This window comes from Pseudobacteriovorax antillogorgiicola (genome assembly GCF_900177345.1).
GTDB classification, from domain to species: Bacteria; Bdellovibrionota_B; Oligoflexia; order Oligoflexales; family Oligoflexaceae; genus Pseudobacteriovorax; species Pseudobacteriovorax antillogorgiicola.
Window position 1 is genome coordinate 173,015 of the sequence record NZ_FWZT01000008.1, and the last position, 106,753, is coordinate 279,767.

General features: G+C 46.0%; 96 protein-coding genes and 2 pseudogenes (1 of these 98 only partly in view). 55 read left to right on the top strand and 43 right to left on the bottom strand.

What is annotated here, in order from left to right; all coding sequences use genetic code 11:
- Both B9N89_RS12555 and B9N89_RS12560 read left to right on the top strand, forming a co-directional pair.
- On the top strand, positions 1 to 254 hold the end of the coding sequence (locus B9N89_RS12555; RefSeq protein WP_132318854.1) for a hypothetical protein. It extends 301 nt beyond the left edge of the window; 254 of the gene's 555 nt are visible here — the last part of the coding sequence; its start codon lies off the left edge, out of view; the stop codon is at positions 252 to 254.
- Positions 255 to 471: 217 nt separating this feature from the next.
- Positions 472 to 2,340: a GTP-binding protein gene (locus B9N89_RS12560; protein WP_132318852.1), complete on the top strand. Its 1,869-nt coding sequence runs from the start codon at positions 472 to 474 to the stop codon at positions 2,338 to 2,340.
- A gap of 52 nt (positions 2,341 to 2,392) precedes the next feature.
- On the opposite strand, the gene B9N89_RS12565 is transcribed toward B9N89_RS12560, so the two are convergent.
- Both B9N89_RS12565 and B9N89_RS12570 read right to left on the bottom strand, forming a co-directional pair.
- A complete protein-coding gene (locus tag B9N89_RS12565) occupies positions 2,393 to 3,670 on the bottom strand; it encodes a hypothetical protein (RefSeq protein WP_132318850.1) in 1,278 nt (425 codons plus the stop codon).
- 186 nt (positions 3,671 to 3,856) lie between these two features.
- On the bottom strand, positions 3,857 to 5,317 hold the full coding sequence (locus B9N89_RS12570; RefSeq protein WP_159455337.1) for a metallophosphoesterase: 1,461 nt from the start codon (positions 5,315 to 5,317) through the stop codon (positions 3,857 to 3,859).
- A gap of 309 nt (positions 5,318 to 5,626) precedes the next feature.
- On the opposite strand from B9N89_RS12570, the gene B9N89_RS12575 reads away from it, so the two are divergent.
- Entirely contained in the window at positions 5,627 to 7,519 is a 1,893-nt protein-coding gene (locus B9N89_RS12575) for a c-type cytochrome domain-containing protein (protein WP_132318846.1), read from the top strand.
- A 27-nt stretch (positions 7,520 to 7,546) separates the two neighbouring features.
- On the opposite strand, the gene B9N89_RS12580 is transcribed toward B9N89_RS12575, so the two are convergent.
- Positions 7,547 to 9,718, bottom strand: coding sequence for a hypothetical protein (locus tag B9N89_RS12580; RefSeq protein WP_132318844.1), 2,172 nt, complete (start codon positions 9,716 to 9,718; stop codon positions 7,547 to 7,549).
- Between the two features lie 477 nt (positions 9,719 to 10,195).
- On the opposite strand from B9N89_RS12580, the gene B9N89_RS12585 reads away from it, so the two are divergent.
- From B9N89_RS12585 to B9N89_RS12595, 3 genes are all read left to right on the top strand, one after another.
- Positions 10,196 to 11,377, top strand: coding sequence for a response regulator (locus tag B9N89_RS12585; RefSeq protein ID WP_132318842.1), 1,182 nt, complete (start codon positions 10,196 to 10,198; stop codon positions 11,375 to 11,377).
- A gap of 109 nt (positions 11,378 to 11,486) precedes the next feature.
- Positions 11,487 to 12,257, top strand: a complete 771-nt coding sequence (locus B9N89_RS12590; RefSeq protein WP_159455338.1) for a substrate-binding domain-containing protein — start codon at positions 11,487 to 11,489, stop codon at positions 12,255 to 12,257.
- Between the two features lie 221 nt (positions 12,258 to 12,478).
- Complete coding sequence (locus tag B9N89_RS12595; RefSeq protein WP_132318838.1) at positions 12,479 to 13,579, top strand: hypothetical protein; 1,101 nt, start codon at positions 12,479 to 12,481, stop codon at positions 13,577 to 13,579.
- A 62-nt stretch (positions 13,580 to 13,641) separates the two neighbouring features.
- Here B9N89_RS12595 and B9N89_RS12600 read toward each other — a convergent pair whose 3' ends face one another.
- Positions 13,642 to 15,375, bottom strand: a complete 1,734-nt coding sequence (locus tag B9N89_RS12600; protein WP_159455339.1) for a phospholipase D-like domain-containing protein — start codon at positions 15,373 to 15,375, stop codon at positions 13,642 to 13,644.
- 462 nt (positions 15,376 to 15,837) lie between these two features.
- Between B9N89_RS12600 and B9N89_RS12605 the strand changes: the two genes are divergently transcribed.
- Positions 15,838 to 17,196: a sensor histidine kinase gene (locus B9N89_RS12605; RefSeq protein ID WP_159455340.1), complete on the top strand. Its 1,359-nt coding sequence runs from the start codon at positions 15,838 to 15,840 to the stop codon at positions 17,194 to 17,196.
- A gap of 26 nt (positions 17,197 to 17,222) precedes the next feature.
- Here B9N89_RS12605 and B9N89_RS12610 read toward each other — a convergent pair whose 3' ends face one another.
- A complete protein-coding gene (locus B9N89_RS12610; protein WP_132318832.1) occupies positions 17,223 to 18,182 on the bottom strand; it encodes a hypothetical protein in 960 nt (319 codons plus the stop codon).
- Between the two features lie 256 nt (positions 18,183 to 18,438).
- Between B9N89_RS12610 and B9N89_RS31705 the strand changes: the two genes are divergently transcribed.
- Positions 18,439 to 19,557, top strand: a complete 1,119-nt coding sequence (locus B9N89_RS31705; RefSeq protein WP_200820709.1) for a uracil-DNA glycosylase family protein — start codon at positions 18,439 to 18,441, stop codon at positions 19,555 to 19,557.
- 449 nt (positions 19,558 to 20,006) lie between these two features.
- Here B9N89_RS31705 and B9N89_RS12620 read toward each other — a convergent pair whose 3' ends face one another.
- On the bottom strand, positions 20,007 to 20,981 hold the full coding sequence (locus tag B9N89_RS12620; protein WP_132318830.1) for a hypothetical protein: 975 nt from the start codon (positions 20,979 to 20,981) through the stop codon (positions 20,007 to 20,009).
- A 112-nt stretch (positions 20,982 to 21,093) separates the two neighbouring features.
- Here B9N89_RS12620 and B9N89_RS12625 point away from each other — a divergent pair, with 112 nt between their 5' ends.
- Positions 21,094 to 22,575 carry a hypothetical protein gene (locus B9N89_RS12625; RefSeq protein WP_132318828.1) on the top strand — a complete coding sequence of 494 codons (1,482 nt, stop codon included), beginning with the start codon at positions 21,094 to 21,096 and terminating at the stop codon, positions 22,573 to 22,575.
- Between the two features lie 64 nt (positions 22,576 to 22,639).
- Entirely contained in the window at positions 22,640 to 22,957 is a 318-nt protein-coding gene (locus tag B9N89_RS12630; protein WP_132318826.1) for a PhoD-like phosphatase N-terminal domain-containing protein, read from the top strand.
- 170 nt (positions 22,958 to 23,127) lie between these two features.
- Here B9N89_RS12630 and B9N89_RS12635 read toward each other — a convergent pair whose 3' ends face one another.
- Both B9N89_RS12635 and B9N89_RS32420 read right to left on the bottom strand, forming a co-directional pair.
- Positions 23,128 to 23,373, bottom strand: coding sequence for a transposase (locus B9N89_RS12635; protein WP_132318824.1), 246 nt, complete (start codon positions 23,371 to 23,373; stop codon positions 23,128 to 23,130).
- 37 nt (positions 23,374 to 23,410) lie between these two features.
- On the bottom strand, positions 23,411 to 23,695 hold the full coding sequence (locus B9N89_RS32420; RefSeq protein ID WP_132318822.1) for a transposase: 285 nt from the start codon (positions 23,693 to 23,695) through the stop codon (positions 23,411 to 23,413).
- 159 nt (positions 23,696 to 23,854) lie between these two features.
- Here B9N89_RS32420 and B9N89_RS12645 point away from each other — a divergent pair, with 159 nt between their 5' ends.
- The 5 genes from B9N89_RS12645 to B9N89_RS12665 all read left to right on the top strand — a co-directional run bounded on the left by B9N89_RS12645 (position 23,855) and on the right by B9N89_RS12665 (position 29,103).
- On the top strand, positions 23,855 to 24,745 hold the full coding sequence (locus tag B9N89_RS12645) for an RHS repeat-associated core domain-containing protein (protein WP_132318820.1): 891 nt from the start codon (positions 23,855 to 23,857) through the stop codon (positions 24,743 to 24,745).
- A gap of 485 nt (positions 24,746 to 25,230) precedes the next feature.
- Positions 25,231 to 26,049 (top strand): PRC-barrel domain-containing protein, encoded by an 819-nt coding sequence (locus tag B9N89_RS12650; RefSeq protein WP_132318818.1) that lies wholly within the window; start codon positions 25,231 to 25,233, stop codon positions 26,047 to 26,049.
- A 97-nt stretch (positions 26,050 to 26,146) separates the two neighbouring features.
- Positions 26,147 to 27,379 carry a bifunctional alpha/beta hydrolase/OsmC family protein gene (locus B9N89_RS12655; protein WP_132318816.1) on the top strand — a complete coding sequence of 411 codons (1,233 nt, stop codon included), beginning with the start codon at positions 26,147 to 26,149 and terminating at the stop codon, positions 27,377 to 27,379.
- A gap of 140 nt (positions 27,380 to 27,519) precedes the next feature.
- Positions 27,520 to 28,116 carry a hypothetical protein gene (locus B9N89_RS12660; protein ID WP_132318814.1) on the top strand — a complete coding sequence of 199 codons (597 nt, stop codon included), beginning with the start codon at positions 27,520 to 27,522 and terminating at the stop codon, positions 28,114 to 28,116.
- A 129-nt stretch (positions 28,117 to 28,245) separates the two neighbouring features.
- Positions 28,246 to 29,103, top strand: coding sequence for a hypothetical protein (locus B9N89_RS12665; protein ID WP_132318812.1), 858 nt, complete (start codon positions 28,246 to 28,248; stop codon positions 29,101 to 29,103).
- A gap of 32 nt (positions 29,104 to 29,135) precedes the next feature.
- On the opposite strand, the gene B9N89_RS12670 is transcribed toward B9N89_RS12665, so the two are convergent.
- Complete coding sequence (locus B9N89_RS12670; protein ID WP_132318810.1) at positions 29,136 to 29,822, bottom strand: RICIN domain-containing protein; 687 nt, start codon at positions 29,820 to 29,822, stop codon at positions 29,136 to 29,138.
- A gap of 250 nt (positions 29,823 to 30,072) precedes the next feature.
- Positions 30,073 to 32,547: a gluzincin family metallopeptidase gene (locus B9N89_RS12675; RefSeq protein WP_132318808.1), complete on the bottom strand. Its 2,475-nt coding sequence runs from the start codon at positions 32,545 to 32,547 to the stop codon at positions 30,073 to 30,075.
- 245 nt (positions 32,548 to 32,792) lie between these two features.
- Here B9N89_RS12675 and B9N89_RS12680 point away from each other — a divergent pair, with 245 nt between their 5' ends.
- The 4 genes from B9N89_RS12680 (at position 32,793) to B9N89_RS12695 (ending at position 37,609) form a co-directional block, all read left to right on the top strand.
- Positions 32,793 to 34,832, top strand: coding sequence for an ATP-binding protein (locus B9N89_RS12680; protein WP_132318806.1), 2,040 nt, complete (start codon positions 32,793 to 32,795; stop codon positions 34,830 to 34,832).
- A 284-nt stretch (positions 34,833 to 35,116) separates the two neighbouring features.
- A complete protein-coding gene (locus B9N89_RS12685; protein ID WP_132318804.1) occupies positions 35,117 to 35,689 on the top strand; it encodes a GNAT family N-acetyltransferase in 573 nt (190 codons plus the stop codon).
- A 232-nt stretch (positions 35,690 to 35,921) separates the two neighbouring features.
- A complete protein-coding gene (locus B9N89_RS12690; RefSeq protein ID WP_132318802.1) occupies positions 35,922 to 37,049 on the top strand; it encodes a hypothetical protein in 1,128 nt (375 codons plus the stop codon).
- A gap of 167 nt (positions 37,050 to 37,216) precedes the next feature.
- The gene (locus tag B9N89_RS12695) at positions 37,217 to 37,609 is read left to right on the top strand and encodes a VOC family protein (protein WP_132318800.1); all 393 of its coding nucleotides are present in this window, start codon (positions 37,217 to 37,219) and stop codon (positions 37,607 to 37,609) included.
- 95 nt (positions 37,610 to 37,704) lie between these two features.
- Here B9N89_RS12695 and B9N89_RS12700 read toward each other — a convergent pair whose 3' ends face one another.
- The 4 genes from B9N89_RS12700 to B9N89_RS12715 form a co-directional block, all read right to left on the bottom strand.
- On the bottom strand, positions 37,705 to 38,880 hold the full coding sequence (locus tag B9N89_RS12700) for a hypothetical protein (RefSeq protein ID WP_132318798.1): 1,176 nt from the start codon (positions 38,878 to 38,880) through the stop codon (positions 37,705 to 37,707).
- 9 nt (positions 38,881 to 38,889) lie between these two features.
- Positions 38,890 to 40,056: a methanobactin export MATE transporter MbnM gene (locus tag B9N89_RS12705; RefSeq protein ID WP_132318796.1), complete on the bottom strand. Its 1,167-nt coding sequence runs from the start codon at positions 40,054 to 40,056 to the stop codon at positions 38,890 to 38,892.
- A 37-nt stretch (positions 40,057 to 40,093) separates the two neighbouring features.
- Positions 40,094 to 40,981, bottom strand: a complete 888-nt coding sequence (locus B9N89_RS12710) for an MbnP family copper-binding protein (protein ID WP_132318794.1) — start codon at positions 40,979 to 40,981, stop codon at positions 40,094 to 40,096.
- A 138-nt stretch (positions 40,982 to 41,119) separates the two neighbouring features.
- Positions 41,120 to 41,482 carry a hypothetical protein gene (locus tag B9N89_RS12715; protein WP_132318792.1) on the bottom strand — a complete coding sequence of 121 codons (363 nt, stop codon included), beginning with the start codon at positions 41,480 to 41,482 and terminating at the stop codon, positions 41,120 to 41,122.
- Positions 41,483 to 41,934: 452 nt separating this feature from the next.
- On the opposite strand from B9N89_RS12715, the gene B9N89_RS12720 reads away from it, so the two are divergent.
- Positions 41,935 to 42,237, top strand: coding sequence for a PA2779 family protein (locus B9N89_RS12720; RefSeq protein ID WP_132318790.1), 303 nt, complete (start codon positions 41,935 to 41,937; stop codon positions 42,235 to 42,237).
- 118 nt (positions 42,238 to 42,355) lie between these two features.
- Entirely contained in the window at positions 42,356 to 42,919 is a 564-nt protein-coding gene (locus B9N89_RS12725; protein WP_132318788.1) for a C39 family peptidase, read from the top strand.
- 11 nt (positions 42,920 to 42,930) lie between these two features.
- Here the strand turns inward: B9N89_RS12725 and B9N89_RS12730 are convergent, their stop codons facing one another.
- From B9N89_RS12730 to B9N89_RS12760, 7 genes are all read right to left on the bottom strand, one after another.
- Positions 42,931 to 43,470 carry a hypothetical protein gene (locus tag B9N89_RS12730; protein WP_132318786.1) on the bottom strand — a complete coding sequence of 180 codons (540 nt, stop codon included), beginning with the start codon at positions 43,468 to 43,470 and terminating at the stop codon, positions 42,931 to 42,933.
- Positions 43,471 to 43,530: 60 nt separating this feature from the next.
- A complete protein-coding gene (locus tag B9N89_RS12735) occupies positions 43,531 to 44,145 on the bottom strand; it encodes a DUF4337 family protein (RefSeq protein ID WP_132318784.1) in 615 nt (204 codons plus the stop codon).
- Between the two features lie 14 nt (positions 44,146 to 44,159).
- A complete protein-coding gene (locus tag B9N89_RS12740; RefSeq protein ID WP_132318782.1) occupies positions 44,160 to 45,032 on the bottom strand; it encodes a CorA family divalent cation transporter in 873 nt (290 codons plus the stop codon).
- A gap of 22 nt (positions 45,033 to 45,054) precedes the next feature.
- Positions 45,055 to 45,672 (bottom strand): MarC family protein, encoded by a 618-nt coding sequence (locus tag B9N89_RS12745; protein ID WP_132318780.1) that lies wholly within the window; start codon positions 45,670 to 45,672, stop codon positions 45,055 to 45,057.
- Positions 45,673 to 45,799: 127 nt separating this feature from the next.
- Positions 45,800 to 47,521 (bottom strand): mechanosensitive ion channel family protein, encoded by a 1,722-nt coding sequence (locus B9N89_RS12750; protein WP_132318778.1) that lies wholly within the window; start codon positions 47,519 to 47,521, stop codon positions 45,800 to 45,802.
- Between the two features lie 150 nt (positions 47,522 to 47,671).
- Positions 47,672 to 47,908 (bottom strand): tyrosine/phenylalanine carboxypeptidase domain-containing protein, encoded by a 237-nt coding sequence (locus B9N89_RS12755; protein WP_132318776.1) that lies wholly within the window; start codon positions 47,906 to 47,908, stop codon positions 47,672 to 47,674.
- 238 nt (positions 47,909 to 48,146) lie between these two features.
- Positions 48,147 to 51,302 carry a WD40 repeat domain-containing protein gene (locus B9N89_RS12760; RefSeq protein WP_132318774.1) on the bottom strand — a complete coding sequence of 1,052 codons (3,156 nt, stop codon included), beginning with the start codon at positions 51,300 to 51,302 and terminating at the stop codon, positions 48,147 to 48,149.
- A gap of 666 nt (positions 51,303 to 51,968) precedes the next feature.
- Here B9N89_RS12760 and B9N89_RS12765 point away from each other — a divergent pair.
- From B9N89_RS12765 to B9N89_RS12780, 4 genes are all read left to right on the top strand, one after another.
- A complete protein-coding gene (locus tag B9N89_RS12765; protein WP_159455343.1) occupies positions 51,969 to 53,867 on the top strand; it encodes a phospholipase D-like domain-containing protein in 1,899 nt (632 codons plus the stop codon).
- Between the two features lie 353 nt (positions 53,868 to 54,220).
- Entirely contained in the window at positions 54,221 to 54,532 is a 312-nt protein-coding gene (locus B9N89_RS12770; protein ID WP_165931705.1) for a hypothetical protein, read from the top strand.
- Positions 54,526 to 55,269 carry an Hpt domain-containing response regulator gene (locus B9N89_RS12775; RefSeq protein ID WP_159455344.1) on the top strand — a complete coding sequence of 248 codons (744 nt, stop codon included), beginning with the start codon at positions 54,526 to 54,528 and terminating at the stop codon, positions 55,267 to 55,269. Before B9N89_RS12770 ends, B9N89_RS12775 begins: the two co-directional genes overlap by 7 nt.
- 2 nt (positions 55,270 to 55,271) lie before the next feature.
- Positions 55,272 to 56,633: a sigma-54-dependent transcriptional regulator gene (locus tag B9N89_RS12780; RefSeq protein WP_132318766.1), complete on the top strand. Its 1,362-nt coding sequence runs from the start codon at positions 55,272 to 55,274 to the stop codon at positions 56,631 to 56,633.
- Positions 56,634 to 56,655: 22 nt separating this feature from the next.
- On the opposite strand, the gene B9N89_RS12785 is transcribed toward B9N89_RS12780, so the two are convergent.
- Entirely contained in the window at positions 56,656 to 57,054 is a 399-nt protein-coding gene (locus tag B9N89_RS12785) for a hypothetical protein (protein WP_132318764.1), read from the bottom strand.
- Positions 57,055 to 57,268: 214 nt separating this feature from the next.
- Between B9N89_RS12785 and B9N89_RS12790 the strand changes: the two genes are divergently transcribed.
- From B9N89_RS12790 to B9N89_RS12800, 3 genes and pseudogenes are all read left to right on the top strand, one after another.
- Entirely contained in the window at positions 57,269 to 57,550 is a 282-nt protein-coding gene (locus B9N89_RS12790) for a hypothetical protein (RefSeq protein ID WP_132318762.1), read from the top strand.
- 165 nt (positions 57,551 to 57,715) lie between these two features.
- A complete protein-coding gene (locus tag B9N89_RS12795) occupies positions 57,716 to 57,979 on the top strand; it encodes a hypothetical protein (RefSeq protein ID WP_132318760.1) in 264 nt (87 codons plus the stop codon).
- Positions 57,980 to 58,316: 337 nt separating this feature from the next.
- Positions 58,317 to 58,770 (top strand): annotated as a pseudogene (locus B9N89_RS12800) (AAC(3)-I family aminoglycoside N-acetyltransferase).
- Positions 58,771 to 58,820: 50 nt separating this feature from the next.
- Here B9N89_RS12800 and B9N89_RS12805 read toward each other — a convergent pair.
- The 5 genes and pseudogenes from B9N89_RS12805 to B9N89_RS12820 form a co-directional block, all read right to left on the bottom strand.
- Positions 58,821 to 59,111, bottom strand: a complete 291-nt coding sequence (locus tag B9N89_RS12805) for a TfoX/Sxy family protein (RefSeq protein ID WP_268808744.1) — start codon at positions 59,109 to 59,111, stop codon at positions 58,821 to 58,823.
- 66 nt (positions 59,112 to 59,177) lie between these two features.
- Positions 59,178 to 59,699 (bottom strand): SRPBCC domain-containing protein, encoded by a 522-nt coding sequence (locus B9N89_RS12810; RefSeq protein WP_132318756.1) that lies wholly within the window; start codon positions 59,697 to 59,699, stop codon positions 59,178 to 59,180.
- 223 nt (positions 59,700 to 59,922) lie between these two features.
- On the bottom strand, positions 59,923 to 60,330 hold the full coding sequence (locus tag B9N89_RS12815) for a cupin domain-containing protein (RefSeq protein ID WP_132318754.1): 408 nt from the start codon (positions 60,328 to 60,330) through the stop codon (positions 59,923 to 59,925).
- Positions 60,331 to 60,559: 229 nt separating this feature from the next.
- Positions 60,560 to 60,725, bottom strand: a pseudogene (locus B9N89_RS32425) (RNA-guided endonuclease InsQ/TnpB family protein); the annotation flags it as partial.
- 39 nt (positions 60,726 to 60,764) lie between these two features.
- A complete protein-coding gene (locus B9N89_RS12820; RefSeq protein ID WP_132318752.1) occupies positions 60,765 to 61,013 on the bottom strand; it encodes a hypothetical protein in 249 nt (82 codons plus the stop codon).
- A 151-nt stretch (positions 61,014 to 61,164) separates the two neighbouring features.
- Here B9N89_RS12820 and B9N89_RS12825 point away from each other — a divergent pair, with 151 nt between their 5' ends.
- On the top strand, positions 61,165 to 61,413 hold the full coding sequence (locus tag B9N89_RS12825) for a hypothetical protein (protein ID WP_132318750.1): 249 nt from the start codon (positions 61,165 to 61,167) through the stop codon (positions 61,411 to 61,413).
- 455 nt (positions 61,414 to 61,868) lie between these two features.
- On the opposite strand, the gene B9N89_RS12830 is transcribed toward B9N89_RS12825, so the two are convergent.
- The gene (locus tag B9N89_RS12830; RefSeq protein ID WP_132318748.1) at positions 61,869 to 62,186 is read right to left on the bottom strand and encodes a helix-turn-helix transcriptional regulator; all 318 of its coding nucleotides are present in this window, start codon (positions 62,184 to 62,186) and stop codon (positions 61,869 to 61,871) included.
- A gap of 89 nt (positions 62,187 to 62,275) precedes the next feature.
- Positions 62,276 to 62,476 carry a type II toxin-antitoxin system RelE family toxin gene (locus tag B9N89_RS12835; RefSeq protein WP_200820710.1) on the bottom strand — a complete coding sequence of 67 codons (201 nt, stop codon included), beginning with the start codon at positions 62,474 to 62,476 and terminating at the stop codon, positions 62,276 to 62,278.
- A gap of 561 nt (positions 62,477 to 63,037) precedes the next feature.
- Here B9N89_RS12835 and B9N89_RS12840 point away from each other — a divergent pair.
- Positions 63,038 to 63,595, top strand: coding sequence for a hypothetical protein (locus B9N89_RS12840; protein WP_132318746.1), 558 nt, complete (start codon positions 63,038 to 63,040; stop codon positions 63,593 to 63,595).
- Between the two features lie 228 nt (positions 63,596 to 63,823).
- Complete coding sequence (locus B9N89_RS12845) at positions 63,824 to 64,105, top strand: helix-turn-helix domain-containing protein (protein WP_268808745.1); 282 nt, start codon at positions 63,824 to 63,826, stop codon at positions 64,103 to 64,105.
- A 186-nt stretch (positions 64,106 to 64,291) separates the two neighbouring features.
- On the opposite strand, the gene B9N89_RS31710 is transcribed toward B9N89_RS12845, so the two are convergent.
- From B9N89_RS31710 to uraH, 4 genes are all read right to left on the bottom strand, one after another.
- On the bottom strand, positions 64,292 to 66,397 hold the full coding sequence (locus tag B9N89_RS31710) for a hypothetical protein (RefSeq protein ID WP_200820711.1): 2,106 nt from the start codon (positions 66,395 to 66,397) through the stop codon (positions 64,292 to 64,294).
- Between the two features lie 313 nt (positions 66,398 to 66,710).
- Positions 66,711 to 68,111 (bottom strand): nucleobase:cation symporter-2 family protein, encoded by a 1,401-nt coding sequence (locus B9N89_RS12855; RefSeq protein ID WP_200820712.1) that lies wholly within the window; start codon positions 68,109 to 68,111, stop codon positions 66,711 to 66,713.
- A 116-nt stretch (positions 68,112 to 68,227) separates the two neighbouring features.
- Positions 68,228 to 69,430: a urate hydroxylase PuuD gene (locus B9N89_RS12860; protein WP_132318742.1), complete on the bottom strand. Its 1,203-nt coding sequence runs from the start codon at positions 69,428 to 69,430 to the stop codon at positions 68,228 to 68,230.
- Entirely contained in the window at positions 69,431 to 69,784 is a 354-nt protein-coding gene (uraH, locus tag B9N89_RS12865; protein WP_132318740.1) for a hydroxyisourate hydrolase, read from the bottom strand.
- A gap of 764 nt (positions 69,785 to 70,548) precedes the next feature.
- Between uraH and B9N89_RS12870 the strand changes: the two genes are divergently transcribed.
- On the top strand, positions 70,549 to 71,277 hold the full coding sequence (locus B9N89_RS12870) for a hypothetical protein (protein WP_132318738.1): 729 nt from the start codon (positions 70,549 to 70,551) through the stop codon (positions 71,275 to 71,277).
- Positions 71,278 to 71,731: 454 nt separating this feature from the next.
- On the opposite strand, the gene B9N89_RS12875 is transcribed toward B9N89_RS12870, so the two are convergent.
- Entirely contained in the window at positions 71,732 to 73,126 is a 1,395-nt protein-coding gene (locus tag B9N89_RS12875) for a BamA/TamA family outer membrane protein (RefSeq protein WP_132318736.1), read from the bottom strand.
- A 14-nt stretch (positions 73,127 to 73,140) separates the two neighbouring features.
- On the opposite strand from B9N89_RS12875, the gene B9N89_RS12880 reads away from it, so the two are divergent.
- Complete coding sequence (locus tag B9N89_RS12880; protein WP_132318734.1) at positions 73,141 to 74,178, top strand: NAD(P)-dependent alcohol dehydrogenase; 1,038 nt, start codon at positions 73,141 to 73,143, stop codon at positions 74,176 to 74,178.
- Between the two features lie 16 nt (positions 74,179 to 74,194).
- Here the strand turns inward: B9N89_RS12880 and B9N89_RS31355 are convergent, their stop codons facing one another.
- Entirely contained in the window at positions 74,195 to 74,371 is a 177-nt protein-coding gene (locus tag B9N89_RS31355) for a hypothetical protein (RefSeq protein WP_159455346.1), read from the bottom strand.
- 228 nt (positions 74,372 to 74,599) lie between these two features.
- Here B9N89_RS31355 and B9N89_RS12885 point away from each other — a divergent pair, with 228 nt between their 5' ends.
- Positions 74,600 to 75,415 carry a cobalamin B12-binding domain-containing protein gene (locus tag B9N89_RS12885; RefSeq protein WP_132318732.1) on the top strand — a complete coding sequence of 272 codons (816 nt, stop codon included), beginning with the start codon at positions 74,600 to 74,602 and terminating at the stop codon, positions 75,413 to 75,415.
- 8 nt (positions 75,416 to 75,423) lie between these two features.
- On the opposite strand, the gene B9N89_RS12890 is transcribed toward B9N89_RS12885, so the two are convergent.
- Positions 75,424 to 77,085, bottom strand: coding sequence for an AMP-binding protein (locus B9N89_RS12890; protein ID WP_132318730.1), 1,662 nt, complete (start codon positions 77,083 to 77,085; stop codon positions 75,424 to 75,426).
- 237 nt (positions 77,086 to 77,322) lie between these two features.
- Here B9N89_RS12890 and B9N89_RS12895 point away from each other — a divergent pair, with 237 nt between their 5' ends.
- Complete coding sequence (locus tag B9N89_RS12895; RefSeq protein ID WP_132318728.1) at positions 77,323 to 78,498, top strand: hypothetical protein; 1,176 nt, start codon at positions 77,323 to 77,325, stop codon at positions 78,496 to 78,498.
- A 2-nt stretch (positions 78,499 to 78,500) separates the two neighbouring features.
- Here B9N89_RS12895 and B9N89_RS12900 read toward each other — a convergent pair whose 3' ends face one another.
- Entirely contained in the window at positions 78,501 to 79,490 is a 990-nt protein-coding gene (locus tag B9N89_RS12900) for an alpha/beta fold hydrolase (RefSeq protein ID WP_132318726.1), read from the bottom strand.
- A gap of 166 nt (positions 79,491 to 79,656) precedes the next feature.
- On the opposite strand from B9N89_RS12900, the gene B9N89_RS12905 reads away from it, so the two are divergent.
- Positions 79,657 to 81,345 carry a sensor histidine kinase gene (locus B9N89_RS12905; RefSeq protein ID WP_234996100.1) on the top strand — a complete coding sequence of 563 codons (1,689 nt, stop codon included), beginning with the start codon at positions 79,657 to 79,659 and terminating at the stop codon, positions 81,343 to 81,345.
- 5 nt (positions 81,346 to 81,350) lie between these two features.
- Here B9N89_RS12905 and B9N89_RS12910 read toward each other — a convergent pair whose 3' ends face one another.
- Positions 81,351 to 81,812: a hypothetical protein gene (locus B9N89_RS12910; protein ID WP_132318722.1), complete on the bottom strand. Its 462-nt coding sequence runs from the start codon at positions 81,810 to 81,812 to the stop codon at positions 81,351 to 81,353.
- A 168-nt stretch (positions 81,813 to 81,980) separates the two neighbouring features.
- Here B9N89_RS12910 and B9N89_RS12915 point away from each other — a divergent pair, with 168 nt between their 5' ends.
- Positions 81,981 to 82,706 carry a sulfite exporter TauE/SafE family protein gene (locus tag B9N89_RS12915; protein WP_132318720.1) on the top strand — a complete coding sequence of 242 codons (726 nt, stop codon included), beginning with the start codon at positions 81,981 to 81,983 and terminating at the stop codon, positions 82,704 to 82,706.
- A 19-nt stretch (positions 82,707 to 82,725) separates the two neighbouring features.
- The gene (locus B9N89_RS12920) at positions 82,726 to 83,703 is read left to right on the top strand and encodes a YheT family hydrolase (protein ID WP_132318718.1); all 978 of its coding nucleotides are present in this window, start codon (positions 82,726 to 82,728) and stop codon (positions 83,701 to 83,703) included.
- A 57-nt stretch (positions 83,704 to 83,760) separates the two neighbouring features.
- On the opposite strand, the gene B9N89_RS12925 is transcribed toward B9N89_RS12920, so the two are convergent.
- Together B9N89_RS12925 and B9N89_RS12930 are read right to left on the bottom strand one after the other, a co-directional pair.
- A complete protein-coding gene (locus B9N89_RS12925; RefSeq protein WP_132318716.1) occupies positions 83,761 to 84,333 on the bottom strand; it encodes a DUF3015 family protein in 573 nt (190 codons plus the stop codon).
- Between the two features lie 11 nt (positions 84,334 to 84,344).
- The gene (locus B9N89_RS12930; RefSeq protein ID WP_132318714.1) at positions 84,345 to 84,839 is read right to left on the bottom strand and encodes a DUF3015 family protein; all 495 of its coding nucleotides are present in this window, start codon (positions 84,837 to 84,839) and stop codon (positions 84,345 to 84,347) included.
- A gap of 138 nt (positions 84,840 to 84,977) precedes the next feature.
- Between B9N89_RS12930 and B9N89_RS12935 the strand changes: the two genes are divergently transcribed.
- From B9N89_RS12935 to B9N89_RS12945, 3 genes are all read left to right on the top strand, one after another.
- The gene (locus tag B9N89_RS12935; protein ID WP_132318712.1) at positions 84,978 to 86,732 is read left to right on the top strand and encodes an Lnb N-terminal periplasmic domain-containing protein; all 1,755 of its coding nucleotides are present in this window, start codon (positions 84,978 to 84,980) and stop codon (positions 86,730 to 86,732) included.
- Between the two features lie 150 nt (positions 86,733 to 86,882).
- Positions 86,883 to 88,232, top strand: a complete 1,350-nt coding sequence (locus B9N89_RS12940) for a sensor histidine kinase (protein ID WP_159455347.1) — start codon at positions 86,883 to 86,885, stop codon at positions 88,230 to 88,232.
- Between the two features lie 318 nt (positions 88,233 to 88,550).
- Positions 88,551 to 89,033 carry a hypothetical protein gene (locus B9N89_RS12945; protein ID WP_132318708.1) on the top strand — a complete coding sequence of 161 codons (483 nt, stop codon included), beginning with the start codon at positions 88,551 to 88,553 and terminating at the stop codon, positions 89,031 to 89,033.
- A gap of 85 nt (positions 89,034 to 89,118) precedes the next feature.
- On the opposite strand, the gene B9N89_RS12950 is transcribed toward B9N89_RS12945, so the two are convergent.
- Together B9N89_RS12950 and B9N89_RS12955 are read right to left on the bottom strand one after the other, a co-directional pair.
- Positions 89,119 to 89,580 (bottom strand): DUF6174 domain-containing protein, encoded by a 462-nt coding sequence (locus B9N89_RS12950; protein ID WP_132318706.1) that lies wholly within the window; start codon positions 89,578 to 89,580, stop codon positions 89,119 to 89,121.
- Positions 89,581 to 89,790: 210 nt separating this feature from the next.
- Complete coding sequence (locus B9N89_RS12955) at positions 89,791 to 90,345, bottom strand: hypothetical protein (protein WP_132318704.1); 555 nt, start codon at positions 90,343 to 90,345, stop codon at positions 89,791 to 89,793.
- 244 nt (positions 90,346 to 90,589) lie between these two features.
- Between B9N89_RS12955 and B9N89_RS32430 the strand changes: the two genes are divergently transcribed.
- The 3 genes from B9N89_RS32430 (at position 90,590) to B9N89_RS12970 (ending at position 91,881) form a co-directional block, all read left to right on the top strand.
- A complete protein-coding gene (locus B9N89_RS32430) occupies positions 90,590 to 90,784 on the top strand; it encodes a DUF3626 domain-containing protein (protein WP_132318702.1) in 195 nt (64 codons plus the stop codon).
- A gap of 76 nt (positions 90,785 to 90,860) precedes the next feature.
- Positions 90,861 to 91,424 carry a PaaI family thioesterase gene (locus B9N89_RS12965; RefSeq protein ID WP_132318700.1) on the top strand — a complete coding sequence of 188 codons (564 nt, stop codon included), beginning with the start codon at positions 90,861 to 90,863 and terminating at the stop codon, positions 91,422 to 91,424.
- A 10-nt stretch (positions 91,425 to 91,434) separates the two neighbouring features.
- Positions 91,435 to 91,881, top strand: a complete 447-nt coding sequence (locus tag B9N89_RS12970; RefSeq protein ID WP_159455348.1) for a DUF4174 domain-containing protein — start codon at positions 91,435 to 91,437, stop codon at positions 91,879 to 91,881.
- Between the two features lie 119 nt (positions 91,882 to 92,000).
- On the opposite strand, the gene B9N89_RS12975 is transcribed toward B9N89_RS12970, so the two are convergent.
- Entirely contained in the window at positions 92,001 to 92,861 is an 861-nt protein-coding gene (locus B9N89_RS12975) for a TIGR02147 family protein (RefSeq protein ID WP_132318696.1), read from the bottom strand.
- A gap of 204 nt (positions 92,862 to 93,065) precedes the next feature.
- Here B9N89_RS12975 and B9N89_RS12980 point away from each other — a divergent pair, with 204 nt between their 5' ends.
- From B9N89_RS12980 to B9N89_RS13030, 11 genes are all read left to right on the top strand, one after another.
- A complete protein-coding gene (locus tag B9N89_RS12980) occupies positions 93,066 to 94,853 on the top strand; it encodes a hypothetical protein (protein WP_132318694.1) in 1,788 nt (595 codons plus the stop codon).
- A 56-nt stretch (positions 94,854 to 94,909) separates the two neighbouring features.
- A complete protein-coding gene (locus tag B9N89_RS12985; RefSeq protein WP_132318692.1) occupies positions 94,910 to 95,389 on the top strand; it encodes a hypothetical protein in 480 nt (159 codons plus the stop codon).
- Positions 95,386 to 96,843, top strand: coding sequence for a hypothetical protein (locus tag B9N89_RS12990; protein WP_132318690.1), 1,458 nt, complete (start codon positions 95,386 to 95,388; stop codon positions 96,841 to 96,843). Before B9N89_RS12985 ends, B9N89_RS12990 begins: the two co-directional genes overlap by 4 nt.
- Positions 96,843 to 97,328 (top strand): hypothetical protein, encoded by a 486-nt coding sequence (locus B9N89_RS12995; protein ID WP_132318688.1) that lies wholly within the window; start codon positions 96,843 to 96,845, stop codon positions 97,326 to 97,328. The genes B9N89_RS12990 and B9N89_RS12995 overlap by 1 nt, the downstream gene beginning before the upstream one ends.
- A 4-nt stretch (positions 97,329 to 97,332) precedes the next feature.
- Positions 97,333 to 98,076, top strand: a complete 744-nt coding sequence (locus B9N89_RS13000) for a hypothetical protein (RefSeq protein ID WP_132318686.1) — start codon at positions 97,333 to 97,335, stop codon at positions 98,074 to 98,076.
- 179 nt (positions 98,077 to 98,255) lie between these two features.
- Complete coding sequence (locus tag B9N89_RS13005; RefSeq protein ID WP_132318684.1) at positions 98,256 to 98,939, top strand: hypothetical protein; 684 nt, start codon at positions 98,256 to 98,258, stop codon at positions 98,937 to 98,939.
- Positions 98,936 to 101,728 (top strand): C25 family cysteine peptidase, encoded by a 2,793-nt coding sequence (locus B9N89_RS13010; RefSeq protein WP_132318682.1) that lies wholly within the window; start codon positions 98,936 to 98,938, stop codon positions 101,726 to 101,728. Before B9N89_RS13005 ends, B9N89_RS13010 begins: the two co-directional genes overlap by 4 nt.
- Before the next feature lie 132 nt (positions 101,729 to 101,860).
- Complete coding sequence (rlmD, locus tag B9N89_RS13015; protein ID WP_132318680.1) at positions 101,861 to 103,186, top strand: 23S rRNA (uracil(1939)-C(5))-methyltransferase RlmD; 1,326 nt, start codon at positions 101,861 to 101,863, stop codon at positions 103,184 to 103,186.
- Between the two features lie 485 nt (positions 103,187 to 103,671).
- Positions 103,672 to 104,358: an IS91 family transposase gene (locus tag B9N89_RS32160; RefSeq protein ID WP_159455349.1), complete on the top strand. Its 687-nt coding sequence runs from the start codon at positions 103,672 to 103,674 to the stop codon at positions 104,356 to 104,358.
- Positions 104,355 to 104,894: a transposase gene (locus B9N89_RS32165; RefSeq protein ID WP_159455350.1), complete on the top strand. Its 540-nt coding sequence runs from the start codon at positions 104,355 to 104,357 to the stop codon at positions 104,892 to 104,894. The genes B9N89_RS32160 and B9N89_RS32165 overlap by 4 nt, the downstream gene beginning before the upstream one ends.
- 127 nt (positions 104,895 to 105,021) lie before the next feature.
- Positions 105,022 to 106,458 (top strand): transposase, encoded by a 1,437-nt coding sequence (locus B9N89_RS13030; RefSeq protein ID WP_132318674.1) that lies wholly within the window; start codon positions 105,022 to 105,024, stop codon positions 106,456 to 106,458.
- Positions 106,459 to 106,753: the final 295 nt, after the last annotated feature.

A 106,753-nucleotide genomic window follows, 5' to 3' on the forward strand; every position in this document is an offset into this window, starting at 1 on the left:
GGGCAGATGTAGAGCCCATATTTAAGAAGTTTCTGAGGAAATACACCCCTCGTATGCCCTGCTTTGCTGGACCGAGCCGCTGTATTTCTATGGAGCATCACCAAGCCGACGATTTCGTTGTGTTTGTTCAGAGCTACGGACAGGGTTCTTCAGGCACTGTCGGTGACCTCGATTGGGTCCACGTAACCCGCAAAGATCAAAGGTTTCACATCTATGGCTTTCGCAGAACCATGATGAATCTTGTAAATAGTTGATCAGCTTATCTTAATTGTTTCTTTACGATCGTCTAGTGGCTCGATCTTTGCCGTTGACTTCAAGCAATATCACTATCTAAACTGGCATAGTTGGGCCTCGCTTTTTTGTGAAAAAAACCTAGGAATCTTAAGAGAAAAACTGTAAAAAAATGGCCTTGTCGGCCAATTAGGTCATTTTAAGTAGGTGTAATGCCGCCGTCTGATTACCGGAGTATTCATGTCACAGTCCATACGAAACATTTGTACCATCGCTCACGTCGATCATGGGAAAACAACTTTGGTTGATTTCTTATTGAAACAGTCTGGTACATTCCAAGCCCACGAAACCGTCGAAGATCGGGTCATGGATAGCGATTCCCTAGAGCGTGAGCGAGGCATTACAATTTCTGCAAAAAATGCCTCGTTCAAATTAGGTACTACCAAAGTAAATATTGTCGACACTCCGGGTCACGCCGACTTTGGTGGAGAAGTTGAGCGGATCATGGACATGGTCGACGGTGCGATCCTATTGGTTGACGCTGCTGAAGGTCCTCTGCCGCAGACTCGATTCGTACTTGGCAAGGCCATTGAGAAAGGGTTGCGGATTATCCTTTGCGTGAACAAGGTGGATCGCCCCGAATGTCGCGAATCTGATTTGGTCGAAAACACTGTGAATAAGGTTTTTGATCTATTCGTTGAGCTAGGTGCTAGCGACGATCAGTGTGAGTTCCCCATTGTTTACGCTTGTGCCCGTGATGGTTGGTGTACCACTGAGCAAGATAAGATCGAAGAGTATATTGAAGGTCAACACCCGAAGAAGCTGGATCCTCTATTTGAAGAGATTTTAAAGTTTCCAGAAGCCAAGCCTGAAGACTACGGCGATTTCCGTATGCTTCTCTCGAATGTGGCCTACGATAACTTCGTCGGTTCATTAGCTCTCGGTAAGGTGAGAAGTGGCGACGTTAAGAAAAACGACACCCTCTTTCGAATAGGCGTCGACGCTCAAGGTAATCCCGTGACTGAGCGATTCATGGCGACGCGAATCTTCGTATTTGATGGCATGAAGCAAAAAGAGGTGGAAAGCCTGAGCGAAGGTGATATCGGCTTGGTTGCGGGCTGCGATAAATTTGAGATTGGCGACACCATCGTTGGCAAAGAAGGCAGTGAGGCTCTGGAGCGAATTGAGGTTGAAGAGCCAACAATGAGAATGCTCTTCTCTATCAACACCGGTCCAAACTCTGGCAAGGAAGGTAAGGCGATTCAATCTCGTGAATTGCGTGAACGCTTGCTTAACGAATGCCGTGCTAACCCAGCGTTGAAGATGGAAGATACCGATGTTGCTGACCAATATTATTTGCTAGGCCGTGGCGAACTTCAGTTTGGTATCATTATCGAAAGAATGCGGCGTGAGGGGCTAGAGTTTATGGTCGGTCGCCCCAATGTCTTGATGAAGCAGGCTGATGATGGTTCGACACTCGAACCGTATGAGAGTCTCGTTCTAGACTTGCCAGAAGCATACTCTGGTGATGTGACGAAGATCTACCAGCAACGTAAAGGTGTTTTAGCATCCTACGAAAGTTTGCCAGGTGATTCCGAGAACCCAAGGGTTCGTCTGACTTTCGAGATTCCCACTCGTGGTATTCTGGGAACAAACTCGCAGTTTCTTACCGCAACCCGTGGTACAGGAATCATGTCTTCCGAAACCATCGATCACCGACCACACACAGGAGTCTTGGCTCACCGTACAACAGGTTCAATTATCTCTGACCGAAAGGGTGAGACCACAGACTATGCACTGAACACCATTCAGCAACGTGGTGTGCTGTTCATTGGTACAGGTGTTGAGGTTTATGAAGGTATGATCATCGGCGAGTGTGCGAAGGATAACGATCTGAATGTCAACGCCTGCCGACCAAAGAAACTGACCAACGTGCGCTCGTCTGGCTCTGATGGCATCATTCAGCTCAATGGTACAAAGGACATGAGCCTTGAGGCTTGTATCGAGTGGATCGATGACGATGAGTGGATTGAAATCACCCCTGAAGCCATCCGCTTGCGCAAGAAAGTTCTTGCTGCCAACCAAAGACCAGTTAAGAAAAATAAATAATCATAATCGATAGACAGGGAACTCTGAAGGGTTCCCGGCTGCGGTTTATCGGCTAAGGGGCAACGCTCAAACTTTCGAATCCGAAAGCCAATGAGTCTGTTGCCATGTCCCCAATCCAAGTCGTGCCCAATGACCCGCCAGTGGTAATCAGTTGCGCTGCCGGATCTGGCCCACCAAAAGTTCCCGAAACCTGGCTATATGTGGCGTGAGACTGATCGTAGTAGTCCCCGATCAACGGGAATATCTTCTGTACCAAAATTGGTTGCTGGGATATCATGCGAAGCTCTTTAACTCCAATAGCTTTTGCCTGATCCTCGCCCTGGGCTTTTTTCCAGACACGGGCAATGATGGTAGCCTCGGTATTCACGATATTTGATATATCGACAGCCACATCATAGAATTGGGTGTTGAATTGCTCTAGGTTCGGATCGATTCTTGGAGTCAGCAAACCATAGCTAAATCTCGCTCCCCCTTCGCGCTCCTGAACTACTACTGTTACCGGGCCCGCTGGTAGAGTTAAAACCTGAGGAAGCGGCTCATCATCTTGGGTCAGGAGCTGGCGCCAGGCCCATTGATCAACACTAGGGTCAGAGATCATTTGCAGAGTTTGGTTATTGATGGTTACAAAAAATTCATTGCTGTCATCATCTGGCAGCATGACCCTCGACCAAAAGAAGTAGTCACCGGCAACGGGAATATCAACTGTGAATGTAATCGTTCCGGCTGTAGGATCACCTTGATCTTTAGGTGCACCTCCCGCAGGGCTTGTAACGTAGCTTGCAATGGCTCCATCTGGGCTGTCGGTTAGCATATTAGCAAAGTTTACCGCTCCGGTGCCTGAACTAGCGGGCATAGTGATATAGTCGTTGGGATCAGCCTCGATACTTACTGGGCTGGTCTCAGAAAATGTTGTGGTTTTGGATTTAATGTCGAACGTAGTACCGATGGGCTCTTCAAGCACAGCAACCAGAGCGTTCACCCCGGCTAGCAGCTCTTCGGCATCTTGCAAGCAGTCGGCTGACCAGCAGTTATGTCCATGATCACGAATTTTTGAAACAATTGTCGATCGCTCCGGTTGGAAGGAATCGATGCGGCCTTCCTTGATATACTCATACGATAAGTCCAGGGACTCATGACTTTCTGTATGGTGGCACTTGTTGCAATAGGGCTTGAGGATGGGTTCATATAGTTCTGCAGAGAAAACGGCTTTCGGATCGCCTGGCTTCAGCTCTGGGATCACTGGGTCAACTGGAGGTGGTATAGAAATCGTTGGTGCCTTCGAACAGTTTGCTAGCCCCAATAGCATCAAAGATATGACCCAAGCTCTCATTCTCGTCTCCTCACAATGTTCTTTGTGCGAGCTAGAATACAAGATGCGTGCCTTGTTGTTTAATTGTGATTGTAGGATCTTACCGTTGGTAAGAATGTCAAGACTTGTGGCACTGTCTATGGGGGCAAAGATAGCCCTGCCGGTTTCGGGAACCGGCTTTAAGGTCTTATCTTAAATAGGATAGATCTAGCGAAGATCGATAAAAGGTGGCGTCAGAAAAATTTTCAGATCCTGGTGCCGTCTCTTAATTCCTTCTAGGTCATCGAGGAATTCACTCCAGAGTCGTTGATGTGATTTCTTGGATCGAATTGGTTCCGTTATGTAACGCTCAAAATCAAAATGCATGGTATACCGAGACGAGCGAGCAGATGTTCCAAATGAAAGAGGCTTATCGCGATCACTGGCATAGCCAATGATCCAAAATCCTTCCCAATCGGCTACAGAGCCTACACTTTGTGGAACTGCTCCTCCAAAACTATCTGCCAGCAGGGTCTCGTAGTACGCAGACTCCTTTTGGTAAACCGGATGATTCTCGATAACATTGACTCCCTTGACAACATCATCTCGAAGTGCTGCATTGACAAGCTTTTCGCTAATACCTTGAACGTTTTCTGGAATGCGGCTGATCGCTTGGGAGTAGATAAAATCAATAGATTCGACAAAATTATCGATGATGGTGCGCTCGCGATCGAGGGATGGGGAGTAGGTGGAGGCCTTTATGGTGCCAGCTTCTAGATCAACTTCAAAGATTTTGAGGTAGCCGTCGCCACCATTGCGACTGCCTTGGAAATCGGCCAACACTTCATAAATGGGAAGATCGGCGCCGTTAAACCCGTCGTTTCTATGGAAGTCGGCATCGAAGTGGCCGCTTAATACCATGATGATATTTGCATGCCGTTGAATCAAGCCATCGTAAAACTCTTGTGACCTGCTGCCACGGTTATCCATGGTGATGCCACGTAAAATACCTGACTTGACCTTCTCACCATAGCGGGCAAAGCCAACCCGAAAATCTTGCAAATGCTTATGAGTGGTGATGATTGCCAGGCGATCCCGGTGGCTGGATAGGACTTGGTCAGCCCAATTGGTTTCGTCTTGATCGGAGTTAAGAGCGATGTTTAGAAAGATAAAGCCAGTTCCCTCATGCTCGATCAACTGGTAGTTGCTTTCTCCAGATGGCGACGAGCCCCCATACCAATGGCGATCGTTATATAATTGGGGGCCAAAGTAATTCCGGTAGTTTCTACTGTAATCAACAGAATCTTTGTTTCCTTCAACATCATGATTACCAAGGGCCATTCCATAGGGAATATCTGCACGATCGATGACGTCCATGGCTTCTTTAGCACGCTCCCACTGGGTGATATTCTGGGCTGTATTCACGATATCACCCAAATGAACGACCATCTTGATATCCAAGGAGTCTGCATTCTCGGCGACCCACTGGGTTTGGTCGGTAAAGTAGCGAAATGTTCCAGATGGATCGGTGACATTCTTCCTACCATCTCCTGGCCGATAGTCTTCAGTGTAGATTTGCGTATCAGGAAGGGCGACGAACCGAAAGGGCTTCGCAATGAGGTTTGTGCCAGCCAGGACTTGCGCAAGTAGCATGGTTGCTATCATGCTGTAATGATGCCGTATTATCATGGATTCCCACCTTGTTGTTAGAATATCGATGGACACATCCATATCACATCAGAAACGATTCCTCACCGTTCAGTCATCACCCAGAAAGACCAATTTGAAGGCTTTGTTCGGCGGACCAGGTAACCAGTGTTGAAATCCTTGCCAAGGTGCGGTTAGCAAGGGGCAGGAATATATGAGAAAAAGCTAGAAGCCGGACTTTTGCTTAAGATTACATGTTTTTGTGACGATAATTACCGTCAAATAAAAAAATTTTGGGATCGCTGATAGAGGTCGAGCCATCCCAAAAATCCATCGACCGGGGGGTTAAGGATGGGACGACGGCATCTCTTTGGGGCATCGCTATGCCTCAGTGTACTCGCATGCAAACCACAAACAAAAGCTCATATCATTTCTTCAACAAATACTGTGGAAAAGCTGATTGTAGAGGAAGTCTCTAGCGATCAGGTAGCAGTATCCCTTGAAGCCCAAGCTTTGACAATATTAGAGACTCAGTGTGCATCTTGTCACAACTTTAATAACGCTCAAGGTGGCTTTGGATCGATCCTGGATGTGGAAGAGATGATCAAGAGTGGCAAGTACATTGTTCCTGGTAATCCAGCTGAATCGACGATTTTCAATCGCTTGGCACCAGAGGGCAACATGCCCCCCAGCGGTGAGTTTGCTGATGAAGACCGGCAGGTTCTAGAAAAGTGGATTACCGAGATCACCATTGAAGAAGTTATTCCACTGAGCACTGAAGATGAGATTAAAACTATCCGGGCTGACTTAGAGCAGAATGTTGCTGCGGGCAATCGGTCGTTCGTCCGATATTTTTCTCTTCAAAATCAAAACAATGCGGGTCTTTCCTCTGAGCAGCGCGATAGTATGCTCAAAGCTCTTGCTAAGACGCTCAACTCTCTGTCTTCGACAACTACAGTTAAGGCGCCACTAGTTCTCGATGAACAGAAGAATATTGTTCGGATTGATCTCAGAGACTATGGTTTTGATGTGGCTAGCTTTGAAGCAATCATTAATGAGTTCTATCCTTTTGCGATCAGTCAAGTGCCATTTGGTAACGATCCGGTACAAGCGACAATCGCGGAAAACCACTCTTTCTTAGCTCAAGAAATCGGCTCAACCAATTTTCGAATTCGAATGGACTGGTTCGTTGCAACGGCGACCTTGCCTGAGCTTTACAAACGATTTCTAGGTTTGCCACCAACTTTGCAAGAACTCGATGTACAGCTAGGTGTCGACGCAATCAGTAATATTACAAACAATCTTGTGATTCGGAGTGGTTTCAGAAATTCTGGAGTTTCGAGTCAAAACAGAATTATCGAGCGCCATGTTTCTAGTAATAATTTACCATATTGGATCAGCTACGATTTTGCAGATAACAACGAAGGACAGCAGAATATCTTCAACTTTCCTCTGGGCCCTGTGGGAGCAGGATTTGATGAAAAAGCCTTCGATCATGACGGGGGTGAGGTGATCTTTCAGCTGCCTAACGGCCTATTTGGCTACTATTTAAATCTTGCAGATGGCACGGCCATTGACAAGGGGCCTACAAATATCGTTCGTCAGATAAATGGACCATCCCAGTTTTTCCAGGCAATCGTCAACGGGATGTCCTGCATGTCTTGTCATGGCCAAGGTCTTTTACCTAAGAAAGATGATATTCGTGGGTTTGCCGCGGCAGCTCAGAACTTCTCACAGGCTGAAAAGGTGAAGATTGCAGACCTCTTTGTTCCAGAGACAGTCATGAATCAAGCCATTGCTGAAGACAATCAGCGTTACTTCGAGTCGCTTAAAGGCCTTGGTATTAGCCCACTTGAGCCAGATCCGATCAACAATGCCTATCAACATTACAATAAGGCATTATTCAAAAAAGATGTTCAAGCAGAGCTAGGCTTCGATGACAATACCTTCAATACCATGGTCCAGACCGAGCCATTTAGGACAGCCTGGGTCAGTATATTCTATAACTCAGGGTCGATCACACGGCAGGAGTTTAACCTCCTCTATGGGGAAGCGATTCGAGCTTTCGGTAATGGTCGTGAGTGGACTGAGCCAACATCAGGGGACCATCTTATAACTCCTGATTGTATGGTTGCTGATCCTGCAAGTATGAGCACTTGTACTTTCAGCTTGTTGCCAGAGCCACCGGTGGTCGAGGACCCGGCTGCAGCTGATCAGGCTGCTGCAGCAGGTGATGGCGCTTAGCTTAGCTAGTAGTTTGGTTTACGATCCTTACAAAAACCAGTTTTCGGTGAGATAGTCTCGCAAGGATTGTAGTTCGGATTCAGTAAGAACACGGTCGTAAACCAATACTTCACCTATGGCCCCAGCAAAATGATGAGAGCCAACTGCAAATCCTGAGCCGAGATGGCCCATGGTTATGCCGCTGATTGTCTTCCCAGCATCGAATTCTGCGATGACAAGTTCTAAGGTATCATAGGCCCAAGGAGAAGAGTTCCCGTTTTCGAAGAAATTGGTAAAACTGGTATCATTTTGTAATTGGTAGCGCGCTTTGGTGCTACTGCTGCCATCGAAAGAAAACCCTAGATAGGGCTGACTGCTTCGATTCTCACAAGCTACGTGTGCTCCGTCACTGTAATGACCCCATATCTGACCGAGGTCTTGTGAATCCTGCCCCGTGCTATTCACCCGAAATACCGCAATCACGGTGCGGGCTACCAGGCCTTGGCTGCTCTCAAGGTAGTCGTCGACCCCATCAAAAACGAGCATGCTTTGGCCTTGGGGCCCACTTGCTTCGATAAGCGGCTGAGAGCCAAGCGTTGCTTGGCCGAGGTGAGCGCTAGCGCTGCCTAGATCTGAGATCTGGGAAACGCGATTACTGCTATCGATATTGGCGCTAGAAACGCCAGGTTTTAGCCAATGAACCAAGCCGTCTGCAGGAGGTGCCTTGGCTTCCACTTCGTTGACAGTGAAGGAACCTGTAATACCATCGCTGCTTGCACCTGTTGCGATGTTAAATCCACAGATACGAAAGCCGTAAGTGCCAAGTTCTAAGCCTTGTAAAAGGTAAGATTGATTTAGCCCAATAGCGCCAGAAGAGATTTGCTGCCCTTGCTGGCAACTGGCGGGCGCTGTATTAGCCTGATAGCTGATCGTGTGGTAGGTCGCGCCTTGTCCCTCAGCTACTTGCCATTGAATTCTGAGACCCAATGGCAATTGCTGGAAATCAAGACTCAGTGGATCTATGGGAGCCAAGCTAGTGTCTTCCTTCCAGCGCAGGCGCAGGTAGCGATCCAGTGCCTGGCGATCTTCGAGGCTTAAGGCGCGGCTGAACGCTAGTAGCTCCCCAATCTGACCACCATAGAAATGCTCTGAAGAGCCGCCGGCCGTAAGTTGAGCCATCGATTGGCTTGTGATGCTGTAGGCGGAGCCATATTCGGCAAGAGTATAGTGAATCTTGTTGTACTCCCAAGGTGCAGGGGTGAGGTGAGTCACGTAGCTCGATGAAAGAGACGTCAGGTCATCTACAGCATACCGAGCGCTATGGCTGGAGCTGCCATCGAAGCTGATGCCGTGATTTGTATCTCGCGGATCTGTGGCGATGTGGACGCCTTCGCTGTAGCTACCCCATATTTGCCCTAGAAGAGAAGAATTTTGGCTATCGTCGACCCGATGCACTGCTATTACTGTTTGGACATCAAGGGTGGCATCCCCGAGTAGGCGGTCGTCAACACCATCAAAATCTACCATCGCGAGCTGATGGCTGGCTTGGTCGACTCTAGGTTGCTGATCTGCTGAACCAACCGATAGATGTCGCATATTGCCCGATTGGTCCTGCCATTGGCTGACTCTACCATCGACGAGCGTGACACCTGCATCTGATCGATACCAGACTTCCATACCTTCAGGAAGAACAACAGCTGCGACAGGGAGAGATTGGTAGAGTGTTTCGCCGCTGAAGAGGGCGCGAATGCAGATTAATTTTAGCCCTGAACTTGGAAAAATAATGGCAAGGCTGAGATCGTTACCTTCGCCTGTGATCGCTTCAAGCTCGTCCTGGGTTGTGCTTGCATCGCAGCTCTGACCTTCATTCAGTAGAAAAGCTGCGACAGAAATGGTTTCATTCGCTCGTACTTGAATCGTTTTAGTGGACCCTGGTAGGTAGGGCCCATATCCTTCTGAGTCAATGAGTTCTAGGCTTGCTCCGGCCGGCGTTGAGACAGCAGCAACCACATCTTCTGCGGCTTGAGGTCCTGGTTTACCTTCGTTAGCTTGGTCGGGTAACAAAGGATTTCCATCCGGCTTCGGGACATTCGGGCTTTGAATCGAGTCGACCTCTTGGGATGAGACAACAACCGCCGGCTGCTCATCTGGTGAACCAGACTTTTTATTACAGCTAGTCATAAGAATTAAACATCCTGTAAGGATGAGTCGCAGTAACATTCGCACCCCTTGTTCGTTGAGCTATACTCTCTTTTCGGTAGGTGAGATGCTTAGACTAAGGGTGCAGTGGAATCATCCTAAGATCAATTGTTTACACCATAACAATAGGATTATGGATTGATGACTTTTGGTAATTTTTTGAGATATACATTCTACTAGATATCAAAGAGAGCCCATAGATCTTTTGCTTTCAGTGGGAGTGCTGGGTAATAAAGTAGAAAAGCGATAATATTCCTGTAAATTATTTCGGATCAAAGGTGAACGAAGGTGAAAAGTTTAATATCAATAGTAATTTAGAAATGGTGTAAATGATCTCTGCGGCTAACTAAGATTTCCTAAAAATTATCAATCTTAGTCCCGAGAGTAATTGGAAGCTAGAGGGAAAGATGGCCGTTGGATGCTAGGCTAGTGCAAGCGTTTTATCAGATAACAGCGGTCCTTTCTAACGGGTAACTGCCTAGAAAGTGAGATTCAGGGATGCAAAAGAAATTTCCATCGAAAGTTTTGTTTGTGGATGATGACTCCAGCGTGGTGACACCAGTAGCCAATGCTCTCGATAAGATGGGAGTTGAAATCTTTGTGGCTTCAGATCTTCAAACTGCCATGTATCGCTTCAATAAGCAGTTCTTCAAAATTATTTTTATTGATATGAACTTTGGCGAACTCGATGCACTATCGTTGATCCAAAAGTGGCGTAACCACGAGGTGAAGGAAAAGCGTACCGCGGCGTTTATTATTATGAATAGCGCACCCTTGAAGCCAGAGCAAAAAGCTCTTATGAGTGAACTGAAGGATATTGAAGTCGTTCAAAAGCCTCTTGCCTTAGGACCGATGATCACCCAGCTTAAGAAGTCGCACGGGCTACAAATTAGAAAGGACCTCAAAGAGAAGCTCAAGCATGGTATTCGCCAGGACTTTGAAAAATCGGGAGACCTAGATCAAGCTATCCAAAGGGTTAAGGAATGCCAGAAAGCTCTTGGCGATGACTACTTCACAATGTTGATTGAGCTTTATAACCTAAAGGGTAGCTACGAAGAAGGCTTGGAACTCTTGAAGAAGATGCCGGATAAGCTTATGGACCCCTTGCAGAAGTTTAACTTGATGGGTGAGTTTAGTTTGAAGATCGGCAAGTTCGAAGAGTCCAAACAGTTCTACGAAAAAGCGGATAAAATCGCTCCTGGTAATATCGATCGCATTACCAACATGGTGGATGTTTACTTGGCCCTTAAAGAGCCTGAAAGCGCAATTGAGAAGCAAAAAGACATCATCGAGTGCAATCCCGAAAATCCTGACATAAAATTTGAACTTTTCAAAAAATTAGAAGATGCTAGTTTTGCAGACGAAGCCGCCGATTTTTGCCGAGAGTCCACCATGCCGAAAGAAGTTATTAAGTACTTTAATAACAAAGGTGTGATGATGGTGAAAACGGAGGCAATTAAGAACGCAATCGCTGAGTACGAAAGGGCATTGAACTACTACCCCAATAACAAAGATAATTATTTGATACACTTCAATATAGCCCTCGCCTATCTGAAGCTTAGGGACCCACAACAAGTCTCAGTTGCCATCGATCACCTAAAATCCTCCATGGAAATTAATCCCCAATTTGAGAAGGCCAAAAGCGTGTTTGAGCGGGTACAAAGAGCCTCTGCAGCTTGATAGCTTACTTACGAATCTAAAATTGTACTATTCTCCAGTGAATTTTGCTAAAATTGACCGGACTACTTTGATCTTAGGTTATTTGGCCAATTCTATGCGGGAGGCTTTTATGGTTCGCTTTTGGTGTCTTGTAATGCTTATGACTAGCACTAAACTTTTCGCTGCCGAGCTTGTCTTTGAAGGCTCTTCCACTGTTTCGCCTACCGTTCGGGACTGGAAGAAACTATATGAAAAAGAATTGGGACTAAACGTAACCGTCAAAGGTGGGGGCTCAAGCCGCGGCATCGCATGTGTGAAGGACAATAGCTGTACCATAGGCATGGCAAGTAAATCCGTGGACGCTGCAAAGGTAGCGCCCGCTAAGGTTGTTCACTTAGGATGGGATGGGTTGGCATTTGTAACCCATAAAGGGGTGAAGATCGATAACTTAAATGAAAGCCAGGTCAAGGATATATTTTCTGGTAAAATTAAGAACTGGAAAGATCTTGGTGGGCCAGACCTTGCTATCAACCCCTTAAGTCGTGATGAATCAAGGGCTGAGCAAAGTCAATTTAAGAAGGTCTTCGGAATAGACCCGATCGGAAGCCCGATGGATTCCAACTTAAAAACAATCCGCTATGTTTCGAGAGTTGCATCGTCTATCAGCTTCATGAGCTTGGGCCTGGCTCAAAAAGATGGCAAGCGACTAAATATTCTAAAGTATGAAGGGGTCGAACCAAATAGTAAAAACTTGAGTAGCGGAGCATACAAACTGAGACGTGAGTTAGTCATGATTTATAGAGATGGTGATGCTCAGCAAAAGTCGATTAAGTCTTTCTTAGATAGCTACTTGAGCAAGAGATCCGAGCTCTTTGCCGAGTATGGCTATGTTGCTGACTGAGATTTTTTAAAGAACAGAGCTGCACACCGCGAGTTACCATGCTGTGGTTGCCATTGTGCTAGGATTTAAATTATTCTCGTGGTGGCCCCCCCCAGAGGAGAAAATAACTCAATAAATATAGTGTATTATAGTTTAGTTTGTGCCTTTAAAAGGAGTTGCGAAGGATTCAATGGTTTTTAGCCGATAAGGGTGATTCGGCGAGGACCATATGAGTAAGTGCAATGAAAATACTTTTATTCACACTTTCAATTTTAAGTCTAGGCTCCTGCACGGATCAGCAGTTAACTGGTGGAGCTATCGAAGAAAAGAGCCGAGATACGGCGCAGGCTGAGCAGGCTTCCGATAGTCCGCCGATCTCAGAGCCAGTGATGGTAGCTGGGGCGTTTCTATATTGTGCGGTGGACGCGGATATGGCAGCTGAAGAAGGTTTATCACCAGTGGGATGTGCCGTACAGCAGGCTGGAATCAAGGTGAATCTTCCACTAGATCAACTTCAGGTGAACCACGAAGTAAGGGCGAATGAACAGGTAGTCGCAGTTGATGGCTTTCAAACTGAGCCTGATACTAGCATTTGGCATTGGTCCTTCAGGATGGAAGCCAGCCTAGTTGCGGAAAGCGTCGTAGCTCTTTCACTCAGCTCCGAATCACTCAATTGGAATTATCAATACGAATCGCGAATTGCTAGTTCTCTCACTACCGTACCCGATTTAGTCATTTCGTTCAATGGACCGCAATTAACGGAAAGCACGACTGGACTGGTTGATGGTCACTTCGATCTTGATACTTCGGTAGAAATTTATGGTTTCGATGAAGGAAGCAGCTCCGGGCACGTTCACGAGTTCGATAAGAAGAATCAGCTGAATGGAGCTGATATGTTTAACCTCACAGATAAGGGTTTGCTGTCGATTCAGGCAGCTATCGAACCGGATGTACCGTTCAAACTTTTGGTTGTGAACGAAAGCCTCTCCCCTGGGGTAGGGGTTACACTGAATGGGTCGTCTATCGCGGTAGCTGATTTTAACCGATATGTAAGTCCTCAGAAGTTTACGTTAACCGCTCCGCAAAGCGACGAGGCCATCCTACTGACAGAGTTAAAGATTGCCATCGAAATCGACGCGATAGTTAAACGCCGCTTGGTCGCATCAACCACTGACTGTGTACGCAAGAATCGTGCTGGACCAAATGGAGAGTATCGCAATGGTGCACTTACCTTGCAAGCTATAAGTTTGGAGGGCAGAATCGATCCACAGACGGGAGCTGCTAAGGAAGGACTTTTGTGGGAAGCAACTGTATTCTCTCATGAAGCAGAGTGTCTTCAATAGCTCCCAAGACTAAAGGTATCAAAAAAACCTCCTGCCTCTGAAGCAAGCAGGAGGTTTCAATCTTATCGACTGCAGTACCGGTTTCTTTCAGGGTACTTTCTGAAATCCTCACTATTGATAAGCGGGCAATTGTTATAGATCAACCGTTTCAGAGCATTTACTTCTTCATACTCTAAAGCCATATCCTCAAATACAATAGGAAAGCTCTCTTGGGTTTCAATTTGAGCACGAACCTCACTTAACTTAGCTCGATTACGATCCCACATAAAGGCGAAGTTTTCTGTGAAATCATCGACCATTTCCGGATATCTTTTACGCTCGAAGATGATGATATTTTCCATGGTGTTGTGCTCAGCATTGTCAGAGAAGTTAAAACTCCCCGTAACCACAGTTTGATTATCGACAATCAGGTACTTGTGATGCATCTGTGGGGCATATGAGTAGTGCCAGCGATATGCATATGTCTTAAAGCGGAGATCAATTCCTGATTGGGAGACATCGTAACTGTAATAGTAGCCACTATCATAACAGTCTTGGCGTTTTGCCTCACTTGTCGCATCTTCCACACATTTTTGCTGCTTAGCTTTTTGAGTTCGATCGTAGCTAGCAGAGATATACTCTTGGTTATCAAGTAGGATCTGGATATTCAGATTCGGATTCTTGGCTTTAGCATTCATTAGGGCTGTTGAGATTGGAAAAGAGCGAAGGTGGCCTGTAGCAACTTTAATGGAACTCGTTGCGCTTTCAATCACTTCAACGATTTCGTTGCTAACTGTATCCCGTTGGCGAATAGTCGTGAAACCTTTGCCATAACGGTTCTCAAAGACTTTGAAGTTTGCAGAAGTAAAGTGGGAGTTGAACCCAAGCTCATCGAGCTCTTCGTCATCTAACGGCGATTCTAGTAGCGGCTCAAAGGATATATCGAAGTCAAAGCTTTCCCAAACAAAGTCACGAGAGTTTTGCCACAAGAAATCGAATTCTCTGCGATAGCTGTCGATTAGAGGAACGTTGCCACGAACGAAGACAGTGTTTTCATCGAACTTAGTCGCTGCTGAACTCGTCCAGTTAGCGCTACCCGTGATGAGCTTGGGCTTGATCACGCTATCGGCACCTCGTCCATCGATTACTGCGAATTTGTGGTGCATGATTTTATTAATGTAGCGTACGTCAATACCGATGGACTCTAATTTTGCAGAGAAGCTGTTTTCCGGTTTTTTGCGGTCAGCATTGGCTTTTTCGAACAAAAAGCGGATACGCACGTTGCGCTCTTTAGCGCGTTCTAAGGCGTCGAAAATATCTGCTGATGTTTCTCGCATGCTATACATCGCTATGTCTATGGAGGATTGGGCATCATCAATCCACTGGCGGGCAACTGCCAAATGACTATCTTCTATGGGCTGCGGAGAAAAGATTACAAAGGCTTCGGAATTGGCATCAGGGTCGCCGCCATCGACGGGAGGCTCAGGATCGGTCGTCGATAGATCACAAAGAACGTTCGCATCTGCGCTGAACTGGCGAAGAGAGGCCGGACCAACTTGGGCAAGTTGGCCTAAAGAATCCAAGCTAGTGATCACATTGCCGGTTGCTAGATATGAATTGACGGACGCAAGGGCTTGAGTGCGCACACTCGGCCATCGTTGGGATGAAAAAACTTCAAGCTCACGAGCTTCGCGAATGATAAGGTCCTCAGCGCATTCTGAGAAGTCTACACCTTCGACCTTCGCGGCTGAGAGAGGCTGTGCTGCAATCGCGCCTAGTAAAGCGAGTGCAGAAAGAAAAGTTTGCCATGATTTCATAGATGTTTGCTCCATTTCAGCGATTCGTTGATGGATACATTCAGTCAGCCCTAGGCCTGTCGGCTGGACCAACAGGATGATTGGAAGTCTGTCTGAGAGTGAGTGACATTGCATGTTTAGATTATGTCACAGTACTGTCTAGATATCCTTTTGGACTGGCTTAGACGAACATCAAAATTTGATGATCTTCATCGAAAATTTATTTAATCGCAATTTATCCTGGTATTAAGCTGTTATTATTGGTGTATTTTAATTATAGACGCAACTTGTTCCCGCAGTGCTACTTTTTTGCGCTGTAAGGAGACCATCACGGGACTTTTTGTTTAGAAGCCTGCTCCAGATCAGACTAAAGCCAATCTTTAGATCTCAAAGCAATTGAATGGGCATAATATTCCTAGACTATGAATACAATTGAGTCTTCTTTGTGACGAAACCTTGAATGGATGAATGCCTGAGGAGTTGATGGGATCTCACGTACCAAAATTTTTGGATATCTTTATCCATAATCGCAATAAAGCGGATCCGATTCGCTCGACGAAATCTCGGGTATTGGTGGGGGTGAATCTCGCGGGGATCTTGTGTTTCTTGGTTCTCGACACGATTGTCCTAGGCGAGGTTCCACTGTTATTTGATATTGCCTTCGGCGCGATAGTCCTGAATCTCTTCTTATTTCGTTGGCTGGGGAGTGTTACGGTATCTACGTTCTTTGCTATGACCTTTGTGCAAGCAATAAACTCTTATTGGTTCTACACATCTCTTCTCGAAATAGGAGTGTTAAATATCCAAATGGCTTGGGCGCTTCTAATCGTGGCGTCTGCCCCGCTGGTTGGTGGTGTTGCACTGGCAATCTATGTCACAGCCCTGTCCTTAGGGTTTGCTAATTTCTTTGCCTTTCAATTTATCGCTAAGCAATCTTTAGAGGAACAGTTTTTTTCTAAGGCCATGCTTCTTGAGTGGAATATCGTTGTAGTGATGGTCTTTTGCGTGACGGTCATTTTCGAAAGAATTCTGTCACGGCAGATGAGGGAAACTGTCATTGCCAAGGAAGCGTTGGAGATTCAAAAGCAAAACGCTTTACAGTCTTCAAAACTAGCTGCTTTAGGCGAGATGGCCGGTGGGATTGCCCATGAAGTGAATAATCCCCTAGCGATTATCTATGGCAATGCTGGCATTGTGCGTCGCAAATTGCTAGAGCTTAAGATTCCTGATGCCGAAAAACTGGCCAAAAGGCTAGAGAAAATAACGAGTACGGTGGATCGAATCAAGCTTATCATAGATACAATGAGAAAGCTTTCACGTCAGGAATTTGAAGACAGTGACAAACATCCCCATGACTTGGGCGAGATTATCAATGATGTAATCATCCTGTATGCCGAAAAACTCAAGAGCCGCGACTACCGATTAGAATTGCAGCTCGACGAGGGATTGATTGCTATGTGTAGTCAAGTGCTCATGGGGCAAATCTTCATCAATTTATTAAACAACGCCATTGATGCGCTTGATGACAATAGACAGAGTGATAGCTGGATTAAGATAGAAGGTAAAGTGATCTTGGGGTCGTTGATCGAAGTGAGAGTTAGCAATGCCGGTCCCAAAATTCCCTCTGTCGTTGCTGAAAAAATTATGAATCCATTTTTTACTACGAAGAGAATTGGAGAAGGCACAGGGCTTGGCCTAAGCATATCAACAAGTATTGCTAAACAGCATGACGGTAACCTACAGCTCGATCAAAGTCAGGGTTACGTGTGCTTCTGCTTGCGTTTACCTCTTCATACCAAGATTCGACCTGAGCAGTCTGTACGTTACGGCAAAGCGTCTTAGTCATTCATTTATCGGTTTCCCTAGTATCATGAACCGGGGTCAATTTCGTAGATACAGTAGGTTCCAAGCTGCGTGTGGGCGCTCCCTCCAAAATCGAACGTTGAATCATTGCTGATTTGGTAAGCAACAAGGCCGCTTTGCTCGCGAGAAACGCGGTGCCAAAACCAACCCGAGTAACCTTCCAGTTGAGAAGCGCCCGCTGCAAAAAGTTGATGGCCTTCGCTACGAAGGGGGAGCCGCCAAGTTCCTGGCCAGTGGTTCACTGGAGGAAGGTTGTCGCAAATATCTGCTGCGCTTGATCCATTGCTGGTATAGGTAAGGGCATTCGTAAAAAGTTTTTGCTCAGTCTCATGATAGTAAATCTTGTCCCAAGGAATCGATCCCCCATGGACTTCTGGCCCCAAACCTGAGTGGTCAAGGTTGAGGCTTTCATCAGTAATAACGAAATCTTCTCGATCTGTTGCGTGGTGCCCTTGATAGGGGAGTTCCGGCAATGAAGCGCCTTCATAGAAATCTTCTTGATTGGTTTCCGCTTGAATTTCCCCTGCAAGAACCATATGGATCGATTGGAAGTAATTATGATAGTAGTCTTCACTGAGAACGAGACCCACACTCCAATCAGAGAATGCCGTCATGGGGCGCAGGTACAAAATATCTTCGCTCTTAGGGCTCGGTCGGACAATCCATGATAACTCGCCGAGGAGCTTTGAACCGTCCTGATTGAGTGTCGCTTTACATAATACTTTCACATGATTAGTCAGAAATTCGCTTTCGCAGTGGAGCCGGTAGGCGTTCTGTAAGTTCGAGGGCGTTACACCTGCGTCCAGGTTTTGTCTAAGTTGTTCCTGATTAGCCGCATTAATATCGGTTTCATGACCCTGTTGTATGGCGGCTTGCTTCGCGTCGTCGTCGGTGCCCTTACAGCCTCCAAACAGGCTTATTGTGACGAGACTTGCTAAAACTAGTTTTGGAGTGGCATCGTTCAAAATCGATCTCCCAGCTTATCCACGCTTGCCATCGGGTTAAGGAGCTTTAAAAACCAGTCAACTGACTTACCCTTACCAAGGCTTCACATTTATAAGCTCTCGGTGCTTTTGACGAGAAGTTATGAGGGGGACACAAGTATATGATATTGTGTGATAAAAAGCATGGATAAAAGGCAGTAGCTCGCGCATACTTATAGCGAATTCTACCTAGAAATCTTGCATAAGGTAAGAATCTCACTACAAGAGGGAGGGAGTTATGGTCAGGGGCCAATCGATTGTTAGAATCCTGTCGAATCCAGATCGAAGAACAGTCCAGGGGGTTGATCAGGCAGTAAGGTTGATCCGAGTCTCGCCTGATCGCATAGAGGAGCTAATTGACTGTGTTTTTCACCAAGAAAGTGTTGTGGCGATGCGTGCTGCTGACGCCTTGGAAAAAATCAATCGTAGTCACCCATATCTCCTAAAGCCTTATAAGAAAAGGATTCTGACGATACCGAAAAAACAAGCCTGCAAGGAGGCGCGGTGGCACTGGTGTCAGGTTGTGCCAGGCTTAGACCTCACCGATAAGCAAGCCCAAGCAGTATACGAAACTATGGCGATCTTCCTAGAAGACCCATCCAGTATTTTGCGTACTTTCGCTTTGCAGGGAATAGTTGATCTGGCTGTCACCTATCCCAAGTTCATTGTCAGCGCCAAACACCATATTGAAGCTGCACTTAGCAAGGGAACAAAAGCAATGCAGGCTCGGGCTCGCAAACTGGCTAAAACTGTGGATCTAGCGGAACGCTATGCAAGCAATCCGAGCTTTCGGCTTCATCAAGACATTATTACTTGCAAGGCCTGCAAAGATCTGCCTTTAGGCCCCAAGCCTGTGGTTCGACTGACGGCGGCTGCCCGAATTAAAATAGTAGGGCAAGCTCCAGGAATTCGCGTTCATGAAACAGGAATTCCTTGGAACGATCCTAGTGGTGAGCGGCTTAGGGATTGGTTGGGTGTTGGTCGTGCGGAATTTTACGATCCTAAAATCTTCGCCTTGGTTCCTATGGGGTTTTGTTATCCTGGAACGGGACCAAGCGGAGACCTACCTCCAAAACCAATCTGTGCTGAACTTTGGCAAAGTAAAATCGAAAGCAATTTGAAGAAAGTTGAACTAACTATGGCTATTGGCAACTATGCGCAAAACTATCTCTTGCCAGAGCCGAAACGTTCGTTGACGGAAAGGGTTAAGCATTGGCAGGATTACTTTCCCAGTGTGGTGCCGCTACCGCATCCCTCCCCCCGTAATAATCGTTGGCTCAATAATCACCCCTGGTTTGAAAGTGAATTGCTGCCAGAACTTCGAGATTTGCTGGCAAAAATTATTAGGGGCTCCTGACATTCGAAATATTACTGGCAGGTTTGACTAAAATGATAAAACAAGGCAAGGAGCGAGTTTAGCACCGTTCTTAAGAGCAGTTCCAACAGACTTGCCGACGTGTCCCCCGACGATGACCCTCCCTGTAGCTTCACTGAACGCTTCCCAACCCTGAGGGCAAGCTTGTAAATTAAAAGCCCCAATTGTCCCACTGGGAAAACTAGTTTTCAACATCTGCTCTATGATCAAGATTTGAAAAATCAATAAAAAAATCACTCAAACTAAAATTAGTGGCTCGACTTTGAACCACAAATTTCAAATCTGACGTTTTAACTATTGAAGCAAACTCCATTCATAGTCTATCGTTAGAAGCGTTATCCTCTTTTCATAATATCCCCTCCTGACTGCTTTATAACCCAGGGCCCGGCAATCGTCGAATGACTTCTTGTGGCGTGAATATGCTAGATTGGCTAAGGAAAGGTCCATCCGACGGCTAGACCAATATCCTTCTGTGTCTGATCTGCAACGGAAGATCTTAGATCCCGATACTCGCCCCATAGATAAGTGCTGGGAACCCAAGCCATGTCTGGATCGATCAAAAAGCTAACATAAGCTGAACTTCCATGGCGAACGCGAAAAGACGAGGCGAAAGAGGACATGTAATAATGGAGACGAAAAGAGCTCGATAGAAACCAAGCAGGAATATGGTACCGGACGCCAGAGGCCAGGAAATTTTGACTAACAGGGTCAATGATTAGACGAGTGGCATCTAGGGCCGACAGATAAGGGGTTTCCTTGGATCCCAAGGCTGTCACCAAGGACAGGGAGCCCCAGTAGTGCCAGTCTCTCTGGGCGATCCAGTTATGGACTCTAACCTTATTTGATTCGAACGGCCTGGTATCGTCAGTTTCGAAACGATGTTCTTGGATATCAATAATTAGCTTATCCGAAAACTGCCGCCCCCGACGATTCAGTTGAATCCGAACCCCGACATTAAGCCGAGACAGTAGGGTTGAGGTCGATCCATCGGCACTTTCCACCAAGTCAATTCGTGAGTAACCAACTGTTGGAGCCAGTAGCCACGACATGGGGCCAACCCGCCCTCCCTGGCAACCCGAGCACGCATCCGAGCTATTCATCGCCCCAGTTGCGGGGAGACTAGGACTACTTGAGATCGGGTTTCGATTCTTCGCATGGGGGACCCAGATCGAGTCTCCTGCTAGAATCAGATCAGGATCTTTAATGTTGCCGTTTTTAGCTGTAACGCTATCCTTAAATTTTTGAAAGCTTTTTGAATGCATCCCGTGCTGAACAAGGTCTTTGAAGATATCATAAAGGGTCATATCTTGGAATATATGATACCGATACCACTTCTCTCCGGCCACAGCCTCATCAGAAGGACTCAAGAAACCGACCAATGCCAATGTTAAAAGAAACTTTTTCATACCCTGCCATCGGGAGGTCCTATTCGATCTGAAGCAGGTATTTTAATTCTTTCGGAAAAGGGATCTTTAAGGTCACTTGTTTCAGGTCGATAGAAGGTCCCATGGAGGGCCTATGAAGACTTTACCAAGCGCCTTGATACTCATCGCAACATGGGGCTGTAAAAACCCCCTTGGGGAATTCACCAAGGTGTCGCCATCTTTCAACGCCGAAGAAGAGTTGAACCTAGATAATATTCCACAGATCTTAGGATTAACAAATGGGGTGGAGTACACCCAAGATCGAACCTTTTCCTGGTCCTGTGACATACCTTGCACGGTGAGCATCAGTATCGATCAGTTACCCGATAGTGCTCCTGATTCCTCATTTAGCGAAATTTTCACCGCTGAGATCCCTGACCAGAGCGAGGGGACCTACTATCTGCACATCCAAGCCCAAGGAACTCAAGGTCAGTTAGGAGAGGTCATACATGTCTCAAGGCTCGTAGATGTTGTTGGTCCAGAAGCCACACGCTTAGACGTGGCTAACTTGACTTCGGGCGCAAGCCAATCCCCTACTCTAACCTGGACCCAAGCCACCGATAACGGGGCAGGTTTCTCCTATAGCGAAGTTGCTTTCTTCCTAGAATCTGGTGACGGAGTATGTGATGCCAACGACTCAACAGTTCTAATGGACTGGATTCGGGTTCCTGACTCCGTCGATCCAAGTTCGGGTTACTCCTTCTCTGCGAACGATTTAGACGGCAATCAGCAAACCATCAGTTTGGCTATAGGAACCCTATCCTATTGCGCCGGACTAAGAGAGGCCGATAGCCTAGGGAACTTAGGGGCTGTCGTCTATAGTGATCCTTGGTCTCGTTTCTCCCCAAGCGATATCACTGGCCTCCAGCTGTGGTATGACGGCTCGGATGAGACTACATTATTCACCGATACAGCTTGCACAAGTCAGGTCACGACAGGCGGCGACAGTGTTCGCTGCTGGAAAGACAAGACCGACCTTAATAATGGCGAGCACGGCACAGAAGCTACTGATTTTCCGACCTATCAAACCAATGTCAAGAACAGCCTTTCTGCGGTCAGATTCAGTGGTAACTTGCTAACCATAGCCGCTGCCGGCACTGGCCCCATTCATAATGTTGATACAGGGCCTTTTTCAGTGGCCGCCGCCTTTTCCATTGGATCCACGGGGGGAGCTAACAGCCAGCCTATTATCTGGGGGGCAGATGCCGGCGGAACCCGTGGCTTTATGTTTGGGGGTATTCCCTCATCCGTCCCAGGCCATATAGGAGCCGCATTAGGGGGGACCATCGCCAATACGGGAGTCACCCTCGATACTACGGGGTACAATGCTTATGCCATCTCTCGTGATTCTGCCAGTAACGGTAAATTTTACAATAACTTCGGTGCTGAACAGACCCTGACCATCAGTGGTTCATCGGAAAATGCCTTTGAGGCCTACCGTCTTGGTGGAGACGGCGGTACAGAAAAGTACGATGGTGATATGCTGGAGGTATTGTTTTTCGATACCCAACTGAGTGACGATGAAGTGGAGGCACTCAAAACCTACTTTGCTGATAAATGGGACTTCTCGTTTTAGGCCTAAAACCAGTTTCAGAAACAATGATTCTTGTGATTTAAGATTATGACTTAAAGGGATCTCTGTGAATCGAAGACAGCTCGTCGCAGCCGCTTTAGCCATTCCATTTACCCCTTGGCAAGGGATAGCCGCTATTGACAATGAATCCCTCTCCCCCAACCTATCATTATTTCCACAAGGGATTGCCTCTGGTGATCCTAGCCCGCAATCTGTAATGTTATGGACTAGGTTAGCACCCCATCGCCAAGTCTCGTCCATCAGCCTCCGGTTTCAAGTCGCCCGAGACCCCAATTTCCGGCAAGTGATCAGACAGGGGAAAATCGAGACATCCCTTTCAGATCGTTACGATCACACCATTCGAATTAAGATTATCCTCCTCTGATAGGCTAGTTCCTTGAAGCAGTGCTCAGCTTTAGAAAACTCACGCTTTTGGTAGACTCGTTTGCCTAAAACATAAATCAGTTCTTCACTGGATTCTGCGCTGCTATTGGCAACAGACTCTAGAACGATTGTGGACTTTTAGGGGTAGTTCAATTCCAAAAGGACCTGCGATTAGTGGAATTTATCTGCAACAAGATGAGCATTCTTGAAGGTATTTTTTGCGAATGATTTGAAGGTCGACGATAGGTCCAAAGTCACCACTTTAACATTCTCTGTTCCTTTGAACTTCAAAGCGGCATCTTCTAAGTCTCGTTTATTACGGCCATCAATTAACTCATATAGACACTTGTTCTTGTGATCTACGATCACTGACGCATACTCAACAGGCTCATACTTAGGCTTACAAAAGCTGTTCATCAATGCCAATCACCGGTGGACAGTCATATAACCAAGTTCACTCTGTTTCACTGAAAACAGACTCGAATTCACCCAGTTCGTCCCAATTTCTCATTCCAGCTAGTAGCGTTTCCTTCCAAGTTCGATTGAGTATAGAGAAATCAAATTTTTTTAAGGAAATCCATTGGCCCTCAGGGCTTATGCCACCGGACATCAGCATAATGTGCAAATGCGGCTTGAAATCGCTTTTTCTTCCTACAGTATGAAGCACTATTAAACAGCCACATTCTAGGCTTACTCCTGCAACTTTTTCCATAAAGCTTTTTACGAAATGCCAGCCCATTGATATGAAAGCGCTGTATAAATCCCCTGTAGATCTATTCCAATAAAAGATCGACCGAAACTGAGCTGGGATTGTCAGTACAACGTGGCGATAGTCCACATCCTCATAGAGTTTAGCGGCGATAGACTGAGCAAAGTTCTTCTATTTTTCCTGGCATCAATGCAGTCTTTTGCTTCAGCTTCCGAGGTTCATACCCTATCTCCGGAGTTTTCTTCGGGGGTAGTTGATCATGAAACTGGCCTCGTTTATATGAATGCTCGTTACTATAACCCTACATCTGGAGCTTTCACGTCCCCTGACCCATTGTTTATAGCGGCTCCAGATATATGTGAAGAACGGTACAAGGAATGTAACCTCTACAGTTACGTTGCCAATGACCCAGTCAATAGTATGGACCCAACGGGCCTAGCTCGTCAATCAGTTAGGAGGAGGTCTGTTAGGTCTTTAACGGCAGAGCAGACCAGAAGTTCTCTCTCACAAGCAGGTGTTAGGGGGACTTTAACCTCCCGAATGGCAGGTGGATTCAGATTATTTCGACAAACAGCAATGAGTACTTTGGCAAGACGATTTGGGGTAGGTTCCTACGCTCATCAGAGAATTATCGGTAGCAGCATAATTAACCGAGGTCGAAGTGGGGCACCAATCCGTGTGGAGGTGGATCACACACCGACTGTTGGTGCCCAGCTCCCAGGTGGCTCAAGCATGAGAAGACGAATGCACCTCAGGGTAGCGAGTGCTCCGTCCATGGCGCTACCGAGGCAAGTCCATCGCCTTCACCCCACGACTTCTGGTGGATCAAATTACGATCGTGGGGTAATGGCGGGACAAGAACGCAGGCATATTCGAGCCGGAAACTACTATCAAGCCATGAGACTTCACTTTCAAGGCTACCAGAACACTAGAGTAAATTGGCCAAGATATGGAACAAACGTCCATCAAGGAATGGCCCAAAATGCGGTAAATGCAGTAAGGCGAGCAAGGAGGCTAGGTCTTATTTCTAGCGCTGAAGAAAGAACGTTAATTGGATTGGCGAATCAAACGTCTCGATAAGATAGGTATAACTTGAGGCAGCACTGCGCTTCATTTATAGTATTATCCTATCTACGAGTTGGAAGAAACCTAATAGAGCATATGAATCACTTCAGCATCCCATGTTAGGTCGAAAAACTGTGGTCAGAATAGCTTTCGAAACAATTTATGGTCAAGTAGTTTAATCTTTCTAACTAGAGCCCAGTCACGTTGATTCTTCTGCCTAAAAAACTTGCATTTTTCGACTGAAGAATCAACGTGACCGAGCACCTGCGGTAAGATCTGTCACAAATATTCTATAAATGTCAACATCGTAACGCTTCTAAAAACAAATGTAGTCAAAAAATAGTGAATCTATTTTCAGTCAGTGATGTGGGGCTTTGGCTTCACATTATGATCATATCGGAAGGGCTTCTCCTTAACTAGTTGATTTTGTGTTTAAAATGGGTCGGAACAGAACTTGCTGAACCCAATGTGAGATCGAATTAACCAGAATTGGAGGTCTTATGGCATTTTTGTTCAACGAAGCGAGAAATTTTACGGCTTATGCAAAGGATGGAGAAATAGGTCGGGTCAAGGATATGCTGTTCGATGATCGTACCCTCAACATGCGATATGTAGTGATCGATAAATCTCGTTGGCTGCCAGGGAACAAGATTCTTCTTTCTCCATACGCCATTGAATCATGTGACTATGAAAAAGAAAAAATATACTTTGATCTTAATCAGAGGAAAATACAGGATGCTCCATCTTTAGAAGATCACCTACCGGTTTCTAGGCAATTTGAAAGCCAGCTGTATCATCATTACAGCTGGATTCCATACTGGACCGGAGCGCCTCTCAGTTATAGCTGGTATCCGTATCCAGGTCATCGAATCAAATCAAGCAACAGTCATCCCAAGGAAAAAGACGCGCGACGCCCCTGGGGAAATGGAGATCGAGATGACCAGAATTTAAGAAGTTGCCGGGAAATATGTGGCTATAGGATCTCGTCAGCTGACGACGAGGAGTTTGGTGAGCTTTCTGATCTCATCATAACAGACGATGACTTCCTACTTATTGACCTAGTTGTTTGCAGCCGTCGGTGGTTGCCAGGTGGCAAAACCTTTTGCTTATCACCATTGTTTGCAGCAGCGCTTGACGAAATTGGTCGCAGTGTTCATATGGAACTTAGCAGGGAAGCTATTCTCAGCAGTCCTCCTTTCCAGTGGGAATATTATGGTGAGCCGTACCGGAAATCACTTGCGGAGCACTATCAGAAAATTAAGAATCAAGGGCCGGAATCATCTGGAAACAGTCAAGATGGTAGGATACCTGTTTCTTAAAGGGCGGCTAAGATTTGTTGCATTGGAGAGTTTTTTTCATCGGCAGGGACTCAAGTCTGTATTAAGCTGAAACGATACTAAGACCAAGGAGGATGACTTGAGTTACCAAACCAAACGATTCGATTTTAAGAATAAAGATGGGCATAGTTTATCAGGAAAGCTTGAATTGCCATCGAAGCCATTCAAGGCTCTTGCCATCTTTGCCCACTGCTTTACCTGCTCCAAAAATATACTGGCTGCAAGTCGGATCTCCCGAGGCTTAACGGATGCCGATATTGCCGTGCTCCGCTTTGACTTTACAGGCTTGGGAAGCAGTGAGGGAGATTTTGCGAATAGTGGCTTCTCTTCTAATGTAGATGATCTTATTGCAGCTTACCAAGCATTGGAAAATGAATATCAAGAGGCACCTAAAATTCTGATCGGACATAGTCTAGGAGGAGCCGCGGTGCTCGCTGCCGCACCCCAGCTACCGGCCTTAAAAGCCGTAGCCAGTATCGCAGCACCCAGTGAGGCTGAGCATGTTCTCAATAATTTCGCAGGAAAATTAGACGAAATCGAAAGCAAGGGATTTGCTGAAGTCTCGTTGGCTAATCGTACTTTTACCATTAAAAAAGAGTTTATTGATGACGTCAACGATGACAGGTTTTTATCGAGACTGTCTGATTTCGAAGGTGCTGTTATGGTGATGCATGGGCCCGGTGATCAGACGGTAAGCATCGACCATGCGGCTAGAATATTCAAATCTGCCAATCACCCGAGAAGCTTTATTTCGTTAGATCAAGCAGACCACCTCCTTTCTAATAAGAAAGATGCTGATTACGTCGCGACAGTTCTAGGGGCATGGGTCAGCCGCTTTCTAGAGGAGTCTGAAGAGGAGGCGAATGAGACTCATGATAGCGAATCAACATTGGTTGAACTCCGAGGAGTAGGAAATCATGAATACACTCACCTGATTCGTGCACGGCAACATCAATTGCTGGCAGACGAACCAAAGAGTTTGGGAGGAGATGACCTAGGAATGGGGCCTTACGATTTGCTTTTATCATCATTAGGAGCCTGCACGGCGATGACCGTGAAAATGTATGCCCGTAGGAAGGAATGGCCTGTTGATGATGTTGAAATCAGTCTGGAGCATCAGAAGATTCATGGAAAAGACTGTGAAACTTGCGACAACAAAACGGGTAGGGTGGATCAAATCACCAAAACGATCAAGATTAAGGGTAATTTAAGCTCCGAGCAGACGGAGCGTTTGCGGGAGATTGCAGAGAAGTGCCCCGTAAATCGAACGTTGAAGTCTGAAGTGGCAATGAAAACAGTCCATATAGACTAATATTTACAAATATTATAACATACATCGAAGAATCACAAGTTAGATAAATAACACTCTAGTCGCATTTTAATACGAGTATATGCAGAGTTTCCTTGGTACTATCGAACAATCATTTATAACCATGTACCTTGGATAGAGCTATGTTTGAACTGAAAGGATTCGACAAGCCTAGGCTTGACCTTATTTTTAATTCTTTGGAAATTCGTGTTTTAAAGAAGTTCACTAAATCATCGAGACGTTACCGAAAGTCCGGTTATATCCCTCAGCCGTCGACAATCATACGACTTTCGAATGTAGATCGATATCGGTATGTCATGGTCAATGGCTTCCTACCCATATGGATCAGTCGCGGTGGAGTGGGTTGTTTGCTTAGCGCTGTGGACAAGGACGAAATCTATCATCTCGATTTGGATCGGATTCCTCGCCAAGTGTATAGTGAGCTTTTTTCTAGCACCATAGCGAAGCGTCCCCTGTCTTCCGCTTTACAATTCGTCGCAGCTGGAAACATAGAAAACTTTCTGAATCTCATCATAGACGGCAGCCTTGATCAGTTATTGCTCTCTTACTGCAGCTCCGAGGAGCTTTCGGATCTATTACAAGGACAAGGCTCTTTAGATCTTGGAAACAGCACCATTTATGAAGTCCATCCTGGTTTATCAAAATCGTCTCATTGTGAAACTTTAATTGACTACTATTTTCATTCAACAAGAGGCTTGTCTTTAGCTCAGCGAAACTAAGCCACGCTTCAGTTTGGAAATTCCTTCAGTGGGTGCTCTAGCCTTGCAGATCTTGGGGGCTTGAGCTAAAAGAGCGCTTTCATTCATCAATAAAATCAGAACGCTTTAGCGCTCTACCAGGGAGGAATTATGGGAATGACACGTGGAGTGACACATCTTATCGCTGGCGCAAGTCTCTTGTCTTTGACGGCTTGCACAGACCCTTTGCCATGGCCTGACTCGCCACTATATCAAGTGCCCGACAATAAACCCGACTGGGTAAAACCAGCTGATAAGGAGGCAGCGAAACAAGCTATTGCGGGCCACTACGCTCATTACGATGTGGTTGCTTATGAGGATGAAACGGACCAAGGTCCGATGCGATCATTTATCATATCCTACGGCTTTACGGATTTCTACCTTAATGATGATGGCGATTTGGTGGAGTACGATCGCTTTTGTCACGCCGAGCACCGAATTAATCAGAAGAATGTCCAGTCAGTATTCAGCGACGCGGCAACGCAGGCGATCAAGCCCCGGGTTCAGGTCGTTGACGTCTTTGAAAAGGATGGAGCATGGCAGGTCTATCGTAAAGCAACACCGACCCTTATAGGAATTGATGGTGATCCATCTCAGCCCATCTCATTTGATCCGAACGATCCTTTGATCAATGACGATGATGGTGATGGCAAGCCAGGTGTCACTGTGAAAATCACCATAGCTGGCTTTATTAAGGCCGACCTTTATATCGCCCGCCGCGAAATTTTCAATAACCATCTGACTCTTTACTTGGACGGTTCGCTTTGGGGCTATGTGGAAGACTACTCAGAGCAGATGGTGATTGATGCTACTTTGGATATGCTTAAGCGACCTTCTAACCCTGCTCAGAACCCAGACTATGGCCTTAGCCCCATGGCGCTGATTCCTATTTCGGAAGACCTGCAAGGCTGTGATGAGTTGATGGCAATGAAGGATAAACTTTTTCCAGCTGAACCAGGCTTCTATTGAGTTATTCATGGGGGGCTTGCCCCCTTACAGTATTATTGGCAAGTGTATCGTAAGAGTGGGTACCGAGATCCTCCTTCAACCGGCCTGACGATGTACGGACAAGATCTCCCATAGGAGTCATAGCCACATCGATTTTCGGGATCGCTTCCCATGCCAGGACCAGTCTGAAAGGTCCAAGTAAAGCCCCGTGGGCATTGTCGCCCAAACCCTTCCAGGAGCCAACGAGCGCTCCACCACCCCGAGAGTATCGGTCCACTTTCTAACTCACCATATTCCATATGAAGATACTGATTAGCCTGCCATCGATTTTGAATTCTATAGACCGGAACATCTAAGTCTCTTAGATCACTCCAAGCTGGGGATTCTTGAATCACCTTCCATTGGGCGCTCAACCACTCAGGAAGTATGGGGCCAGACACAAGTTTGCCATACTCTGTGTGGAGATAGTGATTCGTACGCCAGCGATTGCGGATGCGATAGTATGAACCTACCTTCTCAAAAACCCATTGCGCACTGAACCATCCGGGTAGAACAGGACTCGCATCAAGGCCATACTCAATATTCACATAAGAATCCAGGTTAAAGAAATTCTGAATACGTACATAGTCGGTTGCGGCGAGCTTGTGATTTTGGTCTCCTTCGTCCAAAGTGTTCGCAAAACTAGAAGTGTTAAGGAAAAAAAACATCAATCCTAAGCTTATTAAAATTCGATTCTTCACGATTCATCCTTTCTGAGCATGAAATTTCTTTAGGAAGTATCAACGGCTGAAAGCGGGATTTCAATTCTTTGGCTGTAGTTCAGTAGAAGGATTTTGATGCTTGGGATATTCCATTTTTGTCGGATTACACTTAGGAAGGCTCCTTTAAGCGAGTGAAGGAGTGGTATGCGCAACACCGTAAGCTCTTGAGGTTTACCTGCCTCAGATTATCGGTAGGTTGCGCGTTTTTTAGAAATTATTTGCAGTCTGTTCAATTCTTGTTGGACCAAACATAGAATCGCTTCTTGCCAATTGGCTCACTGTCGCCAGACTGAAACAACTTGAGATACACAAAGTCCGAACAGGTGTTATCGGAGCGATTGATGGTCTCACATCTTCCCCGGGCGGTTACTGTATGCTCGACTGAAGCTTCAGCTTGTGAAATCGTCACTCGTTGAGGTTCTCGATCCTGACCAAGCCAATCTACCGACCCCTGTAAAGGCCCTCCCTCGTAGTCGATTTCAATAGAGAGAGGGTACTTGAATCTAAAGGCACTACCATTGGCTGTTGTGAAGCGAAGCGTGAAGCTCTTCGTCTCGTCGTCATTTAAATCGAGCTTTATGGGATTCCCACGTGAAGCGAGGCTACGGGAGCTAAGGACAGTATCTTCAAACTCTACCGTGAAGCTTGCGGGAGTATCACTCTGGGCAAAGGCAAAATTTCGAGATTTAAGTGCATCCATGATCAGCGACCTCATCTCACCAGCCTCGCGTATAGCTCCTGATGGCAGTTGGAAGGGGCGATTGAGGGAATCAGCGAATATCATGTGTTCAAACCAAACCTCTGCTGTGATGCCTGGATGATCCCGGGTAAGTCGCATGGTCTCAAATATGAGTTCCGATGACCGTGCCAGACCATCATGAATACCAAATCGCTTGATAGCCGCATCAGTCATGTCCATCATGGCTCCGCCGTAGGCTTCGCCATCGTCATGGCTCTCGTTGGTGAGGTGGAAACCAATTCGATTGTTGATGCGTCGATCCTTGCGACCTGGAAAGTTTTGACCCAAGGTACGGGCTTCTACAACCAGATGAGCGATGATATCAGCCATGCCCTCATTCAACCCTCCGCTATCATTAAAGCGGTAGTAATCGCCCATCAGCCGGTCTTGGAGTCCATGACCAATTTCATGCCAGATGACGGTATTGTCTCTAGCATAATTACCTTTATCAGGGGAATAATTGGTAAAGTTGATGGTATCGCGGCTGTAGTAAGCATTGTTACGAGCATTGATACTGGGGTTAAAAAGTATGGCATCAAATGGCCGAGTGGATAGCTCAGGGTCTGTAAAACCCATTTGATGAAGGTGCTCGAACAAGATATTCATAGCCCAGTACATCTGAATTTCATCAAAGCCCGAGTTGATAAGCTCCACAATGTCATTGCTGACCTTACCTGAAGGCAATGGAATGCGATCGTAGGCATCGAGGCGATCCTTCAGTGCTCTACCAAAGGTTCTCAGTTGAGGGTTCAGAATCGACTCTTGAGTTTCGGAGTTATACTGGTACGAAGGATATATAAATGGAGCGGGATCAACGTTAAAGTTTATCCCATACAAGTTAGCAGCAGCGGGGTGAATGAAAACTCGTGCGTACTTACCGACTAGTCTTACTTGGGATGAGCCTTCGTCTTGAAACGCATTTTCCTTCATGGGAAGAGTGGCGAAAATTCCCCGGATGATTGATTCCAGGAAATCATAGTTCCAGAGGCCTTGATCTCGGCCATACATGGTGTTGCCTAGATCTTCGCTATAATTTTGTCTCTTTAGATTCAGCCCCGAAATAACTCGAAAATCGGTTTTGTCAGCTTCATGAAGCATAGGGTCAAGAAGATCGATTTCGGCAGGAATCAGAGTCGAGGGTGAGTCAAGGCCTGGTCCCAGTTCCCAGATCGGATAGACGCGGGCTGGAACCCGACCCCCATGATCTGTCATCTGGTGCTGGTGATAATGATAGTTGGCGACTCGGCTTTCTGTGCCATGGAAAGAAAACTCATGAATACCTTGGTCGCTATGAACTTTGACCTCCTCAACAAGCTTGGCACCATCCCAAAAGAAATGAGATTCGTGGTCACCGGCGAGGGGATCAAGGGGATGTTTTGCAACTTGTTCTGTTGCCTTTGCAAAGCGCTGGCGAGTCAGCTCTGTTTGATTGCCACGAAAGCTAGAGAGGGTTTGCGGATCTGGTTCACTAGGGTATTTGCTAAGGCGGGCCTCAATCTGGACGACAGCTTTGGTTTCCGGGTGGCTCCAAATACGGATCGATGAACCGCGAACCGGGATGCCCGCCCGAACTTGGGCATACCTACGATACTGGCTTGTGGCCAATAGTCGTTCTTCACTAAGGTGGAATTCATCAGCCTGAAAGCTTGTAAACTTTTCACGATTGAAGGCGTCTAGTATGCTCCCCAAATGGGCAGCGGGAGTGTCTGGGCCACCTATCCAGCGCCTCTCGAATACAGCCGGTTCCTCGGTAAGAGTCGGGGCATTACTAGTGTTTGAAGACTCGCTACTTGCTTTGGTATCGCTTTCAGCAGTTACCCCCGTACTTCGATCGGTACTGATGGGGGCATAGCTATCCGATACTGAACTATAGACCGGCGGAGATTCCGAGGTCTCTTGGCAAGCAATGGAGCCTGCCAAACAAACGACACATAGGGCTTGGAGCCCTCTTGGTAGGGTAAACATAAACGCTCCTTGATTTGATTAGTTTGGGCTTCTTAGCATAGGCAGATGGGGATCGCAATTGAGATCCTTTGAGCTTCACACCGAAATGAGCTACAAAAATGAAACAATGTAAAGTCTATGGTGTTCGTGCTTGAATCGAGGACAGGGCAATTTCTGACCCTTATGAGAGCAAATCATCATGCTACCATACCTTGAGACAAATGCGTCTAACCTTCTATCTAAGCTACTGAAAGAATTCGCAATCGATGGTAATGCTGGGTGTATTACATCGTGCAGAGCGCTACGGCGAGCGTCTTGCTGCTACTGTGGGAATTACCTCAGATAGTTATCCGACCCGAGAGGATCATTGGTTTGCGAAGATAGCTTTTATCTTTACGAACATAGGCTTGATCATAGCTATTGTCTATATGGTGTTCTATATTTTTATCGGAGCAATCGAGTCTGCCTATAGCGTAGGCATCCTCAGCATTGTCCTATTTTTTTCCAATTTTCTTTTTAAGTCTTATTCGGTTTTTACGGCGCGTATGAATATGATTGCCACGGGTTTGGGGCTGGCAGGGGTTTGTCTACACACCGGGGGGATTTATGCCACGACAGCAGTTTGGTTGGTGGGCGTCACACCTGGGTTAACGGCCCTTTTGTTCCGCCGAGCAAAGGAGATCGTTTGGCTTACGATACTAGCACTAGTTCTCTATGGAGCGTTATTTATAGTTCAGGCAACTGGCTACGATACGGACCGTCTAGGCTTGGAGCGTATGGGTACCGATCTATTTCAGTTCTTAACATTTAGTTTGTTCGGAGTGTTTATAGCTTTTTCTCTAGGCTACTTTTCAATTAGCCAGAGTCATCTGAGCGCGATGCTTCAAAAGAAGCAAGATGATCTGCAGCTAGCTATTGCGAATCTTCGCGCGATTTTTTCTTCGATTGATCAAGCGATTCTGAATATATCTGAGGGGCAAGTCTTGCAGGGGGAGCAGCCGGAAAAGCTGCTGAAACTTTGTGGAGAGAATATCACTAGACTCGATCATTTCCTTGAAAGAACAAGCCTTAGTAACGAAAAAAGACGGCAGGCCCTGGATTCATTGGAACTTTGTATTGGGGAATCAGACTTTCAGTTTGAAATCAACCGTGATCACTTGCCGATGCAAGTCAACTATCGTATGAAGGATGAAACACAAAAGCGATTTCTTCTGCAATGGTCTCCCATTGTCCACGAGGATCGTATCAAGTCTGTGTTATTGGTGATTCAGGACGTGACTCAGCTTGAAAAAGTGAAACAGGTAGCAGAAGAGCGAGAGCGAAAGCACGAGTTCATGAACCTATTGCTTGAGAATCATGATAAGAGTCTCGATTTGAAAATGACTAATTTAAAGAGCCTCGGGCAGACTATCAAAAATTGTATTGATGATCAGCAGATGAGTCGATTGAAAAACCAACTTCATACTCTCAAGGGCAATGCAAGACAGGTTGGTTTGCTAGAGGTTAGCCAGATGGTGCATCACATCGAGGAGCTATTCGACGGTGAAGCAGATCAAGCACTTCGAGAGAGCGGTGAGCTTCTTCATACTCTAAAAGAGTACTTTGAGCTTTATGAACGGTTTTTTAAATCCGATATGAAGCAACAAACCGATCTGCTTGACCAATGCTTTGCTGAGATCGCAAAGGTAGCACCCCAATCAAAGCTTCTGGTGCAGCTTGAGAATTATACGAGCATTGAGCTACAGGGTATTATCGAAGCGATCGAATCGGAGGCTATACAGATCGCGAGTTCTAGGGGATTGGCGCAAACACGAATCATCTGTAATCATCCCGAGCTTATGATCCCGAAAGCTTTGCAGCATGTGATTTATAACTCTTTAGGTCACCTGATGAGGAATCCCCTTGCTCATGGTTTCCTTAGTAAGGACGAAAGAATGGAACGAGGCAAAGCCGCCCAAGGGACTATTCGAATCGATGCAGACTGGAATCAAAACGGTTTTCACCTAGTATACTCTGATGATGGTGAAGGGCTCGATCTTCAGAAGATTGTCAATCGATACAATCAGTCAACTGAACAAGCATCCCTGAGTAACTTGGAACGGGTTGCCGAGCTTGTTTTCGAGGAGCGTTTTTCGACCGCAAGCACAGTGGATGACATTGCTGGCCGTGGGGTGGGGCTGGCAGCTGTGAAGCAGGAGCTGACCGATTTGGATGGCACTATAGATGCTGTGCTGGGTGAACCAGATGATAAGCAATGCTGCGTTATCCAGTTTAGAATCCATATCAGACACGATAGAATCGGCTAGCCACCAATGCTTGATTTTGAGTTCTAGGCACCTTGCTTTCAGGAAAGCACTGTTTATTTCTACGGAGCGACGTTTATCCATAAGACCTCCACCGAGTTCGCTTCAATTGTGACGACTTCGTGGGAAGATGTCTAGGTTGTAGAGGCTTTAAAACTACGGTATCTGCCAGCCACAGTATAAGTTCAACTTCGCGGACCAGAGTGAGTTTCAAAGTAGCTTACTTGTTTTCCTAGCTTCTAGCATTCTTCTAATATTATACCCGTTAGGATAGCTTGCGGTGCTATATGAAACAATACGAGGAGAAGCTTGTGATCAAGAGCTGTGATAGACTTCTGCATCAGGAATTCGAGTTAAGGCCTCTAGAGCGGAGTGATGCCGAAGGCATGTTCGCAATCATGTCTGACAAAGAAGCAATGAAGTATTGGTCCACAGAGCCCCAGACATCCATGTCACAAACCCTTGAAACGATGAAAAAGTACATTGAAGATGATAGCCAAGTTTCCACTTCAAGCTGGGCGATCCAATTGCCCAAACAAGATCGGAGATTTGTGGGTTGGATTACTTTTTTTGGCTTCAAAAAAGGTATATGCGAATTGGGCTACGCTCTAAATCGCGAATTCTGGGGGCAGAAAATCATGACCAAGGCACTCACTCTTGCCACCAATGATGCGTTTGAAAGATATAAGATTCACCGCATGGAAGCCCAACTTCACCCTGATAATGTTGCTTCGAAAAATGTTCTTTTGAAACTCGGCTTTGCCGTTGAGGGGTACCAACGGTTAAATTTCTATCGCAGTGGAAGATTTGAGGATACCCTGCTTATGGCCAAGCTAAGGCTCCCCCATGATAGCTTGTAAACTACTTAAATAATTAACTTATTGTCGTTAATGTGGCCTGTGTGGCTCATGGGGGAAGTTCTATAAAAGCAATGTAAATATACATTAATATAGATCATAACGTTGCTTTCATTCATATTCACTCTTATCTATCGATAATAACGAACTTAAGAAGTTTATATATCTATTTTATTGGATGCGTCTACTTGCCGTAAAATAAATGGCATTACAAACCAGAGTTAGGAGGTTCGTCATGTTATTTGAAATTGGCAAAGCCCTACAGCCACTCTTTAACTTTCAGTGCGGTGTCCATCTTAGTCTTTATCTTGATGCCAAAGATCAAGAGCCACGGGAGCAGATTTACGATGCCATCGATCAGGCCCGGGTGTACTTGGAGCGAGCGATGACCGAGGTGGAACAAGATGCATACCTTAAACCGCTCATCAATCTCGCCGAGGATAAACACATGCTCGCGCAGATGAAAGACTGTCTAGGAATTTTTTTAAATGAGAGAAGTGTCAGAATTATACGTATTCCATTTCAAGTTAACCCAGTGCTAGTTGTTGCTACCAGTTTTCATATCAAACCGCTTTTGAAGTGGTTGCAGATCGATCGTCGCTTTCTAGTTCTAGGAATTCGAGACGAAGGTTTGTCCCTATATGATGGAACTTTAACGAATATTAGAAAAGTTGATCTTGCCTACGAATTGGAGGAACATGATTTAGCATTAAAAGCAGAGCTTCGAAGGCGAGATTGTGTGGAGTTAGGAGCCTGTCTCGAATTCGATATGGATATCGTAAGGCGAAAACTAAATGCGATTCGTCGCAAGTCTGATGTGCCTCTTTACATCATAGGAGATTCAAGCTTGCGGGACAAAGTTGTGCGAACTCTAGCTTATCCACAGAAATCAACCATCCACTGGCATACTGCTTATGATGATTGTCAGATCGATCAGCTATGTGATGAGATTAGGAAAACGTTGAAAATGAAAGCTGACTTTGACTTTGAAGAAAAGCTTGAGGAGTTTATGGTTGCAACTCAGCTTGGAAAAACCAATACCCGCATCGATCAGATTGCCTACGTAGCCACCCAAGGTGGGGTGGAGAGGCTCTTTGTTTCGGAAGACCTCATGTTGTTCGGCAGAATCGAGCCTGCTACAGGTCGGATTACATTGCATGATAGACATAGGGATCATGAGGATGATGATGTACTCGATGATATTGCGCAAATTGTGCTATCGAAGGGGGGTGAAGTGGTTGTTACACCTCAATCTAGAATGCCTGGAGGAGGTCCTGTAGCAGCAGTATTTAAGTATTCTGGCCGAGAAGGAGGAGATGCCATCATGCTCGCAAAACCCCCGGAGTTTGCAATCAGCGCTTAAGACCTTGGGCCTGAGGTGACTCAGGCCCCGTTAGACATTTTTTGGCTTCGTCTTGCATAACCTGCCGCCCATCGTTTATCCTTGACAGATGTATGACTCTAAAAACTTAGGAAGTGTCCCTTAGGCACTTGGGGCTTTCCAAAATCTCACCACTAGAAGGAGGACGTATGTCTCAGGGAAACCCGGTTGGTTGGTTCGAAATTTATGTCGATGATATCGAAAAGGGCAAGCAATTCTACCAGAGTGTTTTCCAAGTGGAACTCAAGTCTCTTGTCAATCCTGGAACAGAATCGACTCCGAGCCTGGAAATGTGGTCGTTCCCTCAGGATTTTAATGGCTATGGCGCTGCGGGTGCCATATGTAAAATGGATGGCGTATCCCCTGGTGGCATGGGTACGTTAGTATACTTTGCCTGTGAGGACTGCTCGGTTGTCGAAACGCGAGTTCGGGAGGCTGGTGGTCAGGTGCTCAAAGAAAAGTTGTCTCTGGGAGAGTATGGATTTATGTCCATGTGTAAGGACCCAGCTGGCAACATGATTGGTCTTCACTCAATGAGCTAGGCATACTATGTACGGTGGATGGAAGAACCTTCGATCCACCATCAAGGTTGAAAAAAACGTGTTCTATCTCAGCTCAGCGTCTCGACTTTTTTTGCTTATCGACTCGTTGTATGAAACCACGAAAAGCCAGCCAGTATAGTCTCATGTTGATCGCTGATATATTTACTCTTTAGCCATTCGATTTTTAGTAACAGATCCGAATTTGCTTGCCATTGATAACCGAAGCTAACAGCGATGGGATCTTGATTGGCGATGAGCCCTGCAAGTTCAGCAAGGTCGGTCGCAGCCGCACCTTCCAATTTATTTTTAAATCTTAGGTGATCGTAGCGAAAGGAAAGTCGGTGAGAATGATAGGCTGCTGATGCGGTACCGGACAGACCTTGATAGCGGGTCTGTATCGAGCTAATACGGGTAGTATCTCTAATGTCACCCTGGCTTTCCGAGTTCATGAGCTCGCCCTGTAGCTCAAACTTCAGGCTACCTAGCGTGAAATCTGTTTCCGCCAGCACACCACTTATTTCTGTCTTGCCACTGAAGTAATAGTAAGGGATCACCGCTGCGTCAACACCGTGGTTGTGGCCAGTTGTATACCTCTCGTCCACTCGTCGGCTGGCACTTCCATTGTAGTAATAGGTACCGACAGTAAGATTCCACTGTTCTGTAAAGATGCTTTTACGGCAATAGATATCGTAGGCCCCCTTGCCATCATCACCGAGCTGACTCGGAAAGCGATTCCCTGTCCAACCCTCTAGGCCGCAGTCAAGGGTAGCTGTATCTAAGATTAGACGAATACCATCATCAACATAGTGCCTGCCCCAGATGATATCGTAGCTAAGGGGGTACGATAGAAAAGGAGTGTCACTCCCATGGCGTTGGTTTGCGAACGAGAACCGGCCCTTCATCTTGCCTGCTTCTACTCGGGTGGAACTGCTTACGAGGTAGCCTAATTTGGCTTCCTCCCATTCGATCGCATCATCATGGCCGTGATATCCCGCTTTTCCGTAGATAGTTATAGATCCTTCACGGTATTGCGCTGCTACCCTTGCTTCGGAAACGTTAAAGCCACGTTGCTGAGGCAAGGCTTCACCACCCATAAAAAATCCAGGGACAACCCAAAGCTGGTTTTGCTCTATCGGAGATCGACTGCTGAAGCTGCTAGATAGGTTTGACATAACGGATAAGCCTTCGGCAACTTTTCTCTCCGTGAGACCATGTGAAAGTCCTCGCGTTGGTAATATGCTGAGTAGTACCACAAATAACAATCGATACATTTTCTGCTCCTAGTTCGAATTCCATGGGTTTTGAAAGCGGCTATTCTCAATAAATGTACTATCTGTAAGGCTTTCAAGGAATGAAACGACATCGGATCTTTCTTCCTCCGATAGAGAAAAGCCGGTGACAAAACCATCTTTTAGGGGGTTTAAACGCCCATCGCCTTGGTTCGGGCCACTTGTGATATTGCGTCCGCCGTCACTATAGAAATCAAGAACTTCGTCAAGAGTTGCGATACTCCCATCATGCATAAATGGAGCTGAGACTGCCACATTTCGCAAGGTAACGGCTCTAAATTTGCCACGGTCATCGGGATCACCTGTTATTTCGAATACACCTTGGTTATCGTCTGGATAATCTCCATTTCCGTCGATATTGAATAAGCCTGTGTTGTGGAAGGGGCGCTCGATAAATGTCATTGTCCGATCCATAACAGAATCGGTGAAATTATATCCACCATGGCAATGAAAGCATTCTAACGACTCGCTAAAAAATAAGTCGCGTCCCCTTAAAGCACTTGCAGAAATTGCAGTTTCGTCTCCAGCAAGGAATTGATCGTATGGGCTATTAAACGATGTCAAAGCCCGAACAAAGCAAGCGATAGCTTTCACGATCTGTTCGGTAGTGTAGTGTTCTGAATCGTTAGGAAATGCTGCCACGAAAAGCTCATCATAAATGGCTTCTTCTTTTAGTCTTTGGATCACCGTTGGAAGACTTTCGTCAGTGATTCCTTGCTCTATTGGGTTTTCCCCAAAGAGAGGAATCATAATCTGTGTTTCAAGGTCTCTTAGAGAAGGGTTGGCCCAGGTGATTGTGGGATTGTAGGCGACGTTCACCAATGATTGACTATTTCTGGGGTGAATTTCGCCGGTAGAGCCAATGGCAAGATCAATACCATCACTGAAAGCTTTATCTTGTTGATGGCAGGATGAGCAGCTTTGGCTACTATTGCCTGAAAGCCTTTCATCATAAAAAAGATAGCGACCTAACTGAAACTTAGCTTCAGTCATTGAGTTATTTTCTGGAATGACCGGTAATGGTATGTTGTCAGGGATATTCCACGTGAAATCGATGTCACTAATTATATCACCACTTGTGGTTGTTTCACTGCGATCTAAACAAGAAAAGATAAAAACCCCAAGTAAAGTATATGCGATTAAATTTAAAATCGACATCAGGCTTCCATCTCCCCTTGTAGGTAGCTCTGTTGGTCTATTGTAGTGAAAAGGCAGTTTGGGTTGTTGTGCTCTGGGTTCCTGAACTCAAATCGAGCCCCAAGCCACTGAATACTCCTTGGCATTCTGGATCTGTAGATCCGGACATGCATCCAGGTGCTCCGCCAACATCAGATGTGATGTTATGGCTTTGAACGAGTGTAGCGTAGTCAAAAGTGACGAGACTAGTGCCAAGCTCAAAATCGCTCAATGCAATTTGAGCACGATTGCTATTGGTGCATGTCACGTCCTCACCTGCTGTGGCGTCGCCAGTGCAAGCGGTGCTACCAATGTGAATATTGAATGTTGTGCCTGAAAAAGTGCTGTCGCTTGGCCGCGTAATTCCATTACTAGGAGTTACGTCGGCTCTTAGGAATTTGTAACCGGAGTTCCAAGACCAAAATAGACTTACGATATTGAGTGGAGTGCTGGCACTTGACTGATCTTGGTGATTTAGATCTTCTGGAACTCCTAGGGTGAAGGAAATGCCTGAAATCCCAGTCGTATCGGACACAGTTCCCGTTACCTCTTTATGGGTATCTTTCTCGTCTCCGGAGCAAGAGTCTGATTTATCTTGAAAATCTAGTAGGGCTAAGTTATCTGTCTGCCAATCATTTTCATCTAGTGTGAGAGAGATACTGGAGCCGTCGTCTTTGGTGAATACGATATCATGGATGTAAAAGCGAAAGTCAGCAAGGGTAGCAGAATCTTGGTTGCTTCCTAGTCCTGTTAAGCTGGTTTCACAACTGATTGATTCGGTTCCGGCCACTGCTGCAAATTCAACAGAAACAGCCGTTTGGTTGTCTGCACTTGTCTCGCTATCACTTTCACCACAAGAGCTAGCTGCTATGGAAAGCAATAGAGTAGAACATAAAACATACCTCATTACAAAACCTCCTAAAAAACGTCAATATGAGTTGAATACTTGCGCCTCCAGGACCTGAAAACCTGGTTTCCTGCAAGCCGGCATTGCGATATTAGAATGAAGTTCGTTTAGTTTTTATTTTCGATTGTTTGTAGGAGGTTACACTTTTGGATAAGGGGGGTCAGGAGCAAAGGCTAGGCTTCCTGATTGGCAAGAATAGGGGGTGTTCTCTTGGGTTAACAATGAGTAATCAAGGCTTTCTTTATCGGCCCAAGGCTTTGAAAAATCATAGGTGATCATGGAGCTCGAAAACCTTCGATGTTCTATGAAGCAATTGCACGGATATATCTTGGATTCAGATGTTGCACCTTCCGAAGACTTCATAGTTTCGCAGTGGCTGTGATCAACCCGGCTATCAGCACATCGACAAGGAGACAGCATGTTAGCGACTGTCAATAGCTGAACGCTTAGGAAGCAAAGCAACACGATTCCAGATGCGATTTTTTGGGGTAAAGTTTTCACATTGATCTCCTACCCGAAATGTTATGTTCATTTGGAATTGAAGTCAACGACGCCGTGTCGGCTTTACCTCAATGCCGCGTTTTTGAAGGTATAACTCTCATATAGTCAAAAAGACTTAGTTGAGGGCTTGTCAATCGCCCTGAAGGTTTTGCCCTACAGGTGATGTAGGAGGGGCACTACTAATAACTCAGATTTTCATGGAAGGCAGGTGGAAGCACATTGTTAGCAAGGTTCGTTGATTCCAGCCATTGGTATTTGGTAACCATTCAGTCTGACTAAATCTGCAATTTGGTCGCGAATAAAAAAGTTCTGGTGAGTTTCAGTTGGATTGGTTCGTAGTTTGCAATGCAGCTTGGTGTTGGTTGGAGCAGCGTCGACTTTGATCGTGATAAACGAAGCTCATCGGGCGTTGTTCCAATAGGTTATAACCTTTTAGAAAAGGAGATCTCCTGATGGTCGTAGATATAAAACGAAAAATAATAGCAACCAGCCTATCTTGCTTTGTTTTATTTTCCCCGCTAGGAATGGCAAAGACAAATGGAGTTCCCGATCAAACCAAGGATCGGGTCGTTGAATACCTTGTTGATTCGGGTGTGAGCGCGAAGGAAGCGAAGCAAAGGGTAAGGTATTTGTCGCCGGAAGAACTATCCGAACTAGAAGAAAAGTCCATGGAAGAAGTTCCAGCCGGGCAAGATACAGTGGTGATGAGTGTGACGACGGCGATTCTTCTAGGGATCTTATTGATACTTCTATAATCCTACTGCAATAGCATGGGAATCGGCAGGGAAGGTTCTATTCAAAGTGATGGTGGTTGCATTGTGAGCCTTGCTTGCCGTTTTCATCAGATGTCATATTAAGTAAATAGGATCAGTGATGCTTCGGTTTCTTATATTTCTTTGCCTACATGTCTTCTGGCTGAGTGGCTGCTCTCACCGATCCAAAACCCTAGATCCTGAGCTAGTCGAGAATTCAGTTATCCTTCCGGTTCCGTTTGTGGCTCAAGAGAGCGACTACTGTGGACCTGCCACGGTAGCAATGGTGGCTCAATATTTTGGAAAATCAGTTAGTCAAGAAGAGCTTGCACCTCTCATGATTACCCCTTCACGAAAGGGGGCATTGACGATCGACATGTATAGCGTCTCTCGTCGTCTTGGATTAAATTTTACAAGAGCGAGTGGATTAGGCGAGATTACGGACAATCTAAAGTCTGAAAACCCTGCCATTGTCTTGCTGGAGGTAGGTCCATTTTTCTGGAAGAAATGGCACTATGCTGTTGTCGTTGGGGTCAACGAGAGTCGTGAGTTGATATACGTGCACTCCGGCCAAGATGCTTATGATGAATTAAGCTATAAGGAATTTGAGGATCTTTGGCAACGGTCGGATCGCTGGAGCTTGATCTACCATCACCATCACGATAATGAGGATCAAGAAAATTGAACCCGCCTATTTCAAACCTCCTGCTCCAGGATCGCTAGTACTCTATCAAGCAGGTCCCCATGGCTCGTGTCGATCTCAATGCAGAGTCGACCACGACTCAAGCGAGCCTCGATGCCTTCCGCATCAGGAGCAATTCTATCGAGCCGCTCTTGCAGTTCTTGCTCCTGCTTTTTCCTCAGCTCGCTTTGCTCCAGGACCTCAATAATAGCGGGATAATCTTTCTGGTAGTCCGCCTTAGCCTTACTATAGAAATCAAGAATTTTTTCGTTTCGCACCGGAGCATTGCGGCCTTTGATAAACTTTAGGTCGCGCTTGCGGAGAAGGCCATTAGCATTGTGATAGATGAGGCTCCATGTGGTGGACGTCGTTTTCTGCGCCACGTGGAAACGGAGGCGATGCTGGGCCTCCAGGTTGTGTGGGTATTCATATAAGTGCACCTCAGAAAAGTACTCTGGATGATCTGGAGATGGTTCGACTTGGACCTTGTCAAAGGTGAGAACCAATTTTTGAAAAAGGGTCATGGATACTTTGCGAGTGCTTTCGCCAGTCATGGATTCCTCTATCGATTGATAAAAATGTTAAGCCCTGCCGAAAGTGGCAAGGCATAGGGTTTATAGCAAGGTGCCCTGGTAACCGTAGAACGCTCCAGCAAGGCCGCAGAATAGAGTGGCAATAAGTAGGACAATCTTGGTGGGAACCCGTGACATCAGTAGGCCCAAGGCTCCAAGAACCATACTGAGTTGCAACCACAAGATTGAACGATCGAAGGTTTCACCTTTGATGGCTACAGCCTCAAGCTTGTTTTGGTACTCGTTGGCCCCAACGACCTTACCGAGCACCCCATCAACCTTCTGTACCCACTGCTCCGGAGCAAGATTCGCCGATCCCACTAGGATCTCGTTCTGTTCGGCGCGATATTCCTGAAGCTTGCCTTCTAGAGCCTCAAGCTTTTTTTGGACGGCTTCTCGGTCAGGCTCCTGATGGGCCATAAGGCGAATCATCTCGACTTGGCTCTTCGTCAAAGAAGCCTTGATACTCTTAGCCTGGTACCATTGGTAGGCATTGTTCTGACCCACAACCAGTTTGATCTCTTCGGTATCCACAGCTCCTGACTGCATGTCAACCACTGCTAGCAGCGCCGCAAACAGGGCGATACTCATGCCGTACATCATTTCGAGGTGGCGGCTCGAAATCCGGTCCCAACGCCACGAAACTTGAATGGCCACAGACGGGCTCTCCTCTAAGTTTGATCTGGTAAAACACGATTCTCAATCGTCTTCTTGATAGAATCAAGCTGGCGACGAATGGATCGATACATATTATAGCGACCAAATATCTTGTCGAGTATCAAATTGTCAATTAATTTGAGTGTCGGCACACCTAAAATCAGCAGAAAAAATAAACCTGAAAGAAGGTAAACGACATTTTGCGTACCGTGAGGGTTGCCACTATAGAACAGGTTCTCAGTGTTCATTCCAAAAAAGCCAACAACGAGATTCAGGGGTAAGAAAACTCCCGAAATAATTGCTAGCAGATAGACGTTGTTGTTCATCCTCTCGGATTTGATAGAGTTGTAATAATTGAATAAGGCTTCAAGTCTTACGATCTCTGAGGCTGAGTTTTTGCGGTCGCTACCTACAATACTTAGTATTTCGCTCATTCCAGCCAGAGCGGGGTTGCCGTGATGATCGTGTAAAAACTGGTTAATCACGGCGGCATTGCGGGTGAAAGCCCGATCGATGAGGGCGATATCCTTCTTCAAACGAAACCAAGTATTCAAGAAGTGCCGTGGAATGCTGAGTTCAAACAATGCATCTTCCAGCTCATCAATTTCGTCGATATAGCTATCCAGAATATGGCGAAGCCGTTCGAAGAACAGATCGATATCTTTTGAAATGGCATCCAAGCTTAAGTCTCTAATTGAGCCCCCCGCTTGCTCCAAGCGTTGGATGCTATCCCCTTCGATAATGTACACGACCCCTCGTGAATCGAGGCCGTCTTCGTCCAATTCTACGTGCCTTAGGGCCAGCACATTGCGGCCCTCTTGTTCGAAATAAAGCGCTTTGCCTAGGATTTTCTGAATGGAGTCAGAGTTGGTTACTAAGCTTGTCATCGGAACCTCCGGATTTTAGTTTCTACAACTGGAAATAGAGTTTGATGCCATCAAGGACATACTTCACGGCAATGGCGCAGATGATGAGTCCCATCACACGGCTTAGTAAACTTGCTCCAGAATCTCCTATGAGACGATCGATATATTTTGATGAGTAAAGTAAAACAAAGGTGATCAGCAAGATCACGGTCATCAATGCTGCCACCATCAGCTGGGCTTCGAAACTAGCGCTGCGCTTTTCGGTAAGCAAGACGATACCCATGATAGCCCCGGGCGAGGCTATAGAAGGCATGGCCAGAGGGAAGACCGATGTATCTTTAAAGGACTTAGCCATATTAACTTCCTCCTCGGGCTTGCTCTCGCCAAAAATCATCGTCAAGGCAAACAAAAAGAGGATGATGCCACCAGAAACTTGAAATGCGGACAAGGGAATTTCCATGGCATTGAGAATGAACTCTCCCGTTGTCATAAAGAAAATTAAAACCAGCCAAGCAATGCAAACAGCGCGAAAGGCAAGCCTGCTAAAATCGGTCGGTGGGTGCTGCTTGCTGACCGCCAAAAAAACAGGAATTGTGCCCACCGGATCTATCAATGCCCACAAGATTACGAAGACTTTGATTCCGTCATTTAAGAAATCCAAAATACCAGCTCCTATAGTGTTCTAGACCCAGTCTATACTTGCTCCTTGGCATGGCTACGATCTTAGCAGTCTAGGGTTGGAATATCATCCGCTAAAGTGAACTGACTGCAAGCATTGAGCCATCTGATTAAGGACGTGGCGGTAGCTTGTGAATCCATGAGTCAAGATTTGGGTAGTCGCGGGTGTCCGTCCAAGTGGTGATTACATCTTCAGGAATATCTGGGAATGGCATCTCCTTGTTCTCCCGCCATTGATGAACTACTTCTTCCACTCGTTCGGTAGCAGCTTGGTTGATGCCCTGGCCTTTTTCCCAGTAGATGGTTTGGGATGGATAAGCGAAACTGGTACCGCTTTCTCGCACTAGTTTTAGGATGTCCAAGTAGACATCTTCGCGGATGGAGAGGAATTCAGGCCATATTGAGGTCTTCGCATAGGCGAAGATTTCGATATCTAAGGAGCTGGCACCGAACCCAACAAATCGAACCCGAGCGGGATCGTTATCAATGCGTTGATGGGCTACCAAGAGACGTTTGATCTCAGCTAAGAGATAGCGAAGCTGATCGGGGCTTGTCTCATGACGAACTCCAAGAATGGCATGAAGACGAATCTGATCCCGTTCCGCATAATTTTCGATATTCATTTGAGAGAAGTCAGCATTAGGAATGGTGACCAAGGTGCGGTCTAGGGTGCGGACACGGGTGCTCCGCAAGCCGATGGTTTCTACGGTGCCCCAGGTATCCCCATAGCGACCATAGTCGCCCACACGAATGGGTTGATCGATGATGATCATAAAGCCCCCTAGCAAGTTTTCCACTGTTTTCTGGCCAGCTAGGGCAATGGCAATACCACCAATCCCAAGACCCGTGATCAGGGCGGTGATGTCATAGCCTAGGTTTTGCAAGAAAAATAAGCCACCAAGGACGGCGATAATAATGGAGATGCTACGCCTTGAAATAGGAAGGATGGCTGCTACGGATGGCTTGCCATCCTCTTCGAGTTTTTTGGCGAGTAGAATAAATATTCCATCATTGATTACGAAAAGAGCCCAAACCGAACAGATCATCTGCACGGCGCGTTCAACGATGCTGACCATCTCGCGACTGCGAAAGTCTAAAGCTAAGCTGTAGGTGAGTAGACCAAATATGGCAACAATACTATAGATCTGGAACGGGTTGGCCATGCGCTTTGCCAAGGTAAAGCCCTCGTCGGCATGAAGCACGGATAAAGCCGATCGCAGGATGCGAATAAAGAGCTTCCGCAACACCCAAGACATACCAAATGCCAGGACGATACCAACAGCCAATCCCAGCCATTGCCAAATTTGCAAGCGAAAGACTTTGATTTTAAGAGAGTCGGGAACGTGGCTAGCCAGATCATAACCGTTTTGGTTGAACTTGGTCTTGCTCATCGATTGCAGAGAGGAGCGATCAATTTGCCACACCATGGTCTTCTGACCACCGTCTTTGACTTCTTTGCGGCGCAGAAAGAAGCTCAAGCTTTGTTCATCTTGCTGCCAATGAAATAACAGCTCCATATCAAAGGGCAGTTCGTCGTTGCGATAGCCTTCTGGCTCCGGGGAGAGGTTTAAGGTATTCAGGCGAAAGATCTGATCGATCACCTCATAGGCCCGGTCGAGGCTGGCTTGCCGTTGCTTGCGGCTGACACGGGGCAACTCGGCGTAAAGCTCTGCGGTTGCATAGTCGCCATTCTTCATAGCTTGCAAGAAGACCTGAATGGATTGCCGGGGCGATTTACTGGGAATCGTCGAGCCATTGCTACCTGCTTGGGGAGCATTTTGCGCCCAGATAGGGGAGGCGAGCAGGATAAGAATGGTAGCTAGAATCTTCATTTAATACTTTAACCTCAAGGCCTAAAACACGGTTCGGTTGATGCGGATAGCACATCCAGCAAGATTTACCAGTGAAATAGGTCTAGGAATTGATATTGATTAGAATGCATAGGCTCCATCACGATTATATGGCGTGATGGAGCTACTGATCTAGGCGCAGATGCCTCGGATGACAAAGTCTAAGACCGGGGAGCTGGCTTTCGGTGTTTTCAAGAAATCTGCAATATGGCGTGGGGCATGGAGCACCTTGCGCTCGACCAGTTCATTGAGTAGGTCAAGATAGTCTAGCGAGGTTTTACCCAAGAGTAGATTCTGAATGGGAACGCCAGCTTCGACCTTGCTCACGATATCTTTGAATCCCGTGAGATAAAGGTAGTCTTTGGTCATGCCTCCGCCGCAAAAGTAGAAGAGGGAGGCCGGAGTTACAATGCGGTGTGATTGCTACCGCTTACGAACCAACCGAAAGTTGAGTTTAAGAATGGGTTAACCTCGGTTTGATGGATCTTCTGAGGGAAGAGGAAATCTCGATGATTTTGAATTTAAGTTGGCGCTCTTGAAGACTTTGTTCATCAATTCGCGAAGACTGTCTTAGCTCAATAAAGCCCCTTGCCTAGAATTCACATTTTCATTCACAGGTCTCTTTAGCAACTTCCATGAATTCTAAGTCTCGATTCAGATAGGGAACGATTCTCTGACAAATTTGGTTCAAAATTTCTCTGGCATCTAAAGACCAACGACGTACAGTGCCATCCCAAGATGCTGAATAGAATCCAAGCGGGTCAATAGGGTCTGGGTACAAATCAGTTACATAGTCTGAATGTTTGTCAAACTTAAATAATTCTAGTCGGTTCTTCACATTCCAAACCTTAATAGTGCTATCATAGCTGGCTGAAACTAATAGACCATTGTCGAGAAATAGTAAGTCACTAATTGCATCCTGATGGCCTTCAATAATTCCTTCTGATTTTCCACTTTCGATGGAATATAGGTAGATATGACCTTCTCTTCCAGGGGCGCTAACCTTACCTAAGGCAAACAAGCCATGTCTTTCTCCAATAGCTACTGCGTGTGCGTCTTTAGCTATGCCTTTAAAGCTGCTTGCCCCCTTTAAAGGGTTACTTAAGTCCCAGAGGGCGATATCAGCCCGATTGTGGCCCACAATCTTGCTACCATTTTCAAAGAGCGCAAACTTCATTGCCTTGAACTCATCTATTTTTCGTTTAAATCTTTTTTCAGGTACTATTTTCCATATCTCAAGATTGTCTCCACCAACTAGTAGAGTCTGATCGTCCATAAATGCGAGAGCATGAACATCACTTTGAAAGCCTTCTAAAAGAACTTCAAAATTAACTTTGCCACTTATATCAGCTACCCATACCTTACCGATTTGGTAACAACCAAAAGCCAATTTTCGACCATCCGGACTAATAGCGAGGCCTTTTACAATGCTCTTGCATCCAGGAATTTCGATTGTTTCTAAAAGTTCACGCGTTTGCGGGTTCCATTTATATATCTGTCCTAGGGTATTACTCGTATATAGACGATCGCCTTTCTTACTAACTACCATTTCCGTGTAGTCAAGCGGATGATAAAACTTCAGATCGTTATTTACAGTGTTCCCTAATTGAGGAGGTTTTTTCCAAAAAGAAAGTTGATTTCGATCTCCTCGTAAAAACATTGTTTCAGCATTGTTATCAAAAAGAATTTCTTCTACATCTAGATGTGGTTGGTTAAGCGTTGGTCCAACGAGGCTCTCGTTGTGGAGGCGACGGAGTTCGATTTTGTTATTCTCGTTGACTCCAGCAAGCATCGTCTCGCTGCTATTTGTAGCATGCTGGTCTAAGGTCACAAATTGCTTAAAAGTTCTTAAGGGATCTTCATTTCCAGGTAAAGGGAACTCCCAGGTCCTATCTTTAGATGAAATGAGTGCGGTCTTTTTAGATGATCTTATTAGAACTGATTGAATCATGCCAAAGGTTCCTGAGCCAGGTAGCTTTTGACTATCTTCAAACAACTTATGTGTTTTCGTATTCCAATAGAATATTCTGCCATCATTGTGGACTATCATCAATGTATCAGGATCAATTAGGTGGGGGTAAATTATGCTTAAATTTTCTTCATGGATGCCTAGGCTAATAGGAGTTAGCTCCTGGCTTTCTAGGCTTAGTATTTCGACTGTGTCTCTAAAAGGACCGAGGCTTATCAAGGTTTTACTATCTGGTAAAAAGCTTATTTGATGGCCTTCGATATCTTTCCAGGGGTGGGCAGGAGTGATAGCATGAAATCTATTTAGGTCCCATAGAGCAAATTTTCCACTAATTCTGAAAGCGATTAGTCTATTGTCTGGGCTAATGGCTGCTTTTGGTAGAGAGGAACACATCCATTCGGGCTCAATGACACTTCTATTAGAGCCAAAAATGCTAACAGGTTCACCTAGTGGTAAACCTGTACGAACATCCCACCTCAATAGAAACCCATCTCCAGTCTGACTTATCAGAGTCCCACCATCGGGACTTAAGTTGAGTTTGCCAATACATGGGGAAACTTTTTCATTATGCAACTCCACATATTCAGGCATCTTGCTGTAGATGTGTAAACTTGCTTCTAATAGTATCTGCTTCGCGCGCTCTTTCTCAAAGTCAGTGGGTAGTTCATTGTCGAGAATATTAAATGCAAAGACTGTGTCTTGTATCAGTTGGAGCGGTCCCTTATGGCTAACAAGAGAGCCATTAATGCGATGCTGATCTCTAAATTTTGATAACCTTTCGAACTGGATACTTTGTTCAAACAGGAGTGAATAAGGTTTTTGCCAGCTTGAAATATTTTTGGCCTGGTCAATCGCTCGATACCGGATAAGCCAATACCCTTCTTTTCTTAAAGCAAATTGCGGATTGAAGGCACTCGTTTTCTGGATCTTGTCTTGTTCACAAGTAGGGTCTGCCATAGCCTTATCTTGAGCTAACTTAAGTTGATCTGCTGTAAGAAATGTCTCAGCGCAAAATTCGATTGATTTGATGTCATCAATTCCCTTTACGCTCCCATCAACGATAGTTAATGATTCAGCTTGATTTATTTTGTGAAACTTAGCTCCGCGAAAATTTACTAGTTCACCCTGCTCGTAGGTGATTTGGGGAATGGGAATTTGGGTATCCAATTGGATTGTACATGAGTTTTTCTTAACAGTTCCCAACAATAAGTCATGGGCTTTAACCTCAATGATCAGCTGTTGAGGGTGCTCATATTGATCTACAAGTCTTTTACTGTGACTTTGGTCTAGCGTAAGAGTTAATGAAGAGGAATTAGAATTTGGAGATATAGTTTTGTAGTGAAGCAAAATATTGTCGTCGCGGTTTAGATTATCCGTGTTCAGCAAGTCCTGAGTGGTGAAACCACCATTAACAGTGGGGGGTTCAGGGCATCGAAGTTGTAATCCACTTTCCTCAGTGATTTTCATCAGCAGTTTCTTGGGGGGGTCTCCACTTTCCAGTCTGATTGCCCAAGGATTAAGCCGATTTCGGATGATCAAGTCTTTTTTTGAAGCCATTAGACAGGCATGCTCTGTCATTTGCTTGTCTTCTAGTCGTCGGCCTGAAGCCGGATCGATGATTTCCAACTCCTTACTCGATAGATCCTCCGAATTAGGAGATAAGACCTTTATGTAATGTTGTCCTTCTTGGAAGCCGGCGCCGCATTCTAATTGACTCAGATTGTGAGAATTAGAAGCTTCAATACAGCCAAATGTAAAGGCTGATAATAGAAATTTTATCAATAGGGGTTTCATACTATCGCCTTTTATTGATTTTTTATGCAGGCTCTGAAGCTAGCTATTAAAATAAAGAAATACCTTATATAAAATTGGTTTGCAAAAAGATTCATTCGAAGAATGTAACTAAGTCAACAAAATCATGTCACGACAGCATGTACGACAAACTAGCTATGAACCTCATTGTTACAGAGCAGCGACATTAACTCCAAAAGACGTACCATTGAAAAGTTGAGTCTCAGAACCGATAAGACATAGATAGGAGACTCAAATGAAGCAATCAAAGTTTGCCGATGAACAGATTATCAGGGCCACAAAAAGACAGGAAGCTGGTGAAAAAACTAGCCGAGGATAAAGCCCTGGCTTCTACGACTTTCGCTTCATCATTGACATACCCATAGAGCGCCACGAGTCAAGGCAAGACTTGCCAATAAGTTCGTGACCCCTAAGGAGACCTGAAAGACAAGTTTCTACAGTTCGATCGAAGCTCGTACAGGATTACATGGATTTCTCTCGATATCCTATTTCAGCCCAAACCACTATTAACAGAAACTTAGAAATACATAATAATCAAATTAAATTATTTAATATTTTACTAAACCTTTATATTAAACTTGACTAACAGCTCCGTTTGAGCCAGAGTGCCCGACCGCGCAACTTGAAACTATGTCATATGGAGTAAACATGCGGCCTAACTATGCAATGCTCATCCTCTATTGGGCGATCCCAGCTCTCTCTCTTGCTAGCGATTATCAGTGGCAAACTAGCGATTACGAGGTACTTTTCACCAACCCAACATGCCCCGAAAAACAGTTTGTATCCTACCGCGATCCTGCTCTTGACGAGCGTGTTGAGGATTTTTTTGGTATGAAGTTGAGCGATTTGCCGAGTACGGATGTGGATCTCGACAAGGGAATACCAACCGTTGGGGGAGGGTTTCGTAAGACGATTGCTGCTAACACCTCATGCTCTCGAAGTGATAAACAAGCGTCTGTCTTACCTGCTGCCGAAAACGATCTTCGCACCAAAGATAGCCCCTATGTTCGAGCCTTTCAATGGATAAACCAGGCACTTGCTGGGGATTCAGTCTTTGTTACGTCGATGTCTTTCAGTGATTCTGACTTTTCTTCTGCACTTTGTGATGCTGCTATTCGCGGAGCGAATGTCAAGGTTTTCATAAACAGCCCAAAAGTGACAAGCAAGCCTTACACGAATCTTTCTGAGTGCCCAGTGGAAGAAGACCTTGTGACTTTGGTAGGCTATAGTCGAAAGGGTCGACTCGCTCACATGAAAAGTATTGTCGTCGAATTGAATAATCCTGAGCACCAAGAGCTAAGCGGTAAGGTAAGGTTTAGCTTCCAAAGTGGAAATATTTCAGATGGAATGTGGGGCCACCAAGAGAACTGGAATTTTGTGACGCTACCTAAATCTCATTGGGCCGCTCAAGATCATATTTGCCTTCGTGACACTATAACAGTTGAGTCCATGAAGAACCTAGGTAACTGGTACTATATGATGAACCAATGCCGTGTCAACCGAGGCATCAATTCAGTGAGGATGGCCGACGTGAGCTTTATGAACTTCTTTGTGCCAATCTCAGGCGTTAGCGGCTATGATGATGAAGAAGTTTTAGCAGAAACTCTACAAGATGAAGTCGCCAGATCCAGTAAAGTTCGCATTGCTGCACACTATTTAACAGAAGCAAAATTAATAGCAGCCTTGAAAAAAAGACTCATAGAGGACGAATCTTTCAGCGTAGAACTTTTGCTGGATGATGAACTAGCCTGGTCTCGAATTACCTACTCGCGACAGAACCCAATAGTTGATGAACTCAATAATCGATACTTCGCACCATCGGATTTCACAAAAAAATGCTTTTGGGGAAAAACGGAGGAAGAAGCAGATAAGTGTTGGCGAAACAAGTTTGGTCCCGATCAGTACGGCCCTATTTATAGCAACCTAGTCGCCAATGGCGCAGAAGTTAAATTCTTTGAAGCAAACCACATGGAAGGCTTGCTATTCCACCACAAGTTCATCATCTTCGAATACAAAGAACCATACCAGGGATATAAGGGTAGTGTCTTTACAGGAGCCGGAAATCTATCCTCTTCTGGCTTCACCAAAAACTTCGAAAATTACTATCTCGTCCGCGTTCCCCATGTTGTGACAGAGTTTAATCGTCAGTATGACGAGCTAAAACGAAAAGCTGTCTATGAATCAGAACTGCCAATCACATGGAACTACACCGCTGAGCCCATACTTGATCAGGAGAGCGGCAACGGTGACGAGGATGGCGACGAAGGCGAAGGTGGTGAAAGCCAGGAGAATGCGTTAGAAGCGGGAGTCAAGTACGAGATCATCCTAGGTGGGAATAATCTTCCTCAGGATGGTAGCAGCCTTAAGGCTTTGATTAAGAATCTGGCAGCCTTTCCTTCTGGCAGCTCTGTATTCAAGAACAGTTATCGTGTGGTAGGTTCAGATGTTGCGATTGCCGTTTCTCCTAGTCTGTCGATGACTCGGATGGACATCGTAAATGCGTTACAAGATGCTAATTTAGTGTTAGGCCGAATCACAAAGCTATAGCTTTTAAGCTTGCCAAGGGGCCTTTCCAGGCCCATGCCTTCAACAAGATTCTAACTGCTGATCTACGCTTCGATCAGCTTATACTCACTGACAACGTTGGTGCGATTATCGTCACCTCAATCGGTGGAGATACTCAACAAATTATTTCTCCATCTCCAAGTTCCGCAACCCGGCGATATATACAAGCGAAGCCATTTGGTCGCAGTAATCTAGCTCTACTTGCATCCGATGGGGATATCGACTTTCTAGTACGCGATACAAAACGGAAAGTGGGGATTCGGGAGTTCAATTTATTCTAAGATTCAATGTGATGTCTTTGAAGACACATTATTTACACTGATTGATGAAAAATTTTGGGTCTGGGGGGAATGTGTCATCAATCTGCTGTCATTCTGGATTCCGGACACTGGCAGGTGAGCCATTATACCGACGACAGTGATATTGATAGTCATGTAGTTTCTGATAAGTTTAACGAAAGTAAAGTCGTTAAATTAGAAACAAAATATTTCATACTAACAAGTTATCAACGCCTCAACTCAGAGCTCAACCAAACTACAGAGCACAATCTACTAATTTCTTTGCCTGATTTAGCATCGGCTGACACTCCAGATATATTTCTAATCTTAAGCACTGGCTATATAACCCTTCTGACAAAATCTTGCTAAAATTCAATGAGAAGAATAAGCCAGAAAAGGTAAATCTTGCGGGTCTGCGCATTCTTGTGGTGGAAGATGGCGACGACAATCAGGAAATTTTTCGGCGCTTCTTAGAGGCTGCCCACGGCAGAGTTAGCATCGCAACCTCTGGCAAGGATGCTATCGAACTCTTTCCATCAGAAGCCTTCGACTTGATTCTGATGGATATTCAATTACCAGAAATCAATGGCTACGAAACCACGCGAGAAATTCGAAAGCGGGGCTTTCCTGGCCCGATTCTAGCTGTTACAGCCAATGCCATGAAAGGTGAGCGCGAGCGATGTCTGGCAGCTCAATGTGATGACTATCTTTCGAAACCGGTAAACTTTGAAAGGTTGTTTAAAATGATTCAGAAACACTGCCAAGTGAAACTTGATCAGGATCAGCAGGTGATTCTCTCAGACTATCAAGATGACCCCCGCGTGGCGCCCCTGCTTGAGCAGTACGCCAAAGGCCTAGAAGATAAGGTAAATCGCCTCCACACATCCCTTGTGGAGCAGGATTGGACCACCATTCGAACCATCTCCCACCAGGTTCGCGGTAGTTGCAGCCACTACGGTTATCCCATCCTAGAAGGCTACTTTGAAGAGCTGGAAGAGCATGCCATGCAAGACTTGCCGAGCCCCGACCAGATGAAAAAACAAATTGATTTCATTGAACAATTGAAAGACAGTATTGGCAGCGGGTTAACGATGACACATAGGTAGGTATGAATAAGGCAAAGTTACTGATTATTGATGATGATGTTGATTTTGTATCGATAATGAAAAACTTCCTGAGTTTTGAGGGCTTTGAGTGCGACTCGGTGGGGAAGCTCTCTGAAGTGCCTGCAACCCTTGAAGAAAGCAAGTACGATGGAGTTTTACTCGATATCTTCCTCGATCAAAGTAGCGGCCTTGATCTTCTGCCACTGATTCAAGAAAAGCAGCCTTTCGCCAAGATCATCGTCGTAACGTCTCGGTCCACGGTGCCGCTGGCCGTTGGCTCCATGGAAGCGGGAGCCTATTCCTTTCTAGAGAAAACCACTGATCCAGGCTCGTTGGTGGCTGCGGTTCGCGACCGACTCTTTCGAGAAGACATCAGCCAGATCAATGCAGATTTCGATCACCTCGGGATTATCGGGGAAAGCGATCGCATTAAAGAACTTATCGCTCAGATCCATCAAATCCAGGCCTTCGACACCAGTATTCTCATTCTGGGTGAATCAGGAACTGGTAAGGAGTTAGTCGCCAAGGCTATCCACGCTGCTTCCAAGAGGAAGGGCGGTCGTTTCGAGGCTATCAACTGTGGAGCGATTCCGGAAAACTTACTGGAGAGCGAACTTTTTGGCTTCAAAAAGGGAGCCTTTACCGATGCTAAGACCGATAAGAAGGGCTTGTTTGAGCTTTGTGCTGGAGGCACCATCTTTCTTGATGAAATCGGGGAGATGCCTTTGGCAATGCAGGTGAAAATCCTGCGGGTCCTCCAAGAGGGGGAGGTGCGGCCGATCGGCTCTGATCGAAGCATCAAGACCGACACCAGAATTATTGCGGCGACCCATCGCAACCTTGAACAAGAGATCGAATCCGGTGGCTTTCGCGAGGATTTATACTACCGCTTGTCTGTGATGCCCATACATATCCCACCATTAAGGGAGCGTTTGCATGATATTGCTCCACTGGGGAAGTTTTTTGCGACATCTATTTGCAAGCGTTATGGAATCCCGCCCTTAGAGTTTACCGAGAGTGATATGGCCTTGCTTCAGTCTTACCACTGGCCGGGCAATATCAGGGAGCTGCAAAATGCCATCGAGCGAGCCATAATCATGGCCAAGGGAGGCCGACTCAATTTCGAGCCATGGCTTAGCTCACGAAAACCTAAGAAGCAAGATGATCAAGCCCCGGTGGAAGCGCCTTTTATCTTCAATTTTGATGAGGCCAAGGAGGAGTTCGAAAAGAACTACATCTCGATGCTCCTTAAGAATACCAAGGGTAATGTTGCTGAAGCAGCAAGGCTATCAGGCAAGTTTAGATCGGATATCTATCGGATTCTAGAGCGGTATGGCTTGAAATCAACGGACTTCAAGCCATAGCTTATGACTACTTAGAAAGATTTTAAGAGGCGCCACAGGAGCGTTTGAGGCTTGCCACGGTGATGCTTTCAACAGCGTCTTCACTCGCTCGGTAGATGTGAGACTTGAGTCGTTCGCAGAAGCCTACGTAACGATACTCGGCTTTGTCTACCTGAGTGATATCTGTGGGGCATTTGCCGACTTTGTAATCCTTATCATCCCAATGGTCCTTAATGTCTGAACCAAAAAGCACATCTTCTACACACTCTAAATAAGGCGGACGAAAGTCGTCTCCACCAACCACTTCGAAGGTGTAAACCCCATAAGACTCGTCATCCTCAAGGCCAGCTATATCGCTGGGAACTACTACATTTGTAGGACGTTCTTTAGTACAAGAGATACCAGCTAGGGAAGCGATTATAATCCATGGAAACAATTTCATGATCTTGACTCCTTTATCAAACTCGTCTTGAAAATGCAGGAATTGAGCCAAGGATCTTGCTGATTGCCTATGCATCATTCTGCTACATCTCGTCAGGATATTGCTACGGAGTGTGACCGTGTAGTTGGCTAAAAAGGGCATGAGTCGGGCAAAAAACTTTGGCCCCGTCTTTGCAATAACGAAAGGGACATAACCTTTTAGGGAGAAGACCCCCATGTTAAGTGCAAAAATTTTAGTGTCGATTGGTTTCCTAGGTTTCGCAGTCACTGGACTCGGAAACACCGATGTGACGAAAGCACCAGCAAAGGCGGCGTCAAAGCAAGAAAAGCTAGTCAAAATGACTTTCGAGGCTTGTTGTGACGATAAATACGGTGACTCAACCGCTTGTCACAAGGCTCCCAACGTAACCGACAAGTCGCGCAAAGTGAACGGCGCGAATGTTAAGAAAGAGTGTTACGAGGACTACGAAGATGATTCTTCCTTCATGGGTGAATAATCATCTCGTGAGACTCATCCCCGATAGATAGAGTCTTCGAACGCCGGCTAATCCTAGCCGGCGTTTTTCGTTTGCTCCCAGGAAAAGAAAATCCCATCACCCTAGCTACTGTGGGATAGATGCTGCTTACTAGCTAGTAGTCTAACTTAGAAAGAGGATACATCTATGACTATCAAATCCTTCATCGCAAGCCTCGCTGTTTCAACCGCGTTGGTGGCCAGTCCGGGTTTTGCAAAAAAGTGGTGCTGCCAGGTGGATGGTAAAGTCCACTTCGTCGAAGGTAGCAAAAAGAAGATGTGTGTTAAGTCGAAAAAGGCTCCATCGGCAAGTTCAAAGCCCAAGTCAAAGCATAGCAAGTACTTTGCTTCTTGCGAGCAGGCTGGCGGAACTTGGATGGCAAAAGGCAAGAAGACGGCTCAGAAGAAATAATTGGTATGGGGCTCACTTGAGCCTTGAGATGGTGCGGGATGGTTTAAGGCCGGGAGCCCTTGTGGGTCTCGGCCGGCGTTTTTTTGGTGGAGGCGGCGGGAATCGAACCTGGAAAAAGAAATGCCAAACATGCCAAGGTGTTGTAAACCTTAAGTTTTCATCTTAGAGAAATGATGTCAGGGGTTCCGGAGGAGCGGGCTTACGTACTTACACCGAATGGGTTGGGATAGAATTGGCAGCAAAACAGAAGTCAGAAGGAGGATCCCAACTGGTACAATTAAGAATACGAATATAGAGGGGATGAGGGTGAGGTACCCGCAACAAATGATAGGCCTAGATGAAACAAAACAAAATCCAAAGACTCACGGAATCAGATCTTCCGATTTATAGGCAGCTTTTAGCGCTCTTCGCCAAGGAATTTGATGAAAACGAAACATATCTAGGTGCTCAGCCCAGTGATACGTATGCCCGGACTCTTCTTGGTAACGAAGACGTGATTTTTCTTGTTGAACAAAAAGAGTCTGAGGTGATCGGCGGTCTTGTGGCCTATGTTCTACGCAAGTTTGAGCAGGAGCGCAGTGAACTCTATATTTATGACTTGGCAGTAAGGAGCGAAAGCTGCCGTCAGGGAGTGGCTACAAGGCTTATCGAAAATTTACACCCTCATTGCCAGTGCTGTTGGTGCTTGGGTAATCTATGTACAAGCAGACCATGGTGATGATCCCGCTATTAAGCTGTACGAGTCCCTGGGGGTAAAGGAGAACGTTCTGCACTTTGACATCAAACCATAAAATATCGCGGTCGAACTAGCGAACGTTTAGTTTGAATTGTCTCATTTCAATCATTCGCAACTATTTTTAGGCTTCTTTGGCAGAGTCTTTGTAAAAGACAGGCCTAGTTCGATCCACTTCGCAAGCGCCGCTTTGGTTTTGTAGCCATCGGGATCAACAAACACCAATCCCTTCATTGGCTTTCCGGTAATATCCATTGGTCGAGCATGTTTAAGTTCTAACACTTCTTCATGTTTTTCGGGACCAACCCTGACCGACAAGCCATGTTTGAGGTCTGCTCCACACATCATGTTTCCATAGTGCATAAAGCAGAGCCCCCCAAACATATTCTGCTCTGTGATACCTCTTTTGCCTTTTAGGACTTATCTGATTCTTTGGTTTAGCTTCTCATCGTGTGCCATTAAATCTCAACCGCTTTCTGCTAAGGTTTTCAGTGCTTGGTTCATAGAGTCCAGCATTTTTGGGACATTAGTTTGAACCTGTCCCCACATCATGGGCACCATCAACCCACTGAACGTTTCTTTATGAACGAGCCGGGTTCCAGAATCTGTCTTTTCTAGCTCAATGACCTTTCCATTTGTGAATACAAACCCAGCCATCATGGTTGCGCGCCAACTAAGATTTCTGGGCTCTTCAAAAACAGTGATAACAGGTTCATACTTCGGTCCAGCCTTACTTTTGTCGCCGATCTCACCACACATGGTAATACTTAGCTTTGAACCTAACGAGGCAGTTCCATTGGACTGGTTGATTATCGGGCTCCACTCCTGCCACCCTTCAATATCGGTTACTATTTCCCAGACTTTTTCTACTGGAGCGGCTATTTCTATCTCAGTGCTTATTTCACGCATGTCATTGCCTTTCAGCCATAGCCCAGCGAGCACAACAAACAGTAGAGTTGGAATGGCAATTAATATTTTCTTCTTCATGCTGCAGTCCTTTTAGGTCTATTTCAGCTTTTGGGACAACACCACTCAGGTGTTGAAAAGTTCTATTTGGTTATGGAATCACGTGTTGTCCATGCTTCCCATACCATCCTGATTGGAGCATTTACGGTTGTCGCAATTGCTATTTTCACTTTTAACTCCTTTTTCGTGAGGCAGAGGTTCGGTGAATGCTTGGATGTTTGTTCACTTCTTTCACTAACTCCTTTCAAACGCTCGTGTTCTCATCAATTTTTCGATTCTCTGTACCATACCCCCAGGTCAAAAATAGGGCTGATGATGGTTCAGCAATTTTGGCGGTATGTCGGGTGTTTTGTGGGACGACAATATACTGACCTGGTTTGAGTTCAACCACTCTTTGCTCACCGTCTACCTCTAAAATAAATTTAATATGCCCTGATATGCAGAATACTACTTCATCGCCGTTTGGGTGCATTTCCCATGAGTCCCAGTCAGTTTCGAATGAAAATTGACTCATCAGGTAGCCCATCTTGGGATTGTTGGCTGGATTGTCCTTGTCAAAGGCCATCTTCCAAAAGTCCTCTTGCTTCCAGACTTGAGCTCTGCCCTTCGGATCAGCGAGTACATATTCATCTTTTAAAGTTTTAACTTGCATACTAATTAGTATGTCTACATGCTAATTAGTATGTCAACTAAGAATCCTAGAATATTACGAAACCCAGTAGAGACGAGAGCCAGAATCTTAGAGGTGGCCTTCAGTCAATTACCTCCCCTAAAAGGAGGAGGCTTCAGGGCTAGCCAACAGCTAAATGCCAGTTCCGGAAGACACGGCCTATACACGTTATCTCTGCTAGAAGCTTTGACTCACGCTTACTTTTCTTAAATTTCCTCAATATGTTAATCGCTCCATTCACATCGGCATTGAGAACCACACCAGTACTGGACTGTAGAGTCCTCTTCGAGTCCTCTTCGAGTCTTCTTTCCCAAGTACTCTGAGTGTTTCTGTACGCCTTCTAATGCTAGAGAATCTCATTTTGAGGTATAACTTTCCTCTTGCTTAACAACCTTTATTCCACGTTTTTTTGTAGCTTATGTAATCGATACAGTGAGCTGGACCTTGTCGCCTTTTCTAACAAAGGTTCTCGTTCCAAAGTAGACCGAGAAAAGCCCTCTATCTTTTTTGTACTTTGGTGGTTTTACCTTTGCATCGTGCTTTCCTTCATTTTTTAGTTTGAGAAGGCCAAAAAATGAGTTGTAGTCTTGATGTAATTTGCGTTCCGTATTCTGAGCAAGCTGAGAAGGGAGTCTTTTATAGATATGGGGTTGGGTTTCTCGCATTAGCTTATCCACTTTTTGGATAGGTTAGATAAGCTTTAATCGTTGTCTTTGTAGTGACGTCGAACCTGAAAAAGAGATGAGTTGTAGAGTCGACGAGACTCATTGCACATAGCTTTAACGACTCTCAGCTCGTCCTTTAGTTCTCGCTGGTATGATCATCAGTTGCTGGATAGAGCCGATCGCAAGCTATAAAGATCCAGTTCAGGGTATTCTGAAAAACTTTAAGCGATTGATCGATGAGCATCTTGACGAACATATCTTGTCTGGGTGTCCTTTGAACAATTTGATTCAAGAACTATCGGATGAGCCTGAGTTCGAAAAGCGGACTCAGGTTGTTTTGGAGAACTGGATATCTGGAACTGAAGGCCTGCTTAAACAAGCAAAACAAAGCGGTCACTGAGCTAAGTCAGTAAATACCAGGCAGCTCGCAGAGTTTATTGTCGCCTGCCAGGAAGGTGCTTTTTCTTGGGTAAAGTACTAAATAGCCGTAAGTCGATGCGCCTTATGCACAAATCTTTAGCTGAATACATCAACCTTCTTAATCGAGCAGAATGATCGGTAGGATAGTTACAAGTAAATACTAGATTTATTCTAAAACTGAAAGAGTTCTGAAAACCCATGCCGGTTCAAACTATAATACGAAACCAGCGAGCCGATAACATTGATCGATAGTTCGTATTAGCGATTAGGACGGATCGATAAACCAAATTCAAGAACGAGAGTAGAAAAATTGTCGAATAGACTGAGTTTTAGAGGCACTGTAAAACAGTTTCCACAAAAGGGTGGATGGGTTTACGTTTCAGTACCCAAAAGCCAGATTTGTTCGGCCTTGCCGGTAATCTTCATTTTCAATGTTTAGCCAGCGTCTTTCTTGACATCGACAGTGTATCCTTCGATACCTTTCTTTCTCATAAGGTCTTGTACTAAGAGCCTCACATAGGAGGCTTCGTCCATTTTAAAAACCTTAGCGATCTTTTTCAGTGTCTTATAGCTCGGGAAATCCCTCTCACTCTCGAAGCCATAAATAGCTTGTCTGGTAACGCCTACTTTAGTAGCCAAGCCTTCTTGGGTCAGATCATTTGCAAGTCGATCAGCTTTTAGTGCTCGTCCTAAAGAAAGAGGGCCACGATTACGTTTTAGAAACTCTAGAGCGTCGACATTATCTTTTGCCATTTTCTTAGATCCTAATATTTATGTTTGTTAATCTCTAAAACTTCGATCAATTCGATTTTTCCGCTGGTTTTGTCTTCCTTATAAATCGCTCAATAAGATCGGTTTAAGCGAATGGATCGCTGTCCTTTTCGATCTCCTTTGAGAGGCTCATCATGCCAGCCGGGAACTTTTCGTACATTTCGGGTGCCTTGCTCCGTGATATCCAAGACCCACTTGTAAAATCGGTCGGCAATAAAGTCTGGAATTTTCCTTAAGTCTTTTTGTGCCTGCTTAGTCAACTCTACTTTCACAGTTTACCTCTGGAACGCATTATCCAAATGCCGGCAAGTAATTACTTTACAATAGTCTTATCGGAAAAGAAAGCAATTACTTTACATTTATTAATTTCATAAATACAGATAGTTATCAAAATTTGTCTGAATTCTAGCTCAGGTTGTGCGAGAAAACTTGGGCTTTGATCTTTAATTGGGCATTGAGCTGATTCGCGCGGCTCCTAGGTTCCTCGATTGTCATGGATCGATGAAAGCCCAGCGCAGACCATCGACCTTTGTGAATATCACTCTTTCTTAGACTTCTTTGCTTTTGACGATGCACAGTTTTTTGATTGGTATGAAACAAATTGGAGCTTCCATTTGGGCTCGTTCTTTTTCCATTCTAGTTTTCGGACATAGTATCCCATGAATTTCTTATTACTGGTGAAATCTAGTTCTCAGAGTGTATTCGGGCATGAAATACAGGAGCTAGAGGTCACTGGTAAGTTGGCTAATGGGGTGGTAGCTTCATGTGGCTGTAGGGTATTCAAGTTACCTGCGCGATATTTAATTGGACTTTTTATGTAGAAAGGAATTTGAGTGAATATCGATTTTAAAAAAATCACAGGGAAAACACAGGCAGGACGGGTAAGATTCGAATTTTATTGTACGGATTGCTCCTCTAAATTCTGGTATAATTTTCACTGGTTTTATCACGATAAACTTCATTTTCTCAAATATGATGCCCAGGAGGCTAAATCATTCTGTGAAGCAATTAACAATCAGAATCTAGAAAGATTAACTGATAGTAAGGTCTTAGTTGATCAGATCATGGACGCTCTGTGTAATTGCGATCCCAACATAGCAGAGGTCATCGACCCGGAGAAAGAGTTAAGAATACTTTATGCCAAGAGGCTATTGGATCCTTCCATCGCAATTCCTGAAAAGCTCTCAGAGTTGGTGAAGCATTCGCAACCTAAAAAGGTGAGGGAACTATGGGAAGAGTTAGAGGCACTTGGGGCAGAGGTCAGAGAGCTGGTTTACGAAGGCAGAGGTGTTTTTGGGTTCAAGCTCTATACGGATAAGGGGGTGTATCTTGATTATGGCACTAAGTCCGAGATCATTGAACTGATTAAAAATGATAATAATCTATCTTAGCTACTCCGGGATGGTTGCGGTTATCATGGAGGTTTTTTGTACCGTATCGCCTACCACGTCCGAATCGGACGATGTTTCTTTGCTTAGTTGTATGATTTTAATGAAAATAATGGTTGAGGCGTCGAGTCGACTTTATTCGATTCAGAACAATACTGTCGAGTTCATTTTAGTAGAAAAGGTGACGTCTCATGAGTACAAAAAGTAATACGCTAAAGAGCTTGCAAAAAAATTGCGGGAGAGCAACTAACTCTAGGTAGCTTCCTTCGCTCTATTCGCGAGGGCGAAGAAATGACCATGGTCGATTTTGCTAGTGAGCTAGGAATATCTAGATCTCATCTGAATGATATTGAAAAGGGTAATAAAGCAGTAAGCCCTCAGAAAGCTGTAGAGTATGCTCAAATTTTGGGATACAGCGAGCAGCAGTTTGTTCGCTTAGCTCTTCAAGATCTTCTCGATCGTTACGAGCTACCGTATTCCGTAGAATTGAGTAAGAATAGTCGAGGATTGTAGACAATCACTGAATACCGCAGCTATCTAAACCAAAAACCATACCTGACATGGTATCTCGATTATTCTATCCATTTTGACGATCAGTAGTAGGTTTGTCTTGGGGAGGTCGATCTCTGCTTTTACGCCATCAATAAATTTAACCAGGCTAGCACCCTTCCTAGGAAAGGCGCTAGCGAATAGACACCACTACTTACGAGAGATCCAAACGATAATGTCAAACCCCCAGGTATTGAGCCAAACATTTTCCCAGTTAGGCTTATTATCTTTTAAAAGAGGCTTCTCAGCACTTTGGAGCACGAACTCAGCAGATTTTTCAAGACCCTCACCGAGCTTTCCAGGAACATCGATATCATCGACCGAGTTTTCGGCGTTGTCGAGAATCTGTGACATGGACGAATGGAGATTGTCTAATGCCGGATGATTTTCGAAAGCATCTTCAACACTATCGATCGTGTCCTTGATATTGTTCGTCACCTCTTCCTTTGTATCGCGGAATTTATCTAGTATGGCTTTACATTCGTCAAGAGATTGTTTGATACCAAGGCAATCGTAAAAATTTTCATCTTTTCTTGTTTCATAGAATGGAGAGTAACTGTCTCTTTTCAAGTACCAGTTGGCATCGTATAGGATTTCATCTTTTCTTGTTTCATAGAATGGAGAGTAACTGTCTCTTTTCAAGTACCAGTTGGCATCGTATAGGATTTCATCTTTTCTTGTTTCATAGAATGGAGAGTAACTGTCTCTTTTCAAGTACCAGTTGGCATCGTATAGGATTTCATCTTTTCTTGTTTCATAGAATGGAGAGTAACTGTCTCTTTTCAAGTACCAGTTGGCATCGTATAGGATTTCATCTTTTCTTGTTTCATAGAATGGAGAGTAACTGTCTCTCTTCAAGTACCAGTTGGCATCGTACAGGTTTTCATCTTTTCTTGTTTCATAGAATGGAGAGAAACTATCCCTTTTAATATGCCAGAGAGTATCCGCAAGGCTTCGCGCAGAAGATCTTCTAGTCTTAGCGTCGCCAATCAGATCAAGAATTTTCTGGCTAGAGTCTCGTAAACTTCGGTAGTGGCCACCATTGATAGTTCTGCGATGCAACCAAGTGTTCTCGATAAGGGTTTGAAACTCTTTATCTGTAACATCCAGGAGATTGCCCTTGAGAGCATTGAGCCTGGCTGTGCGCAGCTCAAGATCGACTGGAAGTTTCTCGGAACCACAAATTTCTGCTTGGTTCACTTTCCGTCTCTCTCCGGCCGCAGAGCAGAAATTATTCCAGTACCATAGGTCTAAAGATGTGCGAATATACTTGTTAAAAGAGGTTTTTAGCAGAGATCTGAAATTTGAATCAGAAATCTTGGCAAACTTGATGTCCTGGATTTTTGAGAGATCTTGTTTGGCCTTGGTGGTGGACGCAGAAAACTTTGCGGCAATATCATTAGCCTTAAGGTCTAACGAATCTAGGTAGTCCTTTACCTTTCCATTTTGCCTGTCTAGAAGAGCTAGTGATCTATTCACTTTCTCTTGATAACTAGGGTAAAGCGTCTCGGCCTCTTCTAAACAAATCTCGCCAACGAGAGCATCCGTTTCAACAGCTAACGTTTCGATTTCTGCTGTGGCTTGTGCAGCTAAGCCGCTTGGAAGTTTTTGGCTAAAGACTTTCTTGAGGTTGCGAGTCGCTTTGCTAATCTTTGACACCTGGCTCTTACAGGCTGTTTGGTAACTTTTCAAAGAGCGGTCATGGGCATTTTCAAAGTGTTCAAGAGCCTTGTCCGCGGCATTGTCAACGCGATCAAGGAGATCAGCCGCCTTTTTGCTTAGTGCCTGGGCTTTCTCCGAGCCTTTATCTTTATCCAAACGACCTTCTATTTTCGAATAAGACTGGAAGTACCTATCTGCTAGGTCGGATGCGATATTTTGGCTTTCCAACCATCCAGAATCTACGAACTGATCGAAATGAGACATAAGGTTTGTTTCACTATCGATCAAAGCTTTAGGCCAGGCTTGGTAGGTACTTAATGGCTCCTCTATACTATGCCAGGATATACTCGTAAGACTTGTTGGGGTCGGGAATGGAATCGGTGGAGGGTTTGGCGTCGGTCCAGGTGTCGGTCCAGGTGTCGGTCCAGGCGTCGGTTCAGGCGCAGGTGTAGGGCTTGGAGTCGGCGTCGGCGTTTGGGGGGGTGTTAACTTTGCTGGGTTAACTATGTCAGGCTTGTCACTGCTAGATTTTCCACCGCAGTTCATCAGCAAGTTTGACGCTAAAGCAAAACAATATAATCTTGAAATTTTCATCGAAGAAACCTTATTTTTGAAAGGTGTAACCTTTAGTCCACAGTTTCGGCTCTATCTCTTCAAAGGGACAAACGTGTGCAATGGATATTGCTTTTTCTTCCTTAACTTCCACTAAGAATCGATTCTAGCTCGGTGGCATTGTGATAAGAGATCGGTGCTAGGGTCTATGGTAACTCATCCCTGACGCAGTTCTTTGTTTGTCGAATTAGCATTGCAGATCAGTAGATATCCGAGAGGCATGTGTCAAGGCAAGCCTTAGTTAACTAAGGCGTGACAGGAGCTGTAAAAGTGAGCGGCGAACCCGAGCTGTGTATCACTCAGGGCTATGAGTATTAGCTGCTGCAAGGTGTAGGCTTTGCTCCCGACTTAGCCTGCCATTGAAGAAAAGATTGAGTAGAACCGCTACCACGGAACCGATCACGATACCGCTGTGTGTCAAGCCATGGCTCCAAGCTGGGAAATATTGAAAAAAGCCAGGTGAAAGGGTCGGGACCATCCCCATGCTTAATGATACAGCCACAACAAGAAGGCTATGGCTTTGCTTTTCGTAGTCTATGGACGCAAGAATTCGAATTCCCGTAGCGGCCACCATACCGAACATTACAAGCCCAGCTCCACCAAGCACATACTGTGGGACGGAGGCTACCACGTGGGCGACCTTAGGAAACAAGCCTAGGCCAAACAGAATCAAACCGCCAAAGGCTGTGACAGCTTTAGATTTTACGCCGGTGACTGAAAGTAGGCCAACATTTTGGGAAAATGACGTGTAGGGAAAGGTATTAAAAATACCACCGATCAGAGTGCCGAGGCCATCAGCTCTCAGGCCTCGGGTAATATCATCTTCTGAAACATCTTGGCTAACAATATTTCCGACAGCTAGGAACATGCCCATGGACTCGGCTAATACGATGACCATTACAAGGCAAAGGGATGCGATGGCGGTTAGGTGAAAGGTCGGCATCCCAAAATGAAATGGTGTGGTGATGGCTAACCAAGGAGCATCATCAATTCCATGAAGATTTATGCGGCCCAGCAAGGCGCAGACTAGTGTTCCCCCAAAAAGTCCTAAGAGTACGGCGAGATTCTTAATCATGCCCTTGCCGTAGCGATTGATAAGCAAAATGAGAGCTAGAACTCCAAATGCTATGACAAGGTTTGATGGTTTGCCATATTCAGGGTTCGCCAATCGGTAGGCACTGCCATCGATCATTTCGGTGACAAATGGCTGGCCACCGGCACACCAGTGGATGGCAACTCGCAAAAGAGAAAGCCCTATCAGGCAGATGATGGTGCCAGTAACCAACGGTGGAAAGAGCGGCAGAAGTTTCCCCATAAGAGGTGCGATCAAAATGGCAAATAACCCTGCGATGATCACCGCTCCATAGATACCAGTTAAGCCGATGTTGGGATCGCTGCCCACAGCTATCATAGGGCCAACTGCTGCAAAGGTGACCCCCATCATCACAGGCAGGCGAATTCCAAAGCGCCCCAGGCCAAGAGATTGAATGACGGTGATGATTCCCGCAGCAAATAGATCGGCGTTGATCAAGAATGCAAGGTGCTCCTTAGGTAGGTTTAAGGCGCGTCCCACGATGAGTGGCACAGCGATGGTGCCTGCATACATGACGAGAACATGTTGCCAGCCCATCATAAAGGACTTCAGGAACGACTGCTGCTCATTGCTAAACGACTTAGAACGCGCTATGATACCCACGGGTAACACTCCCTTCTTTCAACTCTGCATTGATTGGTTGCGATCAAACTCTCATCTTTCTCTAGAGAGCTTGGATCTAGGGTTTCAGACAATCCTTATTGTGGATCATAAGTCATCTAATGACTCATATTCTGCTGAAACCAGGCTTGAATTAATTGTCGTTCTTCATCTGTCATCTGAGTGATGTTGCCAAGAGGCATGGTTTTTAGCTGTACCGTTTGCGAGATGACCGCTGACGCATGCTTTCGCAGATCCTCGGGGCTTTCGAAGACGATGCCTTTCGGTGCAGGAGCGCCACCCATCATAGTGGGGTTGTAAGCATGGCAGCCGTAGCAACGTTTTTGGACCACGGCAAAGGCTTCTTCGGTGCTCACGGATCCCCGTACAAGCTTCGCTGGAGCGTCTGTTTGCGATGCTATGGGACTCATCCAGAAAAATACGAGAGCCATAACAGCGATCCCCGAAGCTGGAAAGTACCAATTGGTTTGCCCCCGATGTTTAAGGAGAAAGAACTGGCGAATCAAAACCCCTGCGATCATCATGAGAATGAGGACAAGCCAGTTGTTTGCGTCTCGATACATGACTCCAAAATGATTGGAAAGCATGCAGAATAGAACGGGGAGCGTAAAGTAGGTGTTGTGAACACTTCTCTGCTTACCTCTTTGGCCATAGATGGGATCAACGGGCTCACCAGCTCTCATGGCTGCCGTCACCCGCTTCTGACCAGGTATTATTACAAATAGAACATTGGCGCTCATCATGGTGGCCATCATCGCTCCGACGATGAGAAAGGCTGCTCGGCCGGGAAAAATCTGGCAGGCTCCGTAAGTTGCAATCCCTATGAATAGTGATACAGCGATTCCTAGGGCGAGATTCCTAAAGCCAAAGATGCGGCACATGAGATCATAGACAAACCAGCCACCAGCTAAAAAACCTAGAGCTGTGACGATGGCTTGGGTAGGCGACATTGGAAGAAGATTAGGATCGATAAGGTATACTTGAGCATTTAGCAAGTACACTAGCAAGAATAGAGCAAATCCTGACATCCAAGTGGAATACGACTCCCAGTAGAACCAATGAAGCTTCTTGGGTAGCTTCTCAGGCGCGGTGAGGTATTTCTGAGGGTTATAAAACCCACCACCATGAACAGCCCAAAGCTCACCGTCGACACCTTTGTCTTGAAGGTCCTTGTCTTTGGGGCTCTGTAGACTGTTATCGAGCCAGACAAAGTAAAACGAGGCTCCGATCCAAGCTACAGCGGTGATCACATGCAGCCACCGGACTAAGACGTAGAGCCACTCCATAATGTAAGCTTCCATCTAACTCCCCCTATAAGTTGAGTATGACCAGGGAGAAAATAGAAGTGGAACATGGTAGTGCTGATCTTTGTCGCTAATGCTAAAGCGGATGGTGATGATGTCCAAGAAAGGTGGATCGGGAAGTTTTGTGCCTTGCGCCGCAAAGTATGGTGCAACGTGAAATGATAAGGCGTATGTTCCTTCTCGAAACGATGGTCCATCCAGCAAGGGCTTGTCGGTTCTGCCATCGGGGTTGGTGAAAATCTCAAGTATTTGTTCGGCTTGTTCGTTCGAGATCCGCGATAGGGTCACCAGCAAAGCGCCTGCGGGTTTCCCTGATGCGGTATCGAGCACATGTGTAGTCAGGCGACCCATGATCTCGGCTCCGTATCAATTGTATTAGGGACGATAGGTTTAATGCTGAGAAACTTAGCAACACCAAGCTAGCTGAAACATCATGCTCAGCTACGACCGCAGATCAAACTACGACCCCAATAATATCCCGCGCCGCTGCCTCCAAGGCGAGCCTACCGAAACGTGAACTCAAAAAATCAAGCTTACAATCCGACTCGTGCCTCTCGGTACGTTCGCACAACGCATCCCGGCGCCTGTATTCGTGCGTATCTTGGAGGCAAGACTAATCATCAGGTTCGCGCTTGTCAATCGACTATTAAGATTTAAAGCCTACAAGACCGTTAGTTTTTATAGTGATGAATACTCGTTTCGATGCTTGGGTATATATACTAGTGTAGGTTCCCGCTTACCTTGGCGGGGGACCTCTGAATTGACCAGAGTCGAAAGCCTAAGTTGCTGCTCCAAGATAAATTGGATCTTTAACTTGCTAATTATACGTCATGAATTTGAACTCACGGGATTTTAAGGTGTTCACATTTGCGAGGTAAAATTGAATTATCTATTCAACTATCTGTAAATATTGCAATTACTTGCTTTCGAAATGGGTGCCTTATTCGTTGCTAATATAATATCGAAGACAACCTATTGACGGTCTCGAAAAAAAATCGGGAATGGTATTGAATAGATCCCCTGTTTAAAAGCTTGTTTAAATGCTGTTTGGCTTAACGTGGCTCTTCTTTTGCTAACACTGTTCAATGCAACACTAATGATTTTTGGAGAGAGACATGTTTAGCAAAAAACTAGGAATGGTAGCGGTATTTCTTTTGGCAGTAGGCTGTGGCGTTCAGGAAGACGCAAACACTGGTAGCACTCTTGATGCGCTCTATGCTGAAAGCAGCATCGGATCGCTTAGGTTTGCAGCTGAAGGTGGACGCGTATATCTAGCTGAAGGTAACCGAGTTCTACCATGGGCTCATTCAGCGCCTACACAAGCTGGAAACAAAGTTCAGTACGCTGGTCGTACGATTGGTGATATTCAAACTGGGTACCTATGTAACGGTCCTTATGATGCTGTTTGTGATGCGTCTCTTTATAAGAGCAGACCTTCTTCAATCACTATCAAGCAGACAGGAGCTATCGGTGCTTCACCTGTAAACCCAAGTCAAGTTCGTTACATCACAGCTAACACCGCTGCACTGCAGAACATTCAAGTTGGCACTCCAGTTGGTGGTATTGCCAAAGGAAGCTGTAACGTTTCTACGTCGTCTGGTTCTAAGCGTTTGAGCCTTACTGTAGAGCGTAAGAAAGCTACAGGTTCAAATGGCCAAGCTCTAGAGATGATCGAAGTTAAAACTCCTGTGTATCAGTACAACCCATCTTCAGGTTCTTTGCAGTACACACGTATGAAAACTCTACAGCGTGTTTACAGCAACGGTGCTGTTCAGAACGTAGAGGCTTCTACAGCTAGCCAGGGTACTGAAGTACAAGGATTGCTACGTTTGTTCCAAATGTAGGAGTGATGATACCCAATCTCAGGTTGGGCTCGCGGTGCACAACATCGTGACTCGCTTATCGATGTGTCGAACCACAATTTCCACAATTGTGCTGTGAGTTCAATTTTAGATGAAACAAGCCCCCTCTTGGCAAGACTCCCCGGTTGCCAAGAGGGGGCTTCCGTAGTTTGTAGTAGACTTATTGTCAGTCCTTAAAGGAAATCTTTTTAGCCCTACAAAATTATATGGAGGAGGGAACTCAAATATTCCTCTTAAAGAAATCTTAAAGGTTAAAATCGAAATCTCAGATCTACTTTGGGAAGTGATGATAACCCGTACGTCTCGAAAAGCTGGTCCCAGTCTGCACTGTTCTAAGTGCTACCTTTGGCCACCGTTGGTGACATCTTCATTTTAAGTCTTCATGGAACCAACCTTCTCGATAGAGAGATCCATTTGCTCCTCTCTGCGCATGAGATTATAAGCTGCCTCCTAGGGAAACCTTTAAGAACTGTCCGGAATAATCTGGGTTGTAACCCACTTCAATGCCAACTCCAGGCAGTGCAACCTCTTTTAGAAAGAAATATGTACCAATTCCATAGGCCTTATATTGAACAGGTTTTGGCTTCAAGATCGCATATTCAAGAATTCCAATATCAACAAAGGGCCCTGTGACTAGGGTTCCAGCTGTGACTTTCCATATGGGTGTGGGAAGGTAAGCAGACAGAGCTGACGCTTTGCGGGCCCAGACACCATTCTTAGGTATGCCGCGAAATCCGGGGCTATCGCCTAGGTAAATGAAGCCTTTTTGGGCAAGGGTTGCGCTTGTATAGCGATAAAATCCAGTGAGGCTTAGAGCGCTGTGACCTTGAAAGAGACTTGTGCCGTAGTGAAGCTGGCCATTGACCATAGTTTCAAGATCTTCTTCATCGGTGCGGTGGGTTTGCCTGATCACCCTGTAACGAAGATCCCAGCCGTTCTCGTAGTAAAGACGAAAATTTTTGGCCCCAAGGTTTCCCGATAGAGTTACAGCATCGAAGCTATAGTTACTAGCGCGACCGAATTGTTCTACCTCTCCAAACGTGCTGGCAAACGAGCCGAAACCGATCAAAATCTCGGATGAGCGGCCGAACGGTAGACCAAGATCGAGGGAGACCCGTCCCCGCTTTTCAATTTGCTTAAACAGGATATCGTCTCCGTCATAAAGATGATATTCTTCGTTCAGTGATAGTGTTGTTATGTTGATCCGAAGTGGGGTGTCGAAGACATTTTTAAACTGGAAGGATCCGTAGCCCAGTTCGGCGCGATTTCCGGAGAAGCCACCAGCAATGATACGATGGCCCATCCCTAGGAAGTTAGTTTCCACTAGAAACAATCCATAACGAGTGTCGGTCTTCGAAACTTGAAGGTTCGGAATGGGAATCAATGTCCATCGGTCTTTTATTGTGACTGTCATGCCATCGCTTCGCTTGTCGACGACGACTTCAGAGAATATTTTTGAATCCATGAGGCAGGTTTCGATTTCTGATTTCGGTGCCTCTTTTAGATCATCAAAGCAGCGGTTTAGCAAGCGATCGATATAGACATTTTCGGTTCGGGCATTGCCTTCGATCGCTACCTCGTAAGCCCATAATTTCGCTGGAAGCCAACACAACAATAATATTCTACGCCACATACTAGATTCCTCGCTTACAGATCTCAAAGGCTCAGCCCAGATGGTAGCATGAAGCATGGCCATTGCGGAAGCCGATCCGTCACAGGCAATCTCCGGCCAGCCTGTTCCAGCAAAGATTTGAGGCTTCTTATAGGTTTCTGGAATCGATATACTAGTAAGTCTTAGGAAAACAGTCGGCAAGGACTGACGTACAATCACAGAAAGGCACTTCTATGGAAACCAAAGCATATGCAAATCATGCAGCCGACCAGGCATTCGTACCCTATATTTTCGATCGTCGAGACCCCGGGCCTGAGGATGTCGCGATAGATATCAAGTACTGTGGTATCTGTCACTCTGATATCCATACCGCAAGAAGTGAGTGGGGCCCAGCCCAGTACCCCTGCGTTCCCGGTCACGAAATTGTCGGCATCGTCCGCGACGTGGGTTCAAATGTGACTAGGTTCAAGGCTGGCGATAAAGTAGGAGTAGGATGTCTGGTGGATTCCTGTCGCACTTGCCCCAGTTGTGAGGAGGGGTTAGAAAACTACTGCGAGAACGGTTTCACGGGAACTTATAATTCTACAGACCGGCATGGCGGATATACCAAAGGCGGGTATTCGAATTTTATAGTAACGGATCAGCGCTTCGTCCTAAGCATCCCAGAGAATCTCGACTTGGCCGCAACAGCTCCCCTGCTATGTGCTGGAATAACAACATTCTCCCCTTTGAAACATGTGGGCTTGAAAAAGGGAGATAAGCTCGGAGTTCTCGGCTTAGGAGGACTGGGTCATATGGCTGTTAAGCTGGGGGCATCATTCGGCGCCGAAGTAACAGTACTATCGAGATCAGCCCACAAACAGGCGGATGCCGAGTCACTTGGCGCTCATCGCTTCGTTCTAAGCACTAACGAGAATGCCGTTGCCGAACACGCAAATTACTTCGATTACATCATCGATACGGTATCTGCGCCCCACGATCTAGGCCAGGCCTTCGGTATGATCAAGAGGGAAGGGACCCTCATTATGGTGGGAGCCTCAGACAAACCCTTGGATCTTAACGTATTCCCGATGATCCTGAAACGCAGGAAAATGCTCGGTTCACTGATCGGTGGCCTGCCTGAAACCCAAGAAATGCTCGACCACTGCGGCCGGCATAACATAACCGCAGACATCGAATTGATCGACCCTGAGCGTATCAATGAGGCCTTCGATCGTACTGTAAAAAGCGATGTGAAGTATCGCTTTGTCATTGATTGCCAAAAATTCTAGCCTCACACCATGGGTGCTAGTTATCGGAGCTGGGCTTCTCAATGGCCGTTTGAGAAAGCTCGCTCGGTACCGATAGGCTAGCGCCATATCGAACTAGTGTACGTAAACCCCCAATGGCTAGAACGATGATCAGTAGACCCATCACATGACGGCGCCAAGGCTCTCTTTTTTCAATTCCACACTTCACTTCCATATATTGTCCTCCGGGAAATCAGTAACTGTCGGCAGAAGAAATACAATCTTGGTGCCAACAATTTTTTTATGAATTTCAGTAGGATGGCGGTTTGTTTCCGTTTCTTAATTAAACGATTGTTTAATTGCTGACAGGCTCCTCTCTACGGCCTCAAAGTGGGGCTTTAAGGGCCATGGTTACATTTGTGGTGAGGGAGCCGATAGAGTCATAGAAATAAAAGGGGGGCTTATGATCCTTTGGTGTTGTGGTTGCCAAAAATATCTTGGGGAGAAACAGCCCTACGATGATTATTCTTTCACTCACAGTCTTTGCCGCGGTTGCTTTAAAAAGGCAACTAAGGAAGAGCGTGACCCTGGTTGGCAAACCCAAGATGATGCCTTACGAGACATATTTCACGACTATCTCAATCGGGTTCAGGACAAAGAAGATATCGATCTCCAAGTCTTTATCAAGTCAGCAATCAAAACAGGCTTTGGTCCGATTGAGCTTTTTTATCTGACCGTCCAGCCTGTACTCTACGATATTGGAATGAAGTTCTTTTCGGGAGAAGTAACTTACGAGCAGGAACGTATGTTCACGAGGTTTGCAGAAAAAGTTCTAAATCATATCTATCTCAACACAGAAAGACCCCATGCTGGACCATACCTAGCTTTGGTATGTGCTGATTCAAATTCTCATTCCATTGGCATCCGTGCTCTAGCCTTGCGCTTGATGTCGGAAGGAATTCGCTGCGACCTTCACCTTCCGCAGCTAAACAAAGAAAAAATTATCGATATTGCCAAGAACCGGAATTTACACGGCATCGGTTTATCAGTTGCCACCATGGAGCAGCTAGCCGATATTCCAGAACTGCTACACAGGATTCGAAAGTCAAATCCCGGGATTGCCATCCTCCTAGGAGGGCCCGTGATCGACCCTCAGAACATCCCTCATCCAGTTGATTTTGTTCACGATCGAAGCAATTTCAGCGCCCTACTTGAATTCCTTCATGCCAGCTACAGCAAAGACTACAAGCCCTTCCACGAAGATGATCTGGCAAGCTAGAGTGTAAATCAGGCGGTTTTTAACTTGCGTCGCAAGATCTTGCCTACAGCACTCTTGGGAAGCTCTTCAACAAATTCGATCTGCTTGGGTCGTTTGTAGTTCACTAGGTTTGACTGGCAGTACTGCATGATCTCAGCTTCGGTGACTTGCTCATTGGACCTTACTACGAAAAGCTTCACAGTTTCTCCAGATTGCTCATCTGGGATTCCGATAGCAGCAGCTTCGACGACACCCTTGAGTGCAACTACCACCTCTTCAATTTCGTTGGGATAGACGTTAAAGCCAGATACCAGAATCATATCTTTCTTCCGATCGACAATGCTAAAAAAACCATCTTCGGACATCACGGCGATGTCTCCCGTATGGAACCAATGGTCCTCATCAAAGACTTGTTGGGTCTCTTCGTCACGGTTCCAGTAGCCTTTCATGACTTGTGGGCCTTTGACACAAAGTTCTCCGGGCTCACCATGGGGAAGAATCTGGCCATTGTCATCTTTTATACAGACATCAGTGCTAGGAATGGGAAGCCCGATAGTGCCATTAAAGCTTGTCTGGTTTCGGGGATTGATGGTGACGGCAGGAGAGGTTTCAGTTAGCCCGTAGGCTTGATTGATGATATTGCCGGTGACCTTCTGCCAATGATCGGCCACCGGTTTTTGGACTGCCATACCTCCACCTATGGAGAGTCTCAAGTGAGAAAAGTCTAGGGCGCAAAACGATTCATCGTGAAGCAGGTTGTTAAAAAGGGTATTAACTCCAGACATGGCAGTAAACTGCCAGCGACTTAGCTCTTTGACAAAGCCCTTGGTGTCTTTGGGATTTGGTATCAGGATATTTAATCCACCAGCTGTCATATAGAGGAAGCAGTTACATACCAGTGAAAAGATGTGATACAAGGGTAGGGCGGTCACAATCTTATCGTTCGGGCCAACAAGATCACCAAACACAGTGCTTGCTTGGGCTAGGTTGTATAAAATATTGCTGTGGGTAAGCATCGCACCCTTAGAAACCCCGGTTGTGCCACCCGTATATTGTAGAAATGCGATGTCATCGATCGCTATTTCAACAGGAGAAAGTCCCGGCTGCTTGCACCCTATTTCAAGAGCATGGGTAAAACTTTCTGCTTTTGGTATCTGATAGTCAGGCACAACTTTCTTTATGTGTTTAAGAACAAAGTTGATCAATTGCTTCTTAGGAAAATCAAATAGATCACCAAACTTCGTGATAATCACAGAGTCAAGCTTAATAGACTTGAGGACATGCTCCAGAGTTCTGGCGAAGTTTTCAAGAATGATGATAGTTGTTGCGCCGGAATCCTTGAGCTGGTGCTCCAGCTCCCGCGCTGTGTAGAGCGGGTTGATATTAACGACAATAGCACCAACACGATGGGCTGCGAACAATGCGACCGGATATTGTAGGATGTTCGGCATCATGATAGCGACGCGATCATCCTTTTTGATCTTGAGTTCGTGTTGTAGGTATCGGGCAAACATATCGATCATTGTTTCTAGCTCTTGGAAACTGATGGTCTTCCCCATACATGTGAATGCTGGAGATTGGCCATGGCTGCGGTTGGTTGCTTGAATCAGCTCAGGAAGATTGCTGAAGCGTGGCGCAGCTACCTCAGTGGGAACATCGGCGGGATATTGAGAATTCCAGGGTCGTTGCATAAGAGGCCTCGTTGTCTTGGAGTCGAATGAGAGATTCTCTCATGATAGTCAGTTCTGTGATTTCAGGAAATTAGTTTCTTTTCCTGGGTAAATATTGCTAGATAATTTTCGTTGCAACAGACTTTGATCTGGGGGTAATTATCTCTATAAGCCTCTAAATCTACATCTAATTATGAGATGCCTGAAGTGATTCTGCAGGCCGCCGAGCGGTAGTATTAGAAATCTTTGGAGGTCGACATGAAGACAATTCTTTGGGCTGTTGCAGCCCTATGGGCACTATTATCGGGCCCGCCATTGGTGGCTCAGCATGGGAGCGAAGCCTGGGGCAGCTGGACCCGTTCGATTGGCAGCCATAGTATGGCTTCAGAAGAGGTCCCATTAGCATCCTCTACAAGACAGTTGCTGATCAACTACAAGCAAGCGCTAGATCTTTCTCCTAACCAGCCGGTGATACGGCTTTCAAGTCCAATTCACCTGAGTGGCCCATTTTCAATGTTTATCGTAGCTTCAAATCGGGGGCGAAATGGCTTTCTCTTGGCGGATAGTGAACAAAACGGCCAGGGGATGAAACTGGGGCGTTGGCGGGACGACCAGCTATTCCTACGGCTCATAGAGGGATCGAACTATGATATCTCCGTTCCCTGGGTTGAAGACCAGGGCATAGCCATTTATTTTGTCGGCCGTGATGATCATAATAGGGTTTTTGTTCAATTGGTCAATCAAAGCCGTGTCCTCAAGTTATTCTCGGGCCAGCCACAAGAAGGTGATGTAAAGATCGACACTCTAGGGAATGGGGGCGACGGTCGATTTCTACAGGCTTGGGATGGGGCATTCGCAAGCCTTATTGTCTATGACTCTTTCCTCGATCCTTTGGCAAGGATTCAAGTTCTGACACAGCTTCGGCAAACTTGGATAGGATCAAGCGCTGCCGTTGGTGAGATTAGAGAGTTTAGCCAACTGTATGGAGTCAATCAAGATCGAGTGCTTTTGTCTGTAGATGCAACAGAACTAGAAGATGTTCATGACGAGCACGGGACTCATCCTTATTTTGATGGTGTAGCGAGACCTGAGCATCAACGGATCTGGGATATTCTTAATGGAGAATTCTACGATAGTGACCTTGTATTCTCCCGTCATGGCCAAAGCCTAGTTCAGATTCATCGGCCTCAAATGTTTTTGGAAACCGCCATCAAGCTGCTCCGACAACATCGGTTTGAGGGCTTCATGGTGCTTGAGAACGCTCATGGTCATCTGGAGTTGCTTGGGTTCCGCTCCATAAGTGAGTTGAGACTAGTCTTGCAAAGTCTCCATGGGGCTCTCCAGCTTGCTGAACTTCTGCTGATGGAGCATAGCCTCCACTCTCAAGAACAGCTGTCGATAGTGGAAGGGCTGAGTCAAAAGTGGGGCCTTTAGTTTTATGGATCGCCAATAAAGTTCACGATGGCAGCGATGGCACGATCTCGAATCTCATCGACTTCTTGGAGAAGTTCATGTTTCCCTTTAGGAAAGAACTCCTTGCGACATGATGTGACTTGCGCACATACATAATTTTGCCCTTCAGTTCTAACGATCACGTCATCACCGGCCTGAAGCAAGAGCACGGGTGCCTTTATCGCCGCTGCTTGCTTTCTCATCGACCAAACTGCATCAATGCTGGCTCTTGCCCAGGAAACAGTCGCCCCCTTAACAAGAAGCTCTGGCTTCTCTTTAGTGAGTCTTTGCATGAGGTCGAAGCGAATCGAGCTGTTAGAAACATTGTTCTTAGAAAAAATTTTTGTCCCAGGGTGGTGCCCTGGAATGTATTCCGTACCGTCACCCATCGCCTCTCGGACTAAAAGGTAGAGCCAGGCAAACCCTTGCGGGCCAGGAGTCGGTAAGTCAAGCATTGGCGAAGAAAGTATGATTTTATCAAATGTATTTGGACGTTTACTGGCTAATAGCGCGAAGGCGTTGCCACCCATCGAGTGGGCTAGGGCTACGAGTTGCCGGCCTTTTTTTTCAGGTATTACGACTTTGTCGAGAAATAGTTCTGCATCCTGCCGATAGGTCGAGAAGTCAGTTATATGGCCTTTTAGTGGATCTTCGAGGAGACGATCAGATAAACCTTGGCCGCGCCAATCGAAAATAAAGATTTCGTAGGGCTGGTTCTGGAGGTCGTAGATGAACTCCATGTATTTGTACTGGGATTCCGTGCGACCTGGAAAAATAACTAAGGTGGTACTCGGATTGTCTTTTGGAAAGTGACGGTAGGCGAGTTTTACCTTGTCAGGGGTTTCCAAGAAACCTAAAGACCCTTTCTCGAAGAAATTGATAAGATCGTTATAGCGATCAGGAAGACTCTCTTCAGGCAGTGACAGAGCTATGAAGGGGTGGAGTAGGATAGTCAGAATGAACAGTCGATTCAAATGGTCTCTCCCTGATCAAAACGGTGTTGTCTTCTCGCTATGCCGCAGCTCCAGCATTGGGATGATAAAAAAGGTTATTTTTCCATATGATCCCAGTATAGTTGAAAATTTGGAAGCAGAAAAGCAAAGGTAGTTCACTAGTGTCAATAGGCGAGATATGACAGCGATGTTAAGCAAGGATAGGCCCCCTTCTAAGTTTTCTGAGATATGGAGCACTTTGTTCAGTCGCACGTCCTTTCAGCCGGTGGCGAAACGGCTCGTATTCTTTACAGTTGGCATCAGCACCTGTTTTGCATTCTTGATCTCGATCATGCAGATTCTGTTTGACTACCAAACTGAGTTTCAAGATATCGAAGAATCTATTCATCACCTCGATCAAGTGAGTATCAAAAGCCTCGGAACAGCGATCTGGTATTTGGATCAGGTTCAGATTGAGACGATTTTGGATGGAATCCGAGAGTTACCTAATGTTCAGCAGGTGGTTTTATCTTCCAAAAGCCTTGAGGGCGATGTTGTTAAGGGTGAACTCAGTGCTCGTGAGCGTATAGACAAGCACTTTGACGTTTTCTATGTTCAAGAAGGCCATAGCCGTAAGGTAGGAAAAATTTCCATTTATGTGTCCCTTGATGAGCTTTACTATAATTTACTTGTGAAGTTTGGGTTTAGTCTCCTTGGGAATATAGTCAAGACTTTATCCGTTTCATTTTTACTGGTGCTTTACATTCGCCGAACGGTTACCAAAAGACTGGAGGCCCTTGGTAACTATGCGTCTAACGTAGTGCTCGATCGGGCTGATCAAGAGTCAAAAGCTCCTCACGATCAGGACCACATTCAAGGTTATCAGGACGAGATATCTCATCTCTATGAGCAGATCTTTCGAATGGAGGAGCGCTTGGTAGCAGGTTATAGGCAGCTAAGAGAGCAAGATATCGAATATCAGGAGCGACTGGAATCTGAAGTAAAACGGAAAACCGAGGAATTGGCTCTTCACCAGAGGGAGCTGGTTGAAGCATCCAGGAAGGCAGGCATGGCAGAAGTCGCTGTGGGCTTTCTTCACAACATTGGCAACATCATGACCTCAATCTTTGTGAGTTGTGAAACCGTAGCGAAGATGGTTGAAGAGAGCGAGTATTCTAAGCGAACCCAGGCATTTTTTGATCTGATGAAGAAAAAAGTTGAACAATTGCAGGCGTACTTGAGTTCTGAAGAGGGGGCTCAGGCCAATGAGTTCTGGCGAGCATTGAACCGCTATGAAGGTGAACAGCGGCAGCAGCTTCTCGATCTCATGAATAGAATTCTTGTTGGTTTGAAAGACATTGAAGAAATCATCAAATTGCAGATGATCTTTGCCAATGCTCCCGATATCAAAGAAGACTGCTACATTGATGCTATGGTTGAAAAGGCAATTAATATTAATCGCCTAGAGCTTGATAAGGCTGGTATCGAATGTGAGTGCTACTTGGATTTTATCGGACCTCTAGTCTCGGTGCCGGCAAAAATAACTCAAATCCTGGTAAATCTAATTCTAAATTCCATTCAAGCTATCAAAATTGATAACAAGCATCCTAGAATTACCATCCGATCGGAAATTCACGGGGATGACGTCCACATTATCTGTGAAGATAATGGCAAAGGTATCGCTCCGGAGAATTTAATAAAGATTTTCTCGTTTGGTTTTACGACTAAAAAAACTGGTTCTGGATTTGGCCTTCATTCTAGCTCACTGATGGCTCAGGAGCTTGGAGGTAATATTGAGGCCCGTAGCGAAGGTCGCGGCAAGGGGGCCCAGTTTATTATTATCTTACCCATTCAAGGGCGTAAAACAAGCCAAAAGCCTCAGCTTGCTATTAGCTAAACCGATTAGAGATAGTGAAGGGATTCCACCTTATCCCAACCACGGGACTTTGCGAATCTAAAGATGTCTTGACTACGGATCTCGCGAATATCCTCTTGCTCGTCGCCGTTGGTGTACTTGACCCAGCCTTCTTTCATATCACCACAGACCAGGCTTATGAATGGATTGTGGTAGAGGTCTGCATCATCGCGTCGCTCTTTAAATGTGAGTGACTCCTTAGCAAAGCCTAGTGTGCTTCCCGCCGGAATAATGCACCTTGGGACATCATCTTGTAGGTTTTCGTAGAGCTTGAGGTCGCGAATAGCAACGCGAAAATAGTTACCAGCAGGTTTAGTGTCATGCAATCGCTGCGGATCGATCGTTTCTGACTGAGTCTCTGACCCATGGTTGATCGCAGCTTGGTCTACTGGCAGTTTTTTGCAGGCTCCTATGAGGCTCGCGATGGCGAGTATGATCAATATTTTCATATTGCCTCCTTTGGGCAGCTGTTTCCTTGTTTCAACCCAGGGTAAATTATGCAATATTAGGACCCGTCGTGAGTCCTCGTGATTACAGTATCTTAGGCTCTTGTCCTTTGTTCATGGCATGGCCGATGTCAGCAAGCTTGCAGGCCAAATTTCGAAAGGAGTTCCCCAATGACAATTCTGATTCTGTTCCTGACAGCCCTTGGCTCCTCTATCATATCGGGACTGGTGGGGATGGCAGGTGGGGTGACACTCTTAGCTGTGATGACCTTTTTTTTTCCGATGCATGTGATTGTGCCTGTTCATGGCTTGGTGCAGTTTGTGAGTAACTCAAGCAGAACCTGGATTCTACGGGAGCATGTTCATAGAGAGAGTTTTGTGCCATTTCTGATCGGGGTTCCCATTGGTGGCGTCGCAGTCTGGTTCTTCTTGAGCAACTTAGATCGCCCTGAATGGATTCTAGGAATTGTGGCTGCTCTACTATTCTATGTTGCTTTCAAACCAAAGAAATTACCTGAACTAAAATTGGGAACAAAAGGTTTTTGGCTCCTAGGTGTCGCGGCGAGTTTTCTTGGCTCCTTGGTTGGGGCGACAGGGCCTTTGATGGCACCATTCTTTGCAAGAAGTGATTTCACTAAGGAGCAGATTGTTGCGACTAAGGCAGCTTGCCAGCTGCTCGTACACATTGTAAAGGTGCCCATCTTCCTAGGGTTGGCCTTTCCGTATCAAGATTACTGGCTTGAAACAGCTGTGATGGTGGTCGGGGTTATCATTGGTACAAAACTGGGTACATCATTGCTGAAGTCCATGAGCACCCAACGATTTATGATCCTTCTTAAAGTGGCCTTGGCCTTGACAGGCCTGCGTATTACAATCAAGATGTTGACTTCAAGTTAACGTGTTTTATGAGTTCTTTATGTCAAGTCATACTCTCGATCGGCTGGGTGTTACGCCTTTTCGCTCCATTTGGCCATTGAATTCCCGTTGGTTTCAAACGATCACTCCCAATATGTTGCCGGATATCGATGATAGCCCAGACCAATGGCATCATTTTAAATTGCCCGACGGTGATACGATCGTGGTGGCTGAAAACCGTCCAGAAATTGAACCCAAACGAATTTTTGTTACGGTTCATGGCTTGACAGGAGACTACCGCTCTAACTACAACGTCCGGCTTTGTAAGAAGCTCAAACCCTTGGGCGTAGTGCTCTTTCGGGTGAATCTGAGGGGGGCAGGGCCCGGCTTCGGTCATGCGCGAAAAACCTATAACGCTGGCCAGAGCCAGGACCTTCGGGATGTGCTACGGGCCATCGGCAAGCTTTATCCCAAGCTACCAGCGACGGTCATGGGAATTTCCATGGGAGCTAACATCGTCTTAAAGATGATGGGTGAGGCTCGTCTACCGCGGTTTGTTGATAGCTTTGTGGCAGTATCTCCGCCATTCGACTTAGCATCCACTTCTAAGAAGCTTCAACAGCGATCTCCAAAAGTCGATCGCTACTTTTCAAAACGTCTGATGAAAGAAACCAGTAAACTCCACAGAAAGTTTCCTGATCTCGGTCCGCTAGATTTTCCTGAGTCTTGCACTGTTTTCGACTTTGATGAACTCTACACCGCCCCACGCCATGGCTTTAAAAGTGCCCAAGACTACTACGACCGTAGTTCAAGCCTGCACTTTATCCCAGCCATTAAAGCTAAAGGATTGGTCTTGCTTGCCAAAGATGATCCTGTAGTCAACTATGGCGATTTGCCTAAATTTGATAAAAGACGGGTAGATTTTGTCTGTACTCCTCGGGGAGGACATGTTGGATTCTTTAACCCGCTGTCAAAAAATGGCCCATTCTGGATGGACCATTTGATCAGTTCCTGGATGAAACACAGATTGAAAGTTTAGAGTCGGTCTCCTAAACGCCAAATCCTTAATCACGGCGCCTGGAGCCCAGTTCTAGTATTAGTAGGTCTGGAATAGATCATTCCAGCTAAAATTCCTCGCGTAGGGGCTAACAATGTCGTGATTGAAGCTGATGGTGGTCACTTGATCAAGGACGTAACGAGGGCTCACCTGGGGTGCTGGAAAAATAAAGGCAAACTCTCTCTTAAGTACGGCACGCCAACGATCTTGGTCGGCTTCGGGAATTTTCATCAATGAAGCTAGAGCATCCAAAGACTCCCCCTCTCCACGGGCCATATCCTGGGCAAGTTTTTCTAGGTTCCTTTCTGCAAATTTATAGATATCTGGCTGATTCTCAACAAGGGTTTTAGGGCCCTTGCACTCAGACATGTTCATAGTCGTTGAGGTGGGAGCGACGGATGAGAAGGCCATATTTGTGGTGCTCGCCGGTGCTGAAGAGAGCCAAGAGTAGGTGGGAAGGAGGTAGGATCCAATACCACAAGCGGGTATGAATCCAAAAACCGCATTTTGAGGCATATCTTTCTGCAAAACACGCATCAAAGGATAGCTTTGTCCGAAGGCTTGGGGGCCTGTGAAAAATACTAGAACGAGAAGGCAATATAAGATTTGCATGAGCTGGTCTCCTAGCTTGCTATGGATGCGGCATAAAGGGACTGATAGATCTCTTCCAATAGTAAGTCACCGTTTCCAAAAACGTTTGAAAAGTTTCGGTTCAGTCGAGTTACAAACTTTGGATATTGATCTGAGCTAAGATTCCAAAGGCTTGCCAGCGCTTCTAAAGATTCTCCTCCTCCATGTGCAGCATCACGCATAATTTCTGACATATGACTGACGATGAAATGGTAGGCTCGGCTATTTTCAACAATCGGAGGACCACCATTACAGCCTGATATCCCCGATGTGGTAGACAATGGTAAGAGTGGTGTTGATGAGAGATTGACGGATGAGGCCATCGCCGTTGAAAACCAGGAATCTTCATCAAATACTAAGTTCCCTGGGCCACAGCCTAGATTCTTTGGAAACTCTTTATTCCAAAACTTGGATACCGCGCTTTCTCCATAAGCCTGGGAGCTAAGGGATAGAAAAAGCCCTAGGCAGATAGCCCATTGTGCCTTCATCAAAAACCTCCTTGCGTATTGTAGTTAATAGGCTAACTTATCTGGATAATCGAATGCAAGTTGAGATCTCTAATAACGCATGGCTATACACTGCCCAAAGTTAACTCATGGCAGCAGTCGGCTAGCAAAGGGGAAGCAATGGTCAGGGGCGCAAGGATCAGATTACTGGTACTGGTGTTGCTGAGTGCTCGGCCTTGTCTGGGGCAGGTACTTGAACAGTGGGCGGAAGACTGGCAGTGGCAAAAACTCTTGCATATGAGGGATGGGGCATTTACTGTCGACGACCCAGATTTCTACCATGGAGCTAGGAACACGCCTCTAGATCAGCTTCTAGCCTTCCACAAAGCTTGGCAGAAAGACTTTCATGGGGATCATGTATGGTGTCGCTTCCCTGCACGGAGCCTTTGGCTTGCTAAAAAACTAAAGCTGCCAACCCCCCAAGTGCCAAAAGACTGCAATGAATACTGGGATTATATGGAGGAGATTAAACCAGAAACGATAAGTCTCGTCTTTCCTTCTGAATATTTTGGCAACCCTGCTTCTATGTTTGGTCATACCTTCTTGAGAGTTGGGGCTCGTGATGCACCACCTCTCCTATCTCATGCGCTATCTTATGGAGCAGCGATTGAGGATCAACCTGGCTTAAGTTATGCCATCAAGGGTATCTTTGGGTTTTATCCCGGTTACTTTTCTATTGCTCCGTACTATACAACAGTCAGTCAGTACAACGATATGGAAGATCGCGACCTATGGGACTTTCCAATAAAGTTAGCTCCAGAAAAAGTTCGATTTCTTATGGCTCATCTTTGGGAGTTGAAAGATAAAACCATAGACTACTATTTTTTTGATGATAACTGTTCGCTCTTGCTTTTGGACTTTCTTGCCGTTGCTGATCGAAGTATTAACTCGGAAGACATCACCGGTCTTTGGGTTTTCCCCCTAGATGTGGTTTACTATCTTCGCGATCAGGACTTGCTTCACAGACCCCGCTACAGGCCATCTATGAGCCAAAAGATTAGCATGATAGGTCGTGATATTGATCCATCTTTGATGGATCATGTAGATCTCTTGGAAGAGCGATTCTTTGAGGGCGATCAACTACCTCTTGCGCCAGAAGAGCAAATCAAATTGTTTCGTTTTTGGGCTGAACGGCTTCGGCTTAATTTTCGCGAGGGACGGATGTCACGGCCCACCTATGCCAGTCGCTACCTGAAAGTTCTTGGGTCACAAGCCAGATCATCGAGCAAGCCTTCGACCCTTCCGATGTTGCCAGACTACGATCTTTTAGACGGGCACTATCCCAAACTTGTTGCGGTGGGAGGGCAGTTTGGTTCTCAGCCGGGCGCTCTACTAAGACTAAGACCAGCGATGCACGGTGCGGATGACCCGAGTGGTGGCTTCAGACCTGGGAGTATTCTTAGCGTGCTCGACACAAAAATATTGGCCAATGAGCAAGATCTCTTACTAGACGAACTAGTTCTATTTCAAATGGCTTCGTGGCAAGAACAGCATTCTTTGATGGCTACTTGGTCATGGGAAACCCGAGCGGCCTACGAGCGTTGGCTAGAACTAAGCTATCTAGAAGGAGCTATTGGCCAACGCTTGTTTTCATATGAGGGAATTCATGCTTTATTCCTGATTGGCGGGCAGCTCCGTTATCAAACTGACTTTGAGGTAGCTAGCTTAGCCCAACTACGCTTCCGTACTCAAATCACGGGCAAGTGGTTTTTCAATGGCCTGGCAAAAATTTCCTGGCAGCCGGGTCTTTGGGAATCGATCTGGCAGACAAGCATTCACTACCAATGGAGTGCAGGCCAGGGCATTTTACTAAGTGGCAGGGGAGGGCCTTTTAAAAAAGAGCAGCTCAGCCTAGAATATCGGCGCTATCTATGAAGCAAGTCTTGCCTAGTGCTCCCTGTTTATGGTGGAGCCTTGGTATACTATCAAGGAATAGTATGTTTTCAGCAAGTGGTCTTCATGGAAAAAGAGTTTCAATCGCTAAGGATGTCTTTGCTAGTCAAAATTTTGATAGCAAGCTCATTGTTGACCACGATTTTAACCGTCTTTTCCTTTTATACCGACTATACAGCGGAGATGTCCGATCTCAATCGATCACTGCACCAGATTCAGGAAGTCTCGGTGCCTTCTATCACTGATAACCTCTGGAATCTTGATGAACGGGCAATCAGCGAGCAGTTGTCATCCATAGCGAAATTACAAGGAATTGTTTCAATCGCTGTGCTAGATGAAGAGGGGAGTGTGGTTGCGGAGCGCGGTAGCGTCTTAGAGACTCCCGTCTATCTTTTTGAGCAACGCTACCCCATGGTCCGTAGTAACGAAACGATCGGTGAACTGAGGATAACGGTAACCAAGCAGTTCATCTTTCAACGATTGGCGCGACGGGCATTGGTCTTTTTTGGAACCCAAGGCATCAAAACATTTCTCATTTCATTTATCATCCTCTTTATTGTTCGCTACTATGTGACAAATCATCTTGAAAAGATTGCCAGCTATTTTGAGAAGGGAAAGTTTCGCCAGGATAAGTTGCAGCTGCAATATGAGAACAGGGTCCGAAATGAGTTAGATGTCATGGTAGACAATATCAACGAGATGGCTAAACGAGTGACGGAGTCCGAACGGGAGCTGAAGCGTAATCTCGAAGTTCAGCGAGCATCGGCGATTAATTCGGCTCGATTAGCCAGTCTAGGAGAGATGGCTGGAGGTATTGCCCATGAGATCAATAATCCTATGGCCATCATCTTGGGAAATCTTGGAATTTTGCAAAAGCTTATCGAAGAGGATGCAACAGATCAGGCAACCTTGGAGCATTTGATTGATAAAGCTATCAATACCTGCGATCGGGTGAATCGGATTATTTCCGGACTCAGAACGTATTCCCGGGATGCAGATGGAGATCCCTTCTTGGATGAAACCTTGTTGAGTATTATTGAACAAACACTTCCCTACTGCCGCGAGAGATTTAGAGATGCAGGGATCGAGCTTATTATTGAACCGATTGACCCCCGAATTATTATTTCCTGTCGTGCGACTCAAATATCTCAAGTTCTTGTTAGCTTGCTGAATAATGCGTACGACGCTGTTTCAGAAGTCGAAAACAAGTGGATTCGTATTGCAGCGGAACTTAAAGGAGATCGTGTTCAGGTTACAGTTTCTGACTCTGGACATGGAATTCCGCACACGGTCATTGATCGGATCTTTGATCCATTTTTTACTACAAAAGAAGTGGGTAAAGGCACTGGTCTGGGCTTATCGATTTCTAAGAACCTTATTGAAAATCATGACGGAACGTTTTGGGTCAACCCCCGGTCTGAACATACGAGCTTCTTGATTGAGCTTCCTGCTCGCCTTGAGGAACTCGATTCGGTGAGCTAAGAACCCTTAGTGCTGCACTCCTTCTGAGATTGCTCTAATTTAAAAGACTAATGAAAACTGTTAGATGGCCACTCGCTTAGGCTTCCGTAGGTTCCAGCACGATAACGAGAGTCTAGATACGTTCGGATTTTCCTGTCATTATCAGAGGATAAGCTGGGATTCCAAAGTCGTGTTCTACCTGCCAAAATCTGGTGCTCAATTTTGCTCTTTCCTCCAGTAGAAAAATGTTCCTAAATCCGGTGCTTTAGCAGGGTAAAAATTTGGTTCAAAGTTTGCAAACTGTCAAGTATCAACGACACACTACCTTGGAGAGGCACAATGAGCATACGATTTCAAATATCATCGCTATGGATAGTAATATGGGCGACAGCTTGTGGAACCGCAGCTCCCCAGAGGCCTCTCTATAAGAGTGAAACCAGCACAGCACGATCAAGTGGTACAGAATTGGATAGCGATGCTAGTGGTTCAGACGATGCTACTCTCAATGATTCTAGCAATGATACACCAGTTGATGAAAACTTAGATGCAGATCAAGGTGAAGTGGTGGAGGAGCCTGAGGAGCCCGCTGTTGATCCAGCAGAGGAAGCGGCCGCTCAATTGCGTGCCACAGGCAAGCAAGCCTACGAAACGGAGTGTATGAGTTGCCATGGGGAACCAGCGGCAACAACACTTAATTCTCGGGATGCCATGGAAATTGCTGGACAGTCAGGGCTCATTTTTCACGGCGGCGTTGCAAACTATCCCAATCAACAGATTGCTGAAGGCATTGTCGCTTTCTTAACAGACCCTAACCAGCCTTAAAAAGGCTGGAGACCCTTATTTCTGGTCCCCCAACTAGGAAATGATGTTAGCGAGGTTCGACTATACTCGAACCTCGCTCTGTTTTTTAATCCAGTATCTCAAAATTGGTGATATCGATGTGGTAGAAGTAATCAACTTGTGGAGCTGTATCTTGATAGACTTTTACTGGATAGCCAAGTTTTGGGTCGTACTCCTGAGCCGAGAATTTAGCTCCATAAATGATATCCAGTTCGATGCTTCGAAATAGTGAGTCCATTTTGCCATCAAAGTAGCCTCCACGACCCTCCGAAGTCTTTTGAATATCAACAACTTCGTAATCTTTTACAGTTACATCATAGCCGCCAACATCTCCGCAGAAACAGAAAATATCGACACTATAGCTATAGTTCGCGAGATTTGCTCTCTTCCAGCGAGCAAGGGCGGAGCTCCAAAGTTCCGCTGAACCTGGAGAGGTCAGTTCAGGTGCCTTCTTTGAGTCAACAGATTCAGCGCCCATCGCTGATAACGATAGACCAAAAACAAGACCAAGGGTCGCTAATAGTTTCATGATAACTCCAGACATGAGTTTATTGTTACAGGAGTCTTGTAGCAACTTGTAAGTGTACTTGCGAGATACAAAGGACAGAAAGGAGCACTAAGTACTCCCTACAGGTGAACAAGGTCTACGGAGGAGGCATCGAGCCTATTCTAGGCTACGATGCTCTCAGTGTGGGAGGCCACATCAATAACTACAATGGGCCATGGGGACGAGCGTGGATTATAATCCTTGGCAGAAGGCTCCGACAAGAAGGTCTTGCCGAGGTAGGTTCAAGGTGGAGGGGCAGCGATTATCGCCAGTTACTAGAAGCCTTGCATTGTCGACGATGACTTGTACTTCGTTGCCACGATGTGAGTCGCAAAGATCCGGCAATGTTTCCGCGATTTCCTCTCTCAAGCTTCGGCCAGAAGTTTCAATATCGAAGCCGGCAACACCTGAAATATTTTGATTGGTGCAGGTAGAAATTTCGAACGAGCTTAGATTCCGATCTAGACTGATCCAGTTTTTCAAACAGCTTTTGATTCTTTCCCGTGCTCGTTCTCTAGCAGTGTTTGCTTGTACGCCTCCATGTTTGCCAGCTGCCTGACCACCGATGAAAAGGACCTCGCTACGAACAACTTCTTCAAAGCTATTCAAGATCTTAACCTGGGCGTTGAAGGCGTAGTTGCAATGACGAATGCGATCAGCGAAGCTCGCTTGCGACACGCTCAGTAAAGGAGCGCAGATGACTAGGATTTTGGTGATGCTTTTGCTGATAGAGATAAGATTTAACATTTTTTTCCTCCTTGAAAATGTATGTGTGTTTACCTCTCAAGACTAAAGTTTCCTAGCTTCAAACACCACTTCGATCGTTGAGTATTGGGTGAGGTGATTTGATTACGAACGTGATGAATAAGCTGTAGTTAATCTTTTCCTACCTAAGTAGTACCATAAAAGTATTTCGCAGAAAGCATTCCAGCATTTGAAGAATTAATTTATTAGGGATTGGTTTAGAGTCTGGTACTCAACACTATTCGACATGCTGGCTGAACGGATATCGGAGCATGAGTATATTGATCCAAGTCTCATTGAGAAGGCAGCCATGGATCTTAAGCGCAACCCTGAGCGGTGGGCGGATCGAGGCGACTATAGGCAAGTCTTACAAGAACTCAAATTGCTTTGGCATGTCCTGGTTAGATATGGAAGTCCATGCACGCCAATTAGCGCGGTATAACATTCATTTATGACATATAGTCTAAGATCCCCGGATGGATTAATCTAAGGCATTCAACTGGATAAAGGGTCTATCTATGTGGTTAGCGCAGTCTGCAGAAATTAGAAAAAAGCTTCATCAAGTGTTCGCTGACGATTGGCCATGGGCAAGTAGTTCCATTGGTCAAGTGGTGAAGAAGGGAGCCCTCAGGGTTCTCAATGTTGGCATTGGTCAGGCAGTGCCCTTTGCTTCACGCAATGGATTCGAAGTACTCGAATTTAGGAGTGGCTTTATCAAGGCAAAGATCCCATTGAAAGGTAACAAAAACCATTTTGGGGCCATGTATGCTGGGGCGATTTTTACCGTTGCAGAGATTCCTGGCGGTGTTGTGGCGATGTTAAATTTTGACGATGATTTCTACCCGGTGCTCAAGGATCAAAAGGTAGAGTTCGTCAAAAAAGCCAAATCCGATGTCACAGTTTCATTCGAAATGACTGAGGCCGAGATCGCTCGGATTCAAAGTGAAGCGGACGAATGTGGCAAGTCCGAATTCGTCTTACTTGGTGAAATCAAGGATTGTGATGAGCAAATCGTTGCGAGAAGCTATGGGACCTATCAACTTCATAGCAAATCGCGCCGGCCTGGTAAAACAAGGCATTGACGGGGGGATTATGAAAATTCAATGGCTTCTCACGATATCTGCCTTAGGATGCCTGGCATCGGTAGGCCAGGGAAAAGATCTGTCTTCGCCTCTGCAAAAGCACCAGTGGCAAGATCGGGTGATTGTGATCCATCACGGAGGACTCAAGGCTCCATGGTTGCAAAGCCAGTGGCAAAGTCTTCAGAACAAGGCTTTGGAAAACAAAGATCGTCATCTCGTGATCTACTATTGCCCTGAAAAAAGTCAAGAATGCCAGGTGACGACTCGTGATGGCAAGACAAGATCGGCAAAGCTTAGCGCAGTATTGCAAGAGCAGCTGCGCTTGAAGCAGCCTAGTATCACCTTGATTGGCAAGGATGGAGGCATCAAGCTCCAAAAACACGATTTTGTGAAGCCTGAGGCGGTATACACGTTGATTGATGGTATGCCCATGCGTCAGCAGGAGATGGGGCGCTAGTGCTTAGTCACATTGAATCCTCGGCGTTGTTGTCTTCGTCTCTCAATCGTCGCTGTACGGGAGTACTATCTCCTCAATCATTCCTCGACGCCTAGCCGAGAATCCAATGTGACCAAGCGCTAGTTGTTGGGATAAATTTGAATGTTGAATCGAATTAGCTCATCGGCTTCACTGGTTTCTAAGTCGGCTTGCAAGCGATGCAAGTCGCTTTGAATTTTTGGCAGGAGCTTGAGGTAGTCGGCTTTGCGAACGCTGATCAAAGTGGATTCAAAAATCGAGTCTTGTCCTTCTTTTGCCCAGCGATCGGCAGCTTTCATAGCCTTGGTTAGTGAGTCTTTGATAAAATCGTAGTAAGACACGCCGTCTTCACTACTACCGAAGGTGATCGTTGTTTCGGTGATATGATATACCCCGCCTTCCATCACGATCACCCCCATCTCTTTCAACAATTGCAAAGCATAGTCTAACTCTATAGAACGAGCAGAGCCAAAGTATGACCTAAGGTCGCTGCGGCTAGGCCGACCACCAAAAAGTCCAAAGGCGCAAAAGACTTCAAAGGCGAAAAACACCCCTTTTGCGCGACTTGGCATCTTCATGTGAGCCGTATCAATCGTCTTGCGGGCTGCCTGAAGTTCCTTGCAAAGCTTCTTTCGCTCAGCCTCATCACTTTCGACATCGAATGAAATAAGTAGGTGTAAAACTGTACGGCAAGAAATATCTAGACCAAACACTTCGCTAAATGCGTCCCAGTAACGGGGATTTAAGAACCGTCTGCCGCTCATGACATCCGATATGTAACCTTTCGAAGCGCCAGTGGCTTTCGATATATAACCGATTGAAAATTTATCGCTTTGAGTCTTCTTATAGAGATAGAGGCCTTTTATGGCCTGACCAGAGCAACTTGCCTGCCGTAATATTGAAGCAGGCTTTAAGGCCGCGACTGCCTCTTTGGGGGCTCCGTTGACAATCTTTTGAGTCAAGGTTCGTTTCTCCTGCGAAAAAGTTGCTCGAAGCTACCATAAGTATCATTAAATGAAAATCATCGGGTTATTTGACATAGTTCGCCAAGAGCTTCACTCTGCGGACGCAAAGCCTGTGTAAGAAGCTTTTATCTATGCCCGGAGTCGGTGGCTTGCCTTAGGATCTGGGTCATCAGCAATCCTATTCAAGAAAGGTTTTTAGCTATGAAACGTAAATTACTTGCATTGATGTTTGGGGCGGTTGGCTACTCTGCAGCTGCTTCCGCTGCGATTCCATCGATGAGTCAGTCCTGTTCTGGTCGACTTCCGGAAATCCAACATCCCGATCGTGGTTCCGGTGTTTTATTCGACGAAACTTGCCGCACGGCTTATGTATTGCCCCCAGAGACAGGTGATGTTTCGTTAGGATCAGTAGCTCGCAACGCCAACCTTCAGTTCTGCCCCGCTGTGCTACAAGCCGGGCAAACAGCAACCTCACTTGCGAACTCTGCAAGCCATATCGCTTCCATGATCGAAGAGATGATTTCAGATTATGAGCCTATGCGTGAACAAATCCGTGCTGCTGCTGATGAGTTGAATGAAGCTGAGGTTGAAAGCCAAGAGATCTCGGCACGCCTCATGCTAGCCCAAGAGCGATTCACGAATCTTAGGCTGGAGTATAGCCAAGCTAAGTCGGACTTAGAAATGTGTGAGCTTCTAAGCCCAGGAGAGTGTTCAGAACTAGAAGCCGCAGAGTTGGAAAAGAAATTAGCAATCGTAGCTCAGAAACAGGTAGTTGATAATCTTCGGATCGAGCAGATTGAGTCTGACTCGCGAGTCAGCCGGGCTCGTTATCAGAAAACTAGACTGGAATCAGAATATACCGATGGGCTTGCACCACTGACAAGCCTTTATGGGCAGCTTGAGACTATCAATGGCTCCATTACCAATCTCTATCTTCGATGGGCACCTGTCGAAGGCGCGACTGCGCAGTTAGTCTACCGTGTGAAGTGGGCTGATCTAATCAATAAGTATAATGCAGCGAACCCAGAACTCAGAAACCGTGGGGTACGTTTTGCTCCAGTAACGGTTACTAGCGGCCAGTTCTTTGCAACTACCAAGATCGCATCATTGGAAGAGATTCAGGCCAGTATTCCAGCGGTACTAAGTGCTGTTGTTCCCGGGGCTTCTCCTTACGGACCCAATCACCTGGATAACGGCGATGTTACCATCGATGCATCGGTCACTGATATTGATCAACGAGATCCGTCCTTGAACAATACGATGCTGGGCTTTGCCAGTGGATCTTTAGGTTCGATTTCTGGCCAGGTACGCTTGAGTCTTGCCGGGGCTTGTCCATACTTCCCCGAAGGCCTGACGTCTCCAGACAAGGATACGATCAACAAAGAGGAATTGAGTGCCCATATCGCAGTCAACGCCGTTTTGGGATACGATGTTAAGGTTCACCGAAAGTATCGTGCTAGCTTTAACATGGCGAACTTAACCAGCCGTATTGAAAGTATGAGTCAGAAGAAACGTTGGTTCTTTAGCTCGAAGAATGTTCATAAGCTAGTTGTAGAGAACAATCACTCTAGTTGGTTTAACATCACCTTCGATATCGACTCATCAGACTTCACCTTTACCGCTGACGAGCAGTCTGAAATTACCAAAGAAGTGAAGGCAGATCTTGTCAAAAGAGCCCTTGATAATATAGCTGTGATATCTGGTAAGTCTCCTGACCTCCCCGAGCTAGGAAAAACTGGATTCAACAATCAAGATAAGCTTCGCTGTAACAAGTGGTATTGCTTTGGCTTTAACTACGTCCTAGGCATTGCCAACGGCTTTTTTGGTACTAAGAAATCGGTTAGCGAGTTCAAGCAAGCAAACCGCGCTTGGGTTCGTGATTCGGTATCGCAAATGAAGGTGATCAAGCGACAGCATATCTTAAGCTTCACAAAGCTTGATGATGAGCCAGTAGCAGAAGATGACAATACTCCAGTTGTGGTACGGTAACTTGAGTGAATTTGAGCCCCCTCGGGGGCTCTTTCCACGAGAAAAGGATGAATGCCATGAAAGTTTCTATAGTTCTAGTTGTTCTTGGAGTGTTTGTGATCTTCGTGGTCTCTTCTTATGAGTCAACACCCTCGCTGGTTAAAGACAGAGAGCAAAGTCTAGAACAGGCAGAATCACTGCTGGGCGACAGCAGCCACGCAGAGCAGGAAGAAAGCAAATCAATGGACAAGCCAATGACGCAAATTGAAGCAAAGGCTGAAACTCAGACGGATGAGATTCAAACGTACCAATCAGCTGACGAAGAGATCGAGCGACTTGGTGGGGCAGAGTCTTTGAATGATGTTGATAGCAGCGACGAGCACCGTGAAGCCATTGGCAATCTTATCCAGGGTGCTAATGAGAAGCAGGCAGCAAGGATTTCAGATGACTTGGAGGAATTACAAAAGCGTGTCGCAGAAATCAAATCGGAGCATCAAGAGAATGTTGCTCGTTTGAAAGAACGATTCACGATAATTCAAAGCGAGGACGAGCCATGAAAACTCCCAAGCTTTGGGCTCTTATTTTGGTATTTGAAACACTCTTAATCGCTCAGCCCCGTGAGGAACGTAAGGTAAAGTACTGGACGCTTCAACGAAATGATATTGGTGTTACATATCGCGTTCCTCTAAAGATCTCAGCAGATACGGTGTCATCATCTTTGCAATTGCTACAGCTGCAATCAAAGGAAAAGAGCTACTTTAAGGACCGACTGCCCAAGCTGTTAAAACCGATCGTTATCGATCATACGATCGAGAGTTTCGAGGGTAAGATGACTGTCAAGCCGTCTGATTCCTCTGACAGAGACAATCACTCGCTGCCTAGCAACTGCAATGATGTCAAGGATCGCTTCGCTCAGGCTGGAGATCTTCTCGAAGAAATCGATCGCCTCGTTTTAGAGCTGGAGCGCCAGCTAGAAGCTTTAGCGGAAGATCTGCCGCCCCCCGATGTCTTGGCGCAAGCCTTAGAAGATATCAATGAAATCACCTTAGCGATAGAGCAAGCTTGGCTTGATATGGAAAATGTTTATCCTCAAAGCCTTACAGAGCAAACCCACTATCTTCAATATGAATGGCCCGACGTCATGGGAGTATCCTGCACGCCCAGGCTTCATCAAGGAATCCAACCGACTCTCATGGAGCTACGAATGCCAGGCTTACAATGGAATCAGTCTCAGGGAGGGCAGGTGAGTGACTTTCCTATGATTCCCCATAACCTCCGTGTCGCCGATGGCAGCTTGGTGTTGTCTAAGCTGGTATCAATCGCGGATGTTTGCCTTAACGACCAATCCATAGCGATCATTGCCCAAGCAAAAGCCCAAAGCCAACCCCATTGCCAAGAAAACGCTGTGAGTAAATTTGCTTTGAAAGTGGGCTCAAGCTTGAGCAACGAAGTGGTTCCCCCTGTGTCAGGTCGCTATCGAAGCGTGTCTTGCTCGAATCTTTTGCAAGACTACGGAAACTGGCTTCGAGGGTCTAGTAAAACTTACTGGCGAGGCGCTAAGTTTTCCCTTAATAGCAACAAAATCAGGACAAAGGCAGCACAAGAAAAGAAACCTAGTCACCTCCACGGTGGCTATGGCCATGGCAACCTGAGTCTTAAAGGCACTGCCTTGGTAGGCCAAACATCCAAGTACTTTAGTGATCGCTTTAGCAAAGACCGAAGAACGCCCTTTGCAAAGTCTCAAGCAGACAAGGTCAGTCTGGAATTGGGTATGAGCGGTGCCAGCAAAGTCGTACTCAATACCTGGGGGAACACCTCCTTAAGCCTGCGATCCATGAGCTGCTTCAAAGACCTCTATGGGGATTTTATCCGGGCTTGGATTTACGAGGGCAATGGTGTCAGCAGCGTTCATATCGGTCTTCATAAGTATGAGAATCTTAGATTTCTTCCGCTACCGAAGCCGGTGTTGCCTATAAAAGTGTTAAAACCTTTGTATCAGGGAGGTCTCTGATGAGAAAGTCTTTTGCTAAAGCTTTGATGTTCGGGCTTCTGCTCTGGGAACCCATGGCTTGGGCCAACTGCCAACAGCAGGTGCAAGGTCTTAGAGGCTGGACAGATCGGTATCCAACTTCGTTTCAATTACCGTTTGTGGTTATGATTCAACAGCTCAACACCAAGTTAGGCCAGGATAATCAGTTCTCGTTGAGTCAGTTTTTCAAGGGAACTTTAAACTCTCACCTACAAGGTAGTGGGCTCATCTATGCCAGTGATCAGGAACAAGATGGCGAACATTTTTCAGGTGTGCCTCGTAATCGTGGAAGTCTAAAGCTGAACGAAAACGGTGCTCGACTTTGGCTGCCGTTCCCCCATGGCTGGCATACCTTAGATCAGTTGCACTGTTTTAAGACAAGTCATGGCTTCTTTTTCGAGGGGTTTATTAGCGGGACTTCCCCATCAACCATTGTTTCAATCTCTATTTCACAAGGAAGGAGCTGATGCTATGCAGCTGTCATACAAAATCATGACGATAATATTTTGCGCGAGTGTTTTTGAGACCAGCTTTGCTGAGATCATTGAAGAGCCTGTCGAGCCACAGGAACCCGTCGAGGTTAGCTTTCAATCAGAGGGGGTACACCTCACTGCGCTGGTGGCAGAATCTGGAGAATTCAAACTGCTAGCCTATCCCGAATTTAACGAGTGGCGTGTTCTAGACACCACAATGCAAACGTTCAACCTTGGCTCAACCCCAAGCGAAATTTGCAACGGGGTTGATCGAATGATGACCATGCTTAGCTATGTGTGGCTTCCCAACTCCAGTAAGGAACGCTATCGCAAATCGATTGAAGACCTGAACCAATTTCGAATCACAGTGGATGCTGGGCGAGCATTTCGACCCAGCGCCATCGAAAGCGGTTTGGCGACAAGCATGGAGACTAAGCCAGTGTTTCTGCTTAATCCAATGCAGTGGTATGGTGCGTCTTGGCAGGTCTCGGTGCAAGCCGATGCGCGGGTGACTCAATTTGACGATAGTCAAGAGCTGCTGTCTCGGGTGTTAGGTGCAGGACAGATCAATTTTCTGGACGGTCTGGGTCGGCTAGAATTTTCAGGGGCACACTTGTTCTGCGATCTTTGGCAGGGCAGGGTACGCTTAGACCTTGCCATGGATGGCGGCTATCAGCTAGAGCCAGAGGTTTTTAAACCTTACCAAGTTCTTGCCCCTGTGACATTTAAGGCAGCAAATTGAATCGATTTGACATGAATAAGCCGGTCGTTCGCCAGAGGCTAGGTTTGGCGAACGACTTTCTTGTTTTCTTAGGCTAAGACCTTGCACCTTATTAAAAAAAAGCTAAAACCAGAGATAGCGAACACCTTATTATCGCCAAAAAGTCTCGCATCGAACCTGTATCAAATAGGAGAGCCATCATGTCACAGTCATCGCCATACCTTGTCATCCTTGCTTCTGCCGCTTTTCTAATCGCCTGCCCAGAACAGGACACGTCGTCATCGGCAGATTACCAGCTGCTCCGTGATGGAGCAGAGGATCGCATGCTCGTGATGCTCGCTGATCCCATTGCTGGTGAAATTTATGAGACCTTGAGTGACGAATTGATCAAAGATCTACCTGAAGAAGAAACGGGACTCTGGCTCAAAGTGGGCCGGAACATCTCTTGTAGCCGCACCGTAGAACAAGAGGATGGAGCGCCTCGCCACTACTGTAGCCAGATCATTGATCGCCGTGGTGGAACAAGCCAGTCTACCAGTTTCCAGCCAGGGCTTTCTCGGCAAATCGAGCCTATTTACGAGCTGCGATACGAAGGTGAACTTGCTGCCGAGTTAATGACATTTATTGATTCCTCTCGTGAGATCGTTAATGACGAAGGGCGAACTGTCATTGGATCGGGCTTACGCTGCAAGGAAACCTATGGCACAGACGAAATTGTTTGCTCTCAAGAAGTTTTATCTGCGGGGCGAACCCGGCCAGACGGCTTTGATCCTATCGTCAGAGTGGGGAATTCTGGTTTGGTCAATGAATACCAGGCGATTCCCTTCGGCAGTGACCGAGGAGCTTTGGCATTGGGCTTCGATTTCGATGGGGGTGCTGAATGATGAAACTCGCGGGATTGGTTCTGCATCTTTTTTTGATCATGAGCCTCAGTCAGGTGGCCTATGCTGTAGCTGACGACGCGCTGATCGATATTTTAGAAGATGGTATCGCGAGCCGCGGTGATGTTTGGCCTCCGAACTTTTCGGCCCTAGGGGTGATGATTGAGCATCCTAAACATGTGAACCTTCGGCAAATGTCGTGTTTTCTTGCAGATTCAAAGCGGCGATTGTTCTCTCTGAAGGCCGTAGCACAGCCTTGTAGTACCTGTAGATCGGATCGAACCAAGAGTTTGGTCAGTTTCTATGGAGTCCTGAGCCCTAGGCTGAGTTATCTGAAATTGAAGTGCCAGTATCAGGGCCTTCGTGACCTTGAGGTGAAGCTATATCGGAAGAAACCATTTCGATCCTTTCCCTGGGCAGCAGGCTATGTCAAGGAGCAAGATTGGTGGTCTGAGTCTATGGTTCGAAAGATCCAGTCTGGTAAGGAAGGACTCCACTACGAGATTATTCCACCTAAGTTCAAATTCACCAAGGTGGAAACTCCGTTTGGAATGAGGCAAAGGCTTGTTACTGATGAACCTGGCGTTCACGGGCTTTTTGGAAGAACCTACGAGTCTACCGCTGAAGTCCCGGTATTAAGTCACATTGTAGCAATCCCCAAAGGAGCTTCGATCAAAGACATTTCAATTCAATCTTGGGGTGAGGAAACAGTTAAGAATATTGATCTCTATCCCGTGCAAAAAGGTCGGGCAGATCATCCTGGCTTCAAGCTTATAGAAATAATTGATAAAGAGAAGTTTCTGCAAGGTGACTATCGGGTCAACAAGCCCATCTTGGTGCAAGCACTCAAAACCTCTGAGGGCAATCTCTATAAGATTGTCCACCCATTGGTGAGCTATAATCCTAAGCGCCGCGAGCTAACGCGATATCAGGGTTTTACTGTGGATGTTAAATACGACAAGTCCTATAAGTGCTACTGGCCCCTAAGCTCCCTGGAAAAAGACCCTATCGACCGGCTGATTCAGCGCCGGAGCCAAGTCCTTCGCGAGCAGATGATAAACCGGGATAGCTTGAGCAGCATATGCTTCAACTATTTACCGATTATCCCACGCTTACCAATCAAACCCCTGCCAATTTTGAGGCCCTTAGATCTTCAAGATAGCAAAGACTTGATCATAAAGCCTAAACTCCCTTTGCCCATTGCCATAGCCTTGCCAGACCCGCATCTTGTGATCATCTATCCTTCTCGCTTTCGCGAGCAGGTTAACGACTTGGTCAAGCATAAACGGCGTTTAGGAATTAGAAGCCGCATGGTTAGCACAGAGGTGATTAGCAGAGCTGAAGGCTCCTTATCGGCAACGGCCATTAAAAATACAGTTCGCAAAATATATGCGGCAGCAAAGGTAAAACCCCGATGGCTTCTACTTTTCGGTGATGCTGAGTTTATTCCACCTTACTACTTCAAGGAGGGCTATAATTTTTATGATGAGTCTTTCAACGCTGGTGATACCTACTATGGACAGATGTCTGGAGACTTACACACTGTTCCAGAGCTTGCCGTAGGGCGGTTACCCGTGGATCACGAAGACGAAGCGGCATGGGCTGTGAGCAAGATCAAGCGCTACGAGTTAAACCCTCAACTAACTCCTCGTTTCTATAATTCCAGCGCGATTTCGGCATCGTTTATCGATAGGAATCGAGACGGAGTTTCGGATAGCCCCTATTATGCGGAGTTTATTGAGAAGCGGCTAAGCCCTTGGATACGTGATGCTGGTAAAGGCATCGATCGAGTTTATAAGGCTAGCGAAGGTTCGTCACCCAGCTATTGGAGTGATCGTAGCCCTCTTGCCGCTACCCTTCATGCTCCAACATTCAACTGGAGCGCCGGCCTATCAGAGTTTATGGGCCAGCTGTCTCTAGGCTCACATGTTCAAATGCATCGTGGTCATGGTTGGTTTGATAAACTTTACATGCCGGATGTGAGTGTTTCAGATCTGGGAAATCTCGAAAGACGATTAAGCTCCTATCAAACTTTTTTCCTTGGAATCAACTGCGCCTCTGGCTTTTTCGACAATGAAACCGTTCTGACGCCAGAAAATAACCCTCACCCAGACAACGGTCGCTACGATCAGTTTATTTATGTGTCAGACGATCCGCCTCGCTACGATGGTGTGTACTTTGCAGAAAGCTTAGTGAAAAGGCTACATGGTCCGATCGCCTACCTAGGGGATAGCCGAGCTTCTTATTCCGAGCTTAATAACGTCTTAGCCGAGGGTTTGAGCAAAAGTTTGTTTGATCAAAATGCCCGAGGACTATCCCTGGGAGAATTGCACAACTTGGGGAAAGCTCATCTTCTGGCAACATACAGCGATCGCGACACCTTTTCTCTTAAAGAGCATCAACTGATCTACAATCTTTTGGGTGACCCATCATTAAGGTTTTGGACGGAAGCACCCTTAGGGCTGAGGCTCAAGGATGTGAAGGAAAGCTGGGAAGAGAGAGATGGCGAGTATCAGCGACGGGTGACAGGAAGCATTCAAATGTTCGATCCCTACTGCTCCGATTGCCTTGAGGGGTGGACTACACAGAGATCCCTTTTCCAAGATCGCCAACTGGTGGTCACCTTAGTGGGTGAAGATAACGAACTGATTAGCGAGGGTGTGGTTGGGGATGACGGCAGGATCGATCTTCCTGCTGCGAGCTGGTATCAGAAGAATCGCGCAACGCTCACGGTTTCAGGAAATCATGTAAAGCCAGTAACTCAGGAAATGTCTTTTATCTATATCTATTGATATCAATGGCATAGCCAGAAGTTACCACTTGGTTGAAAAGCGTCTTATTGGCGCTTGTAGCTAAAGAATCTCTTGAGTTTGCAGATTTTTTTCTGTAGCTAGGGTCTGTCTAATTTCGAAGACGAGGGCCCTGTGCAGGAAAATCTACATGAAAGTCAGTCTGAGTTCATCGAACTCAGCGTTGAGCGTATGGCCTCCTCTGGCCGTGGAATTGCAGTTCACAACGGTGAGACGTTTTTTATCCAAGGTACGGTACCTGGGGATCAGGTGCTTGTAGAGGCGATGCCGAGCCGGGGTCGCTATCGCGATGCACGAATCCGATCCTGGATCAGCCGCAGCGCTGATCGTAAGACCCATCCCTGTGCTCACCATCAGCAATGCGGGGGCTGCCCTTGGCTTGATGTCGATCCCGACCAGCAGATGGAGTGGAAGCGGGCTGCGTTGGTATCGAATCTAGAGCGCAACTCTGGATTGGATCGATGGCCTTCCATTGGGACCATGCAAGGTGATCAGCTTGCCGGCACGAGGCAGCGGCTCCGGCTTCGGGGTGTTTCTTATCAAGGGAGACTAGAGTGGGGCTATCTAGCAGCGGGAACCCGAGATTTTATTGCAATCGATACTTGCTTATTGGCAGAGTCCGCGATCCGAGACTTAATCAAGAGCCTGCCTAGGGAAAGTTCTTTACCCGACATGCGCTTTCAATTGGAAGTGCAGGCTGTCAATCAGGATGAACAAAGGGCTGTCATTGGTATGGTCTTACGAGACGGCCCTATCGAAGTTGCTGGCTTGGATAGCATTCGCGACGTTCTCAAGAAGACAGGCTTTTTTGCGTTTGTGGGCCATGTCTTGGAAGAGAGATCCAAACACTTTTTTCCTGTGGATCAAGTGGGAGATCTTCGCTTCTTCACCCAAGCTGGTAGCTTTCAACAGGCTCATTACCTCCTAAACCGAAGCCTCAGGCAGAGAGTCCTGGAGACTATCGAACACCATGTGCCCCAACCTCAGGTCATACTTGACCTTTACTGCGGCAGTGGCAATTTTACCTTGGCGCTAGCTAAAAAGTTTCCCAAGGCTCGTGTCATCGGCATCGAAGGCTCGGGGCCGTCTTTGGATAACGGACGTTTCAGTGCCGAGGAAGCCGGGATCACAAATATTACTTGGCACAAGGGAAAGGTTGAGAACCAGGTTCGCAAAGCGCGACGTGAAGGTGAAAGCTGCGATGTAATCATCGCGGATCCTGCGCGAGACGGAATGGGTCGCTGGAGTGGTGTGCTGCGAGAACTTGAGGCTAAAGTTTTGGTCTATGTGAGCTGCGACCCGCAGTCGTTTGCTGCTGATACTCGCTATCTCACACGGAAGCAAGGTTTTGTGCTTCGCCAGCTTACTGCTGTAGATATGTTCCCTGGTACCCATCACGTAGAGACGATAGCTGTATTTTGCCCGCCATCTATACCTTAGATCCTATAGTCAAGAGTCATAATCCAGCGATTCTTCTGAAGATAAGGGAGTTGCAATAGGAAAAAATGAGATAGTCTTCCCATAAAGTCAGGGGGCTTTACACCGAAGCCTCTACATATTGACTTAACAATCACTGCGAGGAAGCCTGTGCGAAATTTAATTCAAGCTATAAGTTTTATAGTTTCACTAACGCTTCTAGCATCTAGTTCTTACAGTAAAGAGTACGTAATCGGTGTCGAATCCCTTGAGTACCGCCCGCACTACTTCACTAGTAGCAACGGAAGCTTTTTAGGCTTTTCAAGAGAGGTCTTAGATCACTTTGCGGAGAAGATGAACGTTAAGCTGACTTTTATGTCCTTTCTATGAGAAGTAACGTTTTCAACAGTAATTCAACCCTAGTCTAGTAGATGCATGATTTCAGTGAGATACGCAATATTTTGAAGCTTGTTATAATAGCCGTACACACTTTTTATAGGGTGGTGTCTATGGCTAACGATTTCCTTAGGATATTTTCGGAAGGTTGGGAAAACTTTAAATCGGTAGTTCCTTCCTACGACAAGGCTCACTACAATAATCAGGTTGAATCAGTCCTTCGCTGCGGCGATCCCGTATTTGGTTTTTCTCAATATCTCTGCCTTAATTGTGGCAAGGATAGCCGTATCGTCGCTCATTCCTGCAAGAGCAAGTTTTGCTTGAGGTGCGGGAGGGTTGATGGTGAAAACTTTGCTCAGTCTATCGCCGCTAAACTCTATGAAGATGTGGACTATCGCCACGTTGTGTTGACAATTCCAGCCCAGTTCAGAACGATCTTTTATAAAAACAGATTTACAGGGTATTTGTATAGCGCATTCATAGCAATGGGTTGGGAGTTTGTGAAAAACTTCATGAGAAAGGTCGCTGGAGTAGGTCTTGAGTGTGGCAGTATAATTGTGCTTCACACAGTTGGCAGAAAAAGTGACTATAAACCGCATTTGCATATAATGCTAATGTCAGGTGGTATAAATCCTGATGGAAATTGGATTTCCCTGAAGAGCTTTGATTTTTCTATTCTTAATCGAACCTGGAAGGAAACACTACTATCAGGCATGAGGGCCTGGGACGATCTGGGTGAGTTTGAATCCGTTTTCAGCGAAGTTGAATCAAAATATAAAGGTTTGCCCATATTGATGTGAATCCGGCTCCAAAGAAAAGACGGAACCTAATCCGCTATCTAAGCAAATACCTTTGCCGGCCTCAGATCAGCTTAAAGCGGCTATTGAGATACAGCTCTAGTAGTGACGAGGTGGTGTACAAATACAATAGTCATAGCTCTGGGAAAAGCGAGGTGGAGCGTACCAGTGTCATAAAGTTTATTGGCCGGATGGTTCAGCAAATACTTCCACCAAGGTTTAAGCGAATTCGTTACTATGGGCTTCAGTCGCAGAGCAATCGTAGTAGGCTTACAGCAAAGGTATGCGAGGCGGTAGGGCGGCTGGTACTGCTGCCAGAAATAGAAAGGCGGTCAGAGGTTCCAGCCAGATCAAGCTACAAAGGCTTGATAGAGATTTGGTGGGGTGAAGATCCTTTTCGTTGCAAGGAATGTGGGAACCAGATGGAGCTAGCCCGTGTGTGGCAGTTTGGTAAGGGCTGGATTTTCAATATATTTGATCAGCTTTTTGGCTATGATCTTGGCCCACCTGGGCATCTTCCTGACTTTTGCTATAGCTAAAGAAGTCATCACGATAGGCCGAATGTCTCTTCCATCGATTCAAAAAGGTGACTAGCTTTTTTGGATGGAATAATCATTTTGCGAATATAAGAGGCGTGATCCAGAATCGACTGTTCTCTATCAGGTCTTGCAGCAGAATATTGATGATTTTTTTAGGGACTTAGAAAGCAACCCTGATCAGAAGTCACTGCCATACTTCGTAAAAAAAGAGTTTGAAAAATTCCTAAGCTGCGGTCTTCTAGCACATGGTTTTGTCAGGTTAAAGTGCTCAGACTGCTCAGAGTCTCTTATAGTTGCTTTCAGCTGCAAATGTCGAGGTTTTTGTCCCAGTTGCGCAGGCCGGAGAATGTCAGAGAGAGCTATAAACCTTACGGATGAAGTGATTCCCTTTGTTCCAACAAGACATTGGGTTCTGTCGTTGCCCTTTGAATTGCGCTACTGGATGGCTTCCGATGACGATCTTTTGAAAAAAGTGAATGGGATCTTTTGCGCAGAAATCAATAACTACCTCTGCAAGAAAGCAAGAAAACTCGGTGTTAAAGGTGGAGAAACAGGGATAGTATCGTTTCTTCAGAGAGCGGGAGGAGCGCTCAATTTGAATCTTCACTATCATCTTTTGGTCTTGGATGGTCTTTACACTACAGGAGAAGATGGTAGCCCAATTATTACTCGTTTTCCAGGGATAGAGAACGATGAGTTGGCCTGCGTAGTGCGAGGAGTCTCTCGCCGAGTGATCAAGTATTTGCGGAAGACGGGGCGTTTATCAGAAGACGGTGAAGAGGTTTATATCGGTGACGACAGAGATGAAGAGCATGAAGCTTTATCTCACCTGAAGAGAGCTTCAGTTTCCAGCCGGATTGCTTTGGGTCCAAGGGCGGGTCTAAAGGTGCGTAGAGTAGGCAGTAGCTTCGGCTTTGAGGAGGAAATACCTAAAAATCAATCTTATGGCTGTGTGTCGATGAACGGATTCTCGATCCATGCTGCCACGTCAATCAAGGCCCATGAAAGAGATCGATTAGAAAAGCTCCTTCGTTATTTGGGTCGTGGCCCAGTGTCTCATGAGCGTATTAGCCTAGATGAAAATGGCAATATCCTCTACAAACTTAAAAGCTCCTATGATGGAGCGACTCATGTGATGTTTTCCCCTATGGAGTTCATCGAGAAATTAGCGTCGATGATTCCTCCACCTTACAAACATCAGGTGAACTACTATGGTTGTCTTTCTTCTCATAGTAAGTTGCGGGCAGAGATTGTTGGCAGTTTAGCAGTCGAGTTCTGCGGGCAGGACTATCTCCAGCAAGAATTTCAGAACGATGGTGAAGCTGAGGTCGAACCTGATGATCCACCGGCATCCAGATATATCCCGTGGGCTGAACTACTCAAAAGGACCTTTGGCATAGACCTGTCCACCTGTCCCAAATGTGGTGGAAGAGTGCGAGTGATCGCGGCCATAATAGAGACAGAAGCCGTCTTCAAGATTCTGAATCATGTTGGCCTGGGGGCGGACCCGCCACAAATAGGAATGAAGGTCGACAAAGAGTATGTGTATGAGAGCTTTTACTAGTAAAGCCACTAATCTTCTATTACCAGGAAACTCTTTAACCACCCAAAATTATGACGATATTACCCTGGGTTCCCGCCAATTTGTTACGACAAGGTGAAAAACGGGAAGCAGGGTGGATGGATTCCCACTAAATTATGCCATAATGTAATAGTTGGTAAGAATCAGAGATCCGAATTTCCTGATTCGTTTTACCTACCCGCGGGGCCGCAGGTCTCAATGTGGTCGAGCTTGTAACCTAAACGAAACTCTACTCCCATATTTTCCATGGAGCGCTTTAACTCCTCTGCTATCTCTT

Excerpts from the sequence above, each read along its gene's own strand:
- B9N89_RS12560 (WP_132318852.1), top strand. The coding sequence starts at position 472 with ATGTCACAGTCCATACGAAACATTTGTACCATCGCTCACGTCGATCAT.
- B9N89_RS12565 (WP_132318850.1), bottom strand. The coding sequence starts at position 3,670 with ATGAGAGCTTGGGTCATATCTTTGATGCTATTGGGGCTAGCAAACTGT.
- B9N89_RS12570 (WP_159455337.1), bottom strand. The coding sequence starts at position 5,317 with ATGATAATACGGCATCATTACAGCATGATAGCAACCATGCTACTTGCG.
- B9N89_RS12575 (WP_132318846.1), top strand. The coding sequence starts at position 5,627 with ATGGGACGACGGCATCTCTTTGGGGCATCGCTATGCCTCAGTGTACTC.
- B9N89_RS12580 (WP_132318844.1), bottom strand. The coding sequence starts at position 9,718 with ATGTTACTGCGACTCATCCTTACAGGATGTTTAATTCTTATGACTAGC.
- B9N89_RS12585 (WP_132318842.1), top strand. The coding sequence starts at position 10,196 with ATGCAAAAGAAATTTCCATCGAAAGTTTTGTTTGTGGATGATGACTCC.
- B9N89_RS12590 (WP_159455338.1), top strand. The coding sequence starts at position 11,487 with ATGGTTCGCTTTTGGTGTCTTGTAATGCTTATGACTAGCACTAAACTT.
- B9N89_RS12595 (WP_132318838.1), top strand. The coding sequence starts at position 12,479 with ATGAAAATACTTTTATTCACACTTTCAATTTTAAGTCTAGGCTCCTGC.
- B9N89_RS12600 (WP_159455339.1), bottom strand. The coding sequence starts at position 15,375 with ATGAAATCATGGCAAACTTTTCTTTCTGCACTCGCTTTACTAGGCGCG.
- B9N89_RS12605 (WP_159455340.1), top strand. The coding sequence starts at position 15,838 with ATGGGATCTCACGTACCAAAATTTTTGGATATCTTTATCCATAATCGC.
- B9N89_RS31705 (WP_200820709.1), top strand. The coding sequence starts at position 18,439 with ATGGTCAGGGGCCAATCGATTGTTAGAATCCTGTCGAATCCAGATCGA.
- B9N89_RS12620 (WP_132318830.1), bottom strand. The coding sequence starts at position 20,981 with ATGAAAAAGTTTCTTTTAACATTGGCATTGGTCGGTTTCTTGAGTCCT.
- B9N89_RS12625 (WP_132318828.1), top strand. The coding sequence starts at position 21,094 with ATGAAGACTTTACCAAGCGCCTTGATACTCATCGCAACATGGGGCTGT.
- B9N89_RS12635 (WP_132318824.1), bottom strand. The coding sequence starts at position 23,373 with ATGAACAGCTTTTGTAAGCCTAAGTATGAGCCTGTTGAGTATGCGTCA.
- B9N89_RS32420 (WP_132318822.1), bottom strand. The coding sequence starts at position 23,695 with ATGGGCTGGCATTTCGTAAAAAGCTTTATGGAAAAAGTTGCAGGAGTA.
- B9N89_RS12645 (WP_132318820.1), top strand. The coding sequence starts at position 23,855 with ATGCAGTCTTTTGCTTCAGCTTCCGAGGTTCATACCCTATCTCCGGAG.
- B9N89_RS12650 (WP_132318818.1), top strand. The coding sequence starts at position 25,231 with ATGGCATTTTTGTTCAACGAAGCGAGAAATTTTACGGCTTATGCAAAG.
- B9N89_RS12660 (WP_132318814.1), top strand. The coding sequence starts at position 27,520 with ATGTTTGAACTGAAAGGATTCGACAAGCCTAGGCTTGACCTTATTTTT.
- B9N89_RS12665 (WP_132318812.1), top strand. The coding sequence starts at position 28,246 with ATGGGAATGACACGTGGAGTGACACATCTTATCGCTGGCGCAAGTCTC.
- B9N89_RS12675 (WP_132318808.1), bottom strand. The coding sequence starts at position 32,547 with ATGTTTACCCTACCAAGAGGGCTCCAAGCCCTATGTGTCGTTTGTTTG.
- B9N89_RS12680 (WP_132318806.1), top strand. The coding sequence starts at position 32,793 with ATGGTAATGCTGGGTGTATTACATCGTGCAGAGCGCTACGGCGAGCGT.
- B9N89_RS12685 (WP_132318804.1), top strand. The coding sequence starts at position 35,117 with ATGAAACAATACGAGGAGAAGCTTGTGATCAAGAGCTGTGATAGACTT.
- B9N89_RS12690 (WP_132318802.1), top strand. The coding sequence starts at position 35,922 with ATGTTATTTGAAATTGGCAAAGCCCTACAGCCACTCTTTAACTTTCAG.
- B9N89_RS12695 (WP_132318800.1), top strand. The coding sequence starts at position 37,217 with ATGTCTCAGGGAAACCCGGTTGGTTGGTTCGAAATTTATGTCGATGAT.
- B9N89_RS12700 (WP_132318798.1), bottom strand. The coding sequence starts at position 38,880 with ATGTATCGATTGTTATTTGTGGTACTACTCAGCATATTACCAACGCGA.
- B9N89_RS12705 (WP_132318796.1), bottom strand. The coding sequence starts at position 40,056 with ATGTCGATTTTAAATTTAATCGCATATACTTTACTTGGGGTTTTTATC.
- B9N89_RS12710 (WP_132318794.1), bottom strand. The coding sequence starts at position 40,981 with ATGAGGTATGTTTTATGTTCTACTCTATTGCTTTCCATAGCAGCTAGC.
- B9N89_RS12720 (WP_132318790.1), top strand. The coding sequence starts at position 41,935 with ATGGTCGTAGATATAAAACGAAAAATAATAGCAACCAGCCTATCTTGC.
- B9N89_RS12725 (WP_132318788.1), top strand. The coding sequence starts at position 42,356 with ATGCTTCGGTTTCTTATATTTCTTTGCCTACATGTCTTCTGGCTGAGT.
- B9N89_RS12730 (WP_132318786.1), bottom strand. The coding sequence starts at position 43,470 with ATGACTGGCGAAAGCACTCGCAAAGTATCCATGACCCTTTTTCAAAAA.
- B9N89_RS12740 (WP_132318782.1), bottom strand. The coding sequence starts at position 45,032 with ATGACAAGCTTAGTAACCAACTCTGACTCCATTCAGAAAATCCTAGGC.
- B9N89_RS12750 (WP_132318778.1), bottom strand. The coding sequence starts at position 47,521 with ATGAAGATTCTAGCTACCATTCTTATCCTGCTCGCCTCCCCTATCTGG.
- B9N89_RS12755 (WP_132318776.1), bottom strand. The coding sequence starts at position 47,908 with ATGACCAAAGACTACCTTTATCTCACGGGATTCAAAGATATCGTGAGC.
- B9N89_RS12760 (WP_132318774.1), bottom strand. The coding sequence starts at position 51,302 with ATGAAACCCCTATTGATAAAATTTCTATTATCAGCCTTTACATTTGGC.
- B9N89_RS12765 (WP_159455343.1), top strand. The coding sequence starts at position 51,969 with ATGCGGCCTAACTATGCAATGCTCATCCTCTATTGGGCGATCCCAGCT.
- B9N89_RS12780 (WP_132318766.1), top strand. The coding sequence starts at position 55,272 with ATGAATAAGGCAAAGTTACTGATTATTGATGATGATGTTGATTTTGTA.
- B9N89_RS12785 (WP_132318764.1), bottom strand. The coding sequence starts at position 57,054 with ATGAAATTGTTTCCATGGATTATAATCGCTTCCCTAGCTGGTATCTCT.
- B9N89_RS12790 (WP_132318762.1), top strand. The coding sequence starts at position 57,269 with ATGTTAAGTGCAAAAATTTTAGTGTCGATTGGTTTCCTAGGTTTCGCA.
- B9N89_RS12795 (WP_132318760.1), top strand. The coding sequence starts at position 57,716 with ATGACTATCAAATCCTTCATCGCAAGCCTCGCTGTTTCAACCGCGTTG.
- B9N89_RS12810 (WP_132318756.1), bottom strand. The coding sequence starts at position 59,699 with ATGAAGAAGAAAATATTAATTGCCATTCCAACTCTACTGTTTGTTGTG.
- B9N89_RS12815 (WP_132318754.1), bottom strand. The coding sequence starts at position 60,330 with ATGCAAGTTAAAACTTTAAAAGATGAATATGTACTCGCTGATCCGAAG.
- B9N89_RS12820 (WP_132318752.1), bottom strand. The coding sequence starts at position 61,013 with ATGCGAGAAACCCAACCCCATATCTATAAAAGACTCCCTTCTCAGCTT.
- B9N89_RS12825 (WP_132318750.1), top strand. The coding sequence starts at position 61,165 with ATGATCATCAGTTGCTGGATAGAGCCGATCGCAAGCTATAAAGATCCA.
- B9N89_RS12830 (WP_132318748.1), bottom strand. The coding sequence starts at position 62,186 with ATGGCAAAAGATAATGTCGACGCTCTAGAGTTTCTAAAACGTAATCGT.
- B9N89_RS31710 (WP_200820711.1), bottom strand. The coding sequence starts at position 66,397 with ATGAAAATTTCAAGATTATATTGTTTTGCTTTAGCGTCAAACTTGCTG.
- B9N89_RS12860 (WP_132318742.1), bottom strand. The coding sequence starts at position 69,430 with ATGGAAGCTTACATTATGGAGTGGCTCTACGTCTTAGTCCGGTGGCTG.
- uraH (WP_132318740.1), bottom strand. The coding sequence starts at position 69,784 with ATGGGTCGCCTGACTACACATGTGCTCGATACCGCATCAGGGAAACCC.
- B9N89_RS12870 (WP_132318738.1), top strand. The coding sequence starts at position 70,549 with ATGTTTAGCAAAAAACTAGGAATGGTAGCGGTATTTCTTTTGGCAGTA.
- B9N89_RS12880 (WP_132318734.1), top strand. The coding sequence starts at position 73,141 with ATGGAAACCAAAGCATATGCAAATCATGCAGCCGACCAGGCATTCGTA.
- B9N89_RS31355 (WP_159455346.1), bottom strand. The coding sequence starts at position 74,371 with ATGGAAGTGAAGTGTGGAATTGAAAAAAGAGAGCCTTGGCGCCGTCAT.
- B9N89_RS12885 (WP_132318732.1), top strand. The coding sequence starts at position 74,600 with ATGATCCTTTGGTGTTGTGGTTGCCAAAAATATCTTGGGGAGAAACAG.
- B9N89_RS12890 (WP_132318730.1), bottom strand. The coding sequence starts at position 77,085 with ATGCAACGACCCTGGAATTCTCAATATCCCGCCGATGTTCCCACTGAG.
- B9N89_RS12895 (WP_132318728.1), top strand. The coding sequence starts at position 77,323 with ATGAAGACAATTCTTTGGGCTGTTGCAGCCCTATGGGCACTATTATCG.
- B9N89_RS12905 (WP_234996100.1), top strand. The coding sequence starts at position 79,657 with ATGTTAAGCAAGGATAGGCCCCCTTCTAAGTTTTCTGAGATATGGAGC.
- B9N89_RS12910 (WP_132318722.1), bottom strand. The coding sequence starts at position 81,812 with ATGAAAATATTGATCATACTCGCCATCGCGAGCCTCATAGGAGCCTGC.
- B9N89_RS12915 (WP_132318720.1), top strand. The coding sequence starts at position 81,981 with ATGACAATTCTGATTCTGTTCCTGACAGCCCTTGGCTCCTCTATCATA.
- B9N89_RS12920 (WP_132318718.1), top strand. The coding sequence starts at position 82,726 with ATGTCAAGTCATACTCTCGATCGGCTGGGTGTTACGCCTTTTCGCTCC.
- B9N89_RS12925 (WP_132318716.1), bottom strand. The coding sequence starts at position 84,333 with ATGCAAATCTTATATTGCCTTCTCGTTCTAGTATTTTTCACAGGCCCC.
- B9N89_RS12930 (WP_132318714.1), bottom strand. The coding sequence starts at position 84,839 with ATGAAGGCACAATGGGCTATCTGCCTAGGGCTTTTTCTATCCCTTAGC.
- B9N89_RS12935 (WP_132318712.1), top strand. The coding sequence starts at position 84,978 with ATGGTCAGGGGCGCAAGGATCAGATTACTGGTACTGGTGTTGCTGAGT.
- B9N89_RS12945 (WP_132318708.1), top strand. The coding sequence starts at position 88,551 with ATGAGCATACGATTTCAAATATCATCGCTATGGATAGTAATATGGGCG.
- B9N89_RS12950 (WP_132318706.1), bottom strand. The coding sequence starts at position 89,580 with ATGAAACTATTAGCGACCCTTGGTCTTGTTTTTGGTCTATCGTTATCA.
- B9N89_RS12955 (WP_132318704.1), bottom strand. The coding sequence starts at position 90,345 with ATGTTAAATCTTATCTCTATCAGCAAAAGCATCACCAAAATCCTAGTC.
- B9N89_RS32430 (WP_132318702.1), top strand. The coding sequence starts at position 90,590 with ATGCTGGCTGAACGGATATCGGAGCATGAGTATATTGATCCAAGTCTC.
- B9N89_RS12965 (WP_132318700.1), top strand. The coding sequence starts at position 90,861 with ATGTGGTTAGCGCAGTCTGCAGAAATTAGAAAAAAGCTTCATCAAGTG.
- B9N89_RS12970 (WP_159455348.1), top strand. The coding sequence starts at position 91,435 with ATGAAAATTCAATGGCTTCTCACGATATCTGCCTTAGGATGCCTGGCA.
- B9N89_RS12980 (WP_132318694.1), top strand. The coding sequence starts at position 93,066 with ATGAAACGTAAATTACTTGCATTGATGTTTGGGGCGGTTGGCTACTCT.
- B9N89_RS12985 (WP_132318692.1), top strand. The coding sequence starts at position 94,910 with ATGAAAGTTTCTATAGTTCTAGTTGTTCTTGGAGTGTTTGTGATCTTC.
- B9N89_RS12990 (WP_132318690.1), top strand. The coding sequence starts at position 95,386 with ATGAAAACTCCCAAGCTTTGGGCTCTTATTTTGGTATTTGAAACACTC.
- B9N89_RS12995 (WP_132318688.1), top strand. The coding sequence starts at position 96,843 with ATGAGAAAGTCTTTTGCTAAAGCTTTGATGTTCGGGCTTCTGCTCTGG.
- B9N89_RS13000 (WP_132318686.1), top strand. The coding sequence starts at position 97,333 with ATGCAGCTGTCATACAAAATCATGACGATAATATTTTGCGCGAGTGTT.
- B9N89_RS13005 (WP_132318684.1), top strand. The coding sequence starts at position 98,256 with ATGTCACAGTCATCGCCATACCTTGTCATCCTTGCTTCTGCCGCTTTT.
- B9N89_RS13010 (WP_132318682.1), top strand. The coding sequence starts at position 98,936 with ATGATGAAACTCGCGGGATTGGTTCTGCATCTTTTTTTGATCATGAGC.
- B9N89_RS32160 (WP_159455349.1), top strand. The coding sequence starts at position 103,672 with ATGGCTAACGATTTCCTTAGGATATTTTCGGAAGGTTGGGAAAACTTT.